Genomic DNA, 115,343 nt, shown 5'->3' with positions numbered 1-115,343 from the left:
CTCTTCTGTTCTGAAAATCCTCAAACCCCTCCTCAAGCCAACTGCAACCCTCTATGTCTGCTCGGACTGGAAAACTTCTATCCTGATCGCTCCCATCCTAGAGCAAGAGTTTTATGTACGGACGAGAATCACATGGGAGCGAGAAAAAGGGCGAGGCGCAAAAACCAATTGGAAGAATAATACTGAAGATATTTGGTTTTGCACCCTTGCCGATCAATACACCTTTAATCTTGACTGTGTGAAGCAAAAACGACGGGTAATTGCTCCCTATAGAACGGAAAATGGTCAACCTAAAGACTGGAGTGAAGAAAATGGAGGTAATTTTAGGCTAACTCACCCTTCCAATCTATGGACAGATATTAGCATTCCCTTTTGGTCGATGCCTGAAAATACCGATCATCCCACCCAGAAACCCGAAAAACTGATCGCTAAACTGATTTTAGCCAGTTCTCATCCACAAGATATGGTGTTCGATCCCTTTCTGGGAAGTGGCACTTCAGCCGTTGTCGCCAAAAAGCTCAAACGGAACTTTACGGGGATTGAATTAAATCAAGACTATTGTTGTTGGGCCTTAAAACGGCTGCAACTGGCTGAAAATGATCCATCGATTCAAGGATATACAGATGGCGTATTTTGGGACAGAAATACGTTGAAGGATCAACACAGAAATCCTAAGACGAGTAATACCTGTTAGGGACTATCCCTCCTCACCTCGCAAAATGCTGTAAAGTTTTTTGTCGAGGTTCAACACTTCTGATACAAAGCCGATGGAAGTCTGATAAACTACTCTTAAGCAATCGATTTGAAGCATTCAGGGAAGAAAACTAAGATGGATTTACAAGAAGCTTTAGAAAGATACCAAGGGACTAAACTAAATCTTGAGGAATTGAGCCAATATCAACAGTGGGCTTTCAATTTTTTTCATAATGAAGAGTTTGTTTCTAATCCACAGATTTCAATTACTATACAGCTAGACTTAGAAAAACCTCGTGAGGTTTATGAAAGGCATTTTCAAAATACGCCAGCAGCCTGTTTTCAAGGTTATCTTGTCTGGAATTTAGTCAAGGCTTTATCCATAGAGTGGACTTTCAGCACTCGCAAAATTGATGGGGAGTGGTATCTGTTTAAAAATATTCCAGTTTTTTTTCCTATTGCGGTAGGTGGAGAGAATCGGTTTAAAAATGTGGTTATTAACGATGTTATTTTGATGGATTGGACAACCTTTTGTAGAGTCTATCGAGAGTCTATTGACAATTCCAATAGCGATGGTGGTTTTGTGCCCGAATTGATATGGGAGATTTCTTATTTTATGGGCAACTTACCTTATTTAAACTTTACCTCACTTCAGATTCACCGTGGAACTCAGAAAAGTGGTCGTCCTCTATTTTACTTTGGACAACGGCACACTTTATACCAGCGCCAGACCGTGCCATTGAGTGTTACGCTCGACCATTCCAATGCCGATCCGTATGTATTGAACCAGCTCATGGAAACGTATCAAAATTTATTAACAACGGTTTAATAAAAGTGTTAAAACAGTAATAAGTTCCTTAACCGATCTCAATCCTCATCTAGGTAATCCGATGACAGAAGCAGCCATATTACAAAATCGAGATTATACTGTGATTATTGCCAGAAGCCCTGGGGATAATCACCCCACATCTCGTGAATTTAAGCGAGCTTGGGAACAAGCGAGATCGGGGTTATTAGCCTTGTATCGTCAATGTGCAGAACTCGATCCAGATTGTCTCACTTTGTATAATGCGGCTGTCTTTAACAGCAGTGGGGTCAATCCTGTCAGTTGTGCGAGTGAAGAGGAAATGATTGCTCTGCTTGATTCCTACGATCGCAACCAAGCGATCGCCCTAGAAGAAACCGTGAAACTGGCTCTAGACGATTATTTTACCCGTAAAGCCAACGGGCAAACTAAACCCAATGGAGAAATTATCCTGGTGATTTTGGATCGAGAACCCCAAAATCGAAGGAAACTGATTAAACTTTTAGTAGAAGCGACTCAGAAAATGGACACCCAAGAAGAATTGGGGATTACCTTTATTCAAGTGGGTGATGATGTACTGACGCGGGGATTTTTGAAATCTCTGGATGACGATCTAGCGACAGCAGGCGCTCGGTTAGATATTGCCGATACCAAATCAATGGATGAATTAGATTCTGGGTCGTTGACAGATGTATTAATGGGAGCCATTTATGACTAAGCAGTATATCTCATCCGAAGACTATCGTAAAATGCTGGTTAGAGATGGCGATCGCCGCTTCCAGGAGTGGCATAGTCAATATTTAAACTATCAGAAGGAGTATTTGAATCAACTACTCAAAGATCGTAAGGTAAAGTAAGATTTCAGTACGACCTAATCAAGCATGACCTCTTCCCTCGTTTCCTCTTCCGATCGCTCCCCTGATGCAGGACTTGCCCCCTTACTGCTCACCGTTGTTGAACTCATTCGCCAGTTAATGGAAGCTCAAGTCATTCGGCGCATGGATGCGGGTAATCTAAGCGAAGCAGAATTAGACCGGGCAGCCGAAAGTTTACAGCGTCTAGAAGAACAGATTCTCAACCTGTGCGAAATTTTCGACATCGATCCAGCAGACTTAAACATTGACTTAGGGGAAATCGGCTCTCTATTGCCCAAACAGGGGTATTATCCAGGGGAACGTAGCAGCGATCGCGCCTCCATTTTAGAACTCCTAGACCGGCTATTGCATACCGGTATTGTTGTTCAAGGGGATGTAGATCTCGGTTTGGCTCAACTGAACCTGATCCATGCCAAAATCCGCTTAATTCTCACCTCCCAACCCATCGTCGAGCCAAAATAGGGGAAGCCTGCAAAGGCCTCCCCTACTTCTAGCGATCGCGGAACTTAATCAAGTTTAGTAAGTTTCCACATGCCAACGATGTTCTTTTTTCAGTTGTTTCCGGTACTCATCCCAGTTCACACCAAACTTGCCAGCGGCCACAGACATCCCTTCATCAATACCCGGTTCCATACCTTTAAGGCCACACATATAGATATGGGTATTCGGTTTTTGGACTAATGCCCATAGCTCATCGGCATTTTCCTTAATCCGGTCTTGGATATACATTTTACCGCCTTCAGGATTTTGTTGTTCGCGGCTGATGGCATAGGTAAGGCGGAAATTATCCGGGAACTCCTGCTGCATCTTCTCCAACTCTTCCCGATAGAGGATATTTTGAGTATAAGGAATACCAAAGAACAGCCAAGCTAATCCTCGGAACTTATAATCTTCGTGCTGCTCCTTAAACATGCGCCAGAGATAGGCACGGAAAGGAGCAATTCCCGTTCCCGTTCCCATCATAATGATAGTGGCTTCCTCGTCATCTGGTAACAGCATTTCCTTACCCACCGGCCCAGTGATAGCCACATCTGCACCGACTTCAAGGCCACACAAATAAGTTGAGCAAACCCCATAAACCGTCTCACCGCTTTCTGGGTGTTTATATTCCAGTTGTCTGACACATAAAGAAACCGTCTTATCCTCTTCATCATCCCCATGACGAGTAGAGGCGATCGAATACAACCGCAACTTATGGGGTTTACCGTTATCATCGGTTCCAGGGGGAATAATCCCAATACTTTGGCCTTCAACATACTTGAGGTCTCCTTGGGAGAGATCAAACGTCAAATGTTGAACGATCCCCGATCCCCCTTGGGCCACCAACTTTTCATTACTGAGGCACTTACCGATATAAGGATCTTTCGGTCGGTAAATATTGATAGGAATCGTTTGATCTTCAGATTTTTTATGGACTTTATCTTGAGTCCCTTGGGTAGAAGGGGCTGGAGTCCCAACTGACTGTTGACGAGAGGGCGTATCAGAATTAAGGGGAACAATATTAACAATTTTGCCTCCCAGACGAGCAATACGCTTCATTTCCTGATTCATACGGCTGTAAGGCACAGTAATGAAGACACTACCGCTACGACGAACTGAACAGTTCATATTCGCCATGCTGCCGGGGTTAAGACCAACCACCTCAAACTGAAACAAACGGTTTGATGACAGGCTACTGATTCTACCCGTTAAACTCGATATATACATTACCTTGATTTTCTCCTTTCCCCATTTACATCGGCATATTACCGCAAGATGAGTCAACCCCCACTGAGCCAGGGGCAACAGTGATGATTAAAGTGACTAGAGTTACTGTAAGTGACCCAATCTCATTGGTCAATCTAGCTCTTCCTGAATCGTGAAGAGCTAGACCCAAATTTAGGCTTCGTCCTCTGAGGACGAAGCAAAATTGACGGGCATAATGTTAGTGATTGTGCCACCTAGACGAGCAATACGCTTCATTTCCTGATTCATGCGGTTATAAGGTACAGTCACCAAGACACTACCACTGCGACGAATCGAGCAATTCATATTGGCCATAGTGCCGGGGTTAAGACCAACCACCTCAAATTGAAACAGACGATTGGACGACACGCTACTGTTTGTACCCGCTAAACTGGATGTAGGCATAGCTTTAGATTTCTCCTGTTGTCTTTTTAATATGGGCTATTGCTAAAAGGTCATCCCCTGGTCTTATAGGACTGAGGGGAACTAGCGATCGCTAAACCACTACGGGAACGACAGGTGAGTTCCTCGTTGTGATGACCATCGAGTGGGATGGGGAAAAGTGAAAGAGGCAGATCCCCTTCAGACTCTTGGGGGCGATTGTCCTGGATCGGAATCCAATTCACGACCATCGCCTGCACTCCCACTTCATCCAACCGGATTCGGTACAATATTCCTCATTTTATCGAAAAGCGACCCTCTTTCCGAGTTAATCTTTGAGATTCTGGCTGCACCGAAACCCATTGCCGCCAATTACTCCAGCAAAGACCCCATCAGCGCTTCAGGGTCAACCGCCTAACTACAACCCCAAAAACCGGAGTCTAGGCATCTCTTTTATCTTTTCTTAAAGACCCTCTTCACCGTAGCATAGGTATTGAGGACAATCCTAAATCTCTAAACCTGCCTTGTGGGGATGATCCCATTCTGGTAGAATTTGCTCCAGAATATTGAAGATGGAAAACTGGGCTGAACTCAAGCTTGAGTTGTCTCCAACCGGAGACTGAGCCATGCTATTTCTATCGAGAGAGCAAGCCCCCTCCGGTGTTTAAAAATCTCGAAGGGCAGTTTTAATGGGTTGCCCTCAACGCTAGTTTAACTCCATTTACTGATAAACCAAAACTAACTTAGTGAACCCATTGATTGACAGAGGAAATCTATGACCAGTAAACCGGATCGCGTGGTTTTAGTTGGTGTTGCCGGAGACTCCGGTTGTGGGAAATCAACCTTCTTGCGTCGCTTAACCGACTTATTCGGAGAAGATCTCATAACCGTGATTTGTCTAGATGACTACCATTCGTTAGACCGTAAGCAACGTAAAGAAACCGGGATTACCGCGCTTAACCCCAAAGCCAACAACTTTGACTTGATGTATGAGCAAGCCAAAGCCCTTAAAAACGGTGAATCCATAGAAAAACCCATTTACAACCATACAACCGGGGAAATCGACCCCCCCGAAACGATTCATCCCAAATCTATTGTTGTCCTGGAAGGTCTACACCCGATGTATGACGAGCGGGTAAGGGAGCTATTGGATTTTAGTGTTTATCTTGACATCAGTGATGAAGTCAAAATTGCTTGGAAAATCCAGCGAGACATGGCAGAGAGAGGCCATCGCTATGAAGATGTCTTATTTGCCATTAATGCTCGCCGTCCTGACTTCATGGCTTATATCGATCCCCAAAAAGCCCATGCTGATGTAGTAGTTCAGGTGTTACCCACCCAACTGATTCCAGATGATAAAGATCGGAAAATCTTGCGGGTACGGATGATTCAACGCTATGGAGTGGCAGGCCGTGACCCCGTTTATCTGTTTGACGAAGGCTCAACCATTGACTGGATTCCCTGTGGACGGAAGTTAACCTGCTCCTATCCTGGCATTAAAATGCACTATGGGCCGGACTCTTACTATGGCCATGAAGTTTCTATCCTGGAAGTTGATGGACAGTTTGATAATCTAGAGGAATTGATCTACATCGAAGGTCATTTGAGCAATACCTCGACAAAAGAATATGGGGAATTAACTCATTTGCTACGGCAACATCCGGATTATCCAGGTTCGACCAATGGTACAGGGTTGTTCCAAGTGCTGACCGGCTTGAAAATGCGAGCCATTTACGAGCATTTAACCCAAGAAACGGAAAAAGTACCTGCAAGTGTTTAGGTCTGCCTTAGAGAAGATCGGGGTGATTATTTCTCTTGTAAACTAGATCCAGAGCGAGTGTGCGAGAGTCATTTTATCTGGCTCTCGCCATTCTGATTTCAATGAAGGGTGAACTGATTCACCTGTGCCTAATTGCCAATTGATTCTGTTACCCATGATTGCACATTCTTCTAGCTTGCCGAGTCAATACGATCCCTTGAGTGCTGAAGCCAAATGGCAACGGTATTGGGAAGAAAACGAAACGTTTAAAGCCGATCCGAGTGAGGGAGGAGACCCTTACTGTGTGGTGATTCCACCGCCCAATGTGACCGGTAGTTTGCATATGGGCCATGCTTTTGAGAGTGCCCTGATTGATGCCTTGGTTCGGTATCATCGCATGTTAGGGGAGAATACCTTGTGGTTACCGGGAACCGATCATGCCAGTATTGCGGTGCAGACGATTTTGGAGCGGCAACTGAGAAGTGAAGGGAAAAGCCGTTATGATGTGGGTCGTGGGGCGTTTCTGGAGCGAGCCTGGCAGTGGAAAGAGGAGTCTGGAGGCACAATTGTTAATCAGTTGCGCCGCTTGGGGGTTTCCGTGGATTGGTCGCGGGAGCGGTTTACGATGGATGAAGGGCTATCAAAGGCGGTGATGGCGGCCTTTCTGCGCCTTTATGAGGAAGGTTTGATTTATCGGGGCAACTATATGGTGAATTGGTGTCCCGCTTCTGAGTCGGCGGTATCGGATTTGGAAGTTGAGAATAAGGAAGTTGATGGGCATTTGTGGTATTTCCGCTATCCGTTGATGGAGGGTGAGGGGTTTGTGGAAGTGGCGACTACTCGGCCGGAAACGATGTTGGGGGATACGGCAGTGGCAGTAAATCCTGAAGATGAGCGGTATAAAGATTTGATTGGTAAAACGCTGCGTTTGCCTCTGATGGGTCGGGAAATTCCGATTATTGGGGATGAATATGTGGATGCGGAGTTTGGGACTGGTTGTGTAAAAATTACGCCTGCCCATGATCCGAATGATTTTGAGATGGGTAAACGCCATAACTTGCCGATGATTAATATCATGAACAAGAATGGCAGTTTGAATGAGAATGCTGGGGAGTTTGAGGGATTAGACCGGTTTGAGGCGCGGAAGGCAGTGGTGAAGCGGCTGGAGGAAGAGGGTTATTTGGTGAAGGTAGAGGATTATAAGACGAGTGTGCCTTATAGCGATCGCGGTAAAGTCCCGGTTGAACCTCTGATTTCTACGCAGTGGTTTGTGAAAATTCGCCCCTTAGCTGATAGAGCGCTAGAGTTTCTGGATCGTCAGAATGAGCCAGTATTTGTGCCTGATCGCTGGAGTAAAGTCTACCGGGATTGGTTGGTGAAACTCAAGGATTGGTGTATTTCGCGGCAGTTGTGGTGGGGTCATCAAATTCCGGCTTGGTATGTGGTGAGCGAAACGGGGGGAGAAATTACTGATGGGACTCCCTTTATTGTAGCGGCGAATGAAGGAGAAGCTCTAGAACAGGCCAAAGTCCAATATGGGGAAAAAGTGGCACTGGAGCAAGATCCAGATGTTCTGGATACCTGGTTTTCTTCCGGACTCTGGCCCTTTTCTACTATGGGATGGCCGGAAGAGTCTGCGGATCTTGATCGCTATTATCCCACGACGACTTTAGTCACCGGTTTTGACATTATCTTCTTTTGGGTGGCGCGGATGACGATGATGGCGGGTCATTTTACGGGTAAAATGCCTTTTGAAACGGTGTATATCCATGGTTTGGTCAGGGATGAAAACGGCAAGAAAATGTCAAAATCGGCCAACAATGGTATTGATCCCCTGAGATTAATCGAAAAATATGGGGCTGATGCTCTCCGCTATACCCTAATTCGGGAAGTTGCGGGAGCTGGACAAGATATTCGTCTAGAATACGATCGCGAAACTGATGAGTCGTCATCCGTACAAGCTTCTCGGAATTTTGCCAATAAATTGTGGAATGCGGCCCGGTTTGTGATGATGAATTTGGATGGGAAAACCCCGTTAGAGTTGGGGATGCCAGTTGTGGAGGAGTTAGAAGAAGGCGATCGCTGGATACTGTCCCGTTACTATCAAGTGGCTAGGCAAACTCGGAAGGAGTTAAACCAGTATGGGTTGGGAGAAGCGGCTAAAGGGATTTATGAATTGATTTGGAATGACTTTTGCGACTGGTATATCGAGCTGGTTAAACCCCGATTATGGCAAAAGGATGGAGAAGATCCTTCTTCCCGGTTAGTGGCTCAACAGGTCTTAGCTGTAGTTTTAGATGGGATTTTAAGGCTGCTGCATCCGTTCATGCCTCATATTACGGAAGAAATTTGGCAAACCCTGACCCAAAGTGAGGGGACATCGGTAGCGCGGCAAAGCTATCCTGAACCTGATGAAGCTCTGATCGACTCCCAATTAGAAGCTCAATTTGCCCAACTGATTGATACTATTCGTACGATTCGGAACTTGCGGGCGATCGCCGAAATCAAGCCCGGTGTCAAAGTCCCCCTAGTCCTGCAAACCGAAAATCCCAGCGAGCAACAAATCTTAACCCAAGGCTCATCGATCATTGAGATGATGGCCAAAACTGAAGCTCCTAAAATTTGTGCATCATTAGATGAGCCAATGAAACAAACGATTGTGGGAGTCACCGGAACTGTGCAAGTCTTACTTCCCCTAGCTGGAGTTGTGGATATTGGGGCTTTGCAAGCTAAAGTTGAGAAGGATTTGGGTAAAATTGAGAAAGAAAGCCAAGCTCTCCAAGCCCGTTTGGAGAATCCTGGATTTGTCAAAAAAGCTCCTGAAGATGTGGTTCAAGGCGCTAGAGATGCATTAGCCCAACTCCAGATCCAGGCTCAGATTCTGCGCGATCGCCTCAACTCTCTTTCAGATTAAAGGCAATTATCGCCTTTATCTATCCGATTTCTTCCATGACTTCAGAGTGAAAAATCAACGGCTATGTTATATCTTGCCCAGGTACAAAAAGAGCAATTTTTAGGCAAAGCTTATCTTAGGGTTTTAGCCTCTCAAGAGTCTGAAACGACCTGGAAATTGGCTAATCAAGAAGAAATGATTCCTTGTACTGACAGAGAGAATTGGACAGGGAACCCGCTTGTGCTGGTAGAGCTGACGGAAGATCGCGAAATTCTCAGTATTACGGATGCTAAGGACTGGGTACTCCAGTTGATTGACCAGTATTTGTGTGCCGGAATTACGCCAGAGTTCTTGCAAGCTGAAATGGAGAGAGCGGAGCAATGGCGACAAGATCTGACCCTGCAAAGTCAGGAAGTCGCTCGTGGACGACTAGAGGTTGAAGCCCGACATGCCCAATTACAGATTGTGGAAGAGAAACTGAATAAGGAAAAAGTGCAGCTTGAAGAGGAAAAGCAAGAGCTAAAAGCCAAGCTTAAACAGCTAGAAGAAGGGGCAGAAGCTGATTCTTAACTTTCTTGATGTTGACTTATGGGCGCTGACTGGCAAAGGCTAACTGGCGAGACTCTTGTTTGACATTGCCTATCATTGCCGCCTGTTGTAATTGGCGGAAGGCATGGAAATCTTCTTGACCGTAAGGGTTTTGTAGGAGCGATCGCAGTTGATTTTCCGATTCGATGGATAAATAACCGGTGGCTAGTGCTTGCTGAACAACTTGGGAAATGACACTCATAAGACTTATACTCTTGACTCGTTCTTGATTTAGTATCGGGCTAAACCCGAATATGGATTGTGATTTGAGTCTACAATCCTTTGTGAAATTTTTGTGAATGCTTAGTGACGGTTGGTTAATTGGCTAAGGATCGCAGAGATTATTTATTTTTGAATAGGACAAATGTTTGGCTCCGGAAGAAAAAACAAAAACAACCCGAACCTAAACCCTATTTGGAAAATTTTGCTTACACTTTACCCCTCACAACCGAGTAGTAAACTTGGAAAATTCTCTTTGTCTTTTTTATTATAACTCACTCTTGTTACTTTAGTCAAGAAAAAAACTGGATATCACCTAAGAAGCCACCTCATTAGTATTCGTAATGCCCAAAACCTGAGTAAATCCACCCCTCGCTTGAGTCACCCCAATAGTGCGCTCCGAGGCTTCAATCATGGGACGACGGAGACTCACCACGATAAATTGGGCACTACCCAAACTTTGCTTTTTAATCATCTTCGAGAGCCGTTCCACATTCGCCCCATCGAGGAACATATCCACCTCATCGAAGGCATAGAATGGAGAAGGGCGATAGCGCTGGAGGGCAAAAATAAAGCTCAGAGCGGTTAAAGACTTCTCCCCTCCCGACATAGAAGCCAGACGCTGTACCGGTTTCCCTTTGGGATGGGCCACTAAATTCAGTCCGCCATTAAAGGGATCTTGTGGATCGTCGAGTTGCAGATGGCCATCCCCTTCCGAGAGTTCGGCAAAGATCTGCTGGAAGTTTTCATTGACAGCATCAAAAGATTCCATGAATGCTCGATAGCGCAGAGTCGTAAAATTTTCTACCCTGAGCAAAAGCTCTGTGCGTTCTTTCTCTAGAATGGCGAGTTTTTCGCTCAGGCTCTCTAGGCGCTCGGTAGTATGTTCGTATTCTTCTATGGCCAACATATTCACGGGTTCTAAGGCTTGCAATTGTTTTTGCAGTTGGCGCAGGGTTTGTTCGAGTTCCTTCATATTCAGATTTTCGGGAACTTCGGGCAAGGGATCTAGTAACTCCGCTTTCACCTCTTGGATCTGAGTTTGGAGCGTAATCAGATTTTGGCGACGGGTATTTTGATTTTCCGCTAGTTTCTGTTGTTGCCATTGCAGTTGTTGGCGGTTGAGGTGCAGTTGGCGCAAATTTTCCTCCACCGTATCCCGTTGTTGCTTTTCTGCCCCTAGGGTTTCTTCGAGGATCGAGAGTTGCCCTTGAGTTTGGGTCATCTGAGCCTTAATTTCCGCCTGTTGGCGACGGATGCGGGTGTTTTGGCTCATGGTGGTGGCTTCATTCTGCTTGAGTTCGTTGACGCGCTCTAGACTTCGGCGAATTTTCTCATGGGTGCGATCGCGTTTTTTGTCCAATTCCTGTAACTGCTGCTCGCATCCTCTCAGGGCAAGTTCCCGTCGGTCTAATAGACTTTCCTTCTCCCGCAGTTGCCCTTGAATGGCTTGCCATTCCTTCGGGGCTTGATTGTCTTCCAACTGAGCCAGAGACTGGCGATACTCATCGAGTTGCAGCTCATGTTGGGGAATATCCCGGTTGAGAACTTCTAAACGCAGCCGAGTTTGATTTAAGTCTTGCTGAGTTTGTGCCAAGAGTTCGCGAGTGCGATCGCATTGTTGCTGGTCATTTTGGATCTGTTTGCGGCATTGCTCCAGTTGCAATTGTTTTTCCCGGTGCTGACCCCTAGCCTCCATCAACTCCGCAGAGGCTTGTTTAGTGGTGTCTGACAAGCGTCCTAGTTCTACCTCAATTTGAGCCAAAAGTCCGTCAATCTCGCTGATACGCTCTTCTAGCGCCCTCTGCTGGGCTGATTCAGCACTGGCTGCACCCATACCAAAATGAATGCCCGAACGCTGAGGTTGACTGCCTCCGGTCATGGCTCCAGACGCTTCCAGGAGTTCTCCTTCTAGGGTGACCATGCGAAGGTTACCGATATGGGGTTGGGCAGCATTGAGGGTCGCAAAAACGGCTGTGTTGCCGAAGACATAGGCAAAGATCTCTTGATAGCGGGGGTCGCACTCAATCAAGTTTACAGCGTAGTCAATAAAACCTGGACTGCGGTCACTGAGCGGAGTCGAAGTGCGGCGACCGGGGCGGATTTTGTTTAGGGGAAGAAAGGTGGCACGGCCGGCTCGTTTTTGTTTCAGGAGGGCGATGGCCTGTGCTGCAACCCGATCGTCATCGACTACAATATTACCCAACCTTGACCCAGCCGCAGTTTCCAGGGCCAACTGATAGCGAGGCTCGACCTGGCCTAAACTCGCGACTAACCCATGAACTCCGGGAATCTGGGTTTGCATAATCAGTTTACTGGCATAGGTTCCGGCCGCTTCTTGCTGGGCCTGTACTTGTGCTTCGAGTTTATCGAGTTGCCGTTGTTTTTCCCGTTGTTCATTTAGGAGTCGCTTTTGGGTGTGCTGCTGGGTTTGCAGGTCATATTCTGCGGTGGAGAGAGTTTGAGCGATGACCTGGATGCGTTGGGATAACTCAATCACTTGTATTTCTAACCCTGTAGCGCTTTCATGCTGGCTGCTGATATTCGGTTCTAGGGTTGCAATGCGCTGATTCTGTTCTTCTAGGGTACGGGTTAGTTGGGTTTGGCGTTCTGTCAGTTGGGCTTGTTCGCTACGTTGGGGTTCTAGGGTTTTGAGGAGGTTTTCAATATTATGATTCAAGTGGGTTTGGCGATCGACCCATTCTTGGGATGCAGAGGCAATCGCCTGGGCCTGTTCTCGCGTTTCGTTTAAACTGGCCTGGGCCTGGTCTCGGCTATCTTGTAATCTTGATAGAGCCTGAGTTTCGAGATGATGTTGATGTTGGAGCGTTTCCAGGGTTTGCCGGTCTTGGTGAATTTCCTGTTCTGTTTTTTCTCGTTGGTATTTTAACTGTTGTTCCGTACTTTCGAGTTCCTGTTGTCGTGTTTCGAGTTGACTCAGTTGGGCTTGTTGGGTGGCTAAGGTAGACTGGAGGGCTAATAGCTGTTCTTCTCCCAAAGATTTTACCCTGGCATTGAGGCTATCGAGTTCTTCACTGACTTGGGCAATTTGAGTATTGAGCGCTTCTAAGTTATGCTGAAATTCTCCTTGGGTGCGATCGCCTGCTTCAATAGCTTCCCTGAGTTTTCCTTCCTCTGCTCGCAAAGTGCGCCAGCGCAATACAGCTTCCCATTGCTGTTTCTGTAGGAGTTCTGCGCGTAGGGTTTGGTATTTTTCTGCTTTAGTGCGATCTTTCGCCAGGCGATCGCGCTGAGAAATCAATTCCTGTTCTATAATCCGAGAATTCTCCTCCTTCTCTTTAACCTCGGTTAACTTCTCCCTGGCTAAATCAATCTTGCGGTCAAACTGGGCTACCCCTGCCAACTCATCAATAATTTCCCGTCTTGCTTTGGCGTTCATGGAGATAATATTGGTCACATCCCCTTGAAGCACCACATTATAGCCTTCCGGATAAATTCTTAACCGGTTTAAGTTCTCATGTAGCTGAGTTAGGGTACAAGCCTCCCCATTCATATAATAGGTAGAGGTATAGGTTCCGGCTGGGGTCACTCGCAAGCGGCGGGTAATATGCCATTCTGGGTCTAGTTCTATTTCTCCCTCTGGATCTTCCTCCTCTTCCCAGATACTGCGCTTGACATCAGAAACATCCAGGGTAACCGTCACCGTCGCTTCTACCGTCGCTTTGCGTTTCTCTCCCTTGGCATGGTTCACCAGATCCGGCAACCGTTCCGCTCGCATCCCCTTCGAGCTAGATAAGCCCAAACAAAACAGTAGCGCATCCAATATATTAGACTTACCCGATCCATTGGGCCCAGAAATCACCGTAAAACCCGGTAACAACGGTACAGTCGTTGTTCCCCCAAAGGATTTGAAGTTAGTCAGTTGCACGCTCTTAACGTGAACCATAGGAGCGAGTGTTTAGACGGAGTTAGGTTATTTAAACAAGATTAGCGTAGGATCGACGAGAATGGGCAATGGAGGCTCACCCATCCATTGATAAATTGGGCGTGAGTGCGATCGCGTGGAGTTAGAAACCGGGTTTCTATTTTAGTATAGTGGTCTTATCATTTACGAAAGTTGTCAAATTAGCCAGCCTACCTTGAACCGACTCTAGGATGCAATCTCGAATATAGGTACTCGCATTCAGAATTTCTACTCCGATTAACTCGCTCTCTGCATTCAACTCAGCCGTAACATTGGGACTGATCTCAATGCTTCCTGCTTCTAATCCCTCCGAGATCAGTAGGTGGAGAATATCTTCTTCTTTGAAGTAGTGCATCTGGGGAATTTGCTGTTTAATGTCAGACATCAGTAATAAACCGTCCTGTTTTTAATCGTAATAGCGCTCACCAGAAAACCGCAAAATTTCTTCAATCTGGTTGAGATCAAACCCTCTTTGCTCAACCCGGTATAGGAGATAGGAAGTCCAGATAATTTCATACATTTATAAATTGGCTCTAAGTGCGATCGCTATACTTTGTTAGCCCCTCTCCCACGGGAGAGGGGGTTGGGGGTGAGGGCTGCGATCGCCCACTTAATTCAGTTTCAACCAGCCAAAGATCTGCTCTATGGTTAAGTCTAGCTTAATTCCGGTTAGGATTTGGGGGCGATCGCCACCGGTTAGCCATTCCGGTTGTTTATTCGGCTCAAAGACGACGATGGAGCGATCTTGCGGATCGACTAACCAACCCAGTTGACTCCCCGATTGCAAACTATACAGAATTTTCCCCATCACCTGATTGGCGCTTTGTTCTGGGGACAAGATTTCAATCATCCAATCTGGAGGTAAAAGAAAGTCATTGGGAACTTCTCCATCCTCCTCAAACGGGATATTTGACCAGTGAAACACGGCGATATCCGGAACAATAGAGCGATCCCCAAACGAACATCGCAATTCAGGAAAAGCATAAGCAATTTTCTGAGGTTCTGCTTGTTGATTGATCGCGTTGCACAACCTCAGTTGTAATCGACTATGTTTCCCTTTCGGCATCGGTTTTTGGATGATTTCTCCATTGATATATTCGCTCGCAGGTTTCGTTTCTGGGCGCTTGAGAAATTCAGATAAGGTATTGACTGGTAACAGAGTAATCGTCATGGCTCTTTTCCCCTTGTCTCTCATAAACCGTGTTAAGTGCTATATGCTTTTCTCTAGGGAGAGCGTTAATTATTTTTAGTCACCATTTCCATTATAGCGCTTTTCTCCGTTTTGTCAACCCTTAGTTGCCCTCTCTCTCCCCAGGGAGAGAGACTTCTGCCCCCCTTCTCCCACGGGAGAAGGGGCTGGGGGAAGAGGGCAGAGTTTTGCCCTATCAAGTGGACTCTAGAGTAGACCAGACTTCAAGCTTAGTTTTAACTTTGCGAATCACCTCATCGGTAAACTCAGAAGTTGTCATTTGTCCCCCTAAATCTGGGGTAGCTTTACCTTCATAAATCGCTTCAAATACCGACTCATAAATTGAGCGGGAGGCGCGATGAAATTCCGTTTCGCTGACGCGATTACCAGCCGGAGTTTTCACATAAGTGAGGAGGGCAGCACCGGCCAAAATCATCGCCATAGGATTAGCAATATTTTTGCCATAGAGGGCGGGGGCTGTACCATGGGGCGCTTCTGCCATCACCGTTTTTACCTGCAAGGTATCGGCATCAAAACCCATGACTAAACTTTCCGAACCCGCAATACTGCCATACATTTGTAACACCATATCCGAGAGTAAATCCCCATCCCGATTGAGAGCGGGTATAACCAAGGCTTCGCCACTATTTTGCAGCAGCAAAGCAAACGTCGCATCAATCAGCAGGGGTTGATAAGCGACTTCCGGATAGCGATGGCTGGCGGCATCGAGTTCTTCCTTAAACATCCCTTCATAGATAGCACTAACCGTGAATTTTGGCCCGCCAAAGACTTTCGCCCCCGTCCGCTTGGCATGGGTAAACGTAAACTCAGCTACTGTTCGGCAAATGGAACGACTAATCTTAGAGGTACGCCAGGCAATTTCATCGCCGCTTTCCGTAGTTTCTCGCCATTCCTTCGCACCATAGGCATCATCTACAGCCATGCGAACGATAGTAATGGGTGCATGAACTCCACCTACGGGTCGAATTTGGGGAATGCGTCGCCCTGTTCGTAAAATCACCGAAGCACCCAAGGCTTCTCGCAAGATAGCATTGGGGCTACCCACATCACCGGGAATTTCCGGAGTAATGGTAGCTGCTTTCAATGCCAGTCCAGTTTTACAGGCAATGGTAGCAGCATCCCAAACCACCTGATTATTTGTTGCTCGTCGATTTTCTAAACTCAAGTCGTAATCGATAAATTCCAGGGGTTGGCGAATGACTGAAGGGTGCAAAACTCGTAGAGCTTCGGCTAGAAGTTCCTCTCCGGTTTGATCGCCATGCATGACGACAACGGTGGGTATGGGTTGTTGAGCTGACATCACCAAGGGTCAATCCTTGAACGGGTTTACTGCGATCATTGTCGTTCATGGGCGATCGCCCATGTTGTACAGTTAACTACTAAATTAACCTCAAAGACACAAAGGATAACTATTCCGGTAAAACTTGGACTTTAGCATAGCGCAGCCCATCGACCCCTTGCAGGGGAGCCACAGAACCGGATAGGATTTCTGGAGCGATCCAGCCTTCGCGCTGGAGATAATCGAGATAATGTTCGTATTCTTTCCACTCATCATCCGTAGAATAGACCAGGGTGAGCATTCCAGGGGTAGTAATGCGATCGCCGGTTTCCAGATCCACTCCTTTATCAATGCGTTTTTTCACGATTTCATAGCGAGTATCTCGACTGCCTTGGACATCAAAGATTTTTTCCGTATTCTCATCATGAAAAATATCGATGGTCACATCTTGTACTAACACCAGATGGGTTAAGAGTAAGGGGATTTTCTCCACTTCATGGAGTTTAATCCCGGTGCGAGCGGCATCGCACAGGGCACAAAGTTGCTCATAGCGCAGGCTATGTAAATGAAAGGGGGTAAAGCTATGGTGAATCGATTTGCCCACATAAATCATATGATCGATGCCATCGGTCGATTCGAGATCGCAATAGTGGGGAATAATGGCTTGCATTCGCTTTTGCCAATGTTCCCAAGTTTTCAGTAAATGCTCATTAATGCGATCGATCATGCAATCGTAGGCTTTACGGGCAGTATCTACGGAGTGGCGATCGTTATCAGAACATTGGCGATAGTATGCTACCGCTTTTTGCGCCAGTTCTCCACATTGACAAAAGTAGTCAAAATAAATTTCAAAATGGTCTTGAAGATACTGAACTGCTGTCACTTCCGAATCAACGGTTACTTTCTCTTCAATGCGCTTTTTATAATTTTCTAAGTCAATTTTTATTTGCCGGATAAAGCGATTTTCTTGATAAGATTCTACGGCTTCTAAGATAGCTAATCCTAATTGAAACTGTTCAACTAAATCCGTTTGAATGGCTCGATTTCGCTCATGAGAAGAACCGCGAATATCAGAAATCCCAAACAAGGGATAAACCTTTTCACAGACAATGGGAGCGGGTTCAAAGCCCCAACTGCGCCGTTCTGCTTCCTGGGTAAAGCGCCAAGCCACTGCTGGATGGATGGGATTTAACTGATTGTGGTTGGTTTGCCGCATGGCGCAAGCAAAGGCAGGGATTAGCTCTTGGGCGTAACGGCAATCTTGGGCCGTAAAATTATGGGGGCGATCGCTAATTAACCCAATCAGTCTTAACATTTCCGGATGATGCCCCTGTTGCTCATAATCCCATCTTAGGGGAATCAGCAAAAGAGAGCGTACCCCTTCCTCCCAGAGAGTGCGCTCGCATTGGCTGTGACTTTGAGCATTAATTTCCCCCACCCGCAACACTTGATTCTGTTCTAGAGCCGTTAGAAAATGGGGATTATCCAGCTCTTCCCTAGGAAATAGATAACTTTCCACCGTTCCACAGGCTTTACCCACCAAGAATCGCACTTGATTCATATCTGCATTTAAGATCATGAAATGGCTGGCGCGGAATAACACCTGAAGTTGGTAATTAATCAATTGCAGCTTATTACCTTCTAACAGAGAATCCGGGCTAGTCAACAGTTGAACTAAGCGGTGTTTTTGTTCTGTTTGAGTAACTTCAATCCCCTCAATAATCAATTCTCCACTAACACTATAATTTTCCAGCCATTGCAGATCCTTAAATCGATCTTCTCCCATCAATCGGCGACTAAATACAGTCCATTCATCCAATTTCGGATGCATACCACTAATTTTCAACCCTTCAGAATTCAACCACAGTTGCAACCAACCGGGAGGTTGAGAAGGGCGGTTAAATTGAATGACAACCGGTGTATTAACGATCTGCTCTAGCTCTCGAATCTGATCCTGAAGGCGATCGAGTTCGCCAGTATTACTGAGGTTACTGGGCAGTTGTTTAAGTAACTGAGAGAGCAGCAGCGCCAGCAAGTGGCAAGAATAATGATGTTGGAGGGTGGCATATTCAGAAGGGGGCAACCCATCAAAAAATGGACGACCATAATATTCTGTCGGGTTTTCTGAGGCATTCAAACCCAAACTGTTGGCAAATGCAGAATTAAATCCATGGAGTAGCCAATTTTGTAAATGGGCAGATTGATGTCCCCCGCAGTGCAGCACCGCTAACATCACCCGTTTAGAGAGGGTTTCATAGGGAGATAAACGATCCTCTAAAGAAACGGAAGACATCGAATTCTGGAAAGGTTGATCGACTAGAGTCATATGAGTCAGTTCCTGCATTGGTTTATCGCACCCTAACTTCAATCCTAATCTTTACCCGGATTAAGCATCTTAATCTGGTATTACGATTTAGGCGAGTTAATTCTGCTATTCCTATAGCTCTGTTATGAGTTTAACTGCTGATGAGTGGATAGTGGAGAGCCGGTAGTGATTTCAGGCTTAATTGTATGGGGATTCCTTTAAAATCTATGCGTGTTACACCCTTTTATCTCTGGCTGTTGGTGAGTTTAGCGTCATTTAATTTGATGGCAGTGGCTTATGGGGCAAATCCTTCAGAAGTGAGGGTTACCCAAGCTAAACTTCAGGCTCAAGCGCAACCGAAACCTGCCCCTGCTGCTCCCCAGGGCAATAGTGGGTTATCGGAACAGGATTTAAACACCCTCAAGGAAGTGATTGAGCAGACGGTGGAGCAGACGGTGAATGAGAAGTTCGCCCAAGAGCGAGCGAGACAGGAAATTGAGTTGCAAGCAAGATTGTCAGAGGTGGATGATATTCGATCGCGCCTAAATCAGTTGATGCTGCTCATGGTTCTCTTTATTGGTGGAACCGTGGTGTTGTTGCGCTTGATGCGAAGCAGCATGATTAAGCAAATCGTTACCGAGGTGAATCGCCGGTTTGAGGATCTCAATCAGTCAGAAGGTCATTTGCAACAGTATACGGATATGGCTCGCCAGTTGGTTGAGGATTTGACTGCTCAAATTGAAGCGGCAAAAACTGAGCGTCAACGGGGATACCAGCATGTCAATCAAGAAGTTTTGGAGTTAAAAGACTCTGCTGGAGCGCTTCGAGAAGTGCGCCAACAGTTGGTGAAACAACTGCAAGGGTTGGGAGAAGATCTGCAAACTGAGTTGAGTAAAATTCGTCAGGTGGTGAAACCTGCTCCTGTGTCTAAAGGGGTGTCTGGGATTTCAGAAATTGATTTTTTAGAGGACTTAGTGGAGTTGGATGAGGAAGAAGAGAATCCTTTATCCTTTGATTTAGAGAAGTTAGATGAAAACCAGCTTTTTGTCACTGCCCAAGAGTGTGTGGATCAGGGAAATTTATTGGCAGATGAGGGGTTATATGAGGAAGCTGTGGCTCTTTACGATCAGGTTCTGGAAAGTCAACCTCAGTCTTTTGAAGCGTGGTATGAGCGGGGAAAGACGTTAGTGAAGTTGCATCGCTATGAGGAGGCATTGGATTGTTACGAGCGGGCGTTGTTTTTAGAGCCGGAGAATGCTGAAGTATGGTATCACAAGGGGTTGGTGTTGAGGGTGACCGATCGCCCCTTAGAAGCGTTAGAATCCTTCGATCGCGCTCTAGAATTGAACCCGGAAGGGGCAGAAATTTGGTATTGTCGAGGCAATACGCTGCTGAAGTTAGAGCGCCATTGGGAAGCGATAGAAGCTTATGAGCAGGCGATTTCCTTGCAACCGGAAGATACGGAAGCTTGGCATAACCAGGGAGTAGCGCGGGAAAAGTTGGGTCAGTTTGAGGAGGCGATCGCCTGTTACGATCGGGTAATTGCTTTAGATGGAGATAAACTTGAAGCTTGGTTTCATCGCGGCAATGCTCTAGAGAAAGGAGAAAAGTATGCAGAGGCGATCGAAGCCTACGATCGCGCAATCACCCTTTCTGAAGAGCGAGAAAATCCGCCAGAAAAGATGCTCTTAAGTGCCCTTTGGTTTAATCGAGGCACAACCTTAGCCCACTTAAAAGAGTATGAGCGAGGTTTAGAATCCTACGATCGCGCTTTGCAGCTCAACCCTAACGATCCGCAAATTTGGAGGGCACGAGGAGAAATGCTAGAGCGGATTCAACGCTATGAAGAAGCTGTTGATGCTTACGATCGGGTATTAACCCTAGAGCCAAATCATCATCAAGCTTGGCGACATCGGGGCATTTTATTAGAAAAATTGCGCCGTTTTGAAGAGGCAATTTCTTCTTACGATCGGGCGATTCAGTTGGAAGGTAATGATTATGAAGCTTGGCGGGGAAAGGGGACAGCTTTAGCGGAATTACAGCGCTATCAAGAGGCGATATCCTGTTTTAGCCAAGCCTTACAAATTCAACAAAATTTGGGCATTAAACCTACAGAAGAGGAGATTGTACAGCAGTCTATTCATTAATTCGGGTAGGGTGCGTTCTTCAGTGATTCCCCTTTGCCCACCCATTCGTAAACTTCAAAGGCTGCTGTATCGCAATGGGTGCAGCCCCCACATTTTTTGCTCTCTAGGTTTACTGGGCGCACTCTTCCTTTATGGACTAATTTGTTAAGCATCCCCCGGAGAGCGTCAGGATGGCTGCGAAAGTGGGTTTGCAGTTCGGCTAGAGAAGCTTTTTGTTTTCGAGCGATATAGGTTTGGAGTTCTAAAATCATGATTTTAAGGGGAATGGGGGAATGGGGGAATGGGGAACAGGAAAGCGTCCTATTCCTCTATCCTCTAGATGGGGTTTTCAGACTGACGGTGTGGCTCTGAGCTGGGGATGGAGCATTTTTAGAGTGAAGAAGACACCAACACTAATAGCAACCATACCTACTAGCCATAAACTAGAGAAGAGGGGATGCAGATTCCATTGGGTGATTTGATAGAAACTGGTGGCGACTAAATAGGCTAAACCGGTTGTCCAGGAACCGACAAAGACTGTCCATCTTAAGTTGGTTTCCCGATAAACGGCTGCGGTAGCAGAGACACAGGGAAAATAGAGCAGGACAAATAGGAGGTAAGCATAGGCTCCGGCTTGACCATCAAAGCGTTGCACCATGGCTCCAAATGTGCCTAAGTTGACTTCTTGTTCTGTGGAAGCGGTTTCTATGTCTGTGGTGTCGCCAATGTTTAATCCTAGGGGATCGAGTAAGGTACTGGGGAGTTCGGCTAAGTTGGCGGGAATGGTGGCGAAGGCTTCTTGAAGACCTCCCCAGAGACTAAAGTCGTTATCTTCTTGGGCTAATTCTGGATTATCGCTAATTGCCAATTGCCCGTAGACTGAATCGAGTGTGCCCACCATGGCTTCTTTGGCAAATACACCGGTAAAGATGCCGACGGTAGCGGGCCAATTTTCTTGGGTAATGCCCATGGGCGCAAATACGGGGGTAACAGATTGACTGGCAATACTGAGAACGGATTGATCGCTATCTTGATTACCAAATGATCCATCGGTTCCTAAAGAGTTGAGTAATCCGAGGATGGTAACCATGATAATAATGACTTTCCCGGCTTTTAGGAGAAAGGCTTGCAGCCGATCCCAAGTTCGCAAGAATACTCCTTTGAGTCGAGGAATATGGTAGGGGGGAAGCTCCATGACAAAGGGGGAAATGTCACCTTTGAGTATGGTGTTTTTCATCACTAGCCCGGTGAGGATGGCAAAGGCAATGCCGAGTAGATAGAGGCTAAAGACGATGTTTTGGCCGCCGATGGGAAAGAAGGCGGCGGCAAAGAGGGCGTAGACGGGAAGCCTTGCCCCACAGGACATGAAGGGGTTCATGAGGATGGTCATGAGGCGATCGCGGGAATTTTCTAGGGTGCGGGTGGCCATAATTGCGGGTACGTTACAGCCAAAGCCGACTAACATCGGGACAAAGGATTTTCCGGGTAAGCCGACAAACCGCATCATCCGATCCATGACAAAGGCGGCTCTTGCCATATATCCGGAGTCTTCGAGTATGGATAAGAACAGGAACATGAAGGCAATTACGGGAATAAAGGTGGCGACGGTTTGCACGCCACCGCCTGCGCCGTCGGCTAAGAGGGCGATCGCCCATCCAGGGAAGTTGAGGCTTTCCAGCAGTTGCCCAAACCCGTCTACAAAGATTGTCCCGGCGGCAATGTCAAAGAAGTCAATAAAGGCACTGCCGACGTTAATGGTAAATAGGAACATTAAGTACATGATGCCGAAGAAGATGGGAATGCCGAGCCAACGGTTGAGGACGATGGCATCGATCTTATCGCTCATGGACTGACTGACTTCTTGGGTGTGTTGACTGGCTTCTTGGGTTACGCTTTGAATAAAGCTATAGCGACTATCGGCAATTAAAATATCAATGTCTTCTCCTAGGACTTGGTGAATGGTACGCCGATGTTTGGCAATTAGGTTTGTGAATTCTGGAGTAACGATTTCACCTGCTCCGCGTTGATCGTATTGCAGGAGGTTTAGAGCTGTCCAGCGAGGTTCGACGATACGATTGGTTGTGTTTTCAGTCAGGTAGGGGACGATTTCGGCTAGGGCATCTTCGATGACGGCTGGGTAGCCGACATAACTGGGAGAATGGGTTAAGTTTTCTAGGATTTGAGCGACTAAGTTGACTAAGGGCTTGATGCCTTGGCGATCGGTGGCAATAATGGGAATTACGGGAGAACCTAACCTGTGGGCTAATTGGTCTACATTAAGGTCTATGCCTCGCTTCTGGGCAATATCCATCATATTCAGGGCAATGACCATGGGTAGGCGCATTTCCATTAACTGGGTGGTGAGATAAAGATTGCGCTCTAGGTTGGAGGCATCGATAATGTTAATCACCAGTTGGGCTTCCCCAGAGAGCAGGTAATCTCGTGCGACTAGCTCATCCATGCCGGTTGCACTTTCTTCGGCATCCAGGGAATAGACCCCTGGTAAATCTACGAGGGTAATGGTTGATTCATGGATTTTAAACTGCCCTTCTTTGCGATCGACGGTCACTCCTGGCCAGTTTCCTGTGCGTTGGTTGGCTCCAGTGAGGGCGTTAAAGAGGGTGGTTTTTCCGCAGTTGGGATTACCAATTAAGGCAACAATGGGTTTGAGCATCTTCAATGTGGGGGAATGGGGGATTAGGGGAATGGGGGAATGGGGGAATGGGGGATCGCCCATGACTCATTACTCATTACCAGCGTAAAGTGCTATACGCTTTCCACTTGTAGGGCTTCGGCTTCTTGTTTGCGTACACTTAAATTAAAGCCTCGCAACTGAATGGCTACGGGATCGCCCAAGGGAGCAACGCGAACGACGGTAAATTCTGTTCCTGGGGTGAGTCCCATGGAGAGGAGTTTGCTTTTGTAGGCGCGATGGGTGTTTTCGTAGCCGATGATGCGCCCTTTTTCGCCTACACTCAGGTCTCCTAAATGGAGTGTGGAGGTTGAGTTTTCCATATCTAGATTGGGGTGTAAGGATGGGTTGGTTTCGCTGACGAGGACTCGTGAGGCTAGACCTGCGCCTAAGCCTAATCGGTTATTGGCGATCGCCACGACTACTGAGCCACTGCCTTGACGACTGAGAATTTGGAGCTGAGATCCTGGGGTAATTCCCATGGCGAGTAGGCGAGAGATTCCCCCTTTTCCCTGAAATCCCCTCACCCATACCTGTTTTCCGGGTTGTCCTTGACTGAGCAAAAACCCGTTGGTTTCGACTATTTCTGATTCTGCTGGTGCTTCTTGGCTGTCACTGACTCCGAGATAGTCGTAATGACCGTGATGATGTTGTCCTCGCCCTGGGGGGCGATCGGGGCGCTTATTCCCACCCCATCCTTTGATCCAACCTAAAACTTGACTGTGGTTCATGAGAGTTGCTAATTATTCTCATTTATAAGGTAATATCAGTTTACTCTTGTCTAGCTAGATTAGCAACAATATTAAGTTTATTAGCAGTAAGATGAAAAAGATTAACTTTTTATTGAGAAATCTTTTTGTTTCTATCGGCTGTAGTAGACTAATGCTGAATCGTCTAGGCCCTTAACTCCAAAAGGCTCCTGTCCATGATACCCGCATGGCTAACTATGCGGAAAAAATCGCCGATCGCCTAATTTGGCCCTCCCTGTTTCTTGCTGCTCTCGTCTGGCTCACTACTGGCGATCCCTCTAGGGCAGCCGCCATCTTAACCCTAGACTTTGTAACCGGTATTCGTGTTTCCATTCCCACGGCTTTTTTAGGGGCCTTAAACCATACCACTCGCCATGGCATTCTGGTTCGTAGTGGTCGCACCTTAGAGCAACTGGCGGAAGCTTTCCCCGATGATAAGGCTCGTATTCTGCGAGATTTACACCGTTCGGGGTGGACTGTGGCCTTTGTGGGAGATGGCTTAAATAGTCTGCGTCCCTTGGTTGAGCATCAGATGACCCTTCCCAGTTCATCGGATTTCATCAAATAGAGTCTCCCCTCTAATTGCGATTTTTTATAAATAAAGACCTATCTTTAAGATTGTTAATAATTATTCTCATTAATATCTGAAATCCTGCTAGGCTATATAAAGAACTTAACCCTTCTGAAGATGGGGGAGGGGGGATTTACTGTGGGAAATTATGCCAAAATTTCTGCAACCGCAAACTGGATATCGGGAAATAATTGCACCGAAATTTCTCCCTCTTCTAAGCGTTGAACCTGCTGATAGCCTTCTGGAGTCGGTTGGCGATAGATTTCTAAACACTGTTCGGGAATATTGAGCAGCCAAACTTCGGGAATTTGGGCTTGTGCATACAGGGGAATTTTGATTTCGCGATCGCCCCGAAGTGTGGTATCTGCTACTTCTACCAGTAAAAATATATCCTCCGGTTGTGGATGTCCACCCCGATAAAAATCCGCACGGGGACGCAATAAGGATAAATCTGGTTCTGGCTCAGAAGTATTATCTAACACAATTGGATTTTGTCCTCTTACCCATACCCGTTCGCCTAATTGCAATAAAAATAACCGAGTCAGGCGATCGACGTAAGAGGCATGAATTGGGCCAATAGGTGACATTTGAATAATTTCTCCTCGGATTAATTCTGTGCGATCGCTCTCAGGTAAAATCCCAGTTGTACCCATCTTCTGATACTCGTCTACCGTAAATAACCGCTTCAATAGGACTGACATGGCTCTCTCCTATAAACTCAATCTCAGGCTAAACCCATGTCCTATTTTACTAGGAATGAGGGGCATCGGCTGAACTCATGAGTCATGAGTCATTACTCATAACTGATGAGAGCGCTGTATCCTATAAGTGTTGTAGTCTTAACCCGGAAGTAGCTTTGAGTCAACCCAAACTCTTGCAGAGCGGCACACCTTTCTATCGCCCCCTAGCCGCTATCCTGTTGGGGGGACAGGCGATCGCCCATATCCTAGCTGGAAACATTCACCGCCGAAATACCCTAGAGCAGATGATCAATGTCGGGCCAGCTTCCCTGGCGATCGCCGTCATGACTGCCATTAGCGTCGGTTTTGTCTTCACCATCCAAGTCTCCCGTGAATTTATCAACTTTGGAGCCACTGCTGCTGTTGGTGGAGTTCTCTCCCTCGCCCTCGCTAGGGAACTCTCCCCCGTTCTCACGGCTGTCGTTGTGGCTGGGCGCGTCAGTTCTGCCTTTGCTGCTGAAATTGGAACGATGCAAGTGACCGAACAAATCGATGCTCTCTACATGCTCAAAACTGACCCCATTGATTACCTGGTCATTCCTCGATTAGTTGCCTGTTGTTTAATGCTGCCCCTTCTGAGTTTGATTGCGCTGGTGGCGGGTATTGGCTCCGGTTTATTCATTGCCGAAGCGCAATACCAGATTCCCTACTCGGTCTTTCTCTCCTCAGTGCAAAGCTTTATGACTCCCTGGGATGTCTGTAGCTCTGTGATTAAATCCTTTATTTTTGGCGCTCTAATTGCGGTCATTGGTTGTAGTTGGGGACTGACGACTACAGGCGGTGCAAAGGGTGTGGGTAAATCGACTACCACCGCCGTAGTTATTTCTCTGCTTTCTATTTTTATGACCGATTTTGTCCTTTCTTGGATCATGTTCCAAGGTATGGGCACGTCCTCGATTCAAGGGGTGTAGAAATCTTACCCGATTTAACCGCCGTAATAGAAAAGGATTTCCTTTTCTTTCAACGGGGCAAAATCAGCATCGAGTAACATTTGATTGAGGTCATCCTGGGGTAAATGTTTAGCTCCGATCCGAACAATGCGCGATCGCATGGTATTACTAACGCCACTGCGTTGGCGATCGCCTTCCAAGCCCATCACTTTATGATACAGCTCTAATTTAGCCGGAGGGATGGGACTGCCGTCTAAATCAATTCCTTGGGCGATCGCCACATCCACTGCATCTGCACCCGTTGTTTTCTGTTCTTCTGAAGTCATTTATATAATTTCCTCTTGATTAAAACCAGTCTACAATAACCCAAAATCCGCAGTCAACCCTTTTATTTTTAATATTGATATTGATTCCATGTCTTACTGCTTAAACCTCCATTGCAGATTTCCCCAAAATCCCCAGGGTGCAAAATACTGTCAAACCTGTGGACAAAGCCTCATCCTCAAACAACACTATCAAGCCATCAGAAAAATCGGTGAAGGGGGATTTGGTCGCACCTTTCTTGCTCTTGATAGAAGCCAAGAAAAAACGCGCCGATGTGCGATCAAACAATTAAGCTTTGAGAGCCAAAATCCCGATCAAATTCGCAAAGCAACCGACTTATTTGAACAAGAAGCACAACGGCTAGTTCAACTGGGTAATCATCCGCAAATTCCCAAATTTTATCATTATTTTCACGAAGGAGGACACTACTATTTAGTGCAAGAATATCGCCCTGGAGAAAACCTAGAGGTCATTTCAGAGCAAACCGGAAAATGGACAGAGCCTCAAATCCGAGATTTACTGAAAAAACTCTTACCTGTTCTCAATTATATCCATGACCGGCAAGTCATTCACCGAGATATTAAACCTGCTAATATCATTCAAGGTTTAAATGGGGAATATAGTTTAGTGGATTTTGGCTCCGCTAAATATGTCACTGAAAGCGCCCTACTCAACACCGGAACCACCATTGGTTCCCCGGAATATGTGGCCCCGGAACAACTGCGGGGAAAAGCCATTTATGCCAGTGATTTATATAGTTTAGGTGTAACTTGTTTATACTTGTTAACCCAGGTATCTCCTTTTTTGCTATTTGATAGTTCAGAAGGACATTGGGTGTGGCAGGAATACTTAGGGGACATTCAAATTAGTGATAAACTCGGAGCCATTTTAGATCGATTAATTCAACTGGGAACGAAACACCGATATCGCTGTGCGAGGGATGCTTATCACGCCCTCAAGCCAGAGAAAAAACTGCCCCCTCCTCCGCCCCCAAGACCTCAATTTTTCCCCCATTCAGAGTCTAAAACTTGGCGCTGTGTGCAAACCTTAGAGGGTCATCGAGGTTCAGTTTGTGCCTTAGCGATCAGTCCCGATGGACAGCTTTTAGCGAGTGGCAGTTTTGACCGTTCAATTAAAATTTGGAATCTAGAAACCGGTAGCTTAGAAGAGACTTTAAATCTTCATACTAATCCAGTTCTCACCTTAGCTTTTAGTCCTGTGGAACATCAACTAGCCAGTGGCAGTATTGATGATGTGATTAAAATCTGGGACTTTGTGACGGGGACAGTGCATTGTACAGGATTAGAGCATTATGGCAGTACGGTAACCCTATCTGTAGCCTACCATCCTCAAGGCAAGGCGATCGCCAGTGGCGGAGATGATCGGCGCTTACAAATTTGGTTTATAGAGGGCGATAATGCTACGCATCGCTGGCGCGATCGCCATTATTCCATCCCTCACCCCCGTGGTATTAATACGGTTATCTTTAGTCCAAGAGGTGAATACATCGCCTCTGGAAGTAGCGATAATCAAATCTATCTATGGCATGTGGAAACCGGAGAACCCATCACCCAACTCAAGGGACATAAAGGGGATATTAATGCCCTCTCCTTTAGTCGAGATGGACAATATTTAGCCAGTGGCAGCAGCGATCTAACGGTAAAATTGTGGAACCTTTCCCAACTCAGCAGCAACCTCTTACCCCAACATACCTTTTCACCCTGTTCCGACTGGATAAGAGCCGTTACCTTTAGCTCAGACAACCAACAGCTCATTGCTGCTAGTGCTGATGGGAGCTTAATCATTTGGGATTTAAGTACCTTGAAAATCAGACAAACCTTGAGAGAACATATCAAAGACATCAATGCGATCGTCATGAATCCTATCCGTTCCCTGATGGCGACCGCAAGCCGTGATACCACCATTAAAATTTGGATCGGGGACTAACTGGGAATAATGATATCTTAATTCAATACACAATTGACTCGCCTGCTCTGTCAGCTCTTTGAGCTGTGCTGGATCTGTAGTTCGCTTAATATCATCAAGCAAATACAAAATCTCACTGAGCCTTTTATAGGTTAACTGTCTTTCTTCCAGAAGCATTGCCGGATGAATACACATAGGTCATAAAATCAACAGCCTTTTTATATAGTCTTGCTGAATAAAGGTCAATTGACTTCATCTTATCGGGTGAACTAACTGGATGATTTTTTCTATTTTCCCTCCTGAGCGGCTACCCAGACATCCGTATATCGCGGTTTACAATCCGTTTGAGCTATGTGCGCTCCCTCATCCCCCTACCCCCCTTCTCCCCCAGGAGAAGGGGGAAATAGCTTGAATATTCAGCAAATGATTTAGGATAAATATTTGTCTATTATTTTTTGATATTTGTGCAACTCGGAACTCTTTACGGCATTGGTATCGGTACAGGCGATCCAGAGCTGATTACCCTCAAAGGCTGGCGGCAACTGCAAAATACGCCTGTGGTTGCTTTTCCCTCCGGACTCAATAACCAACCGGGTGTAGCTGAAACCATCATCCAACCCTGGCTCAAACCCGAACAGATCCAACTCTCCCTCAGCTTTCCCTATCTACAAGATGAAAGCCTTCTACAGCAAGCCTGGAGAGAAGCGGCTGAAAAGGTTTGGCACTATTTATATCAAGGGCAAAATGTGGCTTTTGCCTGTGAAGGGGATATTAGTTTTTATAGCACTTTTAACTATCTCGCCCAAACTCTGAGCCAAAATCATCCTCAAGCTTTGATAGAAGTGATTCCCGGTATTGCCTCACCTATGGCAGCCGCCGCCGTTTTGGGACTTCCTCTCACCATTCGGGATCAACGGCTGATGATTTTACCGGCGCTCTATCATATTGATCGCCTAGCAGAAGCGTTAAACTCTTCAGAAGTGGTGGTGTTAATGAAAGTGAGTTCGGTGTATGGGCAAGTGTGGCAATTCCTGAAAGAACGAAATCTATTTAAACAAGCCTATATTGTGGAACGAGCCACCCAACCCAACCAAAGAATTTATACTAATCTAGAACAATTTCCCCAACTCTCCCTCTCTTACTTTTCCTTGCTGATTATCATGGGTAATGAAAATGAGTAATTGGCGATCATCGCGTCTCCTATTCCCCAATTCCCCAATTCCCCAATTCCCCTATTCTCCTACCATGACCTATTCTCCCCTGTTTCTCCAGCAACGCCAACCTCTTCTCCAGCCCTTTTGGATTGCTACGATCGCCTCTGTTGCCTTCCATGGTCTATTGTGGATTAAGATTCCCATCAGAAGTGGCAATCCGCGTACCTCCCTCGATACGGTTGATTTAGTTGAACTGACTCCCGAACAATTGCAACGCCTACCCAACCTGAATAGTCCTTCCCAACTGACTTTACCCCCCATTAATCCCGAAGCGTTGCAACAGCTCACGCTTCCGAGTCCTCCTGCCAATAGTTCCAGTGTCCAAAATCCCTCTTCTTTTGTGTTGCCTCCGCCCCGTGCGTCTCTGGAGTTACCCCCGCCTCCGGTGTTGCAACTGCCGCCAATTTCTTCGACTTCTCCTTACCCAGAGCCGTTAATTATACCGACTTTGCCGCCGCCGCCGCCCAATCCTCCGGTTTATAGTGATGCCAATCCTTTGCCGGTGCTACCTCCAGAAGATCTGGATTTAGAAATTAATCGGTTGGCACGGAATCCAGAAGAGGAAACTCAAACCCCTCCATCTGCCGAAAGTCCAGAACCGACAGGAGAAGAACAGCCTGAAGAGACAGAACCGGGTGTATTACCCAGTAGAATACCAGAGGGGGCGATCGCCGAATTGCGTCGCCGACAAGAACAATATCGCCAGCAAGCCGAAGCCTCGGAGAATCCGGGAGAGGAAACCCCAGAACCGGAATCTTCTGAAGTAGCTGCGGTTCCTCCAGAAGAGGAAACCCCAGAACCTGAAGATCCGCTTTTAGCGGAAGTACAAGCCTTGCGGGAGGCGATCGCCTATAATTCAGAAGGAACCAGTGAAGAAGAAGCCACTGCCGCCCTCGAATTTTGGATTAACAATATTCCCGCCCGCTATAAAAATAATGGTAATCGTTCCCTCTGGCAGCAAAAAGAAATCGAAGTCCCCTTACCTGAACTGGCTTGTCGATACCAACTGCAAGGACGAGCCATCATTGGCGTATTAGTGAATCCTGAAGGTGAAATTATACGAGAGGTAAACTTAATTCAAAGTACAGGATATGCCCTTTTAAATCAGGCTGCATTAGAAGCCGTCAAAAACCAAAGTTTTGAACCCACTGAGGAGAGTCAACTTTACCTGCTAAATGTCATTTTTAAACCTCTAGAATCCTGTGGTTAATTTCCACGCATTAAATCTACTGAAAAGAGTCCGATGAGGGGAGAGGTTCAAAGGTTTTAACTACGCTCATGGCTTCCGGTTCTGGATGTTCGATTAAAACCCATTGGGTTAAATCCAAAACCGAGCGACTCACCCCAGTCATCTGCTTATCAGACATCAAATAAAAATGCAATTTATGGGGATTTCGGAGATCTCGATGGATCGCCAAGCCATTAATCCCGACCTCCTGGCGATAGTTCATGACTAAATTGTAGCCATCCAGCATGACGCTGAATAGAGGATTTTTTTGGGGTGGATTTTGTTTCAACTGTTGATAATTTTGCCTAAATGGGGGAGCAAATCCAATGGGTATATAGAGTCCCTGATCTTCATCATCGGTGGAAAGTTGGGGAATTTTATGCCAATCCAGTCCACTAATAATCAATTTACGAATTTTCCCAGATTCGCTCTTAAAAATTAATTCTAATTCTAATAATTCTTCATCGGCTAAAGGGGATTCAATGGTTTTAGCGCTGGCACTTTGTAATTGGGAAATCTGGGGATAATCTGTTTTTGAGAGCCGATCTTGGGTAGGAATCAGATACTGACGTTTAACAGTTCTTAGTGCTTCTAGATTAAAGGGCATTCCCTGATAAAAATCAAATCCCGGCCAATTTTCTAGGGAGGGTGCATAATGCCAATATGAAACGCCATTAAGTTGACTGATTAAGTGACGGTAGGCTCCTTTAGGAAAGTTAAAATAGCCTTGATAAATTTGAGTTTTTCCTGCTGAGGTTTGAGCAAACAGGGCTAATTCCCAAAACCCTGCACCTAAAGCATTGTTGGTTAGAGTAATGGAAATGTCTTGAGGACGATAACCCATGAAGCCATGGGGGATATTAATTTCTGGAGAACCGGCGGGAAAAATTACCTGTTGTTGATTAAATTCTCTTTCCGTTAGAAACCATTGGGTTAATTCCTGATTACCCTGAAGGATATCCGGGATTTGGGGAATCATTAATTCTAGATCAATATTTTCTAACCGAATGGGGATAGATTCTCCCTTATGGCTGATTTCAAATTGGATATTATAGAGGGAATTTTTGCCCAGATAAAAACTCATGTTTTCGCCCACAAGGTGAGAGTTTTTAAGGGTTTCCGTTTTGAGGGGAATCTGAGTTAAGTTAGAATTGCCGTAGCGCAGATAGACCGATCCGGCGATCGCCGTTAAACTGAGTAAACTAGCACCTATGACGGCAGAAATAATTCTAGGGGGTAAGTTCCAGATATACTCAACTCTCTGAAGTTGTGGAGAAGACTGAGGTGCGGGTAAATGGGTAGTCAAGATCGAATCCTCCGCATCATGCAAATCGATATGGGATAAGTCAATCCTAGAAATTGCGATCGCCAATCGACTTGGATCAAATCACCTAAATTCACCTGTTCTATAGAACCAATCTCAGCTAGTTCTATAGAACTACAAGAATTTCACATAAGTGCAGACCTTAGATCCTCGGTTCTGTGAAACAGTTCCTTTAAGATCGAAATAGGTTCACAGACACAGGAGCGGGGGAAGCCATGGGACGTTTTTTAGGATGGAAATCTTATGTTAACCATCCCTTTCATCTTTTATTGTACTTGGAATGGATTTTACTGGCCATTGCAGTATTAGCAACCTTTGTACCACCTCCCCATCTGCCTCTGTTTGCACATCCTCACCCCCCCCAAGATTGGGGAATGGCTCCCCCCCCTTCCCGAATGCCACCAGAAGAGCAAAGATTTATTCCCGGAATTCTCGCCAGTATTGCCAGTTTAGGCTTAATGGGTTTACGCTTACCTCCAGCAGATGGGCGATTCATCTATCAGGTGCTATATACGGCTTTAGGGTTTGGTTTGAGTGGTTTGGCGGTTGCCTTTGGGGGGCACGGGCCGAACTTTTTCTCAGCGATCCTATTGGTGGTGGTCATTCGAGGGTGTTTGATGTTTCCCTGGCGCGGACGGATAATAGTAGCTTTGGTGGCTTATATTTCGTTTCTGGGGATGCTGATCGGAACGATTCTCAGACGGGTGGGATTTTTACATCATTTGTCCCCCGATCGCCCTCAACCCATAGAATCGACAGATATTATGCGGTTTTTGTCCCCGCGATCGCAAAGCTTTATTTTCCATTTAACCATGAATTCCGCCCTGTTATTTGCCTTAGTTTTAGTGTTGGTGCTGTTGTTGATCGGGGTATTACTCAATGAAAAGCAAAGTCGGCAAGATTTAAAAATTGCCCATCGACAACTGCGCCAGTATGCCCTTTTAGTAGAAAATCAAGCGGCATTGCAAGAAAGAAATCGCATTGCCCGTGAAATTCATGATTCTGTCGGCCATTATTTAACCGCTCAGAGTATCCAGTTGGAGAATGTAGCCCTATTTTTAGCCCAAGATCCGCCCAAGGCTCAGGGATATGTGCAGGAGGCGCAAAGATTGGGCAAGGAAGCCCTTAAGGATGTGCGTCATTCGGTTTCTGCTCTGCGAGCCGATCCTTTAAAGGGGAAGACCTTAGAAGCCGCTTTACAGGAGCTATTACAAGAGGTGAAACAGACAACCGGAATTCGCATAGAGTCGAAAATTAAGCTGAAGTCGGCTGTCTCGAATAAGTGTTCAACTGCTCTGTATCGGGTGGTACAGGAGGCTCTAACCAATGTGGCGCGTCATAGTCAGGCAACGCGGGTACAGGTGTATGTGATGGAGGTGAGTGGAATGGTATGTTTGCGTTTGCGGGATAATGGCCGGGGGTTTGAACAGGATCTCAATTCTACGGGGTTTGGGTTGCGAGGAATGCAAGACCGGATTCAGGCGATTGGTGGACGCTTTGAGATCAAGAGTCAGTCCGGGAAAGGCTGTCAGGTTGAGGCGGATATTCCCATTCATTAATATCGGCGCAAAAATTCCAGGGGTAAACCATCGGGATCTGCAATAAAGGCTACCTCATAAAGGCGATCGCCAATCCTTTGTTGCATGGGATCTAACAACACCTTGAGAGGAAGAAGACTAGGACAAGCCATCACTTTTTGCTGCAAATCCTGTAACCAGCTTGGTAAATCTGAGACGGAATCCGTTAAATCAAAGGATAAATGGTAATATCCGGTGTAATGCTCATCCCCAAAGGCATCTGCTGCCGGATGGGGTTCGGGAATTTGGATCAATTCAATCCGTCCTCCTAACCCTTCCAGCCAACAGGCTAAGGTCATCCCTGTGGTAAAGCGCTCCGTGACTTCAAAGCCGAGAATCTGATAAAAGGCGATCGCCAGATGGATATTAGCTGTACGAATCGAAACATGATGCATGGGACTTGGGCTTACTCAAACAAACGGAAATAGGGATAACGCACGGGTGCGCCCGGTTCCTTCTCCAAATCAAAATTAATCACCTCCCAGCAGGGTTCCTGGGAAGGATCGGGGCTGAATTCTACAGCTAACCCATATAATTTTGGAGGTTGGGCATCCTCCTCATTGCGCCAAGCTGAATTGCGCTCTAAATAGGCATGAATTAACTCCTGATAACGGCGAGCAATGATAATCTTAGTAGCCCGATATCCTTGGGTATAAAGCCGGTCTAAAGCTTCGTGGATCTCAAAGCGAATCCCATCCGGATGGGTATGTTGTCGATACCATTGGTCTTTCCAGAGTCGCCAATGACGGCCAGACTGAATATGAATTAACTCTTTCGTTTTCGGATCGGACTCAAACGCGCCATGACGAGGACAAAGATAGGTATCCGTCAGCGTCAATGCTGGAATAGTTTGACGACAGTGAGGACACTGTATCTCTGGCCCGAAAACGGGATATTGAAACACGGGGTTAATCATGAAGCGTTTTTCGCCAGAACAAATCGCACCTTGTGATTGTATTATAACCAAGAGAACTTTGCTGGTTTTTTCTTGGCTCAAACTCCTATGAATTCCTCAGATGTGACATTTCCCACCTACTGGGAAGCCCCAGATACTTCCTCAGCGGCGTTTATTGCCCCTAATGCAACCCTGGTGGGGAATATTACTTTGGGTTTAGGCTCTAGTGTTTGGTATGGGGCGGTGGTGCGGGGAGATGTGGAGCGGATTGAGATTGGAGCTTATACGAATATCCAGGATGGAGCGATTTTGCATGGCGATCCCGGTCAACCGACGGTTCTAGAGGATTATGTGACGGTGGGCCATCGAGCGGTGATTCATAGCGCTAAGATTGGGCGGGGGGCGTTAATTGGCATTGGGGCGATTGTTCTGGATGGGGTGGTGGTGGGTGAAGGCTGTATTGTCGGTGCAGGAGCGGTGGTGACGAAGGATGTGCCTCCGTTTTCTTTGGTGGTGGGAATGCCCGCGAAGCAGTTGCGAGAGGTTTCTCCAGAGCAGGCGGAGGATTTGGTTAAACATGCTCAGAAGTATTATCGGTTAGCTCTGGTGCATGGGAATCATAGCACAGACTTGGGTTTTGGGACTCAGGAATAGGGAGAGGATCGGGAGATCGCCAGGTTCGCGACCCAAAGTATAGTATTATGGATTCTCGTCTCAACCGATGGTAATGGTGAGGGAATCATGAATCTAGCCCCGATCGCCCAATGGGGTCAAAGAATCTTCAAACTCTCTGTGCTGCTAACCTGTGGATTGCTACTGGGGTTAAGCGGATGTGCCCGATCGCCTTTTTCGGCAGATTCGCCTGCTGTGGAAGCTTTATCTGCGGCTCGGTTTGTTTCTAAACAAGCGCCAGTGGTGGTCTCTCTGTCGGAGAAACCGGATCGGGTATTATCGGAGATTAAGGGATTCGATCGCGGAGGGGAACTGCTACAACATACCCTCCTGGATAATACGGGTTTAGATTACCAGCAGGATATTCAGCCCTGGCTCGATGGGGGCGGTATTTGGGCGATGACGAGTACGGATGTGGATCGTCAGGGGGATAATGGTCAGCAACCGGGTTATTTGGTGGTGCTACCGACGAAAAATGCCCAACTCTCCCAGGAGTTATTAGAAGTCTATTGGCAACGGGAGGCGATCGCCGGCCAAGATTTGGTATTTGAACCCTATAAGGGCACGCAGTTAATTTATAACCGGGAAGGAGAGGGGATTTCTACCACCGTGGTGGGGTCGCGGTTTGTCCTCTTTGCCAATCATCCGAAAGTTTTACGGGAAGCGATTAATAATGTGCAAGTGGCGGATCTGAGTTTAGGTGCAACCCCAGAGTATCAGCAGTTACAAGAAGAGAATAGCAACCGAGGGTTGGCGATCGCCTGGATAAATTTACCCAAGTTAGGGCAAAGGCTAGGTTTGACGGTGGATCATCCCGTTTATCAAGCCTTGGGCATGAATTTGCAGTTACAACCGGAAGGAATTTTAGCCCAAACCCATTGGTTACCCACCGATCCCACCGCGCTTGAAGCAGGAGCAGCGCCCTTAAACCCTTCTTCTGTTTTAGCCTATCTGCCTGCCAACAGTTATTTAGCCATTAATGGGGTGAATTTGCGCCAATTTTGGCAACAAGCCCAAACAGAAACCGCCGGTTATAGCCCAATTTCTGAAATTATTCGCCAACCCTTGCTCGACTGGGGGAAACAATGGCAATTGGATGTGCAAGCCGATATTCTTGATGCTATTGAAGGAGAATATGCGATCGCCTTTTTACCCGATGAAGTGGAAGGGGGTTTAGATTGGATTATCATTAGCGAAAAAACCGGAGAGGGTTTAGTCGATCGTTTAGATCGACGGGTTAATGAGCAAGGCTTGAGTATTGGCTCATTCCAGTTAGACGATCAAACCCTAGTCGCTTGGACAAAACTGATCGCCGATCCAGGAGTAGGTGCAACAGAAACCGCGAAAAATCGCTTATTAACCGCCAAAGTGCAAGGGGTGCATACTACCCTTAACCAGTATGAGATTATCACCTCGTCTATTGCCGCCATGGATCGAGTCCTGAAAGCCAAAACTACCGGAGATTCCCTGGCGACTGATGCCCTGTTTCAAGAGGCGATCGCCCCTTTACCCGAAGCTAACTATGGCTATTTCTTTCTCAACTGGCGATCGGCTCAAAAACCCCTCGAACGTCAAATTCCTCTTTTAAGGTTGGTAGAATTGGCAGGAAAACCCCTCTTTGACCCCTTAGAATCGGTGGCTGTAGCCAGTCATGGTTATTCAGAACAGCGCCAAGTTGATATCTTCTTAAATTACACTGGGAGAATTTAGGGACTTACAGCAATTTTCGCTGCTATGCGGTACATCTCGATCCCCCCAACCCCCCTTAAAAAAGGGGGGGGCAGTAAAAGTCCCCCTTTTTAAGGGGGATTTAGGGGGATCTTTTGCCTGTAGCTCATTACCGCGCTTTGCGCTGTAACTGCTTCGATTTGTAGCGATCGATCCAATCAAGCAATTCTTGAAATTCAAAATTATCGACGAAATGTTGCAAATATTGGGCTATTTTTTTCTGCTCAGAACTTAATTGGGCAAGGGCTTCATACATCTCATCTTGCATTCCCATAATCACAATCTGTTCAAACTCAATCAGCCAAGTTGATGAAAGACTTTCTAGATCTTTGTCAGTTAAAGATTCAGGTATTAATAATGGACTTTCTTCAGTAGTCTTATAGATAAACTCAACCTGAAGATGCCGTTCTAAACATTGACTAATTTCTAAGGGAAGAAAGGGTTTAGAAATGACATCATCACAACCTGATGCCATGACTGAATCTCTCTGATGATGAAAAGCACTAGCCGTAACGGCAATAATAATCGGTGAGCCATTTTTTGCCCTACTTTTAATCTCGCGAGTAGCCTCTTCACCTGTCATATTAGGCATCTGAATATCCATAAAGATCAGATGGGGTTGCCAATTTTTCCAGATTTCGATCGCTTCTACTCCATCCTGGGCTTCTTGCACTTCAAAGCCCCAATGTTCTAGCACAGAAATTAGTAAAAGTCGGTTAGTTTCACGATCGTCAGTAACTAAAATTCGGTAAGGGGTTTGATCGGGAGCTAACTGGATCGCTTGCTGAGATGATTCAGGCATAGAAGTTCGATCCTCTAGGGCTTCCTCGATGTTGAGTTCAAACTGAAACTTAGTGCCTCGATCGAGTTCACTTTTTACCCTTAAGGTAGAACCGAGCATCTGTGCAAATTTTTGACTAATGGCTAACCCTAAACCCGTTCCTTCTTGACTCTGGCGACCACTTTGGGTTTGCACAAAGGGTTGAAATAGATGCTGCAATTCCTCTGGTTCTATGCCGACTCCAGTATCGGTGATGGTAAATTGGATCTGTTGGCTGGAGATCTTGGCGATCGCTAAACTGACTCGCCCCACGGCAGTAAATTTGAGGGCATTATTGAGTAAATTAATTAAAATTTGTTTTAATTTTACCTCATCAGTTTCAATCCACAGGGGCAGATCGGGGGCTAGGTCTATCTTTAAATCTAGACCTTTGGCTGCGGCTTTTAAGTGGAATAAAGTCTTCAGCTCTTCGACTAGGTTAGGCAGATTAACTGAAGTGATATTTAAAGTGAAACGACCGGCTTCAATTTTAGAGAGATCGAGAATCTGATTAATTAAACTGAGTAAATAGGTTCCACTATTTACAATCAGATGTAGATGGTGACGGTCTTGAGCAGAGAGATTGGGACTCTGTTGCAGCAGTGTAGGATAACCAAGAATAGCATTTAGAGGAGTCCGCAATTCATGGCTCATATTGGCAATGAATTCGCTTTTAGCATAATTGGCTTTTTCAGCCGCTTCCTTGGCTTGTTCGAGTGCGATATTCGTTTGATGGAGTTCTTGGGTGCGTTCAATGACTTGTTGTTCTAAGGTTTGGTTGTAGTTTTTGAGGAGAGCTTCCGCTTGTTTGCGATCGCTGATATCCTGAAACAGATTAATTGCATACATCACCTCTCCCTCTAGGTTGCGAATGGGAGTAGCGTAGACTTCGATGGGGATACGCATTCCCTCGACCTCAATTTCTAGGTCATTGGCATAAACATTTTCTCCTTGCAGGGTCCGTATAACCGGCAGTTGCTCTGAAGGATAGAAAGCTGAGGTTCCTGCTTGATATACTCGGTAAGCTTGGCTCATTTGCTCCCGTGTGGTATCGGGAGTATTGCCTCTGAAGATTTCTTGGGCTTTAGGATTAACTAAAATTAGTTTTCCTTCGGGATTAAACACCCCTACCCCCAGGGGCAAACTTTCAATAATTAAAGCGAGTTCGTGTTCTTTCTCGGCAATGGTTTGGAAAGAGGTTTGCAGTTGCTCCTGCATTTGGCTAAAGGCACGACTTAGATCGTAAACCACACCAACACCACTGATAGTTACAGGTGCATCGAGATCTCCAGAAGCAATTTCTTGGGCGCTGTTCTTTAAACGGAGTAGTGGCTTAGAAATCCATTGTATGAGCAATGTACCGACAAGAATTGAAGTAACTAAAGTGAGAGCGCAGAGGATAACTGTCCGTTGGCCGTTGGCTCGAATTTGGCCCATAAACTCCGATCTCGGAACCAGAATCACCAGTTTCCAGCCTTCTGGAAGAGCAGAAACCGAAGGATTCCCTTGAATTTGGATATCTTGCTCGGAGAGGGTTAGTTTTTCAATATATAAACTGTAGTCTTCTTTTTTACCCGCCGGTTTTTGGATAGACAATGGAGAATACAGAGGAGCGTTTATTTCAACCTGGGGTTGTCGATCTTCTAAATAACGTCCTGTGGCAGCCACAATTGGATCTTGACTGGCGCTGGGAGTTATCCGTTTAAAACTTCCTGGAATTACCCCTCCTTGGGAGTCCAACTCTAAGGTGAAGGGGAGATCGTCCGTAGAACTGGCGACCATTTGTCCTTGACGGTCAATAATCAGAATCCGACAACCTTCACAGAGGGTGATGGATTGGAGAAAGGTTTGGATGCGTTTTAAGTCCAGATTGACGGAAAAGATGCCCTGGAGTTGTTGGTTTTGATCGTAAAATGGGGCATAAGTATTAATGGCTAATAGGGAGCTGACCCCAATTTGAAAGGGTTCTGACCAACCGGGGGCCCGATCTCTTTCTGCTGCCTTGTACCAAGGTCGCTCCTTGACGACAAAAGGAGAAATCGTCCTGAAATGTTCTTGGAATTCTCCATTTTCATCGACAAAATCAATAGTGAGTTTATCCTCTCCTGCCAAAGAATACGCATTTTCAATCCGTCCTGGTGTATGGGAACTATGGTGCATTGCCCGCATTTGTCCGTCTGAAAAGGCTAATATCACGCTCGTTGCTGACTTAAAGAGTTTGAGTTGTCCCACTAGGTGGCGATCGATTTCCTCTGGGTCATCCAGATTCAGTTGTCCTTGCTGCATTGCCTGGATATTGATCTGGTTAATTTGTAAGAGATTGGAGAATTCACTGATTAAGTATAGTTTGACTCTAGCGGCTCTTTCTTCTATAAAGTGTTGCGCTAAATCATCAATGCTTTTTTTACCACTCTGATAGGAAAAATAGCCCACTAAACCTACTGTACCTACCAGTTGCACGACAAAAGGCACAATCAGAATAGCTCGTAGAGGCAGATTTTTCAGGAATATCTGACTATCAAAGAAGGATAATTTCACTACTTTTATTAGCACAGCTTAAAGCTAAAAACAGCACTTAGACTCTAGGTAAGAGGATGAGATCAACTCTTAACTGCTCTTATTCTGGCATTAATTCTCGGAAATTAAATTCTTGGGCGCTGGGATGACAAGACAGACATTGACTGAGCTGAATCCGTTCCTTAAACTCAACTTGGGGATGCAGGGCCTTAAAATAGCGAGAATTTCGCAGTCGATAGGGGGTGGGTTCATCCTTGAGTAGGGGACGAGAAGAGACTCGAATATAATTCCAAACGAGTAATCGACTAGGGTCAAGTAAGGGTTCAATCAATACGCCATAATGCTGGGAGTCTTGAATGAGTTGTCGCCAAGTTTCTGTGGGCATCACCGCAGGAGGAAGGGCAAGGTGACAACTGCCACAGTTTTCTCGGTAGAGTTCTTCTCCGAGTTGATGCTGTTCGGGGACGGGATCGACTGATTTCAGGGAAGAGAGGGAAAAGGCGGGTTGATTGAGGCTCGATAATCCCCATCCTAATGTTACTGACCAGAGGAAAAGGAGGGTAATCAGGATTAGGGGCGATCGCCGCTTGAGATTAGGGAATAGTTGGCGATATTTACGTTTCAACATGGCTCTGGTTAGCGAATTGTAGGGTGGGCAGGAGGAGAAATTTAATTAAATCAAATCAATTAATAGGTTGCAAGTATTGATTCAATCTGTACCTTCAAAGACGGCAAATTGTTCTCCACAATCTGCCAAACCACTCTAAAATTCACTCGAAAATATTCATAGACGATCAAATTTCCGAAATCAATAATATCCTGCCAAGGGACTTCAGGAAATCTATTTTTTAGGTTATCAGATATAGCCCTCGCCGCCTCACCGATTGTTTGTAGATGAAATAATACCCAAGTTTGTACCAGTTCATCCTCAAAAAATACCGATTGACCTCGTACTGTGTACTTTTCAATTTTAGCGATGCCTTCCTGTATGTCTTTCAAACGTTCCAAATCGCTTCTCATAGCAAAATTGCCTCCTCAGTCAATTTTCTTCTTCAAAATCTTTTAATATCCGTTCCACTTGCCCCTTTAAAGCAGGCAAATTATTTTCAACAGCATCCCAAACCCGTTGTAAATTAATCCCACCCAAATAATCATGAACTAAAACATTCCTAAAACCAGCCAACGCCCGCCAATCCACGTTAGGTGCTTGAGCTTTTAACTCATCACCAAGCCTCTGCGTAGATTCCGCCATAATCTGTAACCGACGCAATACGGCATCTTGCACCAAAGCATTAGTCAAAAAATCATTCTGTCCTTGAGTGGTGTATGTCTCGACTGCTTCGATACATTCCAAGATATGAGTCAAATAAATTAAATCCCTATCACCACTCATAAAGGTTGTGCCTCTGCCAAAATCCGATCCTTAATCAAAGCACTAATGCCATCTTCAGTAAGTACATCAACTCGCCGCCCTAATAAATCCTGTAAATCCATCAATAATCCTCCTGGAAACCAAGCTGTAGTCCTGGTTGGGTCATAATCAATTAAGAAATCAATATCACTGTCTTCTGTCTCTTCTTCTCGTGCTACTGAGCCAAAAACTCGCACATTAAATGCGCCATGCTTGGCAGCAATTTCTAGAATTTGTTCCCGTTTTTCCACTAATAAATCTTGTAAAGACATTCTTCTATTCTCCCTTCTATCCCTTTAAACTACAGATCGAGTGAATGAGTCAGTCCTATCTAGGTTAAAACAGAAAATACCGTTGAGCCATGGGTAAAACGGTGGCGGGTTCGCAGGTGAGGAGTTCGCCGTCTGCGCGGACTTCGTAGGTTTGGGGGTCAACTTCAATGTGGGGAAGAGCATCATTGAGTTTGAGATCCCGTTTAGTTAGTTGCCGGGTGTTAGCTACTGCTATGGTGGGTTTTCGCAAGCCGAGTTGGCTGGCAATGTCGCGCTCTAGGGCTGCTTGGGAGACGAAGGTTAAGGAGGTAGCTGATAATGCAGAGCCAAAGCTGGCAAACATGGGGCGCATGTGGACGGGTTGGGGGGTGGGAATGCTGGCGTTGGCATCTCCCATCTGAGCATAGGCGATCGCCCCTCCTTTGATCACAAGTTCCGGTTTTACGCCAAAAAATGCGGGTTTCCACAGACAGAGATCGGCTAATTTCCCTGCTTCCACTGACCCGACTTGCTCGGCAATTCCATGGGTAATGGCGGGATTAATCGTATATTTGGCAACGTAGCGTTTGGCGCGGGTATTATCATTGCGGCTGCTATCTTCCGCTAAGGGGCCGCGCTGTACTTTCATTTTATGGCCGGTTTGCCAGGTACGGATAATGACTTCGCCTACGCGGCCCATGGCTTGGGAGTCGGAGGCGATCATGCTAAATGCGCCGAGATCGTGCAAAATATCCTCGGCGGCGATGGTTTCTCGACGGATGCGGGACTCAGCAAAGGCTACATCTTCGGGAATGGAGCGATCGAGATGGTGGCAAACCATGAGCATGTCGAGATGCTCTTCTAGGGTATTGAGGGTATAGGGTCGGGTGGGGTTGGTGGAGGAGGGGAGAACATTGGCCAGACCGCAAACTCTGATGATATCGGGTGCATGGCCTCCCCCTGCGCCTTCGGTGTGGTAGGTATGGATGGCGCGATTTTTGAAGGCTTCGATGGTGGTTTCGACAAACCCGGCTTCGTTGAGGGTATCGGTATGAATGGCGACTTGCACGTCATATTCATCGGCAACGGATAAGCAGGTATCAATGGTTGCCGGGGTGGTTCCCCAATCTTCATGGAGCTTTAGACCCATGGCTCCGGCTAGAACTTGTTCTCTGAGGGCTTCGGGTTGGGAGCTGTTGCCTTTACCGAGAAAGCCTAAGTTCATGGGGAAGGCTTCGGCTGCTTGTAACATGCGGTACATATTCCAGGGGCCGGGGGTGCAGGTGGTGGCGTTGGTTCCGGTTGCGGGGCCTGTTCCGCCGCCGATCAGGGTGGTGATGCCGGAGGCGATCGCCGTTTCGATTTGCTGGGGACAGATAAAATGAATGTGGGAATCAATGCCTCCAGCCGTGAGAATCATGCCTTCTCCAGCGACGGCTTCTGTACCGGGGCCGATAATGATATCCACATTATCTTGAATATAGGGATTTCCGGCTTTGCCAATTTTATAGATTTTGCCATCTTTGATACCAATATCGGCTTTAACAATCCCCCACCAATCTAGAATCAGGGCATTGGTAATGACCATATCTACCGCGCCATCGGCATTGGTAATGGGAGATTGGCCCATGCCATCCCGGATCACTTTGCCGCCGCCAAATTTTACTTCATCGCCGTAGGTGGTGTAATCCTGTTCAACTTCGATAATTAATTCTGTATCAGCCAAGCGCAGGCGATCGCCTACTGTAGGCCCGTAGGTTTGTGCATATGCGAGGCGATCGATCCGATAACCCATAATCTTGTCCAGACTAGCTTACCCATACAGAGTCTATAATACTGTAGATATGGAATTTTTCTCTAACCATTGAGCTAAAGACTCTTGATTTTCTTCATCTGTCGCTAACCGTTCCATCATCTCTACCACTTCGCGATCGGAAACTTCCAGCAAATACCCATTAACTAATAAAAAAGCCCCCATGACTGCAAAAGCTGTCCGTTTATTACCATCAATAAATGGATGATTCTTAGTTAACCCATAGCCATAAGCTGCGGCCAGTTCAAATAAACTCGCTTCAGTATAAGTAAACCAATGTCGGGGTCTAGCTAAACTTGCCGCTAGTAAATTTTCATCTCGAATCCCTAAACTTCCTCCATGCTGCTCAATTTGATCCTGATGAATAACTCGAACGATTGCTTCTGAAATCCATAAAGGTTCATTCACTAGGCTAACTCTCGTAATGCTTTTTGATACTTTTGACTAATGACTTGATAAGCGGACAGTGCTGTATCAAAGTCTGCTTCACTAGAAGGTTCAGTTGCATCGGGCTTAGGGTGTTCAGTTTCTGGATTCAGAGAGCGCAAAATCTCTAAAGCTTCCGATAAAGACTCATCAGGCAATTGGTTCACTAAGGCAATAATATCTTGGCGTATGGCTTGAGTCATGCTACTTGATTTTGAAACTAATACTTTGGATACCATGATTATACTAATTTTTATATATCACTAGCCCACAGCGATCTATAATTTTGCTAAACTAAATTAACTAACCAGTTGGGGTAAAGCAATGCAAGCGTTTGAAATGATGGCAAAAGTCGATCAAAACGGTCAACTGTTATTAGATCAACCTTTAGAGATTAAATCGGACAGTCGAGTGAAAGTTATTCTGCTAGTGTCTGATGAGGAAGAAGTTGATCCCGATGATACTCCTGTCGAAGAAATTAAGGCGAGTTTGAGACGTGCCTTACAAGAAGCAAAAGAAGGCAAAAGAATCCCCTTAGAACAAATGTGGGAGGGAATTGATGCCGAATAACTCAGATCCGATAAATATCGATTTAACTCCTGAATACCGGAAGAATCTCAAAAATTTAGCCAAAAAATACCGAAATATTCGTTCCGATACTCAGTCGGCGATCGCCGAATTAAAAAATGGCAATGTATTAGGCGATCGCCTAGCGGGTTTTGGCTCTAATCTTTATGTTTACAAGGTGAGGGTGAAAAATAGCGATATTCAAAAAGGAAAAAGCGCTGGATATCGCATCATCTACTTACTGGAGTCAGAAAGGAGTATTTTATTGCTCACGATCTATAGCAAATCAGAACAAGAAGACATTGCAGTGGAGCAAATTCAGTCTATTTTAGATCATTTTTACTGATTCGATCCTCAGCAAGTGACCAAAAAGGGAGAAGGATCAGAAATTCCGAACCTACCACTCCCCTTTTTCTGTCGGAGAAGAGTATGCAAGATCGAGCCTATGCAAATCCTATTGCCAAGATCCTTGCTCGCATTCTAACAACCGATTTAAGATAGATAAATCCTCTGGCTTATTTCTCTGGCGAATTTTATCTTCTATGCCCACATTAACCAATTCCAGCATTAAGCGCACAGCAAAAGTCTCTTCGAGGTCATCTTCTAGCTTTTCTGAATCTGAATCTTCTAAGTTTTCTAGATAAGATTTGAGATGATTCCATTCAAATCTTTCCATCAGTTGATTGATGACATAAACTTGCTCTGGACGAGCAGTTTTCATCACCGTAGCGATAGGTTGCTTCAAGATTTCTTGGATTTCTGCCTCTGATGCCTGTTGTCGGAGCCAATTCTCAGAAGTGGAGAGGGGTAAATCAATCGATTCATTGTCTACTTTGGCAAAGGCATGGGCTTCTATGTAGGAGATGCGACCATCTTGATTATAATCAGCAGAAGGTGCTTTTTCTCCCGTGCGTTTTTGACCGCTTAAGCCTGCAAAAAAGCTAGAACTATAATCTTTGTAATCGGCTTCATTGACTTCTGGGGTGCAACCGACAGAAGGGAGAGTTTCTACGGTGGCGAAAAAACCGCATCGAGTTTGCAGGGCGACTGGATTTTGGGGATTCCCTCCTTCATAAATCATGTTAGCAAAGGAGCCAGAATAGCATTGAGCCATCATGGTAACGACTGGCTTTTTAACGGGGATGAGGTCTAAAAGTTGGGCAAACTCTTGCACGCTGACTTCCTGCCGATTCCACAATAAAAAAGTATTATTTTCGGTGTTCTCTTGATTTTGTAAGCCATGTCCAGTAAAATAGAAGAATAAACCTCGATCGATAGATTGAGCGAGGGGAGATTGAAGCCAAGTCACTAAGTTATTTAAAGTGGAAGAACCCTCTAAAAAAGGAATTTGGTGAACTTTGAATTGTTCTCGATCTCTCTCATCCAGATAACGGACGGTTGGCTGACCATCATTGCCATTGGCGAAGAAAAAAGAAGCATCTTGTTCTGGGTTATAGCCCAAATGTTGCATGATCCGTTGAAAATAAAGGACATTTTTTTCTAAGGCAATTTCGTTGGTGGCAGGATTTGCACCGCCAGCAATGACGAGAAAATTGGGGGGTTGCTGCAAAGATTGGCAAGTAGCAGATGGAGTAGAAACAGGGAGAGAATGGGGGAAAATGATCGCCAGTGCGGATAAAGGGGTCAGGGTAGCGGATAACAGATGAGACCAAAACATAACCGGAAACTCTAAGCAAATAACAAATGATTTCCATTGTGCCGAAAATTGTCCGGACTAGGACAGCCTATCTTAGGAAGGAAGGAGCCAAACCCTGTAGCATAGTAAAGGACATGCTGATGGAAGTTGATTATGACCGATCGCCGATCGCCCTCAACTAAAGAAAATGCCTATTTCAAGCGCTTACAGCTCTATATCTACCTGACTCCCGTCGTCGGCTGCATTCCCGCTCTATGGACTCTGTATCGCAAAAACGGCGATCGCCAAACCCAAGTCACCTGTCGTTTAGCCGTGATTCTCGCCCTCACTTGGGCGATCGCCATCAGCTTCCTCAACACCAGCGCCAACAGCTCCGAATCCCTCCATCTCCCCCTGCTGATCGCCAGCAGCACCATCACCTCCGGCTACTTCTTCCTCAATATTTGGTTAATGATTCGCCTGTGGAGACACCAAAACATCCGCATTCCCGGCATTTCTGACCTTGGCGATCGCCTGCCCTAACCGGAACAAAACCCCACCCCAACCTTTGAGGAGGTATCAACCAGTGGTGAGAAACGCAATAATATGTAACAATTGCGGCTGAATCCCAAATAAGAAGTCCCCAACCCCTTCTGAATTCATCTCTAAATTAAAGTGTGAGGAAACCTGTGTCCATCCATCAAAGCTCTAATCGCAAGACAACCCCCAAATCTCACCCCCAACCTATCCCCAGACCCATTGGGAGTGGTTTGCGATGGCTTTCCATTGGACTAGGACTAACCGGTATTGCCCTATTATCCGCCACCGCCGGGGCCCTGTTAGCCGTCTCTTTAATTAGCACCCCCCTAATGCAAAGCAAACTCACCCCAGAACAAGCCGCCATTTTTGGCAAAGGGGAAAAAATATCTTCGGGGAACAACCTGCAACTCCCCGAACTCACCCGCCCAGTTAACATCATGCTCCTAGGAGTCAAAGTCCTCACCTCAGACGTAGACACCCCCCCCGAAGAAATCGCCGATGTCGGATATCATGCCCTCGTCAACTCCTTTGAAGGACTCAGCGATACCATGCTCATGCTGCGATTCGATCCCAGCACCCACAAAGTCACCTTCCTCTCCATTCCTCGTGACACCCGTACCTGGGTCGAAGGCCAGGGCCTAGTGAAAATCAACGCCGCCAACGCTTATGGTGGCCCAGCCTTAAGCGCCAGTTCCATCAGCGAACTGCTCGGAGGAGTCGGCATTGACCGCTATGTTCGCATCAACGTCCAAGGAATCGAAAAACTCATTGATGCCTTGGGAGGAGTCACCGTCCATATTCCCAAGGACATGAAATATCAAGATGATAGCCAACATCTCTACATCAATCTCAAAGCCGGAACCCAACACCTCAATGGCTCCCAAGCCCTACAATTTTTGCGCTACCGCTACGATAGCTTAGGCGATATTGGGCGCATCCAACGGCAACAGATGTTCCTACGGGCGATGATAGAGCAAACCCTCAGTCCAGCCACCCTAGGGAGATTGCCCAAAATCCTCTCCATTATTCGCTCCCATATTGACACCAACTTAAGCGTCGAAGAACTCCTCGCCCTAGCGAACTTTGCCGGTCAGACCGATCGCTCTAAAATGCAGATGTTACTCTTACCTGGACGCTTTAGCGAACCCGAAGAATTTGATGCCAGTTACTGGGTTCCCGAATACAGTGGTATTGATGCACTCATGGCCGAGCATTTTGACTTTGGCCATGAAGCCTCAACAGACTATAATCCCGATCAAGATCATCAGATCGATCCCACCCAATTGGCGATCGCCATCCAAGACACCACCGGCCAACTCGAATCCGTCGATCAACTCCTAGACTGGTTACAAGCCCAAGGCTACCAGAACCTCTATGCCACCGACTCCTGGAGCGACCCCCTCACCACCACCCGCATCATTGCCCAAGACGGCAACATCGAAAATGCCAGAGCCATTCGCGACATCCTCGGATTCGGAGAAGTGCGCGTCGAAAGCACCGGCAGTTTAGAATCCGATGTCACCATTCAACTCGGTCAAGACTGGTTAACCCAAACCGCCGAACAACCCCTGCTCAACTCCACCCCCTCCTATAACTCCTATCCTGAATCTCAATCCGATTCAACTTGGTAATAGGGAGATAGGGAGATAGGGAGATAGGGGGATAGGGAGCATTATCGCCATTACCCATTACTGCTGTATTGTAATAAAGAGGTGAAAAACGACTGCCCTTTTTATCAAACTCCCACGGAACGCTCTATGGCTATTGGATATCTTGCCTTTGTTCTTCATGCCCACCTTCCCTTTGTCCGTCATCCAGAAAGTAACTATGTATTAGAAGAAGAATGGCTTTACGAAGCCATTACTGAAACCTACATTCCCCTAATTCATGTTTTTGAAGGACTCAAACGAGATGGAGTAGACTTCAAGCTAACCATGAGCTTAACTCCTCCGCTCGTCTCCATGCTCATCGACCCCCTCTTGCAAGAACGCTATGACCACCATTTAGCCACCCTTCAGGAATTAATTGAAAAAGAAATCGATCGCTACAAATATCACGGGCACTTAAAATATTTAGCAGAATTTTATGCTAAAGAATTTGCCAATACTCGCGCTACATGGGAGAGATATCAAGGCAACTTAATCACCGCATTTAAGCAATTTCAAGATAGTAACAATCTCGATATTATTACCTGTGGTGCGACCCATGGTTACTTCCCCTTAATGAGAATCCGACCTGAAACCGTTTGGGCCCAAATTAAAGTCGCCTGCGATCATTATCAAGATATCTTCGGCCAACTCCCTAGAGGAATTTGGTTACCCGAATGTGCCTATTATGAAGGCGTAGAAAAACTGCTTGCCGATGCCGGATTGCGCTATTTTCTCATTGACGGCCATGGCATCATGTACGCTCGTCCTCGTCCCCGTTTTGGAACCTATGCCCCCATTTTTACCGAAACTGGAGTCGCTGCATTTGGCCGAGATCATGAATCCTCCCAACAAGTTTGGTCATCTCAAGTCGGTTATCCCGGAGCGCCAGAATATCGAGAATTTTATAAAGATTTAGGATGGGAAGCCGAATACGAATATATTAAACCCTATATTTTGCCCAATGGACAACGGAAAAATATTGGCATTAAATACCATAAAATTACCGGTCGGGGTTTAGGATTATCAGAAAAAGAACTCTACGATCCCTATTGGGCAAGGGAAAAAACCGCCGAACATGCCGCTAATTTTATGTTTAATCGGGAATATCAAGTACAACATCTGTACCAGATTATGCAACGTCCGCCGATTATTTTATCCCCCTATGATGCCGAATTATTTGGCCATTGGTGGTATGAAGGGCCGTGGTTTTTAGATTATATCTATCGCAAAACCTGGTTCGATCAAAATACCTATGCCATGACCCATTTATCCGATTATTTAAATGCTTATCCAACTCAGCAAGTGTGCCGTCCCGCTCAGTCGAGTTGGGGGTATAAAGGCTTTCATGAATATTGGTTGAATGAAACCAATAGTTGGATTTATCCCCATTTACATAAGGCAGCCGATCGCATGGTAGAGTTAAGCATACGCGAAGGAGGCGATCGCCTAGAAGAAAGAGCCATAAACCAATGCGCCAGGGAACTCCTATTAGCGCAATCCTCTGATTGGGCGTTTATCATGCGAAGTGGAACCATGGTTCCCTATGCCAACCGCCGCACCAAATCCCATCTCATGCGCTTTAATAAACTCTATGAGGATGTAATGGCTGGAACTGTTGATAGCGGTTGGTTAGAAAAAGTCGAGCATATGGATAACATTTTTCCCAACATCGATTACCGAGTGTATCGACCGCGTTAGAGTGTAGAAATGAGTAGACATGGGGATGGGGAAATAGACTTAATTCTCCATTCCTCCACCCATTTTTAATTAATACGAGGAGTTAAGATGAATCATTTGACTCTCGACCTAGAAACTGTCAATTTGACTGATGAGCAATATTATCACTTGTGCATCAGAAATAAGCATCTTCGCTTTGAACGTAATGCTCATGGGGATTTAGTTATTATGCCTCCCGCAGGTGATGAAACCAGTAATCGTAATGCTGGACTAACCGCTCAACTTTGGCTGTGGAATGAAGAGCAACAATTAGGCATAGTCTTTGACTCTTCAGCCGGTTTTACATTACCTAACGGGGCAAAAAGATCTCCCGATACTTCTTGGATTCCCTTGGAAAAATGGCAAAAAATACCGCCAGAAGAACGAGAAAAATTTAGCCATATTTGTCCTGATTTTGTAGTCGAGTTAATGTCCCCCAGTGATACATTGAAAACTACCCAAGAAAAAATGCAAGAATATGTGGAGAATGGAGCCAAATTGGGTTGGCTGATCGATCGCAAGAAAAAACGAGTAGAAATTTATCGACCCAATCAAGAGGTAGAAATATTAGACCATCCTTCTCAATTGTCAGGAGAAAATATATTACCCGGATTTGTTTTGAAATTAGCCAAAATTTGGTAAATACAGCGCGAAGTGCTGTATCCCTCTCATGATGTTCTCTCCTGTGAATGGGTTTTAGACAGAGTTGGATAAGAGTTTTTCTCGACTCAACTGGAGATGAATAGGAGAAACCGAATCAGTCGGATTTTTCTTCAAGACTTCCTCAAAATAGTCTATAGCCGATTGAAACTCTTGTTGATAGAGCGCTTGTAGACCTTGTTCAAAAATATCTTTGGTTTGCACAATTCCAGGATCTAAAACTTGTGCTTTTGTTCCTAATATTTCATACAAATAAATTCCCTGTTGCTTGCCGCGAGGAATGGCAAAGTCAATGCAACGCACCAAAAAATAGTCGGGATCGGGATAATGTTCCTGTATAAAATCAATCACCGCTTTACTGGCGATCGCACTACAGCCATAGACCTTAGTTAATCGCTCAATCCTTGCTGCTGTATTCACCACATCTCCAATCACCGTAGAATCCATACGGAGATCGCCTCCCAGAGTCCCCACCAGTCCTACTCCAGTGTGCAAACCAATCCCAATCTTAATCGGTGCTGACAATCCCAAAGCCTGACGATTCCCATTAAAATCTTGTAACTTTTGACGCATAACAATAGCCGCTTGTAGACCATCCGCACTATGGTGATGGGGGCGATCAAAAACCGCCATAATCGCATCCCCTAAAAACTTATCAATAAACCCATAATGACTAGAAATCACTTCACTCATCTGGGTAAAAAACACATTTAACCAAGCAAAGGTTTCTTGAGCCGCTTGGGTTTCAGCAATCTGGGTAAAATCGCGAATATCACAAAACAAAATCGTTAGCTCTTCTTCGATCCCATTCCCCAACTTAATCGAATCTAAACCCTGGGGAGCAATCCGTTGTAAATATTGCTCTGGTACAAATAACCGAAACTTCTCCGAGAGATGCTCACTAATATTCCAAGCCGCAGATAACTGTTTTTGACTCCGTTCTTGCTGTTCCTGCCTTGCTTTTTTCTGACGCAAACTGGACAAGCGTAAAAGACTCGATATCTTCGTTAATAACAACTCTATATTAATCGGCTTGGTAATATAATCATCCCCCATCAAATCCAGTGCCCTCAACCGGGAGCGATCGTCATCAAGAGCTGTCAAAAAGATAATCGGAACCCCTTGCAGAACCTCATCGGCTCGCAACCGACGACAGACTTCATAGCCATCCATCCCCGGCATCATAATATCTAAAAGAATCAGATCGGGGTGCATCTGAGCCGCTAGACTTAACCCCTGCTCACCGGAACTGGCAGATTGAATCTGATAACCTTCGAGATCGAGTAACTCTTCGAGTAAAAAAATATTACTCGGATCGTCATCAACGATCAAAATTTTTTGCACAGGATTTTGCATCTGTTAGTTCCCAACTTACTGCACCCGAATGTCTTGCAGCCTATCTAAATTCGATGCTCCCCACTGGTGGGTTAGCTCCCCACAGAGGAAACTAAACCGTCCTGCTCTTAATTATCAACGATCCACTCTCTACAATCAACGATCGCCTACCCCTCCTTCTGCTGAACCTGTTGAATGACTTCCAGAACTTCCTCAAACTCCAGAGGCTTACTCAAATAACCATCAGCGCCCGCTTGTAGACACTGCTCGCGATCGCCAGCCATCACCATCGCCGTCACAACAATCACTGGAACCTCTTTCCACAGGGGATGGGACTTCAAGCGCCGCACCAACTCTAAACCATCCACTTCTGGCAACTGTACATCCATCAAAATCAATTGCGGTAAGGTTTCCCGTCTCACCAACGGAGACTCAATGGTATGCACCATCATTTGACCATCAGTGATCAATTCCACGCTGTAGCCTTCCAACTCCAGGATCTCAGAAATCAAAGCTTGATTATAGGGTTGGTCTTCCACCACCAACACCCGTTTCCCATTCACGGCTTTAGGAGGATCGCCGATGGGAGGCCCGTCTTTATCCACCTCCTGCTCCTCGGTGGATAAACGACTCATTCCCGTTAAGGGTAACCAGACTCGAAATACACTGCCTTTTCCCTCTTGAGACTCAAAAGAGAGGGTTCCCCCATGGAGTTCAGCCAGTCGCTTAGTGAGGGAAAGACCTAAGCCGGTTCCTTCATGACGACGGGTTAAAGAGGAGTCAATTTGTTGAAAGGGACGGAAAAGTAAATGGTGTTGATCTTCAGCAATACCAATGCCCGTATCTTGGACTTCTAGGCACAGATAGGGGGTACTCTGGTTAATGGGAGAGCGATCGCAGCGATTTTCCTGAGCCAATTCTTGCCCATAGCCTAATCTACCCTTGAGTTTAATTTCCCCCTTTTCTGGGGTAAACTTCACAGCATTGGAGAGTAAGTTGACCAAAATTTGGCGGATACGCCGTTCATCGAGCAAGGCCTGATCTAAGCGATAATCGAGTTCTAGGGAAAGAATTTGCCGTTTTTTATCCGCACGGGGTTGGATCATCTTGAGGCAATCTGTACAGAGTTCATGAATCCCCAAAATTTGTAGATCTAGTTCAGCCTTACCCGCTTCTATTTTAGATAAATCTAGGATTTCATTAATCAGAGAGAGTAAATGTCTACCACTAGAGGCGATCGCCTTCACATGATTTTGTTGCCGTTCATTCAGTTGACCGGAGCGCTGACGAAGTAATAAATCTGAAAATCCCAAAATACTATTGAGCGGCGTTCTCAGTTCATGGGACATAGAAGCCAGAAACTCCGATTTCAGTTGTGAAGCTCGCTCTAAATCTTGGTTAATTTGATGGAGTTTTTCTTGAGCGCTGGCTCGCTCAATCGCTACACCCAACGTCCGACAGGCCGCAATGAGCATATCCTGTTGGGGGGAATCTTGCAGTTGATGAAGATTGCGCGATTCCAAGGTTAACACCCCAATCACTTGACCATCGGAGGTGGGAATGGGAAAAATCCCCACTTGGCCAATCCCTGGATGGCGAAATGCTTCTACTGCTTGGGGATGTTTGTAGTAATCTTCAATAAATAAGGGTTCTCCAGTACGCACGACTTCCCAGAGCAGACCTTGACCTTGGGGAATCCCTTGTTGTAATAAAGATTGCATTTCGGCCACCACGGGTTCGCCACAATAGGCAATAAATCGACCGGAAATGTTATTGGTTAGGGGGCCAGCCAGTTGTTCGTCTCCTTCCCCGCTAATCACTTTGATATCCCCAAATGCTGAGTTCATGGTCTCTACTAGGTAATTGAGGGCATATTTGCCAATTTCTTTGAGGGACGCTGAGGTTTGTAGCCGTTCGTTGAGGCCCAACAAGAAGCGAAGGCGCTTGACTTCTGCATTTAAGCTTGATTGCATCAGTGCTGCATGTTTGAGGGCTTGGCGATCGCCCGTTACATCGCGGAAAATCAGTAAGCGTCCTTGATTTGAGGTGATAGTTGTTGAGATTTCCAAGTGAATACCATTAGACTGTTCTACTTCAATGGCCCCATTAGTTGCTGCCGTGCCGATGATTCTAGATTTGAGTTTTTGGCATTGCTCTAAAGTCCAGTATCCTTGCTGGATCAGGTGACTAATGACCGTTTCCAGATGGGGTTGTTTTTGCAGACATTGGGGATCGACTTCCCACAGTTGAGCCAGTTTTTGGTTAAACAAGACCAAATGATGGGAAGCATCGAATAGGGCGATCGCATTGTCCACCTGAGACAAAATTAATTCCTGTTCTTCTTGCAGACGCTTTAGATCCATAGGGTTGGGTTTTGGGTCAACGGGTTTGGGGGATACAAGCATGGCGTTCTTTACCCAATGTACTCAACTGACGATCTAAATATTCACATAAATTTACATTTCTTCTAGTGAGGGCGATCGGTCGCCGATCGCGATCTCGATCACACCCCATAACTTCACAAAAATTTATAAAACCATAAATTCAGTGACTAAAATTCGTGAAATTTTATAGAATTCTCCTCACAATTTAAGGAAAAATGAATAAAACATTAAACAACCAGAAGATTGTCAAAAAAAGTTTCTTAAGTTTACTGAAAATATTTATAAAAATTTGGAAATTTCACCCAATTTAGCGCTTCAATAGAAACTTAAGAGAACCCAACATTGAACATTAACTATGCAATCTTCCCTCGTCTCTCCCACCTCAGAGCCAAAAAACACCGCCCCTAAACCTGCGGACAAAGACAAACGCTTCAAAGCCCTAGATGTAACCATGAAGCGCAGTCAATATCGCCAAGATGCCCTAATTGAAATCCTGCACAAAGCCCAAGGAGCCTTTGGTTACCTCGAAGAAGAAGTTTTAGAATACATCGCCCGTAACCTCAAACTCCCCCTGAGCCGCGTCTACGGAGTCGCCACCTTCTATCATCTCTTCTCCCTCAAACCAGCAGGCGCTCATACCTGCATCGTTTGCATGGGAACCGCCTGCTACGTCAAAGGAGGAGACAAAGTATTAGCCGCCCTAGAACAAAATACCGGCATCCACTCTGGAGAAACCACCCCCGATGGCCAAGTCTCCCTAGTTACCGCCCGGTGCATTGGAGCTTGCGGCATTGCTCCAGCAGTAGTCTTTGATGGCCAAGTCGCGCCCCAACAAACCCCAGAATCTGTGATTGAGCGGATCAAAGGGTGGCAAGAGTAGAAGATGGGGGACGCGGTGACACAGTGACGCGGTGATATAGAGAATTCCCCACTCCCCCACTCCCCCATTCCCCCATTCCCCCATTCCCCCATTCCCCCATTCCCCCATTCCCCTACTCCCCCACTCCCCCATTCCCCCACACAACCCAATTACGGAGAAAATTTATGGAATTTAGAGAACTACAAGAACTCGCCGCACAAGAAAAACAAGCCCAGAAACCGACCAGAGTTCATTGCTGTACCTCAACCGGATGCCAAGCGGCCCAGTCTTTAGTCGTCAAAAAAGGCATGGAACAAGCCATTAAAGACCAAGGCTTACAAGACGAGGTGCAGGTAGTTGGGGTAGGCTGCATGGGATTTTGCGGCCAAGGGCCCATTGTTCAGATCGATTCAGAAAGCTTAGAAGCAGCCAATGGACTCTACTACGAAAAAGTGACTCCAGAACAGAGCCACTCCATTATTGAAGGCTTGAAAGGAGGAGAAGTCACCGCCCATCAAGGCGATCCCAATCATCCCTTCTTTAGCCGTCAATTCCAAATTGTGCGGGAATATAGCGGCAAAATCGACCCCGAAAATATTGGTGAATATCTCGCCATGGGAGGCTATCAGTCTCTGTATCATGCCGTTTATGAAATGTCTCCAGAAGACGTAATTGCAGAGATTACCAAAGCGGGACTGCGGGGACGGGGTGGTGCAGGTTATCCCACTGGTTTAAAGTGGGCAACGATCGCCAAAATGCCCCCCGGCCAAAAATACGTCATCTGTAACGCCGATGAAGGCGATCCAGGAGCATTTATGGATCGCTCTGTCTTAGAGAGCGATCCCCATCGGATCTTAGAAGGAATGGCGATCGCCGGATACGCCGTCGGAGCCAACCAAGGCTACATCTACGTCCGCGCCGAATACCCCCTCGCCATCACTCGCCTAGAAAAAGCCATCAAACAAGCCAAACGCCAAGGCTTTCTCGGCTCCGGTATCCTCGGCTCATCCATCGACTTCAACATCGATATCCGTGTAGGCGCTGGAGCCTTTGTCTGCGGTGAAGAAACCGCCCTCATCGCCTCCATCGACGGCGGACGCGGTGTCCCCCGGCCCCGTCCCCCCTATCCCGCCGTTTCCGGACTCTGGGAAAAACCCACCCTCATCAACAACGTCGAAACTCTAGGGAACATCGCCCCCATTATCCGCAACGGTGCAGACTGGTTTGCTAGTATTGGTACAGAAAAGAGTAAAGGGACAAAAATCTTCTCCCTCACCGGCAAGGTTTGCAATAACGGCTTAATTGAAGTCCCCATGGGGATTACCTTACGGGAAATTGTTGAAGTTATGGGTGGTGGAGTCCCCAATGGCGGCCAAGTCAAAGCTGTGCAAACCGGCGGCCCCTCTGGCGGTTGCATTCCAGCCGAATATATGGATACCCCTGTAGATTACGACTCCCTAACTAAACTGGGTTCCATGATGGGGTCGGGGGGAATGGTGGTGATGGATGACTCCACCAACATGGTACAGGTCGCCCAGTTCTACATGGAATTTTGTCAGGAAGAATCCTGTGGTAAATGCATTCCCTGTCGCACCGGAACCGTACAAATGTACGAACTGTTGACCAAAGTGATTAAAGGAAAAGCCAAACCCGAAGACCTAGAAAAACTGGAACATCTGTGTCAGATGGTGCGCGTAACCAGCTTATGCGGGTTGGGAATGAGCGCCCCCAACCCGGTGTTGAGTACCCTGCGTTATTTCAAATCTGAGTATGAGGAGTTTTTGGCGATGAGTCATTAACCCTCAATACCCCGAACTAATTACCTGTAGCCTTACAAAGAAGCGAGATTAATTTATGTTTTGCGAACAATGCGAACAGACCGCTAGTGGTCAAGGTTGTCACCAATGGGGCGCTTGTGGGAAAAGTCCAGCCGTGAATGGGGTTCAAGATCTGTTGGTCTATTGCCTCAGAAGCTTGGCTCCCGTGGCCTTGAAAGGGAAAGAATTGGGCTTATCGACATTAGATGTGGATCGCTTTACCTGTGAAGCATTGTTTAGCACCATGACGAATGTTAACTTTGACAAGCGCTATTTTGCCAATTTAATTCGTCATGCGATCGCCCTGCGGGAAGACCTCAAAACTCAAATTGCCCAATCCACGACCGTTGAGTGGCCCGAAATTGTCCAATATCAACCCGACTTTACCGAGAGTTTAGCCGAACAAGGAGAAACCCTCACGGCTCGCTTGCTAGAGTCAGCCCAGGGCAACCCCGATATCTTTGCCCTCAAACTGCTGGTACTCTATGGGGCTAAAGGCATGGCTTCCTATACATTCCACGCCTATGAACTCGGTCAAGAAGATCCAGAGGTTTATCAGTTCTGCTATGAAGCCTTACATGCGATCGATCGCCATAACTTGAGCTTAGAGGAATGGGTAGCCTTAGCCCTGAAAGTGGGAGAAATGAACCTGAAAGCCATGGCCTGCTTAGATGCTGGCCATACCCAAACCTACGGTCATCCCGTACCCACCACCGTTCCACTTAACCCCAAACCTGGGAAATCGATCCTAGTTTCGGGTCATGACATTAAGCAACTAGCAGCCCTGCTGGAACAAACCTTAGACAGTGGGATTACGGTTTATACCCATGGGGAACTGCTCCCAGCCCATGGCTATCCCCAGCTCAAAGAGCGCTATTCCCATTTGTACGGTCACTATGGCACAGCCTGGCAAAATCAGACCCGCGACTTTGCCAAATTCCCCGGCCCGGTGGTCATTACCACCAACTGCCTGATGCCTCCCCATGAAAAGTATGAGGAGTATTTGTATACTGTCGGCCCTGTTGGTTTTCCCGGCATTATCCATTTACCAACGATTGATGGCACGGTGGACTATAGTTTGGTGATTTCTAGAGCCAAAACCATGAAAGGCTTTACGGAAGAAACTGAACCGCGCCAGGTGATGACGGGGTTTGCTCGCCATGCTGTATTAAGTGTGAGTGACACGATTATTGATGCGGTAAAACAGGGCAAAATTCGCCATTTCTTCCTGGTAGGAGGCTGTGATGGGGCGAAACCCGATCGCAACTACTATACGGAATTTGTGGAAAAAGTACCCCAAGATTGTGTGGTGATGACCCTGGCTTGTGGTAAATTCCGCTTCTTTGACCAGCAACTGGGAACCATTGGGGATATCCCCCGCTTGTTGGATGTGGGTCAATGTAATGATGCCTATTCTGCCATTCAAATTGCCTTGGGGTTAGCCAATGCGTTTGAGATGGATGTGAATCAACTGCCCTTGTCTATGGTGTTGTCTTGGTATGAGCAAAAGGCGATCGCCGTTCTGCTAACTTTACTCTATTTGGGCATTAAAGATATCCGCCTGGGGCCCACCCTCCCGGCGTTCTTGACTCCCAATGTGTTTAAGTTGCTGGCGGATACCTATAACCTGCAACCCATTTCTACCCCAGATGAAGATCTGGCAGCTTGTTTGACTGGGAGATAGGGAGATGGGGAGATAGGGAGATTGACATAATTACTCACGCTCCCATTCCCCCACTCCCCCGTTAACCATTTTGGAGAATACTATGTCTGTAAAAACCCTAACCATTGATGGAATTGATATTGCCATTGAAGAAGGATCGACTCTTCTAGATGCAGCCAAAGAAGCTGGGGTGGAGATCCCAACCCTATGCCACTTAGAAGGTATTTCGGATGTGGGCGCTTGTCGCCTCTGTTTGGTGGAAGTCAAAGGGATTAATAAGCTACTTCCCGCTTGTGTGACTGAAGTTTCGGAAGGGATGGAGGTGAATACGCAAACTGACCAACTGCGAGAATATCGGCGGATGACGGTTGAGTTACTGTTTGCAGAAGGCAATCATGTCTGTGCTTTTTGTGTCGCCAATGGGAGCTGCGAACTTCAGGATGTGGCGATCGCCGTCGGTATGGATCATTCCCGCTTTGAGTATCGCTTCCCCAACCGGGAAGTGGATTTATCTCATCCTCTATTTGGTATCGACCATAACCGGTGTATCCTCTGTACTCGCTGCGTGCGCGTCTGCGATCAGATAGAAGGGGCCCATGTTTGGGATGTTTCTGGACGGGGAGGAACTTCTAAAATTATCTCTGGTTTAAATCAACCTTGGGGTGAAGTGAATGCTTGCACGTCCTGTGGTAAATGTGTCAATGCTTGTCCTACGGGGTCAATTTTCCGCAAGGGAACGACTACCGCAGAGAAAGATGGCGATCGCGAAAAATTAGAATTCTTAGTCAATGCTCGTACTAAGCATCAATGGACAAGATAATTCTCAATGGCTCAAGGTAGCGATCGCTGGGATTATCTCAGTTATTATGAGCGTAAGTATCTTAGAGTGGCGATCAAAGCCTATGATGCAATCATCGAAGATACTGAAGATATCCCTAAAATTGCCCAACAATATCAACTCGATATTGAAGAGGTTAAACGAGCCAAAAATTACGCCTTTGGTGACGGAGTGCGTACCTGGGGATTTAGCCCAGATTTATGGATGGCTCAAGCATGGAAACGACTGGCTAACGGTGAAGGAAATGAATGCGATGAACTGTTGTTAAACCATGAAGTTTTTGAGTCTAACTTAGTGATTAACAAAGCTATGACCGTTCAAGACGCTCACCAGTTAGCACAAGCTCGTTATCCTTGGTCACTTAGGCTACTGGAATGGAGAAAACAAAACCATGAATCAACCCCTTGATGTAACAGCGAGTTTATCTAAATCAGAATTAGTAGAACAGCAGTTTTTAGAGGTTATAGAGAGTTGCCAATCTCTTGGCTCTCATCATGCAAAATACTCTAATATTCCTTATGAATCTGTGGATAGACTCTGTGACATGGCTCAAGATGTAAATGGTTTTGTACATTTGTTGACAGTCTATAAAGAGTCAATTCAAGCGGCTGTCAATTCAGTATTTACCTATGCCAGTACAGTCGATAATTGGAGAGTTCAAGAATCTCCAATTGGGTTTGGAGTTCGAGACTTTTGTGGAGTGTTAGTCGCTATACTTCAGGGACAACAAGCAAGTAGCTTATTAACTTCAGGAAATTTTCAATCCTTAGATGTGGTGGCTGAATTATTAAGTGAGTGGAGGGGAGTTGAGTTTCAACAAATTCTAGACAAACAAGCACAGTACCCATTACATGGACAATAAAACTAGGAGAGAAGAACATGGCAAAGATTAGAATGGCAACGGTTTGGCTGGCAGGATGTTCGGGCTGCCATATGTCCTTTTTGGACTTAGATGAATTCCTATTTGATATCGCCGAAAAAGTCGATATTGTTTATTCTCCCGTTGGCTCAGATATTAAGGAATATCCAGAAAATGTAGATGTCTGTTTAGTCGAAGGGGCGATCGCCAATGAGGAAAACTTAGAACTCGCCCTGAAAGTGCGCGAAAGAACCAAGATGGTAATTTCCTTTGGAGATTGTGCGGTTACGGCTAATGTTCCGGCGATGCGGAATATGTTAGGGGGGACGGAACCGGTACTCAAGCGCTGTTATTTGGAATTGGGAGATACGACTCCCCAATTGCCCAATGAGCCGGGAATTGTGCCGGAATTGCTCGATCGCGTCCGTCCTCTTCATGAAATGGTTAAAGTGGATTTATTTATTCCCGGATGTCCTCCTCCTGCCGATCGCATCAAAGCGGTGATCGCACCTTTATTAGAAGGGAAAACTCCAGTCATGGAAGGACGGGAAATGCTGAAATTTGGCTAATGCCCTCATCCCCCCAGCCCCCTTCTCCCGTGGGAGAAGGGGGAGTAAGGGGGGATAAAGTTCCTCTCCCGTGGGAGAGGGATTTAGGGAGAGAGCAAGCCCAAAATCTGTAGGGGCGGGTTAACCAAGATTCATGAATCCCACCCAGATTTCTGTAAACCCGCCCCAACCCCATTCATATCCACCCAAAACCCAGAAAAAGGAGAACACCAAAAATGAGTAAAAAAGTTATTATCGATCCCGTAACTCGTATTGAAGGCCATGCGAAAATTTCCATCTTTTTAGATGATGCGGGAGAAGTGGAAAATGCCCAGTTTCATGTGGTTGAGTTTCGCGGATTTGAAAAATTCTGTGAAGGACGACCCATGTTTGAAATGGCAGGAATTACGGCGCGAATTTGTGGAATTTGTCCCGTGAGCCACCTGTTAGCCTCCGCAAAAACAGGAGATAAAATATTAGCCGTGCAAGTGCCTCCCGCCGGTGAAAAATTGCGGCGGATGATGAATTTAGCGCAATTGACCCAATCCCATGCCTTAAGCTTTTTCCATCTTAGTAGTCCCGATTTTCTCTTGGGATGGGAGAGCGATCCAGCCACTCGAAATGTGTTCGGTTTAATGGCCGCCGATCCAGATTTGGCGCGGGAAGGAATTCGCCTGCGGCAGTTTGGACAAAATATCATTGAACTGTTAGGGGCGAGAAAAATTCATTCAGCCTGGGCAGTGCCGGGTGGGGTGCGATCGCCTCTTTCAGAAGAAGGTCGCGCTTGGATTAAGGAGCGTCTACCGGAGTCGCGCACCGTCACAGAGAAAGCTTTGGGGTTGTTTAAGCGCCTATTGGATAGCGAGTTAACCACAGAAGCAGAAGTTTTTGGTAAGTTTTCTTCCTTGTTTATGGGCTTAGTTGCTGCTGATGGCAGTTGGGAACATTATGGCGGCCATCTGCGCTTTATTGACAGTGAGGGCAATATTGTTGCTGATCATTTGAGCGAGGATAATTATCAAGACTTTATTGGCGAAGCGGTGGAAAATTGGTCTTATCTGAAATTCCCCTATTACAAACCCCTGGGATATCCGGATGGTATTTATCGGGTTGGGCCTTTAGCGCGGTTGAATGTGTGCGATCGCATCGGCACACTGAATGCTGACCGAGAATTGCAAGAAATGCGCGATCGCGCGGGTGGACGAGTTGCCACTTCTTCCTTCTATTATCACTATGCTCGCTTGATTGAAATTCTCGCTTGTCTCGAAAAACTGGAAGAATTAGTTGACGATCCCGATATCGTTTCTTCTCGCTGTCGCGCCACGGGAGGCATTAATAAACTCGAAGGAGTCGGAGTCAGTGAAGCGCCCAGAGGAACTCTTTTCCATCACTATCAAGTGGACGAACAGGGATTAATTCAGAAGGTTAATCTGATTATTGCCACCGGTCAAAATAACCTGGCGATGAATAAGACGGTGACTCAAATTGCCAAACATTATATCCATGGCAATGAGATCCCCGAAGCCATGCTCAACCGCACCGAAGCCGGTATTCGTGCTTACGATCCCTGTCTGAGCTGCTCTACCCATGCGATCGGTCAAATGCCATTGCATCTAGAGTTAGTGAGAGCCGATGGTAGCATTGCCCACCAGCTTTATCGTGATTAAATTCTAGCGATCTAGGATGAGAAACCAGGTTTTTCTTGTCTGTTATTTGATCGCGGGGGTGTGCCCTCTCTCTATATCCCTCTCCCGTGGGAGAGGGACTTTCTTATTCTCCCATCTCCCTATCCCCCCACCTTGCCCTTTTTCGGCTGTCGCCGACATGAATGAGGCGAGAATGAAAACCCCCTGGGGGATGAGGGCAATATTTTTGGTAAATTGAGAAGCGCATAACCTACGGAGCAGCCGTTATGGGTGAGTCATTACCAACCAAGAAACCAACCCCAGCGATCGCCTGGACGATCTCTATACTCTGGCTGATTACCATTGGCTTTATTGCCGTAATCTGGAACTTGGGCAATATGGGTTTAGTGGATGAAACCGAACCCCTGTTTGCTGAAGCAGCGCGGCAAATGACCGTTACGGGAGATTGGATCACGCCCTATTTTAATGGTGAAACTCGCTTTGATAAGCCGCCCCTGATCTATTGGTTGATGGCACTCTGTTATCAGGCGATCGCCGTCAACCCTTGGGCAGCACGCCTCCCTTCCGCTCTAGCCGCCCTATTCCTGAGCTTATTTGGATTTTACACCCTGCGCCGCTTCGGCCGCTCCCCAGGACAAACCCAACCCTTTTGGATCGCCGGTTGCATAGGCGGAACCCTGATCGTACTCAATGTGCAAACCATTGCCTGGGCAAGGATAGGAGTCTCGGACATGCTTCTGAGTGCTTGCATGGGTTCGGCTCTGTTTGCCTTCTTCTTTGCCTACGCCACCCCAGAACCCCAGGCTAAACGAAACTGGTATCAAGCTTTTTATACCTTCTGCGCCCTCGCTGTCCTGACCAAAGGCCCTGTGGGTATTGTGTTGCCCGGTTTAATCATTGTCTGCTTTTTAGCCTACATGGGCAACCTGAAACTGGTCTTAGGGGAAATGAACCTAAAGGTGGGTTTACTGCTGTTTTTTGTCCTGACGCTCCCTTGGTATATCCTGGTGACTTGGGCAAATGGTTGGGACTATATCAACTCGTTCTTTGGCTATCACAACATCGAGCGCTTTACAAGTGTTGTTAATAATCACTCTGCTCCCTGGTATTTCTACATTCCTACTATTTTCGTCGGCTTTTTCCCTTGGTCGGTTTATCTTCCCGTCGCCCTCTTCAAAACCCGATTTTGGCAACGTCGCGCCTGGTTAAGACAACCCCGCAGCCACCATTTACCCATCTTTGTTTTCTTCTGGTTTATCTGTATTTTTGGCTTTTTTACTATTGCCGTTACTAAACTGCCTAGCTATGTCCTCCCCCTGATGCCCGCTTGCGGTATTCTGGTGGCGCTGGTTTGGAGCGAACCGGAAGGGGGAAACCCGAAAGCCTGGAACCCAGGGCTATTCTGGAGCGGTGTAGCTAATATCATCCTCTGTTTAGCTCTAGCTGCGATCGCCCCCTTTACTGTTCCTTTATTAGGCAATGATGCCGCCATGCCCAATTTTGGCATCACCTTGCAAGAGTCTGGCTTGCTCTGGCAATTTATAGGGCATTATACGATTTTGGCGATCGCCCTGGCGATCGCCCTACTGGGCAAATGGTGGCGCGGCTTATGGACGGTGAATGCGATCGCCTTTGCCGCCTTTATGATCCTCCTGGTGACTCCCATTACCGAGATCGTGGATCAACAGCGACAACTTCCCCTACGGGAACTCGCCCAAACCGTCACTCAAACCCGACAACCGAGCGAACCCCTAGTGATGATCGGTTTTTGGAAACCCAGTCTCACTTTCTATACCCAAAATACGGTCATTTATGGCCATCATTCCCAACAATCTCTCGTTACCCTCGGCCAAGTAATCCAAGACTCCTCCACCCCCGACACCCTGCTCATTTTAGGAGAAGCCGGAACCTTCACCAGCATGAAATTTGCACCAGAACAGTATGAACTTTTAGACCAACAAGGGGTCTATCAACTGGTGCGAATCAGTAAAGCGGAAGTGATTAATACCCTCAATAAGAATATCCAAAACGCCAGAGTCTTGATGGACAATTGAGGTACATTAGAATTGATTACCCTTGAAACTGGAGAACCGGAGAAAATGGTGCGATCGCCTACGATCTGATGCAGTTAAATCAGCTTCCATAAAGTATATCAAGTGGTGATCGTTAGCATAAGGTCTTGAGGATTAAATATTTTGCGTTTAGATGCATTGAGAACTTCAATGCTAAGGGGTTCATCATTTTCGTCATAACTAACAATAACGCCTCCAGGTTCGGAAATAGCATTAACGGGAAACCCATCGCGCAACATAAACATTAAAATGTCTGCTTCGGCATCGTATTTAACTTTCATGGGAATTCTCCTGCCAATATCGCTTGATTTGATTAGTCCAGTACAGGGTTAAGATTCGCTTGGTTTTGCCAATTTCAACAAATGGCACTCTCAGAAGACCATTGCCTCGTTTAACTTGAGCCACCAAAATATCGTCTTCCAAAATAATCTGTTGAGGATTAGTGAGAACCGCTTCAACCTCTTCTCTGGTAATTCCGAAACGCTCGCTCCATTGTTGCTGCCTTTCCTCAGCGTGTTTTGTCCAAACAATCTGCATCTCTCCTCATACTCCGATTCCTATACATTCTCTGGTTTTAGAACTCCAATATTTCCTATGATAAAGGACAACGATGTGTAAAGGTAGGCGAATGGGTCAGCGCAAAACAACACAGATAAGCCGATGGATTGGTCGGGCACTCTTGAGTATAATTACAGTTTTTCTTGTTGCGTTAAGTGCTTCTTCCCATACAGCGCAGCGCTCCAGTTATGCCCTCAGTTTAGAAGCGCCCTTTAATCAAATCGGGTTTTATCCTGCGGTGCAATCAGTGGATTCTCCCTACTATCGCAGCACCGGAGAGTGGTTAGGGCGATTGATTTTACCCTCTCGTGAAGACCTAGAAACGATCGCTCCCCTCTCGTCAATTCCCGATTGGACTTGGATTGAGCTGTATCATACGCCACCGGAAGCTAAGGATTGGGAAGGGAAAACGGTACGCTTAGAATGGCGGGACGATCCGAGAATTGCCGAGTATGTAAAAACAGTTACTGCTAATGTGCAATTGAGCGATCGTGCCCTAGAAAACCATCATAAGGGCAATGTCATCCCCACCCGTCTCAATGGTCGCCCCCCAGTGGGCCCCCTCCAATCCCTTGCCGGAGCGCGTCCCCAAGACGATCTCATTGTCCGTCTCCATGAAGTAAATTTTACCCCCAACAGTGGCAAATCAGCCGTTTTACAAACCAGTCTAGAACCCATTCAAGTGACGGGACGCTTTTATGGCTTAGTAGAAATACGAGAACCCTTGCCCTCAACTTGTGCAGAAAATCAGCCTTGTCCTACTGAATGGTACAGAGTCCAACATTACAACCGAGCCACGGAAAAATTTGACGGACTAGAGGAAAAAGTTCGCATTCCCCAACAACCCCAGGATAATAACGGTCGCTGGTTATCCACTCCCGAAGGTATAGAAAACTCTCCTGCGGGTGAAAAAGGATGGTATCTCTATGGAGCTAGGGACAAACAAGGACAATTTATTGTACAAGGAATTAAGCCGCGATCGCTTTTTCAACTCCAGCCCAATCATATTTTGCTCGGAACCCAAACCAGTCTCGACTATATCCAGCACTACAACTGGAAAGACACTCCAGAGCGCAAAGGAACCACCCAAAGCATCCTCATCTCCCCCACCGCCACCCGTCCAGAAGAAGCCGTGCAATACTGGAACGAAGGAGACTATGCCCTAGTCATGCATCTGTTTGGCGGCATTGGCGGCCAAAACGGAGAACCCATAAGCGCTGGAACCGTAACCGGTCATTTTGCTTACGGAATTGCCCAAGTTGTGCGCGACCCCTTCACCCAAGAGCTACAATTTGACATCCTCTATCAGCAAGTTTACGCCCACAATCCCAACGCCATTATTTCCGGAACCCATACTTGGACGAACTACATGGGCAATTTGCAACGGGGATGGTTAGGCACTCGGCCCGTTTCCGATGTCCTGATTAAACTCGATGCCTTAACCCAAAACTATAATTTTGATGGTGAAATCATCTCTCCCATCCGCGAATTTTGGATACAACTCCAAATCATGATGGCCCGATATCGCACCGGAGACGGAACCGGAGTCGCAGAAGTCACCCCAGCAACCTCCTGCGTGCAAGACTCCAGCCAAGCGCTCTACATCACCATCGAACAAATTAAACAACAAATTCTTGCTAACCCCAAAATTGTCACCTGGTTACGCACCCATCCCCACCATCCCCAAACCCAACGCTTATCAGAATTAGTCCAATTAGGAGAAAACCTCGTTAACCTTCTCGCTCCTCAAGGCGTTGTTCGCGAAGATTGGAAACAAAATGCCCAATTTTTATCTGGGATAAACCCTGGTAATGGATTTATCAGCGATCAAGATTTATTCAATGCTCTATTAAGTTGGCAAACCTTACTCCCTCGCCAAGCTTATGATCGCATGGCTAAACTGTTCTTAGATCGAGGATCGCAATTATGGTTTTTACGCACCAATCAAGTTGGTGGATGGGACAGTAGCATCGAACCAGTTGCTCCTACGGGAATTTTAGGCCAATTTCCCCTCATTTCCACCCTAGCCAGCCGGGTTTTGCTCTCCTTAGCTCGGCCAACATGGCGAGATGGGGGGATCTTAATTTTAATGTTGGGCGGGTATGCTTTTATTGCCATAGCATTAACCTGGTCTTATAGCTTTTGGCAATGGCTCAAGGGCGCATCTTTCCGGGAATCCTGGCATCGAGTGGGGGCAGCGTCCCTAGCTCAAGATCAATCACCCCCCAATTTCTGGCAAGCCTTGAGGATTTTATGGGTTCCTGTAGCCATAGAAGAATTGGTTTTCCGCGTAATCTTGGTTCCCCATCCCACCGACTGGATTTCAAGGCAAGAATGGTGGTTGTTGGCTTTAGTGAGTTTGATCCTTTATCTCTTCTATAAGGTGGTTACGGTTTGTTTATGCTCTAAACTGCCCTTAAAACTTGTGCCGGTTGTCTTGCTCTTGAGTATTACATTAGGCTTAGTTTGTATTCTCACTTATGGTCTAACGGGTTCATTTTGGGTGATTTGGGTGTTGCATGGATTGATTCGACTTAATCCGTTTCAGTTCCAGCGCGACTAGGAGGGCAAGATTGGATGCCTTATATCAAGTCCGATTAAACAATTGTCATTGCAACCTCCGGGAAGCAATTGCCGAGACGAGCGAGATAGCGCAGATTGCTTCACTCCACTGCGTTTCGTTCGCAATGACATACTAACCGATCCAACGGACTTGATACAGCAGTTTTCGCTGCTATGCGGTACATTTCGATCCCCCCAACCCCCCTTAAAAAAGGGGGCAGTCAAAGTCCCCCTTTTTAAGGGGGATTTAGGGAGATCTTTTCCGACTGTACCTCATTACCGCGCGAAGCGCTGTATCAGAGGAATGCGAGCGTCTCGCTTGCTAGAGAAAGGCAGCGAGGAAGATGTCCGCACTCATTACTCATAAAGGAAAATTTTCCTGCAAGAAAGCTTCAGCCTGAGCGCGATTTGTGAGTTCTCCATCTAAGGTCATCTCTAGGATTCGATCCAAAATTACTTTAAATTGACGACCGGGTTTATAACCCAATTGTTTTAAGTCATTCCCATTTAAAATGGGCTTCACTTGGGCGAATTTCCACAAGTATAACCAGATCTTGTGCCGTAGGAGTCGGGGACTTTGTACCATGACTAAAATTAATGTGGGGAAGCGATAAGGCTGGAGAATATTCACAATGGTGCTGGGGGATTCACAGGTGGGTAAATCGGAGAAAATGGTGGTTTTTGCGGTTTCTAAATCCTTGAGGCGTTCGATACTTTCAGCAGGGAGCTGGAAACCGGAAGCGACTGGGTAGCGGTATTCGGGGGCAAGATAGGCAATAATGACTTCTAGTAATAATTGCCAAGGGGGGCATAGTCCAGGGGGTTTAAATCGGTGTAAACATCGGTCTACTAAACTCAGTTGTTTCCAGAGTTCAGGGGTGAGTTCTAAGCTGGAGTGAATGCATTTGAGTGCATCTAGATTTCCGAGCATTTGAATGGCTCTTTGCCAATAGTTGGCTTCTAGGATGTAGTTGAGTTCGTTTTTGAGGCGGGTTTGGAGGGCAGGCGCTCGGTTATTTTCGGCGATAGAAAGATCGTACACGCCACTGGCGATCGCATAACGAATATAGCCTTCCGTTTGTCCTTCTAAACGAAACCCCAACCGCACAGCAAACCGCACGGCGCGATAAATACGGGTGGGGTCTTCGATGAAGCTATTGGCATGTAATACGCGAATTAACTGGGCTTCTAAGTCTAAAATGCCACCAAAAAAATCTAATACTTCACCAATGCGGGGAGGAGTTAGGCGCAGAGCTAGAGCATTGATGGTGAAATCTCTGCGGTATAAATCTTGGCGAATTGAGCTGGCTTCTACCTCCGGATTAGCGGCAGGATAGGGATAAAATTCTGTCCTTGCTGTCGCAATATCAACCCAAAGATTGCCTAATTCTGGGTGTTTATGCCAGAGCAGGGCTGCGGTTTGGAATTGCCCATGAATTTGCAAGCGAGCGCCGGGATATTTTTGCTGTAGGACTTTGGCTAACTGGACTCCAGCCCCCGGTTGGGCGGCACGATGATAGCCATCCACCACGAGATCTACATCCTGGAGATCGATAACCGTATCGGCATCCGCGAGGAGTAAATCTCGCACTCCTCCACCTACCAAGTATAAATGCCAACCTCTTTGTTCCGCCGCTAGGGCCGCTTGTCGCAAGACTTCCTGTAAAGTGTAGCTCAAACTCTCCCGTACCATTTGCTTCATGGTTTCTGGCAAATAACAGGACTTAAGGCGATGGATTTGTATTTTTGACCCCACTTGCTGCCCGGTTTCTTGAAGATGAAATTGCCGCAATACATCGCTACGGGTGACGATGCCGACTAAATTCCCCTCTTCTAATACGGGTAAGCGACCAATATCATAGGTAACCATCAACGCCTCAATTTCCGGCAGTTGGGTTTCTGGGGTGATGGTTTTCAGATGAGGAGTCATGTAGCCTTTGACGGGAGCATGGGAAAAGCCATGATGGAGGGCAATATCGAGGTCGCGACGGGAAATAATGCCGACGAGTTGTCTTTGGTGATTGACCACGGATAATCCGGAGTGGCCATAGCGTAATAAAATACGCTGGGCTTGGGCGATCGTGGTTTCTGGTAAGATGGTTCGCACGGGGGAAGACATTAATTCCCTTGCGGTGGGTGCGGTGGGGACTTGATCTTTGAGGTTTTGCACCAGCTCTGCAAAGATGGGTTCAATGTCGGTTTCTCGCAGGGTGAGGGAGGCGGCTTGAGCATGGCCCCCACCTCCGAGGGGGGCAAATAGGCGCTGGAGATTGAGGGGAGGATGGGAGGAAGAACGACATTTGCGACGGGAGCGACCAATGACGGTTAATCGTTTTTCTGCTCCCACTTGATACCATGTACCGAAGAGTAGGGCATCGGTATGGGTTAATTCCATGAGTCGGGCGGCTACACTGGATAATCCGGGGATGAATTCTGCGGTGGGTAAGAGAACCCAGGATAGTTGATAGCCCTGTTGGGTCAGGGTTTGCAGTTGCTCTAGGGCGAGGGTGAGCAGGTCTTGGAGTTGGGGGGATAATCCGGGTTCTACATATTCGCCAATGACGGCTAAACTGGCTCCTTGGGTCATTAACCAGGCTAGGGCGAGGGCATCCCTGGGGGTGCTGGAGTCATAGGTGAGGGAACCGGTGTCAACATGAATGCCTAGGGCCATGACGGTGGCTTCTGCGGGGGTGAGTTCTAGGGAGGGGAGGGTTTGCAGACGCTCGACGATTAGGGTGGTGGTTGCGCCGACGGGTTCGAGAATGGAGTGGGTGAGGGGAAGGTCGGTAGGGGTGTCGAGATGATGGTCGTAGAGTTCAACTTGTTGGAGATGGGGCAAGTCGAACCAATCAGAGGCTGGCCCGAGGCGATCGCGTTGCTGAGTATCGACTACGATTAAACTGCGGATTTGCTCTACATTTACTGAGCGGCGCTCAATTAAGGCATATTCATCCCGATAAAAGGCTAAGAATTCTCTGACTGTGGGATGACATCCCCCTGTCAATACGACCTGAGCGCCCGGTTTGAGCCGCGTTAACCCCACTGCTGCCCCTAATGCATCAAAGTCTGCGGTGGTATGGCACAAAATTAAATCCATCATGCTACTTGGTGGTCATGGTATGCACCCCATCCCAGGATTCTGGGGGAGGATTATCTAAATACACCTGAGCGCGTTCTATGTGAATATTAATGGCTTTATCCATGGGATCAATGATTTGCGCTTGCTCAAAATAGTACAGTGCTTGGCTAAAATCTCGATGAATATAGGCAGATCTTCCTAAATAGTATAACTCTAGAAGCTGTTGCTGCTGGGAGTCTAGAGCCACTTCCTTATCCCCAAGCACTTGATAGATACTGACGGCTTCATTTTTCCCTTTGACTCGAATTTTATCTAGTTCTCTGACCCAAAGGCGATCGCCACACAACTTATAAGTATTCTCGCTAATAATAATATCACAGCCATATTCCTTCGTCACGCCTTCCAAGCGAGCGCTCAAATTCACCCCATCCCCAATTACCGTATAATCCATCCGCTTACGGGAGCCAATATTTCCTGATACCACTTCCCCGGAACTAACGCCAATCCCAATGCGAATATGGGGTTGATTTTCCATAAATCGACTTTGATTAAAAATCTGCAATCTTCGGCGCATATCTAAAGCTGATTTTACCGCCATCCAGGGATGATTAGTTAGGGGAAGTGGTGCGCCAAATACTGCCATTAAAGCATCTCCAATAAACTTATCTAAAGTTCCTTTACAATTGAAGACCGCTTCAACCATAGTTTCAAAATATTGATTGAGTAAGGTCACCACTTCCTGAGCGCCTAAATTCTCGGTTAGGGTTGTATATCCCCGAATATCAGAAAACAAAATCGTTACATCTTTTCGTTCGCCAATCATCAAAGAATCATTATCCAAAGCCATCACCTGATCCACTACATCAGGATTCATATAGCGATACATGGTGGTCTTCATCCGCTTCTCTTGACTAATATCTTCTAATACCACTAATCCCCCCCTGACTTGACCACGAGGATTGGTCAGAGGGTTAACGGTTAAATTAATGCTGCGCTCTACTTTGCCCACTTCTTGTGCCGGAATTTTGACTTCCTTGGGATCGTTCCAGGGAATAAACCAATCGGGATTTTGGGGGTCTTTAATCGCTAAATTAACCCGAATTACATCTGTATTAATCGGATAAATGCCCACTTTTAAGTCTTGTTCAGGGATATATTGTTTCGTGCCATTTTTTAAGCTATCTTCAATCCGCATCTTGAGGTTTTCAATGGGGACGACTTCCCAAACTTTACGTCCGATGAGTTTAGATTCCCAGAGCTGAATTTGAGTTTTGGTCTCTTCTGAATTCCAATAACAACCCAATAATTCTAAAGCAGCTTCATTCAGGGTGACAATACAACCTTGCATATTCGTAGAAATTACAGCATCTGATAAGCTCTCTAAAATGTCTTTTTGATATTGTTTTTCTAGGAGAACACTTTCAAAGAGTTGGGCATTTTCCAGAGCCATGCCAGCCTGAATATTAAAGGCTTGCATGAATTCTTCATCGGAGCTGGTAAAACTCCCTTGCTCTTTATTGATCAGTTGGGTTACACCAATCAGTTTTTTCGCCGAATTAAACACGGGCATACATAAAATATTGCGGGTATGATATCCGGATCGCTTATCGGTACTCGGATCGAATCTTGGATCTTCATAGGCATTGGGAATATTCAATAATTCTCCAGTGGAAGCCACATAACCCGCAATTCCTTTATTCGTGGGAATCCGGATTTCCATCAGGGTTTTGCCATCCGCTTTGGCAATTTTTGTCCAGAGTTCTTGGTTTTCTTTACTGAGTAAAAATAGGGTGCTGCGGTCAGCTTTCATTAAATCTCGTGCTTGTTCCATCACCGATTTTAAAGTCAATTCTACATCTAAGCTTTGACCGAGGGTTTGGGTTGCTTTTAAGAGGGCTTCAGCTCCCCGTTGATTGCGAGCCGCCATATAAAAGGATTGACAAGTTTCCAGGATAATTCCAATCGATTCGGAAAAATCTTTAAAGGTTTCTTCATCCTCAGCCGAAAAGGGTAATCCTCCGGCTTTATTCGAGAGTTGCACCACAGCGACGACTTGCCCTTTACTGCTAGTAATGGGCATACAGAGAAGGCTTTTGGTTTGATAATTGGTTTGTTTATCGAGTTCAGGTTGAAATAAGGGATGATTGGGGGCATCTTCAACATTTAAGCATTTTCCCGTGATGGCCACATGGCCCGCCATACCGATATGGAGCGGAAACCGAATTTCAATAGGCTTTTCGGCATCAGGTTGATTAATTTTTGACCACAACTGCCCTTTATCTTCATTGACCAAAAAAATCAGGGTGCGATCGGCTTGTAAAATTTGCCCAATTTTCAGGGTGAGGGCATCTAGAATCTGTTCCAACATGGCTTCTAGGGCTTCATTATTGATCAACTCGATCGCCCTTAAAAATTGCTGAAACTCAGCCGTGATAAAATCAAGTAAACAAATAAACTCTTTAACCGGGAGGTCTTTTACCCTCGCGGTTAAGGCTCCCATCATGTTTACTTGGGCAAGAGTAGCCAGAACGCTGCCAGTGTTGGGTAAGGTCATAGGAATGTCAAGCTACGGGATCTAACTTCTTATTGTATGTTAACTAGATTTGTCCATCTCGATCTGCTCCCTACTGGGATATTCTGATTAGAGCGTACTGTAGAATACATAGGCTATCCGTTAACTGGGATTTGCATCACGGGGAGAATCACCCGTACTTCTGTCCCTTTGTCGATTTGGGAAAACAGGCGAATATCCCCGTTATGCTGTTGAATAATTTGATAACTAATGGATAATCCTAACCCGGTTCCTGAACCAACTGGTTTAGTGGTGAAAAACGGATTGAATACTTGGTCTTGAATCTCTTGGGGAATACCTAAGCCATTATCGCTAATGGTGACTTGGACTTGGCGATCGTTTAAGCAAAAAGTGGAGAGCATCACATGGGGAGACTCAATTTCTCGATGTTCTTGTAGAGCATCAATTGCATTACCGATCACATGCATCCAAACTTGATTGAGTTGGGCGGGATAGCACTCAACAAGAGGTAATTTTTTATAGTGCTTGATGACGGTAACTTTCGGTTGCAAACGATGGTCTAACATCACGAGGGTACTGTCTAAGCCTTCATGGAGATCGACAATTTTTAAGTCAGATTCGTCTAAGCGGGAGAAGTTTCTGAGGGAAATTACAAGGTTTTTGATCCGTTCTGAGCCTTGTTTCATGGAACCGATCATTTGGGGTAAATCTTGCTCTAGAAAGGGTAAATCAATCTCATAAATGTGCTGTTCAATCTCTGGATTGGGTTGGGGATAATGTTGTTGATAGAGATGTAAAAGGGCTAATAAATCTTCGGTATAGATTTCGGTGTGGCGGAGGTTGCCATAAATAAAGTTGACGGGATTATTAATTTCATGGGCTAGTCCAGCGACCATCTGGCCTAAGCTCGACATTTTTTCGGTTTGAATGAGTTGGGTTTGGGTCTGTTGCAGTTTAGCTAAGGTTTTGTTGAGTTGTTCATTTTTAGATTTCAGGCGTGTTTCTGAGTTTTGCAGTTGTTCGGCGATCTGTTGTCGTTGGATAATTTCGATGTTGAGGGTTTGGTTGATTTTTTCTAGGTGATGATAGGTGTGAATATAATCGAGAATGAGTCCGGTTAAGGGAACGAGATAGGCAATGATTTTAAGAAAATGGGCAATATTAAAGTGATTATCAAAGAGGGAAGTTGAACCAAAGACCATGTGCATTTGGGTGGCTACATTGGGTAAGGTGCTAATAATGAGGGCGTGGGAAAATAGGCTTGGGTATTGGTGGTAGAACTGGGGATAAATCCAAAATCCACTGATGAGAAATAGGATGAGGGGAATGAGATCCCAAGGCCGGGTGAAGAGAGCGCCAGGATACATGGTTTCTGGTAGAGTGCTGTGGGTGGCGCAGAGATAGATGATTTGGTAAGCAATGAGACCAAAGATGAGGCTTAGTATGATGACAACGGGAAATTTACGTTGCCAGTGTTCGGCTGTGGGGAGAAGTAATAGGCAGACTCCGACTAGGGTAATGATGGCGTTGAATAGGCGGCAGATGGCCCAGGTGAAGGGGATGAGGTTATGGTTGTCGGCAACGGCGGAAATGAGGCGATCGGCGGCTAGGGTATGGAAGGCATCCATGACTCCAGCGAAGAAGAGGGTGATACCTAGGATGGGGGTGGTTACGTCTTGTTGAATTTTGAAGTGGGCGAAGGCGAGGATGACGGTAAAAAGGGCGGTGCAAAAGGCACTCCATTCTAAGATGGTATGGGTAAAACTGCCGGATAGGGTTTGGTGTAGGGTGTCGGTGAGTTGGTTGGGGGTGAGGTTAGTGGCGGCTTCGAGATCGAGGGCTGGGGCGTAAATGCCAAAGTCTACTCCGATAAGGTTGAGGGTGATGGGCAGTAGGCAAATGCATAGTATGGCGATCGCCAGTGAGCGAGGCAGTTGTAAGGGTTGTTGTGAGGTTTGGGTTGGGGAGACAAGGGACTTTGATCCCCAGATGAGTTGGAAAAATTGAGTGAGAGAATGAATGAGATAATGGGTTTTAAGCAAGATTTGAGCCTATCCTTGGGCAATAACAGGAACTTGGGAGCTTTCTGGTATTGAGAGATGCATCCTGGAAGAGCTGACGAATGCAAACCTGAGCCTGTCACAAGAAAATACAGGAAATCTTGACATTTGTCAAAGATAGGGGGAAATGGAGATTATTGGATCATGATGGCTGCACTCAAGCCTACAAAAAGAACCGAGACTATGAAGTAGCTAGAGTTACAAAATTGGGCGGGAAGTGCAACATCAAGATTGGAGATTATGGCGATCGCTTATTTGAATAAATCCATCAAAATTTGGGCGGGTTTGGCAAATCGATTGAGTTGCTCGTAAGCTTCCATGAGCCGTTCTCCTTCTACTTCCACGTCTGGTGTCGGATAGTTTTGTAGGGTTTCGAGTAAGGTTATTTCCCCATCTTCACTGGCTGATAAAATTAAGGCAGCGCGGAGGGCTTGAGTATTGGAACTCTGGGAAGGAGTATGGACGATTTCTGCGACGCGATCCAAAATTTTGCGCCCAATGGTGCTATTTAACACTCTATCGAGAAATAAAAGATCTATAGCAATAGGAGCGGTTAAGAGGGTACGCAACTCTTCTGGATTTTGTCCTAGGGTTTGCAAGTTGCGTTTGAGAGCGGGAGTCATTTCTCCAGTGTCTGCAAATGTGGTGAGTTCGGCTACGGAGAGGGAGCGCCGAAAGGGAGCATACTTAAAGATGATGCGTTCTGCGCTCCAACTGGGAAGGGAGATTAGGGGAGAGAAGAGGGCGATCGCTAACAGGGTTATCCAGGGTTTCATTGGTAAAAGGGGAGTAAAGTCTAGGTATTCAAGACAAATTTAGCCTGGCTTGAGTTTCTGCTTATTTTTTCAGAAATAAAATCGCGCCTGCTAGTACCAGTCCCATCCCTAAATAACGGGATATTGTCATCGGACGGGGGTCAAGTCCGATACCATAGCTATCCAACAAGGAACCGAGGAAAAATTGCACGGCTAAACTTAAGGAAAACGTCGCCAATAATCCCACCCGCGAGACACAATAAGCAATGCCACCTACAATCACTAAACCACAGATGCCTGGCAGGATGGCATAACCTGGTAAGAGACTGTAGTTGCTCCAGGTATAACCTGCCATTAGGGTACGCAATAGGGCGATCGCCAAAATCAGCAAACCTCCACCGGCATAGGTGATCACAATATTATCAAATACACCCAACTTCTGTTCTAAAATGCCCATAACCTGAGCTTGAATGGTGACCGCAGCTCCTACAGCAATGACGACTAATAAAGTGATGAATTGGGTCATAAATTATCCGATCATTTGGGCGAGATTAATTCGATATTTCCGTAATTTCAATTATACGGTCTTGCAGGTCTTTAACCAAAAAATTCAAGGGTTTATTGCGACGAATTTTATTTTTCACCCCTCGCAATTGTACCCGCATTAACACCTGTTCCAAACAATCATGATCGAAACAAACATGGCGTTGTCGGTTATTATGGCCCAAACTTGCGCCCGAAATCACATGCAGTTGGGCATTTTTCTTTAATTGATACCAAAGTCCTTCCGGGATCTCTTTTTGCACCGTTTGCGTCATTCCTGGAGACAGATAGAGGGGATCTAAGCCTGTGGTTCCCAAGGTTTGCTCATAATTATAATAATAATGAAGGGGCACATCGGCTTCAGGTAGTTGCAGTAAATCTTCGTATAATCCTCTAGCAACTTCTAAATCCGATACCATGATCGTGTAGACTTTAGGGGCACTCGTCAGGAACATCCACATGGCTCCAGCATAAGCCATCAGCAACATGACCATGATTCCCTGGGTGGACAAGAGGGAATCAATCGGTAAAAAAGAAAACAGAGAGCCGAGGATAGGGGAGCTGAAACTTTGGATTAATTGTGTTTCTAAGACCATGGACTCAAAATCAGGGCAATATTATTTAAGATAATGGCATCAGGGGGAAAATATCCCACTTGTGCCCATTATTCTAACAACTTTGGGCTGAATCGGAAGAGGAGTTAACGCTGGTGTGGTTAGCCTTGGTTATGGGAAATTCTCGGTTTCATTGGGGAATTGGCGATCGCCACTCCTTGCTTTGTTGCTGGGATACAGCAAATTTATCCGTAGATAAAATAGAGAAAATCATCCCTGATCTAGAACAGAGAAGAATTCCAGAGCTTATCTTGAAAGACTGTCCTCTGAAGGAGCAATTTCATTTAAAAACTTTTAATACTCTACCCTTGCGAATTGCTTCTGTAATTCCCGCAATCACTCCCCTGTGGACATCCTATTCTCAAAGTCATGTCATTGAATTAGCAGATTTACCCCTAAAGGGAGTTTATCCAACATTGGGCATCGATCGCGCATTAGCCGTTCTCGGTGCAGGCACAAAATGGGGATGGCCCATTTTAGTCATCGATGGAGGAACTGCGCTAACCCTAACCGGAGCAAACGGCGATCGCCATTTAGTCGGTGGAGCCATTTTACCCGGACTAGGCCTACAAACCCGTCTGTTAGCCGAACATACCCGCACCTTACCCCAAATCACTCTATCTGAGCAACTACCCAAACGCTGGAGTTTAGACACCCAAGAGGCGATCGCCAGTGGTATTCTGTATACCGTCTTAGCCGGTTTACAAGATTTTATCCAAAATTGGCACAATCAGTATCCCCAAAGTCCCATTATTCTCACTGGTGGAGATGGAGAACACCTAACTCAATTCCTCATGCAACAGTATCCCCCATTAAATCCTCATCTCCATTTTGATCCTGACTTAATCTTCCTGGGTATCGCAAAAACAGCCCCTGAACGCGGATTATACGGATTAAAGGATTACACGGATGGGGGATAATGGGGATTATACGGATTGAAGGATTAATACAGAGGGGGTATAATCAACAAATACATCCCAATCGTGGGTAGCACGATAAAAAAATCCGCGTAATCCTGTCATCCGCATAATCCGCGTTCAAGCCATGGAGTTGAAATACGAACAAATAACCCACAAAATCATCGGTGCATCCTTTGAAGTTCACAACTTTCTCGGCAATGGATTCCAAGAAGTCATTTATCAGAGAGCTTTAGCCTACGAACTGACGCAAGCGGGGTTGAGTTTTGACCGGGAAATTGAACAACATATCTATTACAAAAATCTCCCCAATCCTATTGGAACGCGCCGCGCTGATTTTGTGGTAGAAAATAAAGTATTGGTGGAATTAAAAGCTGTCATCGAGCTTGAAGATGTTCATCTGGCTCAAGCATTGAATTATCTGAAAGTCTATAAGTTGGATGTGGGTTTGCTGATTAATTTTGGCTCTAAAAGTTTGACGTTTAAACGATTAATTCGTACTCCAAGCTAAGAAATTAAGTATAAATGCAGGGTGTGGACGCGGGCGGAAAAGTTGACTAAAATGGCCAACAATCTTTTCTCCTCACGGCTATGAAACGGATTAAGCAGACGACTCTCTATTACCAAGACGATCGCTCGGATAAGATTTATGAGGTGGACTTGCTTGCGGCGGGCGATGATGGCTATATCGTCAATTTTCGCTATGGTCGTCGGGGGAGTAATCTGAAGGAGGGGACGAAAACGAGTAACCCTGTTTCTTTGCGGGATGCGGAGGTTATTTTTGATAAGTTGGTGAAGGAGAAAACGAAGAAGGGATATCAAGCTGAAGCTTTGACAACTCCTGAACCTCCTGGGAGTAGTCGGGAGATGACGCGGGACGATCGCATCTTATCCTATCTAGAAGGCTCTCCACCGGAGAATTGGCCCCTGAGTCGCATCATTTGGCGTGCGGGAGAGTTGCAACTGAGCGCCGCAACTCCCCATCTGATTAAGCTTTTGGGGACTGGAGAACCTTTGCAAGATTATTGTATTGCTTATGCTTTGGGACAATTGGGAAATCAAGATGCTTTGCCGGTATTGAAGCAGTTGCAGGAGAATGCATTAACGCCGGAATTTGTCAAGCGCATTGCTTTTGAGTCGATGTGGAGATTGGCGGATGCTAGGACAAGAGAGGAGTTACAGCAGATGGTATGCGATCGCCTACCGACTATTCTACAAGAGGCGATCGCCACCGGAAACCCCGAAACCCTAACCAATACTCTTGCTACCTATCTCAATACCAAAGATTATCAACCCTTTGAAGCCTTACAAACCCTCTACCAAACCCACCTCGACATCACTCGTCCAGCCTTATACCAGTTTATCCGCACCGCACCCCTTGCGCCTCCATCGTTCAAACCCCTGCGCCATCTGTTCAAAATGGCAGAATATCGCCATGATGCCGAGTTTTTTGGCATGTTAGCCTGGCGGTTTGAAACCGGAAAAGCCTTTTATCAGAAGAAACCCTATGCTATTAGATTACCTGATGGCAGCTATTTGGGGCGATATGAATACCAACGTAACCTAGAAACGAGAGGTTACGAACGAGTACGAGATAACTTGCTCGCAGAACAACAACGGCCCAATACTCGCCTAGCTTATAATCAAGATACTCGCGATTATCTGCGAAGACGGGTATGGCGCACTCTAGCTAAATTAGCGGAACAAGGAGATTTAAAGTATATCGATCTGGCTGTGGGTGTGCTATTAGCCTACTCCGATGAAGATGCTCAACCCGTGCGAGAAAAAGTCCGGTATCGATGGACTTCAGACTGGCAACGCATTGACATCAAAACCTATTGGGATGAATATGCGGGTTATTTCTCCTTGAACCATATTCTCTACAACAATAGTCCTCGCTATTCTTGGCAGTTTGGATGGAAAGCTTGGAAATGCTCAGGAACGTATAAACCGGGAGATGCGCCACCAGAAGCTAGGGAAGAAGCGTTTCCAGAACTTTGGAATCAGCGCCCCGATGCTTTAGTCGAATTACTATTAAAGAGTCAATGCCATCGGGTACATCAATTTGCCGTGAAAGCACTGCAAGATAATCCTGACTTTTGTCAGCAGATGGCAGTGCAAGATTTAATGGGTTTGTTGAGTCAATCCTATCCTGAAACGATAGAATTTGGGTTTAATTTAGCCCGGCAACGGTATACTCCCGAAAATCCCGATTTTGATTTAGTTCTGGCTTTATTAAGCTGTAGTTTTGCTCCCGCTCGCACCCAAGCGCAGGAGTGGATAGAAACGAATCCTTCTGTATTTGTCGCTTCTACAGAATTTCTCTGTCAGTTTCTCCTCAGTCCCTATCTGGAGGTGCAAGAGTTTGTCCGTCGGTTGTTGCGATCGCACCCCATCCCGGAAAATCGCACTAAAATTATCATTGGCTATATTATCTCTGAACTGATTAGCCTCACCACAGGAGAATCGGTAACAGCCATATCCGATACCCTACTGTTGCTCTTTGCCACTCCTCTACAAACCATCAGTTTACAAGTCATCCTCGACTTACTCCAGCATCCGGTTGCCGAAGTACAAACCCTGGGTGCAAGACTGCTGCACAACCATGAAACCCCAGCAACAGAGCTACCGGTAAGCATTATCGAGTCTTTAATTGCCTCGTCTGAAGAAGCTATCCGTACCATTGGCGTAGAAATCTTTGGTCAATTGGGCGATCGCCAACTCCGAGAAGACTATCGAGATGCTATCATAGCCATGGCCCTCAGTGCGATTCCCGATCTGCGCCAATCCATTCAGCCTATCATTTACCGTCTCGCCAACGGTCATCCCCAGTTTAGCCTCCCCCTAGCCCTAGAATTAATTGAATTTCTCCTCACTCCAGAATCCCATGAAGGAGTTCACAAAGACCTATTTACCCTGCTCCATCTTCATCTTCCTGGATGGAAGGGCGAGATTTCCCCAGAGTTAACCTCACGCTTACTCAAGTCTAAATTCGGCTCTGCCCAACAACTCAGTGGTATTATTCTCGGTGCAAATGTCTATCGTTGGGCAAAACAGTGGTCAATAGCCGAAATTGTCCGCTTGGCCAGCCATGAAGTGTTGAGCATCAGACAAGCCTCTTGGACAATGATAGAGCATAACAGCGATCGCATCAAAAACTCCGAAGCCGAAAAATTAGCCGCCATTCGCATGTTAGAAGCCAAATGGGAAGACTCCCGTAAATTTGCCCAAGACTTTTTTCAGCGCCATTTCACCGACAGCGACTGGACTCCCGAAGTCATGGTTCTCATCTGCGACAGCATTCGCGAAGACGTGCGCGAATTTGGTCGTCAGCTCGTCACCCGCACATTCCAAGAACCCCAGGGGCAAGATTATTTACTCAAATTTAGCGAACATCCCAGTACCGATATGCAAGCCTTCGCCAGCCAATACTTGCACAACCATGCATCGGATAACCCAGAGCAGTTAGAACATCTTAAACCCTATCTCATCACCGTTTTATCCCAAGTCAATCGAGGACGAGTAGCGAAACAGAAAGTCTTTCAGTTCTTGGAACAGGAAGCCCTCAAAAGTGAAGCCGCAGCACAAATCATTTCCCAAGTGCTAACTCGCCAGTCAGCAACAATGGCGATCGCCGATAAATCCCATTGTCTACAATTAATGTTACGCTTGCACCACCGCTATCCCCACATCCCCCTGCCCATGGAAATCAAACCCGTTACCGAAATTCGACATTAACCCTAATTTTAGCTGAATTTGAGGTCAAAACTATGGAATTTGCCTATTCATACCACGGCAGCACAGCCGTTAACAACCAGGGGAATAATACCCAAATGTCCTTTTCCCCCGACACCAAACGCCCGCCTACCTATTTTATTGGTGAATTGGGCAAAAGTGTCGCCTTTCGAGAAGCCATTAGCGCCTTACATGATGTAGTCGTCTCTGACTTGCGCTACCAACCCAAAGACAAAGAAGAATACAAAGAATGGGCCGCCAAACAAGAAGATCTAGACTGGCAAAAAATTGCAGCAGAGCAACAAGAAATAGCCACCCAAATCACAGCAATTTGTGCCGAAATAACCCACATTAATCACCAGCGTTATGCTAGGTGGGAACCCTATTATAAAGCCAGAAATAAATTTCGTCAATATGTCTGGCAGAAACAACTCGATTTCTATTTTGTCTTCGACCCCGTGATTACAGTTCACCCCGATGAAATCTTTTTTGAATGTTTCAGCCAAGATGAATCCAGTTATGGCAGACTAGGAGCCAGCTACGAAGTATTTAAAAATATCAATGAATTCGCCTGCGGCACAACCAATATAGACTATTCTGCCGCCCTTTATGATGAATTTCAAAAAATCAGAAGCTACAAAACCACCCAATTTAAAGTCGATCCCTCTGGTTTTGAAGTGCAAACCACCCATGAAGAAACCTTCAAAGAAGTGAAAATCGATTTACCCGACAGTTGGGTAAGGGGCTTTTTACAGGTGAGTTCTGCCATGTCATTACCAGCCACCACCTTTGATTTACACCCCATAGATATTCACAATATCTGTCTCATTCTTCGCCGCAACAAAGAGAAAAAAGGGCCCCGTAGTTTGCGCTATATCCTAGAACCAGGACAACCCATCAAAGTCGTCCTCGATCCCTGGAATAAAGAAGTCATTTGTTGGCGCTCGCCCTATACTGGCCATAATAGCCAAGAAATCCGCGTCTGGGGTCGTCGCCGTATCCATATTTTAGAGCGCTTAATCCCCATTGCCCAAAAATTCACCATTCACCTATTGGGTACAGGAATGCCCTCCTTTTATATAGCCGATTTAGGCGATATGTCCTTCACCTTAGGCCTATCCGGATGGACAGCCAATGACTGGTCAAATTCCGGCAACTTTGACCTCATGGCTCCCCGCGCTGATGTCGATGAATGGACACAAAAAATAATCTTTGATGCCCTACGGGAAACTTGGGCAGAAACCCCAGCCAGTCTCGCCCAACGGTTAGGATTAAGTCAAACCGCCGTATTAGGAGCATTAGGAGCCTATACCCAAGCCGGACGCGCCATTTATGACCTCAATAAACAAGTCTATCGCCTCAGAGAATTAAGCCGCGAACCTTTACCCATAGAGCGTCTGCGGTTTGCCAATGAGCGGGAAGAAAAAGCCACCCATTTCTTACGCCAAAATCAAGTCCAAGTGAGCAGCGTAACCCATTCTAGTGGAGCCTTTGTTCTCCAAGGAACCGTTCAAGAAAAAGGAAAAACTTACGCCCCTAACTTGACAATTGACGCAGATGAGCGTATGATAAAAGCTGAATGTACTTGCAATTGGCATCAGCAAAATAAGCTGTATAAAGGCCCTTGCGAACATATCTTGGCATTACGGATGCATCATGCCCGTTTATGTCAATAAGCTACATACCCTAAATTACACGACCGAACCGTTGGCAAACAGCCTTGCAATCTGGGCGGTGTATCGCCGCTCTTGCGCTGAGTCTATCCATGCATCACTAGCCTACTCGTGACGGTGCGGTTCTCAGGCTAGGGTGTATATTTCAGTTTGACTTCTTAGAAGTAAATGAAACACCCTAGCCTGGAACCGCTTGAGTTGAGTAGTCTAGTCCTAGGAGTTTACGAAGGGGCAACCAACGGCCACAGGTCGTGTAATTTATTTATTGTATTTAACCGACTTACCGCGCGTTCATCTCCGCAAAGCCCAAAGCCCCGTAAATCGGTTTTTTAACCAATTATTTCGGAAACGATCGCCAAACCCTGTATAAACTTAAGATAAACTGTTTATACCGAATCCAATTACCGCCCTATGTCCGACTCCAACCCGACCAGGGAAAACACCATCACCCTCCAACTCCCCTCCGAACACTATCAACTCTTAGAAGAAGCAGCCACCCTAACCGGATTAAGCGTCAGCGATTACATCATACATCATGCCCTAAGTTCCGCGATCGCCCACACCGCCCTTCACCACTCATACCGCTCCCCTGAACCCACAACAGACCCTCAAACCCCCACCTCCCCAGACACCCCACCCAACCCCGTAACCCCAATCCTAGAACACAACCCCCAAGACCTCAATAACCTCGCCAAAGCCATCCTCTCAACCCTAGCCTGGTCATCCCCAGAAATCCTGCAAAAAAGCCAAAACTCCAAATAACTCCTGTAGGAGCGAACCCCCGTTCGCCCCTACATCAAGTCTCACTTTAGCCAGAAACCTCCGTTAAACCCTCCACCGGAGAAACCAAAACCTTACCATTAGCCCCATTCACACTCATATCCAAATTCCCATAATACGCATCAATCAACAATTGCTTTAAATCCGTAATCAAAGGATAGCGAGGATTTGCACCCGTACACTGATCGTCAAACGCCTGATCCGCCACCCGATCAATTTGGGCAAAAAACGCCCCTTCATCCTCCTTAATCACCTCCTTAATACTCAAAGGAATCTGCACCTTGCGCTTCAACTCTTCCACCGCTTGAATCAACAAAGAAACCTTCTCATCCTCCGTTTCTCCCCCTAAATTCAGATAATCCGCAATCCGAGAATAGCGCCAGCAAGCATTAGGATATTTATACTGAGAAAACGTCGCTTGCTTAAACGGCGCATCCGTAGCATTGTACCGAATCACATGGGAAATCATCAGCGCATTAGCCAACCCATGGGGAATCTGGAACGTTCCCCCTAACTGGTGAGCAATAGAATGGCAAATCCCCAAAAATCCATTAGCAAAAGCCATGCCCGCCATCGTCGAAGCATAATGCATTTTTTCCCGTGCTTTCGGGGCATCAGCGCCTTTTTCATAAGCATCCGGTAGATACTTGAAAATCAACCGAATCGCTTCTAAAGCCAATCCATTCGTATACTCAGAAGCCAAAACCGAAACATAAGCCTCCATCGCATGAGTTAAAGCATCAATACCCCCAAAAGCCGTTAAACTCTTAGGCATATGCAACACCAACTCCGGATCGACGATCGCCATATTCGGCGTTAAAGCATAATCAGCCAAAGGATACTTAATATGATTGCGGCGATCCGTCACCACCGCAAACGGAGTCACCTCCGAACCCGTCCCCGAAGTCGTCGGAATCGCCACCATAATTGCCTTCTCACCCAAAGGCGGCAACTCATACACCCGCTTACGGATATCCATAAACCGCATCGCCAACCCTTCAAACTCAATCTCCGGATGCTCATACAACAACCACATAATCTTCGCCGCATCCATCGGAGACCCACCCCCAATCGCAATAATCACATCCGGGTTAAACGTCTTCATCAACGTCAACCCCCGATTCACCGTATCCAAAGACGGATCGGGTTCCACATCATAGAACACATCATACTTCAGACCAATCTCCTCCAGCGCATCCTCCAAAGAAGCCGTCATCCCCAGATCGTACAGAGGCTTATCAGTAACAATAAACGCCCGCTCTTTCCCCGCCAACTCCCGAATCGCCACCGGCAGCGACCCATACTTAAAATACACCTTGGGCGGAATCCGGAACCAGAGCATATTTTCCCGACGCTCCGCCACCGTCTTAATATTCAGCAAATGCTTCGGTTCCACATTCTCACTAATCGAGTTCCCCCCCCAGGTTCCACATCCCAGAGTCAAAGAAGGATCGAGCCGAAAATTATAAATATCCCCGATCGCCCCCTGGGAAGACGGCGTATTAATCAATACCCTTGCCGCTTGCACCCGGTCTTCAAACCGCTTGATATGCTCCGTATTCGAGGTCGCCGTATACAGTGCCGCCGTATGACCCCGACCCGCAAACGCCACCAAACCACGGGCCTTATCCACCGCATCCTCAAAATCTTTCGCCCGATACATCGCTAAAATCGGAGACAACTTTTCATAAGAAAACGGCTCTTCCAGTCCAATCTTCTCCACTTCCGCCAAAATTACCCGCGTCTGCTCCGGAACCGAAAACCCTGCAATTTCCGCCAATTTCTGTACCGGTTGCCCCACAATCTCTCCATTCAAGCGCCCATTGATTAATAACTTACTCGATAATTTTTCCCGTTCCTCTGGAGTAACAAAATAAGCGCCCCTAGCCATAAACTCTTCCCGCACTTCATCATACACTTCATCCTCCACAATCACCGACTGTTCGCTGGCACAAATCATGCCATTATCAAACGTCTTACTCAAAATAATCGAAGAAACCGCCATCTTAATATGAGCCGAAGCATCAATCAGTGCAGGCGTATTTCCAGCTCCCACACCCAAAGACGGATTCCCCGAAGAATAAGCCGCTTTCACCATTCCCGGCCCGCCTGTCGCTAAAATCAGCTTAATATCAGGATGTTGCATCAAAGCCTGAGACAAAGGAACCGTTGGCTCATCAATCCAACCAATAATCCCCTCTGGCGCACCCGCTTCCACCGCCGCTTCTAGCACAATTCTCGCCGCTTCAATCGTGCATTGTTTCGCCCGTGGATGGGGAGAAAAAATAATCGCATTTCGGGTTTTCAAGCTAATCAGTGCCTTAAAGATAGCCGTTGATGTCGGATTCGTCGTCGGCACAATTCCCGCTAAAATCCCCACCGGTTCAGCTATTTTCTGAAACCCAAAGGACTTATCCTCTTCAATTACCCCACAAGTCTTTTCATTCTTATACTTATTATAAATAAATTCGGAAGCAAAATGATTCTTAATCACCTTATCTTCCGCCACTCCCATCCCCGTTTCTTCTACCGCCATTTTCGCTAAAGGAATCCGAGCCGCATTCGCCGCTAGAGCTGCCTTCTTGAAAATGTGATTCACCTGCTCCTGACTATAGGTTGCATATTGCATTTGAGCCGCTTTCACACGACTAATTAGGGCTTCTAGTTCTTCCAGGTTAGTAATCTTCATTTGAGTGACCATAGACTTACTCTCGTTCAATACTTCAATGGAAATTTCCCACAAGAGGGTTACTTCTATAACACCGGATTATCTTAGATGTGGGGGGATATCTTTAGGAAGTCTTAAGCTTTATAGGTCTTAGCCCTGTTCAGTAGTCAAGCATCAGTGTGAGAAAAAAATAGGGAACCATTTTGATATAATACTCATGTTCTTTCTCTTTGTATCCCCATGAAGCAGCATCAGTTTTTTTATAGATTATCCCTAACCACTGCTTTAGCTCTCTTTAGCCTAGGGATTAATCAGCCCTTAGCCCACAGCTCAGAAGGACAACCTCATCATTCTGGAGGTCATTCCCATGGACAGATTGAAATTGCACCTGGAGAACCGGTTCCCCAGGTGAATTTGATTATTCATCCCGATCAAAAAATGGGCTGGAATCTCGAAATTCAAGTGGAAAATTTCCAGTTCACTCCCGATCATTTATATCAAGAAAATAAACCTGGTGAAGGCCATGCCCATTTGTTTATTAATGGGGAAAAAGTAACCCGAATTTACGGATCTTGGTATTATCTCAAGGAATTACCCCCTGGTAATCACGAAATCAAAGTGGTTTTGAGCAGTAACAATCATGAAGATTTTATCTTTCAAGGGCAAATGATTGAGGATATAGAAATGATTAGAGCAGAATAGCCATCCTAGTCCCTACCGCTTATGCCAGCCTTTTTCCGCTTTCGTCAGGACATAAGCCGTTACATTTTCAATTTCTTGGGGTTTCAGTCTCCCTTGAAAACCAGGCATGGCATTTTTACCATTGTTGATTTGGCTAATAATTTTTTCAGCCGAAGCCATGCCATACTTTTCTAGCGCTTCTTTATTTAAAGTCTTATTACCCATAATCACATTCCCTCCTCTAGCATGACAAGCAGAACAAATGGCATTGAAAATCTGTTCGCCTTGCTTGATATTGGCTGCTTCTGCTATGGGTGTTTTGAAATTGAATACTAAATTTAGAATTAAGAAAAAAGTTAAAAACAGATTTTTCACAAGAATTATTTATAGTATGCAAAAAAAGTTAATAAACTTAACAGGATGTTAGCAGTTAACATCCTGTTAAAAATGCTCTACCAGCCTTTTTCAGCTTGCTCTAAAACATAGGCAGCTACAGCTTCGATTTGTGTTTCATTCAATTTACCTAAGAAACGAGGCATGGCAGCTTTCCCGTTTTTTACCTGAGTAACAATTGCCTCTACACTATTCATTTCATATTTGTCTAAATCGGCTTTACTCAAGGTTTTCTGGGGGTTAACCAAATTTTTTCCACCCGCATGACAAGCCGCACAATTAGCAGAAAAGATGCCTGCACCATCAGCCTCACCAGCTAGGGCTGGGGTGGACAAGGCAAAAGAAAAGATGGCGATCGCCGCAATAATCCAAGATAGCAGTTTTTTCAAAGCGTTCTCCGGTAATAAACCCAACAACATTAACAACAAACGGCTCTATTATACGGCAAGAGGGGAGTCCGGTAAAACCCCCCTCTAGATTTAGGTTATTACGTTTTCTTAAGAAGCCACTTGAGCCGATCGCCGGGGACGGGTACGCCGATTTTTGAGCGGTACACCATCGGTTTTCGGCGCAGTTTTAGAACCCTTCTCCTGGGGTTGGAGATCTTCCGGAGGATCTTCAGGGGTTTGCATCAGCAACACCAGTAAGGGGTTACTCCGTAATTCCCTTCTCAGGAGTCGGTTAATATCATGCTCAATCTCCTGTTGCAAGCAATCGAAACTGACATCCAACTGTCCTTTACCAAAAGAGCGCACAAATTCAGACCAACGATTATCTAAAGTCGTTTGCACCGATTGGGCGATCGCCTCTTCTAAATACTGCTGCTGTAGAGCCGTCACCACACCCCGTAAATGGACTAGGGGACGGTTGACTAATTTTCCTTCCCAATTCACACCAGCCGCCACCGTAATCACCCCATCTTCGGCTAACTGTTGTCTCTCTTTTAGCACTTGTTCATGGAGAATACCGGCATTATCCACCAAAGCCACTCCAGAAGTCACTTTGCCCGCAATCTGAATCGAATCTTCAGTTAGTTCGATAATATCGCCATTATCGACAATCACCATATTTTCTTCCGGAATGCCCATACGGCGAGCCGTTTGCCCATGTCTAATGAGCATCCGATGTTCTCCATGAACCGGGATAAAGAACTTCGGACGAGTTAAAGCCAACATCAGCTTATGGTCTTCTTGACAGCCATGACCGGAAACATGAATCCCTTGATTTTTGCCATAGACCACATTCGCCCCTTGTTTCATCAATTGGTCAATGGTGTTGACCACCGCAATAGTATTACCCGGAATGGGGTTAGCGGAGAACACGACCGTATCCCCCTGGCGAATCTTCACCTGGCGGTGTTCTTGTTTGGCAATCCGGGTTAAGGCTGATAGGGGTTCACCCTGAGATCCAGTAGTCAAAATCAGCACTTTTTCATCCGGTAGATTGCGAATCGCATGTAATGGTTGTAGCAGCTCCTCGGGGCATTTCACATAGCCCAAGTTACGAGCATGGGCAATCACATTGAGCATGGAGCGTCCTAAAACCGAGACCACCCGATTATGTTTTTGCGCCAGTTGCAGAATAATATTCACCCGATGCACAGAGGAGGCAAAAGTGGTGACTAAAATACGTCCCGCAGCTTCAGAAAATACTCGGTCAAGATTCGGATAAGTGGAACTTTCTGATGGCGTAAATCCAGGCACTTCGGCATTAGTGGAATCACTCATCAGGCATAATACCCCTTTTTCCCCATGTTCGGCCAGTTTCTGCAAGTCAAACAGTTCTCCATCCACAGGGGTATGATCGATTTTGAAGTCTCCAGAGTGGATAATGACTCCAATGGGGGTATGGATAGCAACGGTGAAACTGTCCGCCATCGAGTGGGTATTGCGGATAAATTCGACCACAAAGTGTTTACCCACCCTAACCATATCTCTAGGGGCCACGGTTCTCAATTCAGTGCGATCGCTCACTCCCGCTTCTTCAAGTTTCCCTTCCAATAGGGCCATGGCCAACCGGGGGCCGTAAATCACAGGAATATCAAACTGTTTCAGATGATAAGCAATACCGCCAATATGGTCTTCATGGCCATGGGTGACAATCATGCCTTTGATGCGATCGCGATTTTCCCGTAAATAGGATATATCGGGTAGCACAATATTAACCCCATGCATCCCATCTGTCGGAAAAGCCAGACCTGCATCGAGTAACATAATTTCATCTTCATATTCAAAGACACAGGTATTCTTGCCAATTTCGTGCAGACCTCCTAGGGGAATAATTTTGACTGTAGATTTTTGATTTTTTCTAACCATAATGTTCAGGATTTAGGGTAATAGATTCATGCGTTGATTTTTCTGGAATACAGCCTTGAGTTGAGAGCCAACTTACAGACCTTTATCGTCTTGTGTCTCTCATACAGGGGGCAATGAATCCCTAGGTTTGAGTGAGATTTACACTTTTGGGCTTAACGTTTTTAGATGCAATTTCCAACTGCACAGTTTAGTTCAAACCTAACTGACTCAATACTTTTTTTAATTCTTCTTGGATGGCTGCTGATGCTTCCACTAAGGGGAGACGCAACGCTTGAACCGGCCATCCTTGAAGAGCTAAAGCCGCTTTCAGGGGAATGGGATTAGTGGTCAAAAACAGAGCTTTAAACAGAGGGAAAAGTTTTAAGTGAATTGCCGTTGCTTGTTGAGTTTTTCCATTTTCAAAGCACTGAATCATCTCTTGCAAATCCTTACCCACCAGGTGAGATGCTACGCTGACCACACCATTTCCACCAACCGAGAGCAGGGGTAGCGTAAGAGAATCATCTCCAGAATAAATGCTAAAGTCAGAGGGAACCAGTTGACGAATTTGACTGACTTGATCGAGTTGACCGCTCGCTTCTTTAATCCCGACAATATTGGGAATTTCTGCTAAACGAGCTACCGTTGCTGGCAGCAAGTTTTGTCCCGTCCTTCCGGGAATATTATACAGCAAGAGCGGCAGATCGGGACAAGCTGTGGCGATCGCCTTAAAATGCTCATAAAGCCCCTCGGCTGGCGGTTTATTGTAATAAGGAACCACTTGTAATGAGCCATCTAATCCCAATGCCATCGCTTTTTGAGTTTCCGCAATGGCCTCGGAAGTCGAATTCGATCCCGTTCCTGCCACTACTTTAACCTTATCCCCAACCGCTTGTTTCACCACCCGGAATAACTCATGTTCTTCTTCCCAGCTTAAGGTAGGGGACTCCCCCGTTGTTCCACAGATTACTAAACCATCACTGCCGTTTTCCACTAAATGAACGGCCAATTCTTCAGCCACGCCATAATTCACGCTACCATCGGCTGAAAACGGCGTGATCATCGCTGTGATCACTCGTCCAAAATAACTCACCCTTTCTCTTCTCCTTATTTCTTCGATGCGCTTGATAATTTTTGGGTTCACTTTACTGACTTAATGCCACTGCACGGGGTTTGACCCAATCTCGTTCTACCAACAGTTCAGCAATTTGAATGGCATTTAAGGCTGCTCCCTTACGGATTTGATCCCCACAGAGCCACAATTCTAGCCCACAATCATGGGATAAGTCCTGACGAATTCTACCCACTAATACAGGATCTTTGCCCGTTGCTTCCATGGGCATAGGGAAATAGTTAGCACTCCAATCTTCTACCAGAGTCACCCCTGGAGCCGTTTGCAAGACTTCCCTGGCCTTTTCCACGGGGAAAGGTCGGCCAAATTCCAGGTTAATCGCTTCTGAGTGGGCCCGGAGGACAGGTACGCGCACGCAGGTAGCGGAAACTCGTAAATCTGGAGCCGAAAAGATTTTCCGAGTTTCATGCACCATTTTCATCTCTTCCTCACAATAGCCTTGATCATTCAAGGGCGAATTATGGGGAAATAGATTAAAGGCAAGGGGATACGGGAATAATTCCGGTTGCGGATCTTGGCCATTGAGCATTTGCTGGGCTTGAACTTTCAATTCTTCCATCGCTCTGGCCCCTGCACCACTGGCCGATTGATAGGTTGCCGCCACAATTCTTTGTACCGGTTGCACTTGATGTAAGGGCCAAACCGCTACAGTCATGAGAATCGTCGTGCAATTGGGATTGGCAATGATCCCTTGATGAGTGCCTGCTGCTTCTGGATTCACCTCTGGAACCACTAAGGGGACTTCTGGAACCAGGCGAAAGGCACTGGAGTTATCAATGACGACTGCACCTGCTGCCACGGCTTTCGGGGCCCAAGTTTTTGAAGTCGATCCCCCGGCTGAGGCTAAAACCAAATCTACTTGGTCAAAACATCCTTCTGCGACCGGTTCAACGGCCAGAGTTTCCCCGCGAAAGGATAAAGTCCGCCCGGCTGACCGGGGAGAAGCCAACAGTTTTAGGCTCTCTAGGGGGAAATTACGGGACTCTAATAGGTCGAGTAACTCTGTCCCGACTGCGCCCGTGGCTCCCAGAATAGCGACTCGATAGGATTTTGGCAAAAGGTGATCCTCCTTGATCTTAAAAACTTTAAACTTTAGGGTTGAGGTTTGGACTATCTGGATTTTCTTAAAACTTTCTGAATTGGGTGCAAGATCAATAAATACTATAGGGAGCGAACTTTATAAGTTTTTTTGGGGTTTAGAATTTAGCTTACAGCACTTTTCGCTCTGATGAGAACCTCGATTTTCCTATATTACCCTTGAGCAGAGCGTATGGAATGCTTTGAAAATAGGGATTTTAAGGGAAAAACGGTGTAGGGATGACCGATGACCGATCGCCCTTCACTAGGGCCATACCCTAGTCTGTTTCAGATTTTAGCAGGTTAAGGGCACTCTGAGACCATTTCTGTTGACAACTTAAGACTTTCTTTGACAAGTTTTTGTCTTCCTTGGGGTTGAATTGTGAACCCCCTATTATATAATACCCTTGCGTGGTGTGTCAGGAGCTTAACCCTCCCCTTCACCGCCCGTGGCTCAATTCCCATTCAGTATACAGATTTAGTGATGAAAGTTACCCAGGAAAAATTGCCCGCCAGTCAAATTGGCTTAGAAATTGAAGTGCCCGCTGAAACATCAAAGGCCGCCTATGAGCAGGTGATTAAGGACTTTAGCCGCTCCGTTAATCTTCCTGGGTTTCGGAAAGGGAAAATTCCGCGCCATGTGCTGATCCAACAATTGGGTAGTGAAAACCTGAAGGCAGCAGCAGTAGAAAAATTAATCAAACAGTCCGTCGATGCGGCGATCGCCCAAGAAAAACTAGAAACCCTAGGCTCCCCCCAACTCACATCCGAGTTTAATAGCCTGGTAAGCCAATTTAAGCCAGGTGAAGGCATAACCTTTAAGGCAGCAGTCGATGTCCCCCCAGAGGTGAAATTAGGGGAATACAAGGGACTAAGCGTGAAAGCAGAAGAAGTCAAACCCGACCCAGAAGCCGTTAATGGGGTCTTAAAATCGGAACAAGAAAAACGGGCGACCCTAATTCCCATCGAAGACCGGGCCTGTCAACTTGGAGATGTGGCCGTGGTCGATTTTGTCGGCCGTCGGGTAGCAGCAGAAGGGGAAGAAGTTCCCGAACCGGCAGAAATCCCCGGAGCAAGTGCCACGGACTTTCAGTTAGAAATGGAATCAGACCGCTTTATCCCTGGGTTTATCGATGGCATTGTGGGAATGGGGCAGGGAGAAACCAAAACCATTGCGGTAACCTTCCCCGATGAGTATCCCCAGGAAGACATCGCCGGTAAACCAGCCGAGTTTGAAATTACCCTGAAAGAAATTAAGGAAAGGGAACTCCCAGAACTCGATGATGAGTTTGCCGAAGAGGTGAGTGAATTTGAAACCCTAGAAGCTCTAAAAGCTTCCTTAACCGAGCGGTTTGCTAAAGAAGCCGAGAATAAGACCAAAACCAATAAACAAAAGGCCTTGGTAGAAGCACTATTAGAAAAGGTCGAGGTGGAACTGCCAGAAACCCTGATTGAGGAAACCATAACTCAACAGTTAACTCAAATGGCCATGCAGTTGGCGAATCAAGGCATTGATATCAATAAAATTCTGACAGCCGATCGCGTGCCCCAATTGCGCCAAAACACCCGCCCAGAAGCCATTAACGCCCTGAGAGAATCCTTGGCGATCGCCGAAATTGCCAAACAAGAATCTTTGCAGGCCGACGAAGCGGAAATTAAAGCCAAAATGGAAGAAGTGCTAAAAACTGTCGAAGACACCAAAGACATTAACCGCGATCGCCTCAAAGAAATTGTCACCGAAGACCTGAATCGGGAAAAAGTTCTCGCCTGGCTAGAAGCCAATAGCACAGTCGAATTAGTTCCCGAAGGAAGCCTCAACTCAGAAGAGACCCCAGAAGCAACAGAACCTGAAGTTCAAGCAACCGAATCTTAAAGCCAGTTGAGCCGATGCCAACCCCCATATCTCCCCCGGAAGAGCAAAATAGAGCTAACTTTTTCTGCTCTTTTCCTGCCAGAATGGGGGAGATTAAGGCATAATAAACGCAGAGGTCAATTAGCCTGAACCTTTCGACCCAAATCAATTCCTTCTAAATTGGAACTCAAACATCTGAGAAACCCCATGATACTCCGATCCCAATCCCAGCATCATTCCCCAGAGAGCTATAGCTCACAAGATGTGATCTCCTATCACCCCCAAGGAGTTATTCCGATGGTGGTAGAGCAGTCAGGTCGGGGAGAAAGAGCCTTTGATATCTATTCTCGACTCTTGCGAGAGCGGATAATCTTTTTGGGAACGGCGATCGATGATATGGTGGCCGATTCAGTAGTCGCCCAGCTTCTGTTCCTAGAAGCAGAAGACCCAGAAAAAGACATTCAACTCTACATTAATTCCCCAGGGGGATCAGTGACCGCAGGAATGGCAATGTATGATACCATGCAGCAAATCCGTCCCGATGTAGTCACCATCTGCTATGGATTAGCCGCCAGTATGGGAGCCTTTCTGTTAACCGCAGGAACAACCGGAAAACGAATGTCTCTACCCAATTCTCGCATTATGATCCACCAACCTCTGGGAGGGGCCCAGGGACAAGCGGTTGATATTGAAATTCAGGCTAGAGAAATTCTGTATCATAAGAAAACTTTAAATGAATTATTGTCCCATCACACGGGTCAACCCCTAGAACGGATTACTGAAGATACAGAAAGAGATTTTTTCATGTCGGCTGAGGAAGCGAAAACCTATGGTCTAATCGATCGGGTGATTACTCAACCCCAGTCCCATCCATCCGATTCCCACCCCACTGTTTAATCAGAGGCCGCTTATGTCTAAATATGACTCCCATCTTAAATGTTCGTTTTGTGGAAAATCCCAGGAACAAGTACGGAAGTTGATCGCGGGCCCAGGGGTCTACATTTGCGATGAATGCGTGGAACTCTGTAATGAAATTCTGGATGAAGAGCTGTTTGACTCCAGTTCCACAACGGCTCCTCCCAATCCCAAACGGGGGGAACCGGCTCAGAAAAAACGGCGATCGCGCACAGCCAATTTAACCTTGGGTCAGATTCCTAAACCCAAAGAGATTAAAAATTATCTCGATGATAATGTCATTGGCCAGGAAGAAGCCAAAAAAGTGTTATCTGTGGCCGTATATAACCATTACAAGCGATTGAGTTTTATCCAGTCCAAAGCCAACGCCGGAGCCAATGGGGGAAAACCCAGTCCAGAAGACAACATAGAACTGCAAAAATCAAATATTCTCCTCGTGGGGCCCACAGGATGTGGCAAAACCCTCCTAGCCCAAACCCTAGCGGATATGCTCGATGTGCCCTTTGCTGTGGCCGATGCTACTACCCTAACGGAAGCGGGCTATGTGGGCGAGGATGTAGAAAATATTCTGCTACGACTCTTACAAGTGGCAGACTTTGATGTGGAAGAAGCCCAACGAGGTATCATCTATATCGATGAAATTGATAAAATTGCCCGCAAGAGTGAAAATCCTTCCATCACCCGTGATGTGTCCGGGGAAGGAGTCCAACAGGCCCTATTAAAAATGCTAGAGGGCACGATCGCCAATGTGCCCCCCCAAGGTGGCCGTAAACATCCTTATCAAGATTGTATCCAAATAGACACAAGTAACATTCTGTTTATCTGCGGTGGAGCCTTCGTCGGCCTTGATAAAGTGGTCAGCCAGCGTACAGGGAAAAAATCCATGGGCTTTATTCAGCCTGGAGATAGCCAACCCAAGGAAAAACGGGCGGCGGATGTACTCAAGGAATTAGAGCCAGAAGATTTGGTTAAATTTGGCATGATTCCCGAATTTATCGGCCGAATTCCCGTGTTTGCTGTGGTCGATCCCTTAGATGAAGAAGCCTTAAAATGCATCCTTACTCAGCCCCGTAATGCCCTAGTGAAACAGTATCAAAAACTGCTGAAGATGGATAATGTGGTTCTGGAATTCCGATCCGATGCAATGGCGGCGATCGCCAGAGAAGCCTATCGCCGGAAAACGGGAGCGAGAGCTTTACGAGGGATCGTCGAAGAACTGATGTTAGAAGTGATGTACGAATTGCCCTCGCGCAAAGATGTGACGCGCTGCGTGATCACCAAAGACATGGTGGAAAAGCGATCGACCGCCGAACTCCTACTTCATCCCTCCTCCTTACCCAAACCAGAATCTGCCTAGCCCTCGATCATGCCAGAGATAACAGTCCGTGGGGTTAACCACTATTATCAGTGGATAACCACCACCCCTAGTGCATCCCTTCCCCAAAAACCTGTCCTCATTTTCCTCCATGGTTGGGCCGGATCGACCCGCTATTGGGAAAGTACAGCAGAAGCCTTGAAAGAAGACTTTGACTGTCTACTTTATGACCTGCGGGGCTTTGGGCGCTCTCGACTGCCCCAAACCCCTGTAGACTTAAGCTACGCTCTGGAAGAATACGCAGAAGATCTGGCCCAACTGCTCAATCAACTGGGACTAAAACGGGTTTGGATTAACGCCCATTCTACGGGAGCTTCCATCGCCGTTCTCTTTGCCCAGAACTATCCAGAGCGGGTTGAAAAACTGATCCTCACCTGTAGTGGCATCTTTGAATACGATCGCCCCTCCTTTGAAGCCTTCCATAAATTCGGGGGCTATGTGGTCAAATTTCGCCCCCCCTGGTTAGCCAAAATTCCCCTTGCCGATCGCTTCTTTATGGCTCGGTTTCTCTGTCGTCCTATCCCTGACGAACAGCGTCAAGCCTTTCTGACTGACTTCTTGATCGCTGACTATGAAGCCGCATTAGGAACCATTTACACATCCGTCAGCGAACACATGGCCAAAACCATGCCGGTAGCCTTTTCCCAGCTCTCCATGCCCGTTTTACTCATTTGTGGAGAAAAAGACCAAATTATTCCTGCTCCCATGGGCAAAAAAGCCGCCGATTTAAATCCCAACATTCACTATCAAGTGATTGCAAAAACAGCCCATTTTCCCATGCTCGAAGATCCCCCCATTTACCTATCCTGTGTGCGCGAGTTTATGGGCTTAGGGGTTTGAGTAGCCTCTCCCCTAGTCATCAAACTTCTGATGAGCCTCAATAAAACTCTGAACGCGATCGCGATAATCGTTGAGTAAAGCGTCCACAATTTCTGGATCTTGACCATCGGCGACAATATCCACCAACGCTTCCCCCGCATCGGGCAAAATCAGTACCCAATGGCGACCATCCTTACAGAGAATTTTTACCCCATCTACCAATTCCAACTTTTCTTGATCGTGAGTTTCCACCAAATAGCGCATCACTGCCCCCTTAGCCGTCCAAGGACAGCGAATAGTGGTCATTTGATGGGCAATAGGTGGCAGTTTAGAGCGCATGGTTCCCAAAGAAATTTCCTGTAATTTCAACATCTCTATCAGCTTGGCTGTCGCAAACATAGCATCAAAACCGGGATGGAGTTGGGGAAAAATAAAGCCCATATCCCCACTGCCCCCTAACACGACATTGGGATTAGCATGACAGGCTTCCATCAAAGCGGCTGGATTAGCCTTCGTCCGAATCACCCGACCATCATGGCGATGGGCGATTTCTTCCACTGCACTCGAAGCATGGATGGGGACAACCACGCTTCCCCTCGGATGGGCGGTTAGGATCATTTGTATCATCAATGCGGTGAGCATTTCCCCTCGGATCGCCGTTCCTCTTTCGTCAATTAAGACAAACTTTTCCCCATTAGACGACACTTGTACCCCCATGGTGGCTTCTAGGGCAGCTACAACTCGGCCTAATTGATGGAGTAGGGCTTCTTGATCTTCTAGAGAGAGGGGTTTGGGGTTTAAGCTGGCATTGAGAACCACCGCATCGCAGCCAAATTTAGCCAGCAGTTGGGGTAGAACTGCGCCACTGACGGCAAAAGCATAGTCAATGACGACTTTGGAGGAAACCGTTTCAATCGCCTCTAAATTCAGATGTTTTTCAAAGGCATCCATGTAGATTTGTAGGGTTTCGGAGGTGTAAGTGACGTTGCCAATTTCATAAATGAGCGATCGCCGCATATCCTCTTTAAAAAAACAGCCTTCAATTTTCTTTTCCCTGGCTTTAGAAATATTAATCCCCTTATGATCGAGGAATTCAATCAGTAAAGAAGTGCCCCGTTCTGGGTGCAAGCGCACATGAATTCCTCCTTCTACACCTAGGGTGGGGATCACCGTACGAACAATGGGAATAGCCTTATCTTCCAGGTTTTGCACATCTACTCCCACAGACATCAACCCCGCAACCAAAGAGCGCGTCACCATGCGGGAAATGCTGCGCTGATCGCGAGAGACAGTAACTTCAGATCCCGGTGGCAACGTCGAACCATAGGCCGCACCGAGTTTAACGGCTAATTCTGGGGTGATGTCAACATTGGCTAACCCCGATACCCCCCGTTGGCCAAATAGGTTACGATGACCCACATTGCCCCAAATTAGATTCAGATTTAAGATGGCTCCGGCTTCAATTCTTTTGTGGGGCCAAACCCGTACTTGGGGAGAAACCCGTGCTTCTTCTCCTACGGTAGAGAGGGAACCGATGACGGCCCCTTCTAGAACATGAGCGCGACGGTCGATCCGGGTTCCGCGACCAATGACGCAGGCTCTCAGATGACTTTCATCACCGATAAAGGCCCCATTCCAGATAATCGGCCGTTTGAGGGTAGCATGGGAGCCGATGGTGACATTATCACCGATGATCGTTCCCGGTTCGATATGTACATGGCTACCAATGCGGCAGTTATGGCCAATTAGCACCGGGGGTTCGATATTCACGGTGGGGTCAATATAAGTATTATCTCCGATCCATAAACTTGGCGATCGCTTGGGATAGGATACCTCTAGATTAACCCGTTTGGCCAGGGCGCTATATTGGCTTTCCCGATAAGCATCTAGATGGCCGATATCACACCAATAACCCTCGGCAATGTAGCCATAGATGGGTTTACCTTGGGCTAATAGGAAAGGAAATAGATCTTTAGAAAAATCGGCTTCTTCTTTGGGGGGTAAATAATCCAGAACTTCCGGTTCTAAGATATAAATCCCCGTGTTTACGGTATCTGAGAAAACCTCACTGCTAGAGGGTTTTTCTAGAAATCTCTGAATTCGACCATCGCGGCCTGTAATCACTACGCCAAATTCTAGGGGATTAGGGACATGGGTTAAGACTAGGGTGGCTATGGACTTTTTTTGATAGTGAAAGGCGATCGCCGCACTTAAATCGAAGTCCGTGATACAATCCCCACTAATAACCAGAAAAGTTGAGCGCAGTAACTCTGCTACATTTTTGACACATCCTGCGGTTCCTAGGGGTTGGTCTTCCTCGACTGCATAGGTCATTTGAATGCCGAACTCCCGCCCATCTTGGAAGTGATTCCGCATTACATCGGGTAAGTAATAGAGTGTAGTAATAACTTCGTTAATCTGATGCTGTTTCAGTAAGCGGACAATATGCTCGGCGATCGGTCGGTTAAGGACAGGAACCATGGGCTTGGGAAGCTCACAGGTTAAAGGTCTTAGCCGGGTTCCTGAACCACCTGCCATTAGCACTGCTCTCATAAGATGCTCCTATAATGGGTAATAGGTAATAGGTGAATTAACTAAACTTAATAATAGTGACGATCAACACTTATACAATTTTGCTAAAACTGTAGCATACTCTCACTATCCTAAACAGATAGTGACTTAATGAACTTAATTGGGAGCGGTAACCATGATAAAGCTACTGATTTTTTTGGGACTCGTCGGCTATGCGATCGGAGTTTGGAAGTTTTGGAAAGGTTATTCTCGCACCAATTTTACGCCGGAATTGCCCAATAAGGTTCTCCTTTCTCTAGGTTGGCCGGTGTTGGTGTTTAATGGCTCCTATCGCCGCAATTTTAGAAAGGCTTTGAAATAATGAACAATGAACAATTAACAATGAACAATTAACAATTGATAATTATGGGTAATGGTGGTAATGGGTTCTTCCCCCATCCCCCTATCCCCCATCCCCCTATCCCCCCATTCCCCTATCTCCCTATTCAGATATGACACGCTTAAGTAATACTGCGGGTTTTGGACTGCAAAACTTCTCCACAGAGGCTCTAGAGACGCAACTAGCGGCAGTGGCGCTGCGGTTTAATCGTCAATACCAAGGAAAACCCTTTGAAGTTCCGCCGGAGGTGGAAGAAATGCCGATTTTTAGGCAATGGATGAGTGGGGAGTTAACCCCAAAAATCACCTCTGAGTTTTGGCAGGTGTGTAAGCCGAAAAAGGGGCAAAAGTGTTTGGATATTGGCTGCGGGGTGAGTTTTTTGATTTATCCTTGGCGGGAATGGGAGGCTTTGTTTTATGGCCAAGAGATTAGTAAGGAGGCAGAGGAAGCGCTGAATTCTCGCGGCCCTCAGTTAAATTCTAAGTTGTTTAAGGGGGTGAAGTTGGGGCCGGCCCATCAGTTAGACTATGATCCAGAACAGTTTGATTTGGCGATCGCCACGGGATGGAGTTGTTATTTTTCTTTGGACTATTGGCAACAGGTGATGGTGGCGGTGAAGTCGGTACTGAAGCCTGGGGGAATGCTGGTGTTTGATGTGCTAAACCCAGAGGTGGAATTGGCGGAAAATTGGGCAATTCTAGAGACCTATTTGGGGGCTGAGGTGGGTCTAGAGCCTTTAAAAGAGTGGGAACAGGTAATCCGTGCTGTGGGGGCGAAGGTGGTAAAAAAAAGCGAGGGTGAGTTGTTTCATCTCTATGCTGTTAAGTATCCATGAGGCGATCGCCAAAAATGTCTAAAGTCTGGTTAATTGGGGGGACTTCGGAAAGTCGCCAGTTGGCGCAAGGGTTGGTGGAAGCGGGGTTAGAGGGTGTGGTAACGGTAACTACTGAGTCCGCGAGATCGCTTTATCCGAATTGCCCGCAATTAACGATAAGGGTGGGGAAGTTAAAAGCATCGAGTTTAGATGAATTTCGGAGATCGCATAATATTGGTGTGATTTTAGATGCCAGCCATCCTTGGGCGCGGCAAATTTCCCAACAGGCGATCGCCTTTTCTCAATGCTCTAACATTCCCTATTTGCGCTACGAGCGCCCCCCTGTACCTGCTTCTGAGTGCGATCGGAACTTGATCTTAGATAGTTTTGCCACCCTACTGACAGGGGACTATTTGACGGATCGGCGCGTGTTTTTAACCGTTGGATCGCAACGTCTGCCCTTATTTCAACCCTGGCAACACCGGGCGACTTTATTTGCGCGGGTGCTACCATCTATCGAGTCTATTCAGGTGGCAAAAGAAGCAGGATTTAGTAGCGATCGCCTGATTGCCATCCGTCCCCCGGTTCCCGAAGCTCTGGAGTTAGCTCTATGGCAACATTGGCAAATTTCTCTGGTGGTAACCAAAGCATCTGGAAATGCAGGAGGAGAGGCAATGAAGCGTCAATTGTGCGATCGTTTAGGAATTCCCTTAATTACCATCACCCGACCGAAAATGACCTATCCCCAAGAAACTCATGATATCCAAGAAGCGATTAATTTTTGTTTATCAAAAAATTGGGTCTAAAACCCTCTCCTTATCCCCTGACCCAAAAAGGGAACGGAGAGAGTGGGATTTGAACCCACGGGACGCTGTTAACGCCCACTCGATTTCAAGTCGAGCGCATTCGACCACTCTGCCATCTCTCCAGTCACAGTTGATTAGTATAGCCCATTTTGGCCAGAGATGGGCGGGATGAATAGAGGATTTCTTCAGTCTCTATTTTGAATTGGTCATTGACCCAAACTAAGCTGGCTTGGGTAATGGTGTGGTTTTCTAGGGTAACGAGGGAGAAGTTGCGAGATTTGCCGGTGTCGGTGGTGATAATTCGGGGAACTCTAGCAGCATTGAGATAGAGTGTACCTTGATTATCCTGGGCGATCGCCTCTCTCAACTGGGCTTGAGTATGGCGCAAACGGTGATGCATATGGCCAAAGGTGACTAAGGGAATCTGTTTTCCCTGTTGTCGAGTTGCTGAGATTGCGGCCCGAAAATCCGGTTCGCCAAAGTCTCCCCCCAAAGGATTCCAATCTTTGCCACAAATATCTTCAGGTTGATTTCCCAGACCTTGGGGGCCGCAATGGCCGATAAAAATTACTGTCTCATAAGCGGTCTTCTGGGCAGCCGCAATAATTTTATTCGCAGATTCCGTAAAACTGTTTACGCCATAACGCTCTTGATAAAAGCCCCCATTTTGCCAGATGGGGCCTCCCCAACCAAAGGGCCGAGCGCCGACAACACTGAGCTGAAATTGGGGAAAATCGAGAGAATTAAAGCCCACATGGGTATTACCCAGGAGCTGAAGTTGATCGTTTACTCGGTCTTCTAATTGGCGATCGTAGGGGCATTTTTTGCGACCCCAAGGGGAGGCAGTATACCAACAATCATGGTTTCCTAAAACGATCGCCTTCGGTAAGTCTAACCCGGCGATCGCCTCTACCACCGGAATAGACTCATTGCCAAAATCACCCACAAATAAAACTAAATCCACACCTAAAGCATGTAGTGCTTGTGCATCAGCATTTTCCCATTGATCGTGTACATCTCCGACCACGGCGATCTTTAGGAAAAGTTGCTTGGCCTCATTCATGGGATTCTCTCATTAGTTCAGTTAAGTATAGTATTGAGTCTTCTAGAACGATGTCAATAGATAAGCACAAAAACTTAGCATTTTTGAAAAGATGCGCTATACTGTCCCAAACTGTTGACCAATGGTGGAATTAAGCTTATGTCAGAACAAAGCTGTCCCGTTTGTGGGGTCAAGATTCAAAAAATGGTAGGTCAGGATCGGGTTTTATTTTCCTATGGCCCCCCAGCCACTCGCGAACAACTCTGGAGCAAGGTTTGTCAGCATGTGCAAAAACCGAATTGTATTAACCGAGATCAAGGGAATATCAATTAAAAACTAAAAATTAAAATTCTTTTGTTGCGATAAAGGTACGCCGGTTCCGCCCCGTTGGACTAAGACTAATTCGGCAGCAATACTAAGGGCAATTTCTGCGGGTGTTAAGGCTCCGATATCAAGTCCAATGGGTGCATAGATTTGATTAAGTTGGTCTAAAGGAATGGCACGATCGGCGAGGGCTTTGCGGACTTTATTCACCCGTTTTGTCGATCCAATCATGCCAATATAGCGATGGGGAATCTGGTTTTGCACCAGACTGGTTATGGCTTCGAGATCGTAATCATATCCACGGGTGACCATGGCGATATAAAGGGGATGATGATAGGGCCATTGTTCTAAAATTTGAGAGATGGGATCGGTGAAGATCGATAGGGCTGAGGGGAAACGCTCAAAATTGGCCCATTGGGGGCGATCGTCTTGAATGGTAATTTGAAAGCCTAAGAATGGGGCAATTTGTGCCAGTTTTTCGCCCACATGACCTGCACCGATAATTAATAGTAAGGGGGGTGGTTCTATGAGGTCTATAAATCCTGGTTCTGGGGAAATTTGGGGATGATTTTCAGTGAGAAGATGGGGAGATAAACCGGGAGAAAAGGGAGTGAACAGACGTACAGCATGACCCTGATTAAGAGCATCTAGGATAGCTTGGGTGAGGGCGATCGCCGCTTCACCTGACCATTTTGCCACCCACACCTGCATTTGTCCCCCACAAACCCCCTCAGCGGGGCGCTGAACTGCACCGGATAGATCGACGATCGCCTTTTGCGGATTGCCCGATGCGAGAACCTGCGCCATGATCCTTAAAACCTTCGCTTCTCCCGCTCCTCCACCAATGGTATCCAACAGCGTCCCATCCCCACAGAGCGCCATTTTCGCCCCCACTTCCCTCGGCACAGAGCCAATCGTTTTGGTGACAGTGGCGATCGCCACATCTCCCCTTTGCAATAGATTCCGTAACTGTTGATAAAATTGCAGTGACATCGTTGTTATCTAGACTGTCCCTTGTCTTATCTCTCCGATTGTATATAGCATTTTCATCACATTTACAACGGTTGCCCTCATCCCCTAACCCCTTCTCCCACGGGAGAAAGTCCCTCTCCTCTGGGAGAGGGATATAGGGAGAGGGCGTTTCAAGTCAAAATACTCCAGCGATTACCCATCACATGATTGAAGCTCTGCAAATTAATGCTCAACGGCTCCAAGATAGCCTAGAAGAACTGGCAAAAATTGGGCAAAAAGGCGATCGCAGTATTTGTCGTCTCGCCTTTTCCGACGAAGATCTACAAGCACGTTCCCTAGTCCATCAGTGGATGGAAGAAGCCGGAATGAAAGTGCGAGTCGATAGTGCCGGAAACCTGCGCGGAACCTATCCCGGAAAACAGCCCCATCTTCCCGTCTTAGCCACCGGTTCCCATCTCGATACTGTCCCCTCTGGCGGCAAATTTGATGGAGCCTTCGGAGTCATCGCCGGAATTGAAATCATTAGAGTTTTAAACGATCATCAACACCATCTCAATCATCCCCTAGAAGTGATCGTATTCACCGATGAAGAAACCACTATGATCGGTTGTAAATCCCTTTCTGGAACCGCATCTCTTAACCCAGAAGACTATCAAACTAAAGTCAATCTTTCCATCATTGATGCCTTAGAAAAAATAGGCGGAAATTGGCACAACTTAACCCAAAGCAAACAAACCCGCCAAGACATCGCCGCCTTTATAGAATTGCATGTCGAACAAGGAGCCGTCCTAGAAAAACTAGGGAAACAAATTGGCATTGTCCAAGGCATTGTCGGACAACAACGCCATACCATCACCGTCAAAGGTGAGGCCAACCATGCCGGAACCACCCCCATGAATATGCGTCAAGATGCCCTCACTGCTGCTGCTCGCATTGTCCTAGCTGTCGAACACTTAGCCCAATCTACTCCCGGCGATCCAGTTGCTACCGTTGGCTCATTTCAAGTCTTTCCTAATGCCCCTAATATTATTCCAGGTTTAGTCAAAATGACCGTCGATATTCGCGATTTAAATCAGCAAAATTTGAACCATTTAGTCACTAACTTAAAAACCCAATTAGAGCAAATTTCTACCACTACAGAAACTCAAATTACCATCGAACCCCTATTAAATCTTCAACCCACCCTAGCCTCCCCCAAAATTCAACAACACATCACCACCGTTTGCCAAGAATTAGGATTAACCCATCTCTCCCTACCCAGTCGCGCTAGTCATGATGCCCAAGAATTGGGACGCTGCACCGATATGGGCATGATTTTTGTGCCCTCTCAAGGGGGAATTAGCCATTCACCAGAGGAGTATACCGCCCCTCAAGATTGTGTGCAAGGGGCAATGGTTTTATTGCATACATTGCTAAAATTGGATCGAGAGTATACAGGGCTTCGCGCTGTATTGGAGGAATAGGGGAATGGGGGCGATACTTTATGTAATAGAGAAAGACGTTAATATAAACTAATTTCTAGAAAATTTACCTCAAAATTATGTATCATCTCAAAGCAATTATTATTGGTGCTGGCATCGGGGGATTAACCACCGGAATTGCCCTCAAACAAGCCAGATATGACGTTGAAATTTATGATAAGGTACAGGAATTTCGCCCAGCCGGTGCGGGGATTTCGTTATGGTCAAATGGGATTAAAGTCCTCAATCAGTTAGGATTAGGTGAAGAAATTGCTAAAATGGGTGGCAGGATGAATCGGATGGAGTACCGCACCCATCAGGATAACCGATTAAATTCGATTGATTTACATCCCTTGATTGCCCAAGTTGGACAGCGCCCCTATCCCGTTGCGCGAACAGATTTACAAGCTTTATTATTGCAAGCAGTTGGCGAAGAAAATGTTACGCTCAATTGTAAATGTGTGAATGTTTTCGAGGATGAACAGGGGATAACTGCTACTTTTGAAGATGGCAGAACTACCCGTGGAGATCTATTAATTGCTGCTGATGGAATTCACTCCATGATTCGTCCGATAGTGACAGGAGAAAGCAGCGAACCTCGATATGCAGGATATGTTAATTGGAATGGTTTAGTTGAGGCAAAGGGGCAAGAGATCGATCCAGATTGTTGGGTGATTTATGTCGGAGAAGGTAAACGGGCTTCGATGATGCCCATAGGAGGCGATCGCTTCTATTTTTTCTTTGGGTGTCCCATGGAAAAAGGGACAGCAGTTGCCCCAGAAAATCGCCAACAGGAATTAGCAGAAATTTTTAGCGGTTGGGCAAGTCCCGTACAAAGATTAATTCAAACCCTGAATCCTTTAGAAACTAATCGATTAGAAATTCATGATTTAAATCCCTTAAATAGTTTAGTTAAAGGACGGATCGCTTTACTTGGAGATGCTGCTCACGCAACCACCCCTACGTTAGGTCAAGGAGGTTGTCAAGCGATGGAGGATGCGGTGGTTTTATGTCGCTATTTAGTGACCACGAATGTGAGTGTAGAAGATGCTCTGCAACGATATGAACTTGCCCGTAAATCTCGCACATCGGAATTAGTATTAAAGGCAAGAAAGCGTACCGACACCATTTATGGTAAGGATATGGCAATTACTCAAGAATGGTATGATTCTTTAAGCCAAGAATCTGCCAGTGATGTCATTAATGCTTTAGCTAAGGTAATTTTAGCGGGGCCTTTTAATTAAATGATGCCTAAAATACAGCGCCAAGTGCTGTAAAAGCAAGCAGCTTGTCCAGAAGAACAAGCTGCCAATTGATAAAGCTAGGTGAAAGGGATGGGAAAACCTTCCATGGGTAATTACATCATACCCATGCCGCCCATACCACCCATACCACCCATACCACCCATGCCACCCATGCCGCCCATATCAGGAGCAGCAGATTTGGGTTCGGGTTTTTCAACAACTAACGCTTCAGTGGTTAAAACCATTCCGGCGATGGAGCCAGCATTTTGAATGGAAGAGCGAACGACTTTGGCGGGGTCAATAATACCGGCGGCAATCATGTCTACATATTCACCAGTGGCGGCATTGTAGCCCACATTAAATTCGGTTGTCTGTACATGGGAGACAACGACGGAGCCTTCAACGCCAGCGTTATCGGCAATTTGACGTAGGGGAGCCGCTAAGGCGCGAGCCACAATATCTGCACCAATTTGCTCTTCAGGGTTTAATTGAGCTTTGAGTTCTTCGACTTTGTTGGACAGGTGAATTAAGGTGGTTCCGCCTCCGGGAACAATGCCTTCGTCAACGGCTGCTTTGGTGGCGTTGAGTGCGTCTTCGATGCGAAGTTTGCGGTCTTTGAGTTCGGTTTCGGTGGCTGCACCTACTTTAATGACGGCAACCCCACCAGCGAGTTTAGCGATGCGCTCTTGCAGTTTTTCTTTGTCGTAGTCAGAGTCGGTTTCTTCGAGTTGACGACGAATTTGGGCGATGCGCTTTTCGACATCTGCTTGGGTGTCGTTTTCGGCAACGATCACGGTGCTGTCTTTGTCGATGCTGATTTTGCGGGCGGTTCCTAGCATGTCTAGGGTGGCGGTGTCAAGACTGAGACCGACTTCTTCGGAAATGACTTGACCTCCGGTTAATACGGCAATGTCTTGCAGCATTTGTTTGCGGCGATCGCCAAATCCCGGTGCTTTAACGGCGGCAGCATTGAGTACCCCTCTGGCTTTATTGACCACTAGAGTCGCCAGGGCTTCCCCTTCAATGTCTTCAGCCATGATCAACAGGGGTTGACCCGCTCTAGCCACTTTTTCTAAAACGGGAACCAAATCTTGAATGGAGCTGATTTTCTTGTCGGTGAGCAGAATTTTGGCGTTGTCGTATTCCACCGTCATCTGATCGCTATTGGTGATGAAATAGGGGGACAGGTAACCGCGATCGATTTCCATCCCTTCAACCACTTCTAGCTCAGTGAGCAAGGATTTGGATTCTTCAACAGTGATTACCCCATCTTTGGTTACCGCTTCCATGGCTTTGGCAATCATTTCCCCCACTTCTTCGTCATTACCCGAAGAAACCGTGGCAACTTGGGCGATTGCATCTCCTTCTACAGGCTTGGCAACGGCAGCAATTTCTTTGACTAAATGAGCGATGGTTTTTTCAATTCCCCGACGTAGCGCCACGGGGTTTGCGCCAGCGGCCACATTTTTTAGTCCTTCCTTCACCATGGCTTGAGCTAAAACGGTGGCGGTGGTGGTTCCATCTCCAGCCGTATCTTTGGTTTTGGAAGCGACTTCCCGGATCAGTTGCGCTCCGGTATTTTCTAGAGGATCTTCGAGTTCAATTTCTTTAGCTACGGTAATCCCATCATTAATAATTTGGGGCGCACCATATTGCTTTTCTAAAAGCACATTCCGACCTTTAGGGCCGAGGGTAATGCGGACGGCATCCGCTAGGGCGTTTACACCTTTTTCTAAGGCTTTGCGCGATTCTTCCTTAAATGAGACGATTTTAGCCATACACCTTTAGGGTTAGGTTTACCTGATATCATTCAGCCACTTTAGCACTCTGGTTTAGAGAGTGCTAACCTCTTCCACATATATCAGGTTTGGGTGAAGTTTCGAGGTAGGGATATCCACACATGGGTGGGGGTGGGAAGATGGGGAGATTGCTTTTTCCCCATTACTTATTACTCATTCCTTTAATGTCCGTCCCGTTGCTAAGAGATCGGTGGCGGCTGTTGGTGTAAGGGGTCGTGAGAACAAGTAACCCTGTCCTAATTCACAGCCAAGAGTTTTAAGCCAGGCTAACTGTTCTTCCATTTCGATACCTTCGGCGATCGCCCCTAACTGCAACTGATCGCTTAGACTCACTACCGCTTGTACAATCTTATAGTTTTTCTCCCCTGGCTGCATTTTGCCCACAAAAGATTGGTCAATTTTCAGATAGTCAGCAGGCAGGTTATAAAGATAACTCAGGGAAGAATACCCAGTCCCAAAATCATCAATACTGATGCGAATCCCCAAATCTCTCAATTGTCCCAGCCGGTTAATTGTTGTTTCGATATCTTCAACCAACAAGCTCTCGGTAATTTCTAACGTTAATGAGGTGGCTGGCAACTGAGTGCGAGTGAGGATTTCTCGAATCATTTCAACTAAAGTCGATTGGCGTAAATCTTGTCCCGAAAGATTGATACTGATTCTGAGATCCTCCATATCTGGGAATTGGCGTTGCCAGCTTGCCACTTGCTCGCAGGCTGACTGTAAGATCCATTGGCTAATCAACCCAATTAATCCGGTTTCTTCGGCGATGGGAATAAAATCAGCAGGGGAAATAAAGCCTCGCATCGGGTGCTGCCAACGGATGAGAGACTCAAACCCGACGATCCGTCGGGTATTAAGATCGACAATCGGTTGGTAATAGGGGATGAATTCCTGCCGGTCGATGGCAACCCGCAGGTCATGCTCCAGGGTCATGCGTTTGACTGCTTGGACATGCATTTGGGCATCAAAAATTTCGTATCGATTGCGACCTTTTGATTTAGCTCGATAGAGGGCAATATCAGCATCTCTTAGCAGCTCGCTGGGTTCGTTATAATCCTTTGTACCCCAGACAATACCGATGCTGGTGGTGACAAAGATGCTATAGCTGTCGATCTCTGTAGCCGGATTAAATTCAGCTAATAGACGTTCAGCGATATGGATAACGGCGGGTAGGTCGGGAATCTGTTCTATGAGAATGACAAATTCATCCCCACCCAAACGAGCGGCTACATCTGTGGGTCGAATCATCCTTTGCAGTTTTTGGGCAACAGACAGTAATAACCGATCGCCCACTAGGTGACCCATGCTATCATTAATTACCTTAAATTGATCCAGATCGAGAAACAGCACGGCAAAATGATAGGTCGGCGATCGCTTTGTTCTTTGAATCGATAACTCCAATCGGCTGTTGAGTAGGGTGCGATTGGGTAAATCCGTCAGGGTATCATGGAGGGCACTGTAAACTAATTGTTTTTCTGCCTCTTGGCGATCGCTGATATCTAGATTCGCTCCAATCACTCGCACCGGTTTCCCTTGAGCATCTCGCTGCACGATCGCATAGCCTTCAATATAGCGAATTGTACCATCAGGCCAGACGACTCGAAATTCACAATTAAAATCTTTCTCTCCATTCACCGCTTGTTGCAAAGCAGTTCGAGAAGCTAGCAAATCATCGGGATGAATCCTTGCTTCCCAAGCTTCATAGATTTGACTAAAATCTCCAGGATTGATGCCATAGAGTTCAAACATACGGTCATCCCAAATGAGGCGATCTCTGACCAAATCCCACTCCCAAATCCCCATCTTTGCCGAGCGAGTGGCTAACTCTAATCGGTTAGTTAAATCCTGAAGTTGAATTTCCACCACTTTGCGATCGCTCACATCCAGAATGAGCGTATGCCACAGCAGAGAACCATCTGGGTTCTGGATCGGCTGACCCATTCCCTCTAGCCATTTGCGGCGACCCGACGGGGTAGTAATGCGCCATTGGCAATTCCAGGTTTGTAGGGTTTTAGCCGACTCCATCACCGAAGCTTGCATGGCAGGTAAATCTTCTGGATCGACCATCTCCCAAAGAACGCTGGCATTTTCCTCCACTACATGAGCTTCTATTTCCCAAAGCTGATAACAACCCGGACTCATGTACAGCACTGTATCCGTGCCGTCAGGATACAAAATGTAGCGAAATATTGCTCCTGGCACATTAGCGGCTATATTTTTAAAGTTAGCCTCGCTTTCCTTTAATACAGCGAACGAGGCCTGCATCTGTTCAGTCATCTGCATGAAGGAGTGACTTAACTGGTTCACTTCGCGGATGTGACCGATTCTTATATCTTCTGGGAGAGACAGTAGGGAATTTTGGCTCATCTCCTTTGCCATCCGGTTGAGGCACAACAAAGGTTCTGTAATCCAGCGAGCTGTCAGAATGCTAGAGACTGTTGCTAGAACTAATGCTCCTAGACATAGCCAAAGGATGTAACGGGTATTAGTATCAATCTGGGCCATCAGCTCAGATTCTGGCACGACAATGACAATCAGCCAATCCAACCCCAGAGCCTTCGGAATGGGCGTAATTTTAACCAATTCCCGTTTTCCATTGGCGATAAATTCTCTGTATTCGACTTGCTCAATTTGACGGAAATGACTCAATTGCTCGATCAGATATTCTGTGGTTTGCCGAACTCGTCCATTGCGACTGTCTATAGCCTTCATTCGCGGCTGAGTTTGGCCCTGTACAGTGGAGTAGATTGAAGAGGGGGGTTCACCCGTGGAGGAGGCCACCAAATCCCCGGTAGTATTGATGATAAAAATTTGACCCGATCGCCCCATCTCCAGTTGTGCTAAAAAATCACGGATTGGCCAGAGTGAGAGAGTGGTCTGGATGACTCCCATCGGTTGGTTCGTTTTAGGGTCATAAATGGGACTAGCTGCACGCAGGATATTCAAGGGTGGCTCCAAGTTGGCTTCGTCTGTCCAGATCAACTGTCCAGCCCTTAGCGCATCTCGATACCAGGGACGATTTTTAAGGTCAAAGTGATCGACTCGGATCGGTTTTCCGCGATCGCCTTCTCCGGAGATCTCATAGGTCTGGAGCTGGGTTTGGCCGGGGTCAACGGCTCGGATGACCCATTGCCCATCTGCGGTCACTTCAACCGCCATAAATTGCCCGGTTTCGTAACCAACGGCCGTCATGCATAAGCCCTGATGATGGTGCATTTGATGCCAAAGATACCGAGTTAAAAGATTGAAGTTGGTTAAATCGATCGAGTTTAAATTTTGACTAGCGAGGGTATCTGCAATTATATCTTCAGGAATCTGGGTATATTCATCAATATACTCTACCGTTCTGGCCGTAATTTGATTCCAAAGATCGTTGGCAACCCGCTCGACTGCTTTTTGTCCATTCCGAATTGAAAGCCATGCCGTCAGACCCACTGCTGCTGTAATCTGTATCACAAAAAAAACAATGAGAATCATTCTTAAGGGAGTGTTGGCTAACAAACGATGGTACATTTTGCTCTTTCCTTAGCAGTGACTTGGCTCCTCTGTAGAGTCGCGATCAGATGTTTGCGATCGCAAGCTGATGGCAAGGCTAACTTTAATTCCCCCAATACAGCGCGAAGCGCTGTATTGGGGGAAGAGGGGAATGAGTTCGCGAATCGCCGACTCAATAAGACTTTGATCTATTCTAGCTATCTTCAAAAATAGCCTAATTATCCCTCATAACAGCGTTAAGTGCTATATTCTGGATCGATCACCTTAATGCACCTTTAATACCAATCGATCGGCTTTGAAGTTTATTTTAATACGGTAGGGGATAAAAAAATTCCTATTCGTCTTGCTGCTTACAGCTTTGACGATCGCCAGAATTCCAAAATGGCTGTCGCGGCGCGATCGCATACTCCAGGTTCTCCCAGTGCTTGGCGCATTTGTGCATAGCCTTGTCGGGTTTCTTGGCGGATCTGGGGATTTAATAAGAGATTTAACGCGCTTTGGCTAATGGCTTCCGCAGTCGCCTGTTCTTGGAGAAATTCCGGGACAATGGGTTTCATTTCTACTAAATTGGCAGGAGAAATATAGGGTAAAGAGAGCTTGACAATATGGCGAGCGATCCAAGCTGTCAAGGCATTTAAGCGATACATTACCACCTGGGGCACATCTAAGAGAGCCAATTCCAAATTCACCGTACCCGATTTACAAATTGCCAAATCTGCACCGGCTAAAACCTCCCGTACTTGGTCATCCACAAGGGTGGCATTCAGTCCAAAATGGGCGATCGCCCTTTCAATGGGTTCTCGAAACTCTGGTAGAGACAAGGGAATCCAAAATTGAATCTCTGGGAGTTTTTGCTGAATTTTTTGTGCCCCTGCAAACATCACCGGCATTAAATACTTAATCTCTTGGCGACGGGAAGCGGGCATTAAGGCGATCGCCTTTTGATCCTCTCCAATGCCCAACTTAGCACGAGCCTGCTCGCGGGAGGGGAATCCTTGCATTCGGTCAATCAAGGGATGTCCCACCCAATTAACATTAACCTGATGCTCCCGAAAATAGCGTGCCTCTTCTGGGAAAATCGCCAGCAATAAATCCGTAATTTCGACTACCTTTTGAGTATTCCGTTGATTCTGAGACCAAACCCAGAGTTGGGGGGCAATATAATACACAATCGGCACTTGAGGTAAATGGCGGCGCAAATAGCCCCCTATACTCAAATTCGGCCCCATATAATCAATCAAAATCGTCAAATCCGGAGGATTTTGTCGTAAATAACGCTTCACTTGCTCCTGAATTTTCAGCGTAGGCAACACAAAAGGGAGAGCCTCGAAAAGTCCTACAGAACCAATTCCCATAGTTTGACCGAGCAATGTTGCCCCCGCATCAGCCATGCGCTGCCCCCCCAAGGCCAAAATTTCCAGATCTAAACCTTGTTGGCGACCTTGACGGAGCAAGGCTTCCACTAAAAGAGCGCCCTGCAAATCCCCTGAAACTTCACCGGTACTGATAAAAATAGTGGTCATGGGAAGGGAATAGGGAATAGGGAATAGAGAATAGGGAATAGGCTATTCAGCCTTATTCCCTGGAATGGGGCCTCGACGGCCTGGGTCAGTTATGGATTGATGCAGGAATTGCTGTAGGTGGCGTAATGGTTCGGTTTCCGGTAAAGTGCTTAACTGTTCTATTGCTCTCATGAAGGTCATCTCAGATCGATAGAGTATTCGATAGGCTTGTTTGAGGAGGCCAAAATCCTCCTGAGTTAATCCAGAACGTTTTAAGCCGATGGCATTGAGCGATCGCACCCTAGCTGGATTTCCCTCTACCGTCATATAAGGGGGCACATCGCGATCGATCCGACTCATGCCGCCCACCATCGCCATTTTGCCAATATGGACAAACTGGTGAACCCCTAACAGGCCGCTAATTCTAGCCTTGGATTCCACCACCACATGGCCGGCAAAACCCGTATAATTAGCCACGACCACCTCATTTTCGATCGCGCAGTTGTGGGCCACATGCACATAACCCATCAATAAATTGCGATCGCCGATAATCGTCGCTTCATCCGGCCCCGTAGCCCGATTAATGGTCACATATTCCCGGATACAATTATCATTA

General features: G+C 46.4%; 98 protein-coding genes, 1 tRNA gene and 1 pseudogene (2 of these 100 only partly in view). 50 read left to right on the top strand and 50 right to left on the bottom strand.

Translation table 11 applies throughout. The features are described 5' to 3' along the window. The 5 genes from AC3FZD_RS05200 to AC3FZD_RS05180 all read left to right on the top strand — a co-directional run. Positions 1-694 carry the 3' portion of a DNA-methyltransferase gene (locus tag AC3FZD_RS05200; protein ID WP_488739110.1) on the top strand. 269 nt of this gene lie to the left of the window's left edge, so the window shows 694 of its 963 coding nt (coding positions 270-963); the start codon falls outside the window, past its left edge; the stop codon is at positions 692-694. Between the two features lie 135 nt (positions 695-829). Next, the gene (locus AC3FZD_RS05195; protein WP_488739109.1) at positions 830-1,522 is read left to right on the top strand and encodes a hypothetical protein; all 693 of its coding nucleotides are present in this window, start codon (positions 830-832) and stop codon (positions 1,520-1,522) included. 61 nt (positions 1,523-1,583) lie between these two features. After that, a complete protein-coding gene (locus AC3FZD_RS05190; RefSeq protein ID WP_488739108.1) occupies positions 1,584-2,216 on the top strand; it encodes a vWA domain-containing protein in 633 nt (210 codons plus the stop codon). Then, complete coding sequence (locus AC3FZD_RS05185; RefSeq protein WP_488739107.1) at positions 2,209-2,355, top strand: hypothetical protein; 147 nt, start codon at positions 2,209-2,211, stop codon at positions 2,353-2,355. Before AC3FZD_RS05190 ends, AC3FZD_RS05185 begins: the two co-directional genes overlap by 8 nt. Before the next feature lie 24 nt (positions 2,356-2,379). Further along, a complete protein-coding gene (locus tag AC3FZD_RS05180) occupies positions 2,380-2,835 on the top strand; it encodes a gas vesicle protein K (protein WP_488739106.1) in 456 nt (151 codons plus the stop codon). 54 nt (positions 2,836-2,889) lie between these two features. Here AC3FZD_RS05180 and cpcD/petH read toward each other — a convergent pair whose 3' ends face one another. Continuing rightward, positions 2,890-4,080 carry a bifunctional rod-capping linker CpcD/ferredoxin--NADP reductase PetH gene (gene cpcD/petH, locus AC3FZD_RS05175; protein ID WP_488739105.1) on the bottom strand — a complete coding sequence of 397 codons (1,191 nt, stop codon included), beginning with the start codon at positions 4,078-4,080 and terminating at the stop codon, positions 2,890-2,892. Between the two features lie 171 nt (positions 4,081-4,251). Beyond that, positions 4,252-4,503 (bottom strand): rod-capping linker protein CpcD, encoded by a 252-nt coding sequence (gene cpcD / locus AC3FZD_RS05170; protein ID WP_488739104.1) that lies wholly within the window; start codon positions 4,501-4,503, stop codon positions 4,252-4,254. Positions 4,504-5,254: 751 nt separating this feature from the next. On the opposite strand from cpcD, the gene AC3FZD_RS05165 reads away from it, so the two are divergent. The 3 genes from AC3FZD_RS05165 to AC3FZD_RS05155 all read left to right on the top strand — a co-directional run bounded on the left by AC3FZD_RS05165 (position 5,255) and on the right by AC3FZD_RS05155 (position 9,701). After that, complete coding sequence (locus tag AC3FZD_RS05165) at positions 5,255-6,259, top strand: phosphoribulokinase (protein WP_488739103.1); 1,005 nt, start codon at positions 5,255-5,257, stop codon at positions 6,257-6,259. Positions 6,260-6,413: 154 nt separating this feature from the next. Next, positions 6,414-9,152 carry a valine--tRNA ligase gene (locus tag AC3FZD_RS05160; RefSeq protein WP_488739102.1) on the top strand — a complete coding sequence of 913 codons (2,739 nt, stop codon included), beginning with the start codon at positions 6,414-6,416 and terminating at the stop codon, positions 9,150-9,152. Positions 9,153-9,215: 63 nt separating this feature from the next. Then, a complete protein-coding gene (locus AC3FZD_RS05155) occupies positions 9,216-9,701 on the top strand; it encodes a hypothetical protein (RefSeq protein WP_488739101.1) in 486 nt (161 codons plus the stop codon). Between the two features lie 16 nt (positions 9,702-9,717). Here the strand turns inward: AC3FZD_RS05155 and AC3FZD_RS05150 are convergent, their stop codons facing one another. From AC3FZD_RS05150 to AC3FZD_RS05125, 6 genes are all read right to left on the bottom strand, one after another. Next, a complete protein-coding gene (locus AC3FZD_RS05150; RefSeq protein ID WP_488739100.1) occupies positions 9,718-9,921 on the bottom strand; it encodes a hypothetical protein in 204 nt (67 codons plus the stop codon). Positions 9,922-10,254: 333 nt separating this feature from the next. Further along, positions 10,255-13,845, bottom strand: a complete 3,591-nt coding sequence (gene smc, locus AC3FZD_RS05145; RefSeq protein WP_488739099.1) for a chromosome segregation protein SMC — start codon at positions 13,843-13,845, stop codon at positions 10,255-10,257. A gap of 136 nt (positions 13,846-13,981) precedes the next feature. Continuing rightward, a complete protein-coding gene (locus AC3FZD_RS05140) occupies positions 13,982-14,248 on the bottom strand; it encodes a DUF2283 domain-containing protein (protein WP_488739098.1) in 267 nt (88 codons plus the stop codon). 225 nt (positions 14,249-14,473) lie between these two features. Beyond that, positions 14,474-15,034: a Uma2 family endonuclease gene (locus tag AC3FZD_RS05135; RefSeq protein ID WP_488739097.1), complete on the bottom strand. Its 561-nt coding sequence runs from the start codon at positions 15,032-15,034 to the stop codon at positions 14,474-14,476. 214 nt (positions 15,035-15,248) lie between these two features. After that, positions 15,249-16,373: an isocitrate/isopropylmalate family dehydrogenase gene (locus AC3FZD_RS05130; RefSeq protein ID WP_488739096.1), complete on the bottom strand. Its 1,125-nt coding sequence runs from the start codon at positions 16,371-16,373 to the stop codon at positions 15,249-15,251. A 109-nt stretch (positions 16,374-16,482) separates the two neighbouring features. Beyond that, entirely contained in the window at positions 16,483-18,696 is a 2,214-nt protein-coding gene (locus AC3FZD_RS05125) for a GAF domain-containing protein (protein ID WP_488739095.1), read from the bottom strand. 188 nt (positions 18,697-18,884) lie between these two features. Here AC3FZD_RS05125 and AC3FZD_RS05120 point away from each other — a divergent pair, with 188 nt between their 5' ends. Beyond that, positions 18,885-20,804 (top strand): tetratricopeptide repeat protein, encoded by a 1,920-nt coding sequence (locus AC3FZD_RS05120; RefSeq protein ID WP_488739094.1) that lies wholly within the window; start codon positions 18,885-18,887, stop codon positions 20,802-20,804. On the opposite strand, the gene AC3FZD_RS05115 is transcribed toward AC3FZD_RS05120, so the two are convergent. The 3 genes from AC3FZD_RS05115 to AC3FZD_RS05105 all read right to left on the bottom strand — a co-directional run bounded on the left by AC3FZD_RS05115 (position 20,801) and on the right by AC3FZD_RS05105 (position 24,206). After that, complete coding sequence (locus AC3FZD_RS05115; RefSeq protein WP_488739093.1) at positions 20,801-21,055, bottom strand: FeoC-like transcriptional regulator; 255 nt, start codon at positions 21,053-21,055, stop codon at positions 20,801-20,803. The genes AC3FZD_RS05120 and AC3FZD_RS05115 overlap by 4 nt on opposite strands. A gap of 77 nt (positions 21,056-21,132) precedes the next feature. Next, the gene (feoB, locus tag AC3FZD_RS05110) at positions 21,133-23,457 is read right to left on the bottom strand and encodes a Fe(2+) transporter permease subunit FeoB (RefSeq protein WP_488740271.1); all 2,325 of its coding nucleotides are present in this window, start codon (positions 23,455-23,457) and stop codon (positions 21,133-21,135) included. Between the two features lie 92 nt (positions 23,458-23,549). Beyond that, a complete protein-coding gene (locus tag AC3FZD_RS05105) occupies positions 23,550-24,206 on the bottom strand; it encodes a FeoA family protein (RefSeq protein WP_488739092.1) in 657 nt (218 codons plus the stop codon). Positions 24,207-24,381: 175 nt separating this feature from the next. On the opposite strand from AC3FZD_RS05105, the pseudogene AC3FZD_RS05100 reads away from it, so the two are divergent. Beyond that, positions 24,382-24,645: pseudogene (locus AC3FZD_RS05100) on the top strand (heavy metal translocating P-type ATPase); the annotation flags it as partial. Between the two features lie 296 nt (positions 24,646-24,941). Here AC3FZD_RS05100 and AC3FZD_RS05095 read toward each other — a convergent pair. Continuing rightward, positions 24,942-25,496 (bottom strand): Uma2 family endonuclease, encoded by a 555-nt coding sequence (locus AC3FZD_RS05095; RefSeq protein ID WP_488739091.1) that lies wholly within the window; start codon positions 25,494-25,496, stop codon positions 24,942-24,944. 77 nt (positions 25,497-25,573) lie between these two features. Between AC3FZD_RS05095 and AC3FZD_RS05090 the strand changes: the two genes are divergently transcribed. Next, a complete protein-coding gene (locus tag AC3FZD_RS05090; protein ID WP_488739090.1) occupies positions 25,574-26,446 on the top strand; it encodes an MlaE family lipid ABC transporter permease subunit in 873 nt (290 codons plus the stop codon). 14 nt (positions 26,447-26,460) lie between these two features. Here AC3FZD_RS05090 and AC3FZD_RS05085 read toward each other — a convergent pair whose 3' ends face one another. After that, a complete protein-coding gene (locus tag AC3FZD_RS05085; protein WP_488739089.1) occupies positions 26,461-26,751 on the bottom strand; it encodes a small RNA NsiR4-regulated ssr1528 family protein in 291 nt (96 codons plus the stop codon). 88 nt (positions 26,752-26,839) lie between these two features. Here AC3FZD_RS05085 and AC3FZD_RS05080 point away from each other — a divergent pair, with 88 nt between their 5' ends. From AC3FZD_RS05080 to AC3FZD_RS05070, 3 genes are all read left to right on the top strand, one after another. Continuing rightward, positions 26,840-28,696, top strand: a complete 1,857-nt coding sequence (locus AC3FZD_RS05080) for a protein kinase domain-containing protein (protein ID WP_488739088.1) — start codon at positions 26,840-26,842, stop codon at positions 28,694-28,696. 443 nt (positions 28,697-29,139) lie between these two features. Further along, complete coding sequence (locus AC3FZD_RS05075; protein ID WP_488739087.1) at positions 29,140-29,856, top strand: precorrin-2 C(20)-methyltransferase; 717 nt, start codon at positions 29,140-29,142, stop codon at positions 29,854-29,856. A gap of 64 nt (positions 29,857-29,920) precedes the next feature. Next, positions 29,921-31,099: an energy transducer TonB gene (locus AC3FZD_RS05070; RefSeq protein WP_488739086.1), complete on the top strand. Its 1,179-nt coding sequence runs from the start codon at positions 29,921-29,923 to the stop codon at positions 31,097-31,099. 16 nt (positions 31,100-31,115) lie between these two features. Here AC3FZD_RS05070 and AC3FZD_RS05065 read toward each other — a convergent pair whose 3' ends face one another. Continuing rightward, positions 31,116-32,423, bottom strand: a complete 1,308-nt coding sequence (locus AC3FZD_RS05065) for a hypothetical protein (protein WP_488739085.1) — start codon at positions 32,421-32,423, stop codon at positions 31,116-31,118. Between the two features lie 233 nt (positions 32,424-32,656). On the opposite strand from AC3FZD_RS05065, the gene AC3FZD_RS05060 reads away from it, so the two are divergent. Next, positions 32,657-34,000 carry a sensor histidine kinase gene (locus AC3FZD_RS05060; protein ID WP_488739084.1) on the top strand — a complete coding sequence of 448 codons (1,344 nt, stop codon included), beginning with the start codon at positions 32,657-32,659 and terminating at the stop codon, positions 33,998-34,000. On the opposite strand, the gene AC3FZD_RS05055 is transcribed toward AC3FZD_RS05060, so the two are convergent. Both AC3FZD_RS05055 and AC3FZD_RS05050 read right to left on the bottom strand, forming a co-directional pair. Continuing rightward, a complete protein-coding gene (locus AC3FZD_RS05055; protein ID WP_488739083.1) occupies positions 33,997-34,413 on the bottom strand; it encodes a VOC family protein in 417 nt (138 codons plus the stop codon). The two genes, AC3FZD_RS05060 and AC3FZD_RS05055, sit on opposite strands and share 4 nt — an antisense overlap. An 11-nt stretch (positions 34,414-34,424) precedes the next feature. Beyond that, positions 34,425-34,934 carry a TIGR02652 family protein gene (locus tag AC3FZD_RS05050; RefSeq protein ID WP_488739082.1) on the bottom strand — a complete coding sequence of 170 codons (510 nt, stop codon included), beginning with the start codon at positions 34,932-34,934 and terminating at the stop codon, positions 34,425-34,427. A gap of 87 nt (positions 34,935-35,021) precedes the next feature. Here AC3FZD_RS05050 and AC3FZD_RS05045 point away from each other — a divergent pair, with 87 nt between their 5' ends. Together AC3FZD_RS05045 and AC3FZD_RS05040 are read left to right on the top strand one after the other, a co-directional pair. Continuing rightward, on the top strand, positions 35,022-35,567 hold the full coding sequence (locus AC3FZD_RS05045) for a gamma carbonic anhydrase family protein (protein ID WP_488739081.1): 546 nt from the start codon (positions 35,022-35,024) through the stop codon (positions 35,565-35,567). Between the two features lie 87 nt (positions 35,568-35,654). After that, positions 35,655-37,295, top strand: a complete 1,641-nt coding sequence (locus AC3FZD_RS05040) for a DUF3352 domain-containing protein (RefSeq protein ID WP_488739080.1) — start codon at positions 35,655-35,657, stop codon at positions 37,293-37,295. 127 nt (positions 37,296-37,422) lie between these two features. On the opposite strand, the gene AC3FZD_RS05035 is transcribed toward AC3FZD_RS05040, so the two are convergent. From AC3FZD_RS05035 to AC3FZD_RS05000, 8 genes are all read right to left on the bottom strand, one after another. Further along, complete coding sequence (locus AC3FZD_RS05035; protein ID WP_488739079.1) at positions 37,423-40,671, bottom strand: ATP-binding protein; 3,249 nt, start codon at positions 40,669-40,671, stop codon at positions 37,423-37,425. A 79-nt stretch (positions 40,672-40,750) separates the two neighbouring features. Next, the gene (locus tag AC3FZD_RS05030; RefSeq protein WP_488739078.1) at positions 40,751-41,278 is read right to left on the bottom strand and encodes a cytochrome C; all 528 of its coding nucleotides are present in this window, start codon (positions 41,276-41,278) and stop codon (positions 40,751-40,753) included. Positions 41,279-41,337: 59 nt separating this feature from the next. Continuing rightward, entirely contained in the window at positions 41,338-41,670 is a 333-nt protein-coding gene (locus tag AC3FZD_RS05025) for a HepT-like ribonuclease domain-containing protein (RefSeq protein WP_488739077.1), read from the bottom strand. A 19-nt stretch (positions 41,671-41,689) separates the two neighbouring features. Continuing rightward, positions 41,690-42,043 (bottom strand): HepT-like ribonuclease domain-containing protein, encoded by a 354-nt coding sequence (locus AC3FZD_RS05020; RefSeq protein ID WP_488739076.1) that lies wholly within the window; start codon positions 42,041-42,043, stop codon positions 41,690-41,692. Then, a complete protein-coding gene (locus AC3FZD_RS05015; protein ID WP_488739075.1) occupies positions 42,040-42,333 on the bottom strand; it encodes a nucleotidyltransferase family protein in 294 nt (97 codons plus the stop codon). The genes AC3FZD_RS05020 and AC3FZD_RS05015 overlap by 4 nt, the downstream gene beginning before the upstream one ends. Before the next feature lie 64 nt (positions 42,334-42,397). Continuing rightward, positions 42,398-44,107, bottom strand: a complete 1,710-nt coding sequence (ureC, locus tag AC3FZD_RS05010) for an urease subunit alpha (protein WP_488739074.1) — start codon at positions 44,105-44,107, stop codon at positions 42,398-42,400. Positions 44,108-44,140: 33 nt separating this feature from the next. Next, positions 44,141-44,533, bottom strand: coding sequence for a type II toxin-antitoxin system death-on-curing family toxin (locus tag AC3FZD_RS05005; RefSeq protein WP_488739073.1), 393 nt, complete (start codon positions 44,531-44,533; stop codon positions 44,141-44,143). Next, on the bottom strand, positions 44,533-44,754 hold the full coding sequence (locus AC3FZD_RS05000) for a hypothetical protein (RefSeq protein WP_488739072.1): 222 nt from the start codon (positions 44,752-44,754) through the stop codon (positions 44,533-44,535). The genes AC3FZD_RS05005 and AC3FZD_RS05000 overlap by 1 nt, the downstream gene beginning before the upstream one ends. A 121-nt stretch (positions 44,755-44,875) precedes the next feature. On the opposite strand from AC3FZD_RS05000, the gene AC3FZD_RS04995 reads away from it, so the two are divergent. Continuing rightward, positions 44,876-45,121 (top strand): type II toxin-antitoxin system RelN family antitoxin, encoded by a 246-nt coding sequence (locus AC3FZD_RS04995; protein ID WP_488739071.1) that lies wholly within the window; start codon positions 44,876-44,878, stop codon positions 45,119-45,121. Beyond that, complete coding sequence (locus tag AC3FZD_RS04990; RefSeq protein WP_488739070.1) at positions 45,111-45,464, top strand: type II toxin-antitoxin system RelE/ParE family toxin; 354 nt, start codon at positions 45,111-45,113, stop codon at positions 45,462-45,464. Before AC3FZD_RS04995 ends, AC3FZD_RS04990 begins: the two co-directional genes overlap by 11 nt. A 108-nt stretch (positions 45,465-45,572) precedes the next feature. On the opposite strand, the gene AC3FZD_RS04985 is transcribed toward AC3FZD_RS04990, so the two are convergent. Beyond that, positions 45,573-46,796, bottom strand: coding sequence for a Caspase domain-containing protein (locus AC3FZD_RS04985; RefSeq protein ID WP_488739069.1), 1,224 nt, complete (start codon positions 46,794-46,796; stop codon positions 45,573-45,575). A 132-nt stretch (positions 46,797-46,928) separates the two neighbouring features. On the opposite strand from AC3FZD_RS04985, the gene AC3FZD_RS04980 reads away from it, so the two are divergent. From AC3FZD_RS04980 to AC3FZD_RS04965, 4 genes are all read left to right on the top strand, one after another. Continuing rightward, a complete protein-coding gene (locus AC3FZD_RS04980) occupies positions 46,929-47,297 on the top strand; it encodes a hypothetical protein (protein WP_488739068.1) in 369 nt (122 codons plus the stop codon). Between the two features lie 146 nt (positions 47,298-47,443). After that, a complete protein-coding gene (locus tag AC3FZD_RS04975) occupies positions 47,444-48,925 on the top strand; it encodes an LCP family protein (RefSeq protein WP_488739067.1) in 1,482 nt (493 codons plus the stop codon). A 126-nt stretch (positions 48,926-49,051) separates the two neighbouring features. Continuing rightward, the gene (locus AC3FZD_RS04970; protein WP_488739066.1) at positions 49,052-50,641 is read left to right on the top strand and encodes a glycoside hydrolase family 57 protein; all 1,590 of its coding nucleotides are present in this window, start codon (positions 49,052-49,054) and stop codon (positions 50,639-50,641) included. Between the two features lie 87 nt (positions 50,642-50,728). After that, the gene (locus AC3FZD_RS04965; RefSeq protein WP_488739065.1) at positions 50,729-51,301 is read left to right on the top strand and encodes a Uma2 family endonuclease; all 573 of its coding nucleotides are present in this window, start codon (positions 50,729-50,731) and stop codon (positions 51,299-51,301) included. A gap of 54 nt (positions 51,302-51,355) precedes the next feature. Here the strand turns inward: AC3FZD_RS04965 and AC3FZD_RS04960 are convergent, their stop codons facing one another. The 3 genes from AC3FZD_RS04960 to AC3FZD_RS04950 form a co-directional block, all read right to left on the bottom strand. Further along, positions 51,356-52,675, bottom strand: a complete 1,320-nt coding sequence (locus AC3FZD_RS04960) for a response regulator (RefSeq protein WP_488739064.1) — start codon at positions 52,673-52,675, stop codon at positions 51,356-51,358. A 146-nt stretch (positions 52,676-52,821) separates the two neighbouring features. Next, entirely contained in the window at positions 52,822-55,017 is a 2,196-nt protein-coding gene (locus AC3FZD_RS04955; RefSeq protein ID WP_488739063.1) for a hybrid sensor histidine kinase/response regulator, read from the bottom strand. Between the two features lie 16 nt (positions 55,018-55,033). Next, a complete protein-coding gene (locus AC3FZD_RS04950) occupies positions 55,034-55,168 on the bottom strand; it encodes a hypothetical protein (RefSeq protein WP_488739062.1) in 135 nt (44 codons plus the stop codon). Between the two features lie 225 nt (positions 55,169-55,393). Between AC3FZD_RS04950 and hoxE the strand changes: the two genes are divergently transcribed. The 9 genes from hoxE (at position 55,394) to AC3FZD_RS04905 (ending at position 65,322) form a co-directional block, all read left to right on the top strand. Beyond that, positions 55,394-55,918, top strand: a complete 525-nt coding sequence (hoxE, locus tag AC3FZD_RS04945) for a bidirectional hydrogenase complex protein HoxE (protein ID WP_488739061.1) — start codon at positions 55,394-55,396, stop codon at positions 55,916-55,918. A gap of 164 nt (positions 55,919-56,082) precedes the next feature. Then, positions 56,083-57,696: a NuoF family protein gene (locus AC3FZD_RS04940; RefSeq protein WP_488739060.1), complete on the top strand. Its 1,614-nt coding sequence runs from the start codon at positions 56,083-56,085 to the stop codon at positions 57,694-57,696. 55 nt (positions 57,697-57,751) lie between these two features. Further along, entirely contained in the window at positions 57,752-59,398 is a 1,647-nt protein-coding gene (hcp, locus tag AC3FZD_RS04935; protein WP_488739059.1) for a hydroxylamine reductase, read from the top strand. 82 nt (positions 59,399-59,480) lie between these two features. Continuing rightward, a complete protein-coding gene (hoxU, locus tag AC3FZD_RS04930; protein WP_488739058.1) occupies positions 59,481-60,197 on the top strand; it encodes a bidirectional hydrogenase complex protein HoxU in 717 nt (238 codons plus the stop codon). Positions 60,198-60,203: 6 nt separating this feature from the next. Beyond that, positions 60,204-60,623, top strand: coding sequence for a hypothetical protein (locus tag AC3FZD_RS04925; RefSeq protein ID WP_488739057.1), 420 nt, complete (start codon positions 60,204-60,206; stop codon positions 60,621-60,623). Beyond that, entirely contained in the window at positions 60,607-61,077 is a 471-nt protein-coding gene (locus AC3FZD_RS04920) for a hypothetical protein (RefSeq protein ID WP_488739056.1), read from the top strand. Before AC3FZD_RS04925 ends, AC3FZD_RS04920 begins: the two co-directional genes overlap by 17 nt. A gap of 17 nt (positions 61,078-61,094) precedes the next feature. Beyond that, on the top strand, positions 61,095-61,643 hold the full coding sequence (locus tag AC3FZD_RS04915; protein WP_488739055.1) for an NADH-quinone oxidoreductase subunit B family protein: 549 nt from the start codon (positions 61,095-61,097) through the stop codon (positions 61,641-61,643). A 215-nt stretch (positions 61,644-61,858) separates the two neighbouring features. Beyond that, on the top strand, positions 61,859-63,289 hold the full coding sequence (locus tag AC3FZD_RS04910) for a Ni/Fe hydrogenase subunit alpha (protein ID WP_488739054.1): 1,431 nt from the start codon (positions 61,859-61,861) through the stop codon (positions 63,287-63,289). Between the two features lie 245 nt (positions 63,290-63,534). After that, positions 63,535-65,322 (top strand): ArnT family glycosyltransferase, encoded by a 1,788-nt coding sequence (locus AC3FZD_RS04905; protein WP_488739053.1) that lies wholly within the window; start codon positions 63,535-63,537, stop codon positions 65,320-65,322. A gap of 98 nt (positions 65,323-65,420) precedes the next feature. On the opposite strand, the gene AC3FZD_RS04900 is transcribed toward AC3FZD_RS04905, so the two are convergent. Further along, on the bottom strand, positions 65,421-65,621 hold the full coding sequence (locus AC3FZD_RS04900) for a DUF2283 domain-containing protein (RefSeq protein ID WP_488739052.1): 201 nt from the start codon (positions 65,619-65,621) through the stop codon (positions 65,421-65,423). Next, positions 65,611-65,877 (bottom strand): DUF4258 domain-containing protein, encoded by a 267-nt coding sequence (locus AC3FZD_RS04895; protein ID WP_488739051.1) that lies wholly within the window; start codon positions 65,875-65,877, stop codon positions 65,611-65,613. Before AC3FZD_RS04895 ends, AC3FZD_RS04900 begins: the two co-directional genes overlap by 11 nt. 91 nt (positions 65,878-65,968) lie before the next feature. Here AC3FZD_RS04895 and AC3FZD_RS04890 point away from each other — a divergent pair, with 91 nt between their 5' ends. Next, the gene (locus AC3FZD_RS04890) at positions 65,969-68,461 is read left to right on the top strand and encodes a CPBP family glutamic-type intramembrane protease (RefSeq protein WP_488739050.1); all 2,493 of its coding nucleotides are present in this window, start codon (positions 65,969-65,971) and stop codon (positions 68,459-68,461) included. Between the two features lie 360 nt (positions 68,462-68,821). On the opposite strand, the gene AC3FZD_RS04885 is transcribed toward AC3FZD_RS04890, so the two are convergent. The 6 genes from AC3FZD_RS04885 to AC3FZD_RS04860 all read right to left on the bottom strand — a co-directional run bounded on the left by AC3FZD_RS04885 (position 68,822) and on the right by AC3FZD_RS04860 (position 78,026). Beyond that, on the bottom strand, positions 68,822-71,557 hold the full coding sequence (locus AC3FZD_RS04885) for a CBS domain-containing protein (RefSeq protein ID WP_488740270.1): 2,736 nt from the start codon (positions 71,555-71,557) through the stop codon (positions 68,822-68,824). 4 nt (positions 71,558-71,561) lie between these two features. Next, positions 71,562-74,093, bottom strand: a complete 2,532-nt coding sequence (locus AC3FZD_RS04880) for a GAF domain-containing protein (RefSeq protein ID WP_488739049.1) — start codon at positions 74,091-74,093, stop codon at positions 71,562-71,564. A 113-nt stretch (positions 74,094-74,206) separates the two neighbouring features. Then, complete coding sequence (locus AC3FZD_RS04875) at positions 74,207-76,114, bottom strand: ATP-binding protein (protein WP_488739048.1); 1,908 nt, start codon at positions 76,112-76,114, stop codon at positions 74,207-74,209. A gap of 269 nt (positions 76,115-76,383) precedes the next feature. After that, positions 76,384-76,908 carry an alpha/beta hydrolase gene (locus AC3FZD_RS04870; protein ID WP_488739047.1) on the bottom strand — a complete coding sequence of 175 codons (525 nt, stop codon included), beginning with the start codon at positions 76,906-76,908 and terminating at the stop codon, positions 76,384-76,386. A gap of 61 nt (positions 76,909-76,969) precedes the next feature. Continuing rightward, entirely contained in the window at positions 76,970-77,413 is a 444-nt protein-coding gene (locus AC3FZD_RS04865; protein ID WP_488739046.1) for a DMT family transporter, read from the bottom strand. A 25-nt stretch (positions 77,414-77,438) separates the two neighbouring features. Beyond that, a complete protein-coding gene (locus tag AC3FZD_RS04860; RefSeq protein ID WP_488739045.1) occupies positions 77,439-78,026 on the bottom strand; it encodes a glyoxalase-like domain protein in 588 nt (195 codons plus the stop codon). A gap of 113 nt (positions 78,027-78,139) precedes the next feature. Here AC3FZD_RS04860 and AC3FZD_RS04855 point away from each other — a divergent pair, with 113 nt between their 5' ends. The 5 genes from AC3FZD_RS04855 (at position 78,140) to AC3FZD_RS04835 (ending at position 85,131) form a co-directional block, all read left to right on the top strand. Beyond that, entirely contained in the window at positions 78,140-78,964 is an 825-nt protein-coding gene (locus AC3FZD_RS04855) for a pantothenate kinase (protein WP_488739044.1), read from the top strand. A gap of 124 nt (positions 78,965-79,088) precedes the next feature. Then, entirely contained in the window at positions 79,089-79,472 is a 384-nt protein-coding gene (locus tag AC3FZD_RS04850) for a GxxExxY protein (protein ID WP_488739043.1), read from the top strand. Between the two features lie 80 nt (positions 79,473-79,552). Beyond that, positions 79,553-82,699 (top strand): WGR domain-containing protein, encoded by a 3,147-nt coding sequence (locus AC3FZD_RS04845; RefSeq protein WP_488739042.1) that lies wholly within the window; start codon positions 79,553-79,555, stop codon positions 82,697-82,699. 32 nt (positions 82,700-82,731) lie between these two features. After that, positions 82,732-84,372 (top strand): SWIM zinc finger family protein, encoded by a 1,641-nt coding sequence (locus AC3FZD_RS04840; RefSeq protein WP_488739041.1) that lies wholly within the window; start codon positions 82,732-82,734, stop codon positions 84,370-84,372. Between the two features lie 408 nt (positions 84,373-84,780). Next, positions 84,781-85,131: a type II toxin -antitoxin system TacA 1-like antitoxin gene (locus AC3FZD_RS04835; RefSeq protein WP_488739040.1), complete on the top strand. Its 351-nt coding sequence runs from the start codon at positions 84,781-84,783 to the stop codon at positions 85,129-85,131. 46 nt (positions 85,132-85,177) lie between these two features. On the opposite strand, the gene adhE is transcribed toward AC3FZD_RS04835, so the two are convergent. Then, the gene (gene adhE / locus AC3FZD_RS04830; protein ID WP_488740269.1) at positions 85,178-87,838 is read right to left on the bottom strand and encodes a bifunctional acetaldehyde-CoA/alcohol dehydrogenase; all 2,661 of its coding nucleotides are present in this window, start codon (positions 87,836-87,838) and stop codon (positions 85,178-85,180) included. A gap of 219 nt (positions 87,839-88,057) precedes the next feature. On the opposite strand from adhE, the gene AC3FZD_RS04825 reads away from it, so the two are divergent. After that, on the top strand, positions 88,058-88,519 hold the full coding sequence (locus AC3FZD_RS04825) for a hypothetical protein (protein WP_488739039.1): 462 nt from the start codon (positions 88,058-88,060) through the stop codon (positions 88,517-88,519). Positions 88,520-88,531: 12 nt separating this feature from the next. Here AC3FZD_RS04825 and petJ (AC3FZD_RS04820) read toward each other — a convergent pair whose 3' ends face one another. The 5 genes from petJ (AC3FZD_RS04820) to AC3FZD_RS04800 form a co-directional block, all read right to left on the bottom strand. After that, entirely contained in the window at positions 88,532-88,873 is a 342-nt protein-coding gene (gene petJ, locus AC3FZD_RS04820) for a cytochrome c6 PetJ (protein WP_488739038.1), read from the bottom strand. 77 nt (positions 88,874-88,950) lie between these two features. Then, entirely contained in the window at positions 88,951-89,280 is a 330-nt protein-coding gene (gene petJ, locus AC3FZD_RS04815; RefSeq protein ID WP_488739037.1) for a cytochrome c6 PetJ, read from the bottom strand. 108 nt (positions 89,281-89,388) lie between these two features. Then, positions 89,389-91,206: a ribonuclease J gene (locus AC3FZD_RS04810; RefSeq protein WP_488739036.1), complete on the bottom strand. Its 1,818-nt coding sequence runs from the start codon at positions 91,204-91,206 to the stop codon at positions 89,389-89,391. 187 nt (positions 91,207-91,393) lie between these two features. Beyond that, complete coding sequence (gene dapA, locus AC3FZD_RS04805; RefSeq protein ID WP_488739035.1) at positions 91,394-92,278, bottom strand: 4-hydroxy-tetrahydrodipicolinate synthase; 885 nt, start codon at positions 92,276-92,278, stop codon at positions 91,394-91,396. 52 nt (positions 92,279-92,330) lie between these two features. Then, a complete protein-coding gene (locus AC3FZD_RS04800; RefSeq protein ID WP_488739034.1) occupies positions 92,331-93,374 on the bottom strand; it encodes an aspartate-semialdehyde dehydrogenase in 1,044 nt (347 codons plus the stop codon). Between the two features lie 504 nt (positions 93,375-93,878). Here AC3FZD_RS04800 and tig point away from each other — a divergent pair. From tig to AC3FZD_RS04780, 4 genes are all read left to right on the top strand, one after another. Next, a complete protein-coding gene (gene tig / locus AC3FZD_RS04795) occupies positions 93,879-95,267 on the top strand; it encodes a trigger factor (protein WP_488740268.1) in 1,389 nt (462 codons plus the stop codon). 189 nt (positions 95,268-95,456) lie between these two features. Further along, on the top strand, positions 95,457-96,143 hold the full coding sequence (clpP, locus tag AC3FZD_RS04790) for an ATP-dependent Clp endopeptidase proteolytic subunit ClpP (protein ID WP_488740267.1): 687 nt from the start codon (positions 95,457-95,459) through the stop codon (positions 96,141-96,143). 13 nt (positions 96,144-96,156) lie between these two features. Continuing rightward, positions 96,157-97,518 carry an ATP-dependent protease ATP-binding subunit ClpX gene (gene clpX, locus AC3FZD_RS04785; RefSeq protein WP_488739033.1) on the top strand — a complete coding sequence of 454 codons (1,362 nt, stop codon included), beginning with the start codon at positions 96,157-96,159 and terminating at the stop codon, positions 97,516-97,518. A gap of 9 nt (positions 97,519-97,527) precedes the next feature. After that, on the top strand, positions 97,528-98,376 hold the full coding sequence (locus AC3FZD_RS04780) for an alpha/beta fold hydrolase (protein WP_488739032.1): 849 nt from the start codon (positions 97,528-97,530) through the stop codon (positions 98,374-98,376). A 12-nt stretch (positions 98,377-98,388) separates the two neighbouring features. Here the strand turns inward: AC3FZD_RS04780 and AC3FZD_RS04775 are convergent, their stop codons facing one another. Beyond that, positions 98,389-100,908 (bottom strand): mannose-1-phosphate guanyltransferase, encoded by a 2,520-nt coding sequence (locus AC3FZD_RS04775; RefSeq protein ID WP_488739031.1) that lies wholly within the window; start codon positions 100,906-100,908, stop codon positions 98,389-98,391. Between the two features lie 154 nt (positions 100,909-101,062). Here AC3FZD_RS04775 and AC3FZD_RS04770 point away from each other — a divergent pair, with 154 nt between their 5' ends. The 3 genes from AC3FZD_RS04770 to AC3FZD_RS04760 all read left to right on the top strand — a co-directional run bounded on the left by AC3FZD_RS04770 (position 101,063) and on the right by AC3FZD_RS04760 (position 102,886). Continuing rightward, entirely contained in the window at positions 101,063-101,248 is a 186-nt protein-coding gene (locus AC3FZD_RS04770) for a hypothetical protein (protein ID WP_488739030.1), read from the top strand. A 130-nt stretch (positions 101,249-101,378) separates the two neighbouring features. Then, entirely contained in the window at positions 101,379-102,101 is a 723-nt protein-coding gene (locus AC3FZD_RS04765; protein WP_488739029.1) for a class I SAM-dependent methyltransferase, read from the top strand. A 14-nt stretch (positions 102,102-102,115) separates the two neighbouring features. Next, the gene (locus AC3FZD_RS04760) at positions 102,116-102,886 is read left to right on the top strand and encodes a cobalt-precorrin-6A reductase (protein ID WP_488739028.1); all 771 of its coding nucleotides are present in this window, start codon (positions 102,116-102,118) and stop codon (positions 102,884-102,886) included. A gap of 34 nt (positions 102,887-102,920) precedes the next feature. On the opposite strand, the gene AC3FZD_RS04755 is transcribed toward AC3FZD_RS04760, so the two are convergent. Together AC3FZD_RS04755 and AC3FZD_RS04750 are read right to left on the bottom strand one after the other, a co-directional pair. After that, positions 102,921-103,008: transfer RNA gene (locus tag AC3FZD_RS04755), tRNA-Ser, on the bottom strand. 2 nt (positions 103,009-103,010) lie between these two features. Continuing rightward, positions 103,011-103,949, bottom strand: coding sequence for a TIGR04168 family protein (locus tag AC3FZD_RS04750; RefSeq protein WP_488739027.1), 939 nt, complete (start codon positions 103,947-103,949; stop codon positions 103,011-103,013). Positions 103,950-104,087: 138 nt separating this feature from the next. Between AC3FZD_RS04750 and nblD the strand changes: the two genes are divergently transcribed. Further along, positions 104,088-104,261: an NblD family protein gene (nblD, locus tag AC3FZD_RS04745; protein ID WP_488739026.1), complete on the top strand. Its 174-nt coding sequence runs from the start codon at positions 104,088-104,090 to the stop codon at positions 104,259-104,261. Positions 104,262-104,264: 3 nt separating this feature from the next. On the opposite strand, the gene AC3FZD_RS04740 is transcribed toward nblD, so the two are convergent. Then, positions 104,265-105,245, bottom strand: coding sequence for an XdhC family protein (locus tag AC3FZD_RS04740; protein WP_488739025.1), 981 nt, complete (start codon positions 105,243-105,245; stop codon positions 104,265-104,267). A 182-nt stretch (positions 105,246-105,427) separates the two neighbouring features. Between AC3FZD_RS04740 and AC3FZD_RS04735 the strand changes: the two genes are divergently transcribed. Both AC3FZD_RS04735 and hpxO read left to right on the top strand, forming a co-directional pair. Beyond that, the gene (locus AC3FZD_RS04735; protein WP_488739024.1) at positions 105,428-106,687 is read left to right on the top strand and encodes a Zn-dependent hydrolase; all 1,260 of its coding nucleotides are present in this window, start codon (positions 105,428-105,430) and stop codon (positions 106,685-106,687) included. Between the two features lie 77 nt (positions 106,688-106,764). Next, positions 106,765-107,928, top strand: a complete 1,164-nt coding sequence (gene hpxO, locus AC3FZD_RS04730) for an FAD-dependent urate hydroxylase HpxO (protein WP_488739023.1) — start codon at positions 106,765-106,767, stop codon at positions 107,926-107,928. Positions 107,929-108,041: 113 nt separating this feature from the next. Here hpxO and groL read toward each other — a convergent pair whose 3' ends face one another. Together groL and AC3FZD_RS04720 are read right to left on the bottom strand one after the other, a co-directional pair. After that, complete coding sequence (gene groL / locus AC3FZD_RS04725; RefSeq protein ID WP_488739022.1) at positions 108,042-109,706, bottom strand: chaperonin GroEL; 1,665 nt, start codon at positions 109,704-109,706, stop codon at positions 108,042-108,044. A gap of 174 nt (positions 109,707-109,880) precedes the next feature. Further along, complete coding sequence (locus tag AC3FZD_RS04720) at positions 109,881-113,243, bottom strand: bifunctional diguanylate cyclase/phosphodiesterase (RefSeq protein WP_488739021.1); 3,363 nt, start codon at positions 113,241-113,243, stop codon at positions 109,881-109,883. Here AC3FZD_RS04720 and AC3FZD_RS04715 point away from each other — a divergent pair. Next, the gene (locus AC3FZD_RS04715) at positions 113,235-113,438 is read left to right on the top strand and encodes a hypothetical protein (RefSeq protein WP_488739020.1); all 204 of its coding nucleotides are present in this window, start codon (positions 113,235-113,237) and stop codon (positions 113,436-113,438) included. The genes AC3FZD_RS04720 and AC3FZD_RS04715 overlap by 9 nt on opposite strands. A 137-nt stretch (positions 113,439-113,575) precedes the next feature. On the opposite strand, the gene lpxB is transcribed toward AC3FZD_RS04715, so the two are convergent. Continuing rightward, positions 113,576-114,748, bottom strand: a complete 1,173-nt coding sequence (gene lpxB, locus AC3FZD_RS04710; protein ID WP_488739019.1) for a lipid-A-disaccharide synthase — start codon at positions 114,746-114,748, stop codon at positions 113,576-113,578. Between the two features lie 42 nt (positions 114,749-114,790). Next, positions 114,791-115,343: the 3' portion of an acyl-ACP--UDP-N-acetylglucosamine O-acyltransferase gene (gene lpxA / locus AC3FZD_RS04705; protein WP_488739018.1), read on the bottom strand. The gene runs 251 nt beyond the window's last position; the window shows 553 of its 804 coding nt (coding positions 252-804); its start codon lies off the right edge, out of view — the gene reads right to left on this strand; it ends in the stop codon at positions 114,791-114,793.

It is taken from the genome of Roseofilum sp. KMC-1 (assembly GCF_057802075.1).
Note: the sequence above shows the minus strand (reverse complement) of the source record. Positions and strands in the feature narration are given on the sequence as shown.

Bases quoted from the DNA above. Each gene is read 5' to 3' on its own strand.
- AC3FZD_RS04835 (WP_488739040.1), top strand. From the start codon at position 84,781: ATGTCCGACTCCAACCCGACCAGGGAAAACACCATCACCCTCCAACTC.
- AC3FZD_RS05060 (WP_488739084.1), top strand. From the start codon at position 32,657: ATGGGACGTTTTTTAGGATGGAAATCTTATGTTAACCATCCCTTTCAT.
- AC3FZD_RS04995 (WP_488739071.1), top strand. From the start codon at position 44,876: ATGCAAGCGTTTGAAATGATGGCAAAAGTCGATCAAAACGGTCAACTG.
- AC3FZD_RS04970 (WP_488739066.1), top strand. From the start codon at position 49,052: ATGGCTATTGGATATCTTGCCTTTGTTCTTCATGCCCACCTTCCCTTT.
- smc (WP_488739099.1), bottom strand. From the start codon at position 13,845: ATGGTTCACGTTAAGAGCGTGCAACTGACTAACTTCAAATCCTTTGGG.
- hoxU (WP_488739058.1), top strand. From the start codon at position 59,481: ATGTCTGTAAAAACCCTAACCATTGATGGAATTGATATTGCCATTGAA.
- adhE (WP_488740269.1), bottom strand. From the start codon at position 87,838: ATGAAGATTACTAACCTGGAAGAACTAGAAGCCCTAATTAGTCGTGTG.
- AC3FZD_RS04750 (WP_488739027.1), bottom strand. From the start codon at position 103,949: ATGAATGAGGCCAAGCAACTTTTCCTAAAGATCGCCGTGGTCGGAGAT.
- AC3FZD_RS05105 (WP_488739092.1), bottom strand. From the start codon at position 24,206: ATGAACCACAGTCAAGTTTTAGGTTGGATCAAAGGATGGGGTGGGAAT.
- nblD (WP_488739026.1), top strand. From the start codon at position 104,088: ATGTCAGAACAAAGCTGTCCCGTTTGTGGGGTCAAGATTCAAAAAATG.
- AC3FZD_RS05125 (WP_488739095.1), bottom strand. From the start codon at position 18,696: ATGCAGGAACTGACTCATATGACTCTAGTCGATCAACCTTTCCAGAAT.
- AC3FZD_RS05055 (WP_488739083.1), bottom strand. From the start codon at position 34,413: ATGCATCATGTTTCGATTCGTACAGCTAATATCCATCTGGCGATCGCC.
- AC3FZD_RS04780 (WP_488739032.1), top strand. From the start codon at position 97,528: ATGCCAGAGATAACAGTCCGTGGGGTTAACCACTATTATCAGTGGATA.
- AC3FZD_RS05150 (WP_488739100.1), bottom strand. From the start codon at position 9,921: ATGAGTGTCATTTCCCAAGTTGTTCAGCAAGCACTAGCCACCGGTTAT.
- AC3FZD_RS04770 (WP_488739030.1), top strand. From the start codon at position 101,063: ATGATAAAGCTACTGATTTTTTTGGGACTCGTCGGCTATGCGATCGGA.
- AC3FZD_RS04880 (WP_488739049.1), bottom strand. From the start codon at position 74,093: ATGACCTTACCCAACACTGGCAGCGTTCTGGCTACTCTTGCCCAAGTA.
- AC3FZD_RS04960 (WP_488739064.1), bottom strand. From the start codon at position 52,675: ATGCAAAATCCTGTGCAAAAAATTTTGATCGTTGATGACGATCCGAGT.
- AC3FZD_RS04845 (WP_488739042.1), top strand. From the start codon at position 79,553: ATGAAACGGATTAAGCAGACGACTCTCTATTACCAAGACGATCGCTCG.
- AC3FZD_RS05070 (WP_488739086.1), top strand. From the start codon at position 29,921: ATGACCTATTCTCCCCTGTTTCTCCAGCAACGCCAACCTCTTCTCCAG.
- AC3FZD_RS04870 (WP_488739047.1), bottom strand. From the start codon at position 76,908: ATGAAACCCTGGATAACCCTGTTAGCGATCGCCCTCTTCTCTCCCCTA.
- AC3FZD_RS05160 (WP_488739102.1), top strand. From the start codon at position 6,414: ATGATTGCACATTCTTCTAGCTTGCCGAGTCAATACGATCCCTTGAGT.
- AC3FZD_RS05115 (WP_488739093.1), bottom strand. From the start codon at position 21,055: ATGATTTTAGAACTCCAAACCTATATCGCTCGAAAACAAAAAGCTTCT.
- AC3FZD_RS05180 (WP_488739106.1), top strand. From the start codon at position 2,380: ATGACCTCTTCCCTCGTTTCCTCTTCCGATCGCTCCCCTGATGCAGGA.
- lpxB (WP_488739019.1), bottom strand. From the start codon at position 114,748: ATGACCACTATTTTTATCAGTACCGGTGAAGTTTCAGGGGATTTGCAG.
- AC3FZD_RS05165 (WP_488739103.1), top strand. From the start codon at position 5,255: ATGACCAGTAAACCGGATCGCGTGGTTTTAGTTGGTGTTGCCGGAGAC.
- AC3FZD_RS04955 (WP_488739063.1), bottom strand. From the start codon at position 55,017: ATGGATCTAAAGCGTCTGCAAGAAGAACAGGAATTAATTTTGTCTCAG.
- AC3FZD_RS04915 (WP_488739055.1), top strand. From the start codon at position 61,095: ATGGCAAAGATTAGAATGGCAACGGTTTGGCTGGCAGGATGTTCGGGC.
- AC3FZD_RS05050 (WP_488739082.1), bottom strand. From the start codon at position 34,934: ATGATTAACCCCGTGTTTCAATATCCCGTTTTCGGGCCAGAGATACAG.
- AC3FZD_RS04905 (WP_488739053.1), top strand. From the start codon at position 63,535: ATGGGTGAGTCATTACCAACCAAGAAACCAACCCCAGCGATCGCCTGG.
- AC3FZD_RS05190 (WP_488739108.1), top strand. From the start codon at position 1,584: ATGACAGAAGCAGCCATATTACAAAATCGAGATTATACTGTGATTATT.
- AC3FZD_RS05025 (WP_488739077.1), bottom strand. From the start codon at position 41,670: ATGAGAAGCGATTTGGAACGTTTGAAAGACATACAGGAAGGCATCGCT.
- AC3FZD_RS04920 (WP_488739056.1), top strand. From the start codon at position 60,607: ATGAATCAACCCCTTGATGTAACAGCGAGTTTATCTAAATCAGAATTA.
- AC3FZD_RS05080 (WP_488739088.1), top strand. From the start codon at position 26,840: ATGTCTTACTGCTTAAACCTCCATTGCAGATTTCCCCAAAATCCCCAG.
- AC3FZD_RS04900 (WP_488739052.1), bottom strand. From the start codon at position 65,621: ATGAAAGTTAAATACGATGCCGAAGCAGACATTTTAATGTTTATGTTG.
- AC3FZD_RS05195 (WP_488739109.1), top strand. From the start codon at position 830: ATGGATTTACAAGAAGCTTTAGAAAGATACCAAGGGACTAAACTAAAT.
- AC3FZD_RS04810 (WP_488739036.1), bottom strand. From the start codon at position 91,206: ATGGTTAGAAAAAATCAAAAATCTACAGTCAAAATTATTCCCCTAGGA.
- AC3FZD_RS04980 (WP_488739068.1), top strand. From the start codon at position 46,929: ATGACCGATCGCCGATCGCCCTCAACTAAAGAAAATGCCTATTTCAAG.
- AC3FZD_RS05090 (WP_488739090.1), top strand. From the start codon at position 25,574: ATGAGTCATGAGTCATTACTCATAACTGATGAGAGCGCTGTATCCTAT.
- AC3FZD_RS05120 (WP_488739094.1), top strand. From the start codon at position 18,885: ATGCGTGTTACACCCTTTTATCTCTGGCTGTTGGTGAGTTTAGCGTCA.
- AC3FZD_RS04760 (WP_488739028.1), top strand. From the start codon at position 102,116: ATGTCTAAAGTCTGGTTAATTGGGGGGACTTCGGAAAGTCGCCAGTTG.
- hpxO (WP_488739023.1), top strand. From the start codon at position 106,765: ATGTATCATCTCAAAGCAATTATTATTGGTGCTGGCATCGGGGGATTA.
- AC3FZD_RS05000 (WP_488739072.1), bottom strand. From the start codon at position 44,754: ATGACTCAAGCCATACGCCAAGATATTATTGCCTTAGTGAACCAATTG.
- AC3FZD_RS05040 (WP_488739080.1), top strand. From the start codon at position 35,655: ATGAATCTAGCCCCGATCGCCCAATGGGGTCAAAGAATCTTCAAACTC.
- AC3FZD_RS04735 (WP_488739024.1), top strand. From the start codon at position 105,428: ATGATTGAAGCTCTGCAAATTAATGCTCAACGGCTCCAAGATAGCCTA.
- AC3FZD_RS05030 (WP_488739078.1), bottom strand. From the start codon at position 41,278: ATGTTGAAACGTAAATATCGCCAACTATTCCCTAATCTCAAGCGGCGA.
- AC3FZD_RS04765 (WP_488739029.1), top strand. From the start codon at position 101,379: ATGACACGCTTAAGTAATACTGCGGGTTTTGGACTGCAAAACTTCTCC.
- AC3FZD_RS05085 (WP_488739089.1), bottom strand. From the start codon at position 26,751: ATGACTTCAGAAGAACAGAAAACAACGGGTGCAGATGCAGTGGATGTG.
- clpX (WP_488739033.1), top strand. From the start codon at position 96,157: ATGTCTAAATATGACTCCCATCTTAAATGTTCGTTTTGTGGAAAATCC.
- AC3FZD_RS04950 (WP_488739062.1), bottom strand. From the start codon at position 55,168: ATGGGGTGTGATCGAGATCGCGATCGGCGACCGATCGCCCTCACTAGA.
- AC3FZD_RS04965 (WP_488739065.1), top strand. From the start codon at position 50,729: ATGAATCATTTGACTCTCGACCTAGAAACTGTCAATTTGACTGATGAG.
- AC3FZD_RS04720 (WP_488739021.1), bottom strand. From the start codon at position 113,243: ATGTACCATCGTTTGTTAGCCAACACTCCCTTAAGAATGATTCTCATT.
- feoB (WP_488740271.1), bottom strand. From the start codon at position 23,457: ATGCTCAAACCCATTGTTGCCTTAATTGGTAATCCCAACTGCGGAAAA.
- hoxE (WP_488739061.1), top strand. From the start codon at position 55,394: ATGCAATCTTCCCTCGTCTCTCCCACCTCAGAGCCAAAAAACACCGCC.
- AC3FZD_RS05135 (WP_488739097.1), bottom strand. From the start codon at position 15,034: ATGACGATTACTCTGTTACCAGTCAATACCTTATCTGAATTTCTCAAG.
- AC3FZD_RS05045 (WP_488739081.1), top strand. From the start codon at position 35,022: ATGAATTCCTCAGATGTGACATTTCCCACCTACTGGGAAGCCCCAGAT.
- AC3FZD_RS04910 (WP_488739054.1), top strand. From the start codon at position 61,859: ATGAGTAAAAAAGTTATTATCGATCCCGTAACTCGTATTGAAGGCCAT.
- ureC (WP_488739074.1), bottom strand. From the start codon at position 44,107: ATGGGTTATCGGATCGATCGCCTCGCATATGCACAAACCTACGGGCCT.
- cpcD (WP_488739104.1), bottom strand. From the start codon at position 4,503: ATGCCTACATCCAGTTTAGCGGGTACAAACAGTAGCGTGTCGTCCAAT.
- AC3FZD_RS04775 (WP_488739031.1), bottom strand. From the start codon at position 100,908: ATGAGAGCAGTGCTAATGGCAGGTGGTTCAGGAACCCGGCTAAGACCT.
- hcp (WP_488739059.1), top strand. From the start codon at position 57,752: ATGTTTTGCGAACAATGCGAACAGACCGCTAGTGGTCAAGGTTGTCAC.
- AC3FZD_RS05140 (WP_488739098.1), bottom strand. From the start codon at position 14,248: ATGTCTGACATTAAACAGCAAATTCCCCAGATGCACTACTTCAAAGAA.
- AC3FZD_RS04885 (WP_488740270.1), bottom strand. From the start codon at position 71,557: ATGGATTTAATTTTGTGCCATACCACCGCAGACTTTGATGCATTAGGG.
- AC3FZD_RS04865 (WP_488739046.1), bottom strand. From the start codon at position 77,413: ATGACCCAATTCATCACTTTATTAGTCGTCATTGCTGTAGGAGCTGCG.
- groL (WP_488739022.1), bottom strand. From the start codon at position 109,706: ATGGCTAAAATCGTCTCATTTAAGGAAGAATCGCGCAAAGCCTTAGAA.
- AC3FZD_RS04850 (WP_488739043.1), top strand. From the start codon at position 79,089: ATGGAGTTGAAATACGAACAAATAACCCACAAAATCATCGGTGCATCC.
- AC3FZD_RS04925 (WP_488739057.1), top strand. From the start codon at position 60,204: ATGGCTCAAGGTAGCGATCGCTGGGATTATCTCAGTTATTATGAGCGT.
- AC3FZD_RS05020 (WP_488739076.1), bottom strand. From the start codon at position 42,043: ATGAGTGGTGATAGGGATTTAATTTATTTGACTCATATCTTGGAATGT.
- AC3FZD_RS04840 (WP_488739041.1), top strand. From the start codon at position 82,732: ATGGAATTTGCCTATTCATACCACGGCAGCACAGCCGTTAACAACCAG.
- AC3FZD_RS04740 (WP_488739025.1), bottom strand. From the start codon at position 105,245: ATGTCACTGCAATTTTATCAACAGTTACGGAATCTATTGCAAAGGGGA.
- AC3FZD_RS04985 (WP_488739069.1), bottom strand. From the start codon at position 46,796: ATGTTTTGGTCTCATCTGTTATCCGCTACCCTGACCCCTTTATCCGCA.
- cpcD/petH (WP_488739105.1), bottom strand. From the start codon at position 4,080: ATGTATATATCGAGTTTAACGGGTAGAATCAGTAGCCTGTCATCAAAC.
- AC3FZD_RS05155 (WP_488739101.1), top strand. From the start codon at position 9,216: ATGTTATATCTTGCCCAGGTACAAAAAGAGCAATTTTTAGGCAAAGCT.
- AC3FZD_RS04860 (WP_488739045.1), bottom strand. From the start codon at position 78,026: ATGGTCTTAGAAACACAATTAATCCAAAGTTTCAGCTCCCCTATCCTC.
- AC3FZD_RS04940 (WP_488739060.1), top strand. From the start codon at position 56,083: ATGGAATTTAGAGAACTACAAGAACTCGCCGCACAAGAAAAACAAGCC.
- AC3FZD_RS04990 (WP_488739070.1), top strand. From the start codon at position 45,111: ATGCCGAATAACTCAGATCCGATAAATATCGATTTAACTCCTGAATAC.
- tig (WP_488740268.1), top strand. From the start codon at position 93,879: ATGAAAGTTACCCAGGAAAAATTGCCCGCCAGTCAAATTGGCTTAGAA.
- AC3FZD_RS04825 (WP_488739039.1), top strand. From the start codon at position 88,058: ATGAAGCAGCATCAGTTTTTTTATAGATTATCCCTAACCACTGCTTTA.
- AC3FZD_RS04890 (WP_488739050.1), top strand. From the start codon at position 65,969: ATGGGTCAGCGCAAAACAACACAGATAAGCCGATGGATTGGTCGGGCA.
- AC3FZD_RS05095 (WP_488739091.1), bottom strand. From the start codon at position 25,496: ATGTCAGTCCTATTGAAGCGGTTATTTACGGTAGACGAGTATCAGAAG.
- AC3FZD_RS04895 (WP_488739051.1), bottom strand. From the start codon at position 65,877: ATGCAGATTGTTTGGACAAAACACGCTGAGGAAAGGCAGCAACAATGG.
- AC3FZD_RS05185 (WP_488739107.1), top strand. From the start codon at position 2,209: ATGACTAAGCAGTATATCTCATCCGAAGACTATCGTAAAATGCTGGTT.
- AC3FZD_RS04715 (WP_488739020.1), top strand. From the start codon at position 113,235: ATGGTACATTTTGCTCTTTCCTTAGCAGTGACTTGGCTCCTCTGTAGA.
- AC3FZD_RS05015 (WP_488739075.1), bottom strand. From the start codon at position 42,333: ATGTCTTTACAAGATTTATTAGTGGAAAAACGGGAACAAATTCTAGAA.
- AC3FZD_RS05130 (WP_488739096.1), bottom strand. From the start codon at position 16,373: ATGTCAGCTCAACAACCCATACCCACCGTTGTCGTCATGCATGGCGAT.